The organism is Desulfosarcina alkanivorans (assembly GCF_009688945.1).
Taxonomy (GTDB): Bacteria; Desulfobacterota; Desulfobacteria; order Desulfobacterales; family Desulfosarcinaceae; genus Desulfosarcina; species Desulfosarcina alkanivorans.
On the sequence record NZ_AP021874.1, the window covers coordinates 5,810,766 to 5,926,108 of the forward strand.

93 protein-coding genes (2 of these 93 cut by a window edge) are annotated in these 115,343 nt (G+C 57.9%); 61 read left to right on the top strand and 32 right to left on the bottom strand.

The genetic code is table 11. From position 1 onward, the window contains the following. The 8 genes from hisG to DSCA_RS25350 all read left to right on the top strand — a co-directional run. Positions 1-91: the end of an ATP phosphoribosyltransferase gene (gene hisG, locus DSCA_RS25315; RefSeq protein ID WP_155319093.1), read on the top strand. The gene continues 758 nt to the left of window position 1, outside the view; the window shows 91 of its 849 coding nt (coding positions 759-849); its start codon lies off the left edge, out of view; it ends in the stop codon at positions 89-91. 275 nt (positions 92-366) lie between these two features. After that, positions 367-813, top strand: coding sequence for a rhodanese-like domain-containing protein (locus DSCA_RS25320; protein ID WP_155319094.1), 447 nt, complete (start codon positions 367-369; stop codon positions 811-813). Next, positions 810-2,978, top strand: a complete 2,169-nt coding sequence (locus tag DSCA_RS25325; RefSeq protein WP_167527951.1) for a thioredoxin domain-containing protein — start codon at positions 810-812, stop codon at positions 2,976-2,978. The genes DSCA_RS25320 and DSCA_RS25325 overlap by 4 nt, the downstream gene beginning before the upstream one ends. Then, a complete protein-coding gene (locus tag DSCA_RS25330) occupies positions 2,979-4,139 on the top strand; it encodes a cytochrome c biogenesis protein CcdA (RefSeq protein WP_155319096.1) in 1,161 nt (386 codons plus the stop codon). A 24-nt stretch (positions 4,140-4,163) separates the two neighbouring features. After that, positions 4,164-4,655: a SoxR reducing system RseC family protein gene (locus DSCA_RS25335; protein ID WP_155319097.1), complete on the top strand. Its 492-nt coding sequence runs from the start codon at positions 4,164-4,166 to the stop codon at positions 4,653-4,655. 45 nt (positions 4,656-4,700) lie between these two features. Then, entirely contained in the window at positions 4,701-5,396 is a 696-nt protein-coding gene (locus DSCA_RS25340; RefSeq protein ID WP_155319098.1) for a glycine/sarcosine/betaine reductase selenoprotein B family protein, read from the top strand. 12 nt (positions 5,397-5,408) lie between these two features. Next, on the top strand, positions 5,409-5,657 hold the full coding sequence (locus DSCA_RS25345; RefSeq protein ID WP_155319099.1) for a hypothetical protein: 249 nt from the start codon (positions 5,409-5,411) through the stop codon (positions 5,655-5,657). Positions 5,658-5,794: 137 nt separating this feature from the next. Continuing rightward, on the top strand, positions 5,795-8,530 hold the full coding sequence (locus DSCA_RS25350; protein WP_167527952.1) for an ATP-binding protein: 2,736 nt from the start codon (positions 5,795-5,797) through the stop codon (positions 8,528-8,530). Between the two features lie 55 nt (positions 8,531-8,585). Here the strand turns inward: DSCA_RS25350 and mutY are convergent, their stop codons facing one another. Next, positions 8,586-9,662 carry an A/G-specific adenine glycosylase gene (mutY, locus tag DSCA_RS25355; protein WP_155319101.1) on the bottom strand — a complete coding sequence of 359 codons (1,077 nt, stop codon included), beginning with the start codon at positions 9,660-9,662 and terminating at the stop codon, positions 8,586-8,588. Positions 9,663-9,953: 291 nt separating this feature from the next. On the opposite strand from mutY, the gene DSCA_RS25360 reads away from it, so the two are divergent. Continuing rightward, positions 9,954-11,612, top strand: coding sequence for a response regulator (locus tag DSCA_RS25360; protein ID WP_155319102.1), 1,659 nt, complete (start codon positions 9,954-9,956; stop codon positions 11,610-11,612). 30 nt (positions 11,613-11,642) lie between these two features. On the opposite strand, the gene DSCA_RS25365 is transcribed toward DSCA_RS25360, so the two are convergent. Then, positions 11,643-12,590, bottom strand: coding sequence for a universal stress protein (locus DSCA_RS25365; RefSeq protein ID WP_167527953.1), 948 nt, complete (start codon positions 12,588-12,590; stop codon positions 11,643-11,645). A gap of 345 nt (positions 12,591-12,935) precedes the next feature. On the opposite strand from DSCA_RS25365, the gene rsxC reads away from it, so the two are divergent. The 6 genes from rsxC to DSCA_RS25395 all read left to right on the top strand — a co-directional run bounded on the left by rsxC (position 12,936) and on the right by DSCA_RS25395 (position 18,440). Beyond that, a complete protein-coding gene (rsxC, locus tag DSCA_RS25370; RefSeq protein ID WP_155319104.1) occupies positions 12,936-14,300 on the top strand; it encodes an electron transport complex subunit RsxC in 1,365 nt (454 codons plus the stop codon). A 10-nt stretch (positions 14,301-14,310) separates the two neighbouring features. Beyond that, complete coding sequence (locus tag DSCA_RS25375) at positions 14,311-15,321, top strand: RnfABCDGE type electron transport complex subunit D (RefSeq protein WP_155319105.1); 1,011 nt, start codon at positions 14,311-14,313, stop codon at positions 15,319-15,321. 74 nt (positions 15,322-15,395) lie between these two features. Continuing rightward, the gene (locus DSCA_RS25380; RefSeq protein ID WP_167527954.1) at positions 15,396-16,067 is read left to right on the top strand and encodes an FMN-binding protein; all 672 of its coding nucleotides are present in this window, start codon (positions 15,396-15,398) and stop codon (positions 16,065-16,067) included. Beyond that, positions 16,060-16,680, top strand: coding sequence for an electron transport complex subunit RsxE (rsxE, locus tag DSCA_RS25385; RefSeq protein WP_155319107.1), 621 nt, complete (start codon positions 16,060-16,062; stop codon positions 16,678-16,680). Before DSCA_RS25380 ends, rsxE begins: the two co-directional genes overlap by 8 nt. A gap of 15 nt (positions 16,681-16,695) precedes the next feature. After that, complete coding sequence (locus DSCA_RS25390; RefSeq protein WP_155319108.1) at positions 16,696-17,541, top strand: electron transport complex protein RnfA; 846 nt, start codon at positions 16,696-16,698, stop codon at positions 17,539-17,541. Continuing rightward, a complete protein-coding gene (locus tag DSCA_RS25395) occupies positions 17,529-18,440 on the top strand; it encodes an RnfABCDGE type electron transport complex subunit B (protein WP_155319109.1) in 912 nt (303 codons plus the stop codon). Before DSCA_RS25390 ends, DSCA_RS25395 begins: the two co-directional genes overlap by 13 nt. Positions 18,441-18,537: 97 nt before the next feature. Here DSCA_RS25395 and gdhA read toward each other — a convergent pair whose 3' ends face one another. The 4 genes from gdhA to DSCA_RS25415 form a co-directional block, all read right to left on the bottom strand. After that, positions 18,538-19,887 (bottom strand): NADP-specific glutamate dehydrogenase, encoded by a 1,350-nt coding sequence (gene gdhA, locus DSCA_RS25400; RefSeq protein WP_155319110.1) that lies wholly within the window; start codon positions 19,885-19,887, stop codon positions 18,538-18,540. Between the two features lie 180 nt (positions 19,888-20,067). Beyond that, positions 20,068-23,037 (bottom strand): PEP/pyruvate-binding domain-containing protein, encoded by a 2,970-nt coding sequence (locus DSCA_RS25405; protein WP_155319111.1) that lies wholly within the window; start codon positions 23,035-23,037, stop codon positions 20,068-20,070. A gap of 190 nt (positions 23,038-23,227) precedes the next feature. Then, positions 23,228-24,811 (bottom strand): FMN-binding glutamate synthase family protein, encoded by a 1,584-nt coding sequence (locus DSCA_RS25410; protein WP_155319112.1) that lies wholly within the window; start codon positions 24,809-24,811, stop codon positions 23,228-23,230. Positions 24,812-25,084: 273 nt separating this feature from the next. Further along, on the bottom strand, positions 25,085-25,840 hold the full coding sequence (locus DSCA_RS25415; RefSeq protein WP_155319113.1) for a GAF and ANTAR domain-containing protein: 756 nt from the start codon (positions 25,838-25,840) through the stop codon (positions 25,085-25,087). A 160-nt stretch (positions 25,841-26,000) separates the two neighbouring features. Here DSCA_RS25415 and DSCA_RS25420 point away from each other — a divergent pair, with 160 nt between their 5' ends. Further along, positions 26,001-27,128: a class II glutamine amidotransferase domain-containing protein gene (locus tag DSCA_RS25420; RefSeq protein ID WP_155319114.1), complete on the top strand. Its 1,128-nt coding sequence runs from the start codon at positions 26,001-26,003 to the stop codon at positions 27,126-27,128. A 92-nt stretch (positions 27,129-27,220) separates the two neighbouring features. Here DSCA_RS25420 and DSCA_RS25425 read toward each other — a convergent pair whose 3' ends face one another. Further along, positions 27,221-28,357, bottom strand: coding sequence for an NAD(P)-dependent oxidoreductase (locus tag DSCA_RS25425; RefSeq protein ID WP_155319115.1), 1,137 nt, complete (start codon positions 28,355-28,357; stop codon positions 27,221-27,223). 48 nt (positions 28,358-28,405) lie between these two features. Next, complete coding sequence (locus DSCA_RS25430) at positions 28,406-29,158, bottom strand: 16S rRNA (uracil(1498)-N(3))-methyltransferase (RefSeq protein ID WP_155319116.1); 753 nt, start codon at positions 29,156-29,158, stop codon at positions 28,406-28,408. A gap of 170 nt (positions 29,159-29,328) precedes the next feature. Here DSCA_RS25430 and DSCA_RS25435 point away from each other — a divergent pair, with 170 nt between their 5' ends. Then, the gene (locus DSCA_RS25435) at positions 29,329-29,979 is read left to right on the top strand and encodes a metallophosphoesterase family protein (RefSeq protein ID WP_155319117.1); all 651 of its coding nucleotides are present in this window, start codon (positions 29,329-29,331) and stop codon (positions 29,977-29,979) included. Positions 29,980-30,076: 97 nt separating this feature from the next. Here DSCA_RS25435 and DSCA_RS25440 read toward each other — a convergent pair whose 3' ends face one another. After that, positions 30,077-31,225, bottom strand: a complete 1,149-nt coding sequence (locus DSCA_RS25440; RefSeq protein WP_167527955.1) for a ribonuclease D — start codon at positions 31,223-31,225, stop codon at positions 30,077-30,079. Positions 31,226-31,351: 126 nt separating this feature from the next. Between DSCA_RS25440 and thrS the strand changes: the two genes are divergently transcribed. The 3 genes from thrS (at position 31,352) to fdhF (ending at position 36,763) form a co-directional block, all read left to right on the top strand. Further along, positions 31,352-33,268, top strand: a complete 1,917-nt coding sequence (gene thrS, locus DSCA_RS25445; protein ID WP_155319119.1) for a threonine--tRNA ligase — start codon at positions 31,352-31,354, stop codon at positions 33,266-33,268. Between the two features lie 195 nt (positions 33,269-33,463). Next, entirely contained in the window at positions 33,464-33,760 is a 297-nt protein-coding gene (locus tag DSCA_RS25450) for a VanZ family protein (RefSeq protein ID WP_167527956.1), read from the top strand. 234 nt (positions 33,761-33,994) lie between these two features. After that, entirely contained in the window at positions 33,995-36,763 is a 2,769-nt protein-coding gene (gene fdhF / locus DSCA_RS25455; RefSeq protein WP_155319121.1) for a formate dehydrogenase subunit alpha, read from the top strand. 135 nt (positions 36,764-36,898) lie between these two features. On the opposite strand, the gene DSCA_RS25460 is transcribed toward fdhF, so the two are convergent. The 5 genes from DSCA_RS25460 to DSCA_RS25480 all read right to left on the bottom strand — a co-directional run bounded on the left by DSCA_RS25460 (position 36,899) and on the right by DSCA_RS25480 (position 43,015). Next, positions 36,899-38,221, bottom strand: a complete 1,323-nt coding sequence (locus DSCA_RS25460; protein ID WP_155319122.1) for a (Fe-S)-binding protein — start codon at positions 38,219-38,221, stop codon at positions 36,899-36,901. Between the two features lie 255 nt (positions 38,222-38,476). Continuing rightward, positions 38,477-40,120, bottom strand: coding sequence for a hydrogenase iron-sulfur subunit (locus DSCA_RS25465; protein ID WP_155319123.1), 1,644 nt, complete (start codon positions 40,118-40,120; stop codon positions 38,477-38,479). Beyond that, positions 40,117-41,301: an FAD-dependent oxidoreductase gene (locus tag DSCA_RS25470; protein ID WP_155319124.1), complete on the bottom strand. Its 1,185-nt coding sequence runs from the start codon at positions 41,299-41,301 to the stop codon at positions 40,117-40,119. Before DSCA_RS25470 ends, DSCA_RS25465 begins: the two co-directional genes overlap by 4 nt. Positions 41,302-41,351: 50 nt before the next feature. Next, positions 41,352-42,275: a methylenetetrahydrofolate reductase gene (locus DSCA_RS25475; protein ID WP_155319125.1), complete on the bottom strand. Its 924-nt coding sequence runs from the start codon at positions 42,273-42,275 to the stop codon at positions 41,352-41,354. 56 nt (positions 42,276-42,331) lie between these two features. Continuing rightward, positions 42,332-43,015, bottom strand: coding sequence for a methylenetetrahydrofolate reductase C-terminal domain-containing protein (locus tag DSCA_RS25480; protein WP_155319126.1), 684 nt, complete (start codon positions 43,013-43,015; stop codon positions 42,332-42,334). Positions 43,016-43,547: 532 nt separating this feature from the next. Between DSCA_RS25480 and DSCA_RS25485 the strand changes: the two genes are divergently transcribed. Next, the gene (locus DSCA_RS25485; RefSeq protein ID WP_231716559.1) at positions 43,548-44,051 is read left to right on the top strand and encodes a TetR/AcrR family transcriptional regulator; all 504 of its coding nucleotides are present in this window, start codon (positions 43,548-43,550) and stop codon (positions 44,049-44,051) included. 92 nt (positions 44,052-44,143) lie between these two features. Then, positions 44,144-45,961, top strand: a complete 1,818-nt coding sequence (locus DSCA_RS25490; RefSeq protein WP_155319128.1) for an acyl-CoA dehydrogenase — start codon at positions 44,144-44,146, stop codon at positions 45,959-45,961. A 104-nt stretch (positions 45,962-46,065) separates the two neighbouring features. Here the strand turns inward: DSCA_RS25490 and DSCA_RS25495 are convergent, their stop codons facing one another. Beyond that, entirely contained in the window at positions 46,066-47,754 is a 1,689-nt protein-coding gene (locus tag DSCA_RS25495) for a long-chain-fatty-acid--CoA ligase (RefSeq protein ID WP_231716278.1), read from the bottom strand. A gap of 356 nt (positions 47,755-48,110) precedes the next feature. Between DSCA_RS25495 and DSCA_RS25500 the strand changes: the two genes are divergently transcribed. The 6 genes from DSCA_RS25500 to fusA all read left to right on the top strand — a co-directional run bounded on the left by DSCA_RS25500 (position 48,111) and on the right by fusA (position 56,156). Next, positions 48,111-50,180 carry a (Fe-S)-binding protein gene (locus tag DSCA_RS25500; RefSeq protein WP_155319130.1) on the top strand — a complete coding sequence of 690 codons (2,070 nt, stop codon included), beginning with the start codon at positions 48,111-48,113 and terminating at the stop codon, positions 50,178-50,180. A 118-nt stretch (positions 50,181-50,298) separates the two neighbouring features. Next, positions 50,299-51,087, top strand: coding sequence for an electron transfer flavoprotein subunit beta/FixA family protein (locus tag DSCA_RS25505; RefSeq protein WP_155317838.1), 789 nt, complete (start codon positions 50,299-50,301; stop codon positions 51,085-51,087). Continuing rightward, positions 51,087-52,055 (top strand): electron transfer flavoprotein subunit alpha/FixB family protein, encoded by a 969-nt coding sequence (locus DSCA_RS25510; RefSeq protein WP_155319131.1) that lies wholly within the window; start codon positions 51,087-51,089, stop codon positions 52,053-52,055. Before DSCA_RS25505 ends, DSCA_RS25510 begins: the two co-directional genes overlap by 1 nt. A 393-nt stretch (positions 52,056-52,448) precedes the next feature. Beyond that, on the top strand, positions 52,449-53,336 hold the full coding sequence (locus DSCA_RS25515) for a DegV family protein (RefSeq protein WP_155319132.1): 888 nt from the start codon (positions 52,449-52,451) through the stop codon (positions 53,334-53,336). Positions 53,337-53,568: 232 nt separating this feature from the next. Continuing rightward, a complete protein-coding gene (locus DSCA_RS25520; protein ID WP_155319133.1) occupies positions 53,569-54,126 on the top strand; it encodes a GerMN domain-containing protein in 558 nt (185 codons plus the stop codon). Then, positions 54,123-56,156: an elongation factor G gene (gene fusA / locus DSCA_RS25525; protein WP_155319134.1), complete on the top strand. Its 2,034-nt coding sequence runs from the start codon at positions 54,123-54,125 to the stop codon at positions 56,154-56,156. The genes DSCA_RS25520 and fusA overlap by 4 nt, the downstream gene beginning before the upstream one ends. A gap of 107 nt (positions 56,157-56,263) precedes the next feature. Here the strand turns inward: fusA and DSCA_RS25530 are convergent, their stop codons facing one another. Both DSCA_RS25530 and DSCA_RS25535 read right to left on the bottom strand, forming a co-directional pair. Further along, entirely contained in the window at positions 56,264-57,652 is a 1,389-nt protein-coding gene (locus DSCA_RS25530; RefSeq protein WP_155319135.1) for a multiheme c-type cytochrome, read from the bottom strand. Between the two features lie 62 nt (positions 57,653-57,714). After that, on the bottom strand, positions 57,715-58,278 hold the full coding sequence (locus DSCA_RS25535) for a cytochrome c3 family protein (RefSeq protein ID WP_155319136.1): 564 nt from the start codon (positions 58,276-58,278) through the stop codon (positions 57,715-57,717). A 449-nt stretch (positions 58,279-58,727) separates the two neighbouring features. Here DSCA_RS25535 and DSCA_RS25540 point away from each other — a divergent pair, with 449 nt between their 5' ends. The 3 genes from DSCA_RS25540 to DSCA_RS25550 are packed head-to-tail and all read left to right on the top strand — an operon-like array spanning position 58,728 to position 62,286. After that, positions 58,728-59,225 (top strand): Rab family GTPase, encoded by a 498-nt coding sequence (locus DSCA_RS25540; protein ID WP_155319137.1) that lies wholly within the window; start codon positions 58,728-58,730, stop codon positions 59,223-59,225. Positions 59,226-59,228: 3 nt separating this feature from the next. Then, positions 59,229-60,236 carry an adenylate/guanylate cyclase domain-containing protein gene (locus tag DSCA_RS25545; RefSeq protein WP_155319138.1) on the top strand — a complete coding sequence of 336 codons (1,008 nt, stop codon included), beginning with the start codon at positions 59,229-59,231 and terminating at the stop codon, positions 60,234-60,236. Continuing rightward, a complete protein-coding gene (locus DSCA_RS25550; protein WP_155319139.1) occupies positions 60,226-62,286 on the top strand; it encodes a hybrid sensor histidine kinase/response regulator in 2,061 nt (686 codons plus the stop codon). The genes DSCA_RS25545 and DSCA_RS25550 overlap by 11 nt, the downstream gene beginning before the upstream one ends. A gap of 59 nt (positions 62,287-62,345) precedes the next feature. Here DSCA_RS25550 and DSCA_RS25555 read toward each other — a convergent pair whose 3' ends face one another. Continuing rightward, complete coding sequence (locus DSCA_RS25555; protein WP_155319140.1) at positions 62,346-63,824, bottom strand: M48 family metallopeptidase; 1,479 nt, start codon at positions 63,822-63,824, stop codon at positions 62,346-62,348. A gap of 54 nt (positions 63,825-63,878) precedes the next feature. Between DSCA_RS25555 and DSCA_RS25560 the strand changes: the two genes are divergently transcribed. The 7 genes from DSCA_RS25560 (at position 63,879) to DSCA_RS25590 (ending at position 71,482) form a co-directional block, all read left to right on the top strand. Continuing rightward, complete coding sequence (locus DSCA_RS25560) at positions 63,879-64,655, top strand: ParA family protein (RefSeq protein WP_155319141.1); 777 nt, start codon at positions 63,879-63,881, stop codon at positions 64,653-64,655. A 77-nt stretch (positions 64,656-64,732) separates the two neighbouring features. Then, positions 64,733-65,653, top strand: coding sequence for a ParB/RepB/Spo0J family partition protein (locus tag DSCA_RS25565; protein ID WP_155319142.1), 921 nt, complete (start codon positions 64,733-64,735; stop codon positions 65,651-65,653). 83 nt (positions 65,654-65,736) lie between these two features. After that, positions 65,737-66,261, top strand: coding sequence for an NYN domain-containing protein (locus tag DSCA_RS25570; RefSeq protein WP_155319143.1), 525 nt, complete (start codon positions 65,737-65,739; stop codon positions 66,259-66,261). A 106-nt stretch (positions 66,262-66,367) separates the two neighbouring features. Next, positions 66,368-66,811 carry a DUF3842 family protein gene (locus DSCA_RS25575; protein WP_155319144.1) on the top strand — a complete coding sequence of 148 codons (444 nt, stop codon included), beginning with the start codon at positions 66,368-66,370 and terminating at the stop codon, positions 66,809-66,811. Between the two features lie 188 nt (positions 66,812-66,999). Then, entirely contained in the window at positions 67,000-67,194 is a 195-nt protein-coding gene (locus DSCA_RS25580; RefSeq protein WP_155319145.1) for a CooT family nickel-binding protein, read from the top strand. 24 nt (positions 67,195-67,218) lie between these two features. Beyond that, entirely contained in the window at positions 67,219-68,958 is a 1,740-nt protein-coding gene (ispH, locus tag DSCA_RS25585; RefSeq protein WP_155319146.1) for a 4-hydroxy-3-methylbut-2-enyl diphosphate reductase, read from the top strand. A gap of 55 nt (positions 68,959-69,013) precedes the next feature. Then, on the top strand, positions 69,014-71,482 hold the full coding sequence (locus tag DSCA_RS25590) for a helix-turn-helix domain-containing protein (protein WP_155319147.1): 2,469 nt from the start codon (positions 69,014-69,016) through the stop codon (positions 71,480-71,482). Positions 71,483-71,511: 29 nt separating this feature from the next. On the opposite strand, the gene DSCA_RS25595 is transcribed toward DSCA_RS25590, so the two are convergent. From DSCA_RS25595 to DSCA_RS25630, 8 genes are all read right to left on the bottom strand, one after another. Next, positions 71,512-71,694: a hypothetical protein gene (locus DSCA_RS25595; RefSeq protein WP_155319148.1), complete on the bottom strand. Its 183-nt coding sequence runs from the start codon at positions 71,692-71,694 to the stop codon at positions 71,512-71,514. 283 nt (positions 71,695-71,977) lie between these two features. Then, positions 71,978-72,493 carry a hypothetical protein gene (locus tag DSCA_RS25600; protein ID WP_155319149.1) on the bottom strand — a complete coding sequence of 172 codons (516 nt, stop codon included), beginning with the start codon at positions 72,491-72,493 and terminating at the stop codon, positions 71,978-71,980. A gap of 284 nt (positions 72,494-72,777) precedes the next feature. Further along, on the bottom strand, positions 72,778-73,152 hold the full coding sequence (locus tag DSCA_RS25605) for a hypothetical protein (protein WP_155319150.1): 375 nt from the start codon (positions 73,150-73,152) through the stop codon (positions 72,778-72,780). Positions 73,153-73,787: 635 nt separating this feature from the next. Continuing rightward, entirely contained in the window at positions 73,788-75,890 is a 2,103-nt protein-coding gene (locus tag DSCA_RS25610) for a M3 family metallopeptidase (RefSeq protein WP_155319151.1), read from the bottom strand. A 107-nt stretch (positions 75,891-75,997) separates the two neighbouring features. Next, a complete protein-coding gene (locus DSCA_RS25615; RefSeq protein ID WP_174783998.1) occupies positions 75,998-76,945 on the bottom strand; it encodes an MBL fold metallo-hydrolase in 948 nt (315 codons plus the stop codon). Between the two features lie 110 nt (positions 76,946-77,055). Then, positions 77,056-77,826 (bottom strand): hypothetical protein, encoded by a 771-nt coding sequence (locus DSCA_RS25620; protein ID WP_155319152.1) that lies wholly within the window; start codon positions 77,824-77,826, stop codon positions 77,056-77,058. A gap of 92 nt (positions 77,827-77,918) precedes the next feature. Continuing rightward, positions 77,919-78,212: a response regulator gene (locus DSCA_RS25625; protein WP_167527957.1), complete on the bottom strand. Its 294-nt coding sequence runs from the start codon at positions 78,210-78,212 to the stop codon at positions 77,919-77,921. Then, a complete protein-coding gene (locus DSCA_RS25630; protein WP_155319154.1) occupies positions 78,184-79,491 on the bottom strand; it encodes an ATP-binding response regulator in 1,308 nt (435 codons plus the stop codon). Before DSCA_RS25630 ends, DSCA_RS25625 begins: the two co-directional genes overlap by 29 nt. A 284-nt stretch (positions 79,492-79,775) precedes the next feature. On the opposite strand from DSCA_RS25630, the gene DSCA_RS25635 reads away from it, so the two are divergent. Further along, entirely contained in the window at positions 79,776-81,440 is a 1,665-nt protein-coding gene (locus DSCA_RS25635) for an IS1634 family transposase (RefSeq protein WP_155315006.1), read from the top strand. A gap of 227 nt (positions 81,441-81,667) precedes the next feature. Here the strand turns inward: DSCA_RS25635 and DSCA_RS25640 are convergent, their stop codons facing one another. The 3 genes from DSCA_RS25640 to DSCA_RS25650 form a co-directional block, all read right to left on the bottom strand. Continuing rightward, entirely contained in the window at positions 81,668-82,150 is a 483-nt protein-coding gene (locus DSCA_RS25640) for a DUF3124 domain-containing protein (RefSeq protein WP_155319155.1), read from the bottom strand. A 425-nt stretch (positions 82,151-82,575) separates the two neighbouring features. Further along, positions 82,576-84,729, bottom strand: coding sequence for a DEAD/DEAH box helicase (locus DSCA_RS25645; protein WP_231716279.1), 2,154 nt, complete (start codon positions 84,727-84,729; stop codon positions 82,576-82,578). A 10-nt stretch (positions 84,730-84,739) separates the two neighbouring features. Then, positions 84,740-85,495 carry an ATP-binding protein gene (locus tag DSCA_RS25650; RefSeq protein ID WP_155319156.1) on the bottom strand — a complete coding sequence of 252 codons (756 nt, stop codon included), beginning with the start codon at positions 85,493-85,495 and terminating at the stop codon, positions 84,740-84,742. Positions 85,496-85,812: 317 nt separating this feature from the next. Here DSCA_RS25650 and DSCA_RS25655 point away from each other — a divergent pair, with 317 nt between their 5' ends. From DSCA_RS25655 to DSCA_RS25665, 3 genes are all read left to right on the top strand, one after another. After that, positions 85,813-86,937: an efflux RND transporter periplasmic adaptor subunit gene (locus tag DSCA_RS25655; RefSeq protein ID WP_155319157.1), complete on the top strand. Its 1,125-nt coding sequence runs from the start codon at positions 85,813-85,815 to the stop codon at positions 86,935-86,937. Positions 86,938-87,014: 77 nt separating this feature from the next. Then, the gene (locus DSCA_RS25660) at positions 87,015-90,173 is read left to right on the top strand and encodes an efflux RND transporter permease subunit (protein WP_155319158.1); all 3,159 of its coding nucleotides are present in this window, start codon (positions 87,015-87,017) and stop codon (positions 90,171-90,173) included. Positions 90,174-90,201: 28 nt separating this feature from the next. Continuing rightward, positions 90,202-92,175, top strand: coding sequence for a peptidase U32 family protein (locus DSCA_RS25665; protein ID WP_155319159.1), 1,974 nt, complete (start codon positions 90,202-90,204; stop codon positions 92,173-92,175). Between the two features lie 66 nt (positions 92,176-92,241). Here the strand turns inward: DSCA_RS25665 and DSCA_RS25670 are convergent, their stop codons facing one another. Further along, on the bottom strand, positions 92,242-93,483 hold the full coding sequence (locus tag DSCA_RS25670) for a tetratricopeptide repeat protein (RefSeq protein WP_155319160.1): 1,242 nt from the start codon (positions 93,481-93,483) through the stop codon (positions 92,242-92,244). 385 nt (positions 93,484-93,868) lie between these two features. On the opposite strand from DSCA_RS25670, the gene DSCA_RS25675 reads away from it, so the two are divergent. The 7 genes from DSCA_RS25675 to DSCA_RS25705 all read left to right on the top strand — a co-directional run bounded on the left by DSCA_RS25675 (position 93,869) and on the right by DSCA_RS25705 (position 101,067). Then, positions 93,869-94,297: a secondary thiamine-phosphate synthase enzyme YjbQ gene (locus DSCA_RS25675; protein ID WP_155319161.1), complete on the top strand. Its 429-nt coding sequence runs from the start codon at positions 93,869-93,871 to the stop codon at positions 94,295-94,297. Positions 94,298-94,304: 7 nt separating this feature from the next. Next, positions 94,305-96,794, top strand: coding sequence for a DNA internalization-related competence protein ComEC/Rec2 (locus tag DSCA_RS25680; RefSeq protein WP_155319162.1), 2,490 nt, complete (start codon positions 94,305-94,307; stop codon positions 96,792-96,794). Between the two features lie 255 nt (positions 96,795-97,049). Next, positions 97,050-97,502, top strand: coding sequence for a cyclic nucleotide-binding domain-containing protein (locus tag DSCA_RS25685; RefSeq protein WP_155319163.1), 453 nt, complete (start codon positions 97,050-97,052; stop codon positions 97,500-97,502). Beyond that, positions 97,489-97,956 (top strand): Crp/Fnr family transcriptional regulator, encoded by a 468-nt coding sequence (locus tag DSCA_RS25690; protein WP_155319164.1) that lies wholly within the window; start codon positions 97,489-97,491, stop codon positions 97,954-97,956. The genes DSCA_RS25685 and DSCA_RS25690 overlap by 14 nt, the downstream gene beginning before the upstream one ends. Positions 97,957-97,958: 2 nt before the next feature. Continuing rightward, on the top strand, positions 97,959-98,480 hold the full coding sequence (gene nuoE / locus DSCA_RS25695; RefSeq protein WP_155319165.1) for an NADH-quinone oxidoreductase subunit NuoE: 522 nt from the start codon (positions 97,959-97,961) through the stop codon (positions 98,478-98,480). Then, entirely contained in the window at positions 98,477-100,417 is a 1,941-nt protein-coding gene (locus DSCA_RS25700) for an NADH-ubiquinone oxidoreductase-F iron-sulfur binding region domain-containing protein (RefSeq protein WP_155319166.1), read from the top strand. Before nuoE ends, DSCA_RS25700 begins: the two co-directional genes overlap by 4 nt. Beyond that, entirely contained in the window at positions 100,414-101,067 is a 654-nt protein-coding gene (locus tag DSCA_RS25705) for a 2Fe-2S iron-sulfur cluster-binding protein (RefSeq protein ID WP_155319167.1), read from the top strand. Before DSCA_RS25700 ends, DSCA_RS25705 begins: the two co-directional genes overlap by 4 nt. Before the next feature lie 77 nt (positions 101,068-101,144). On the opposite strand, the gene DSCA_RS25710 is transcribed toward DSCA_RS25705, so the two are convergent. Continuing rightward, complete coding sequence (locus tag DSCA_RS25710) at positions 101,145-101,606, bottom strand: hypothetical protein (protein WP_155319168.1); 462 nt, start codon at positions 101,604-101,606, stop codon at positions 101,145-101,147. 303 nt (positions 101,607-101,909) lie between these two features. Here DSCA_RS25710 and DSCA_RS25715 point away from each other — a divergent pair, with 303 nt between their 5' ends. From DSCA_RS25715 to DSCA_RS25750, 8 genes are all read left to right on the top strand, one after another. Continuing rightward, positions 101,910-102,302 (top strand): hypothetical protein, encoded by a 393-nt coding sequence (locus tag DSCA_RS25715; RefSeq protein ID WP_155319169.1) that lies wholly within the window; start codon positions 101,910-101,912, stop codon positions 102,300-102,302. A 100-nt stretch (positions 102,303-102,402) separates the two neighbouring features. Next, positions 102,403-103,041 (top strand): cyclase family protein, encoded by a 639-nt coding sequence (locus tag DSCA_RS25720; protein ID WP_155319170.1) that lies wholly within the window; start codon positions 102,403-102,405, stop codon positions 103,039-103,041. A gap of 342 nt (positions 103,042-103,383) precedes the next feature. Continuing rightward, positions 103,384-105,441: a two-component system sensor histidine kinase NtrB gene (locus tag DSCA_RS25725; protein WP_155319171.1), complete on the top strand. Its 2,058-nt coding sequence runs from the start codon at positions 103,384-103,386 to the stop codon at positions 105,439-105,441. After that, a complete protein-coding gene (locus DSCA_RS25730; RefSeq protein ID WP_155319172.1) occupies positions 105,419-106,777 on the top strand; it encodes a sigma-54-dependent transcriptional regulator in 1,359 nt (452 codons plus the stop codon). The genes DSCA_RS25725 and DSCA_RS25730 overlap by 23 nt, the downstream gene beginning before the upstream one ends. Positions 106,778-107,219: 442 nt before the next feature. Then, positions 107,220-108,140, top strand: a complete 921-nt coding sequence (locus DSCA_RS25735; protein ID WP_155319173.1) for a cytochrome b/b6 domain-containing protein — start codon at positions 107,220-107,222, stop codon at positions 108,138-108,140. Between the two features lie 54 nt (positions 108,141-108,194). Beyond that, positions 108,195-108,560, top strand: coding sequence for a hypothetical protein (locus DSCA_RS25740; protein ID WP_155319174.1), 366 nt, complete (start codon positions 108,195-108,197; stop codon positions 108,558-108,560). 337 nt (positions 108,561-108,897) lie between these two features. Next, entirely contained in the window at positions 108,898-109,104 is a 207-nt protein-coding gene (locus tag DSCA_RS32150; RefSeq protein ID WP_174783999.1) for a hypothetical protein, read from the top strand. A 270-nt stretch (positions 109,105-109,374) separates the two neighbouring features. Continuing rightward, the gene (locus tag DSCA_RS25750) at positions 109,375-110,424 is read left to right on the top strand and encodes a cytochrome-c peroxidase (protein WP_155319175.1); all 1,050 of its coding nucleotides are present in this window, start codon (positions 109,375-109,377) and stop codon (positions 110,422-110,424) included. 327 nt (positions 110,425-110,751) lie between these two features. Here the strand turns inward: DSCA_RS25750 and DSCA_RS25755 are convergent, their stop codons facing one another. Further along, positions 110,752-111,057 carry a hypothetical protein gene (locus DSCA_RS25755; RefSeq protein WP_155319176.1) on the bottom strand — a complete coding sequence of 102 codons (306 nt, stop codon included), beginning with the start codon at positions 111,055-111,057 and terminating at the stop codon, positions 110,752-110,754. 116 nt (positions 111,058-111,173) lie between these two features. Between DSCA_RS25755 and DSCA_RS25760 the strand changes: the two genes are divergently transcribed. The 4 genes from DSCA_RS25760 to DSCA_RS25775 all read left to right on the top strand — a co-directional run. Beyond that, positions 111,174-111,902, top strand: coding sequence for a polyamine aminopropyltransferase (locus tag DSCA_RS25760; protein ID WP_155319177.1), 729 nt, complete (start codon positions 111,174-111,176; stop codon positions 111,900-111,902). A 248-nt stretch (positions 111,903-112,150) separates the two neighbouring features. Next, a complete protein-coding gene (locus tag DSCA_RS25765; RefSeq protein ID WP_155319178.1) occupies positions 112,151-113,179 on the top strand; it encodes a patatin-like phospholipase family protein in 1,029 nt (342 codons plus the stop codon). Positions 113,180-113,442: 263 nt separating this feature from the next. Next, a complete protein-coding gene (locus DSCA_RS25770) occupies positions 113,443-114,333 on the top strand; it encodes an acyltransferase (RefSeq protein ID WP_155319179.1) in 891 nt (296 codons plus the stop codon). 303 nt (positions 114,334-114,636) lie between these two features. After that, positions 114,637-115,343, top strand: partial view of a fumarate hydratase gene (locus tag DSCA_RS25775; protein WP_155319180.1) — the 5' portion only. Its footprint extends 901 nt past the window's final position; only the first 707 of its 1,608 coding nucleotides appear in the window; it begins with the start codon at positions 114,637-114,639; its stop codon lies off the right edge, out of view.

A 115,343-nucleotide genomic window follows, 5' to 3' on the forward strand; every position in this document is an offset into this window, starting at 1 on the left:
AAAACGGGACGTCAATCAGATCATGGACAGCCTCACCAAAATTGGCGCCAAGGGCATTATCATCACCGATATCCGCACCTGCCGGATATAGCGCCCGGAAAAGCATACCGTTCCATCCATCCTGCCTGGCTAACCGTCCGTATCCTGTGTTTCTGAGGCGCTGGAACCGCTGTTTTCGCTTTATAATCCGTGCATTGAACGCCGCCGGCCCTTCGCGTTCCGCCCGGGCCGTCCCGAACCGCTCGTTTTGGATTGATTGAAAAAACGGAATCGGATCTTATTTTAACCACATTGTGGTATCCGTACGGGCGGGGACCCTGCTCCGTCAGGCATCGAGGGACAATATCCGAAAGTGAAAGGTGGACCATGAACAGACGACGATCAATAGGGATGGTGACGCTGCTGATCTTGCTGATCGGGGCCCAGGCGTGCATGGCTTCGGCGGGGAAGGCAGGGGTGCAGGCCATAACCCCGCACCAGTTCAAATCCCTGCTCGACAGGCATCAGGGGAATCCCGATGTGGTGCTGCTCGACGTCCGCACCTCCCGGGAATACAATGGCGGGCACATTCAAGGCGCGCTGCTGCTGGATTATCATTCCCGCGACTTCGTGGATCGGCTCAAATCCCTGGATCGGGACAAAACCTATCTGATCTACTGCCGCAGCGGCAACCGCAGCGGAAAGAGCCTCGCCATATTCGAGACGCTGGGCTTTCGTCGCGCCTATCATCTGGCCAGTGGCATCAACGGCTGGTCGCGCGAACAATATCCGCTGGTTCAATGGTCCGGGCGGGAAAAAGAGGTGATACCTTGACCCTTGAGCGTCAAATCCGAAAAATGATCCGGCGGCGCGGGGATGCCTACCGCCCCCGAACCCGTCATCTCGACGATAAGGGGCAGGCCATCTATACCAATCGGCTGTTTCTCGAATCCAGCCCTTATCTGATCCAGCATGCGCACAACCCGGTGGATTGGTACCCCTGGGGAGATGAGGCCTTTGCCGCCGCCGGGCGCATGGACCGGCCGGTGCTGCTCTCCGTGGGGTACGCCACCTGTCACTGGTGCCACGTCATGGAGGAAGAGTCCTTCGAAGACGAGGAAATTGCCGGCTATATCAACGCCAACTACATTGCCGTCAAGGTGGATCGGGAAGAACGGCCGGACGTGGATGCGATTTACATGAGTGCCGTCCAGGCCATAACCGGCCGGGGCGGATGGCCCATGACGGTGTGGCTGACCCCGGACCGGGAGCCCTTTTACGGGGGTACCTATTTCCCGGCCCGGGACGGCGACCGCGGTTCGCCGGTGGGGTTTCTGACCCTGCTGGAGAAGATCCGCAGCAGCTACGACGACAAGCGGGAACTGGTGGACCGGTCAGCCGGTGAGCTTTCCAGGGCGGTGCGGCGGATGCTGGCGCCGGCCGCCGGCGGCCGACTGCCCATGGCAGAGGTGCTGGAACGTGCCGTCTCGTCCGGAAAGACCCGTTTCGACCCGGTGCACGGCGGGATCGCCGGTGCCCCCAAGTTTCCCAGTTCCCTGCCGATTCGCTTGCTGCTGCGGCACCATCGCCGCACCGGTGACACCCAGAGCCTGAACATGGCCGCCCTGACTCTGGAGAAGATGGCCGCCGGGGGCATGAACGACCAGGTGGGCGGCGGCTTTCACCGCTATTCAACCGATGAGCGATGGCAGGTTCCCCATTTCGAAAAGATGCTGTACGACAATGCCCTGCTGGTGCCGGCCTACATCGAGGGGTGGCAGGCCACCGGCAACGAACGGTTCCGCCAGGTGGCCATAAACACCCTGGATTATGTGGCCCGCGAGATGACTTCCCCGGAGGGGGGATTTTATTCGGCCACCGATGCGGACAGCCTGACACCATCCGGGCATCGGGAGGAGGGGTGGTTTTTCACCTGGACGGCTGAAGAACTCGACGGCGTCCTCGGGAGCGATGATGCGCGCATTGCCGCAGCGGTATACGGCGTGGCGGCCGGTGGCAATTTCGAGGGGCGCTCGGTTCTTTTCCTGCCGCGGGTGCTCGATCACCTGGCCGCGGATCTGGGCCTGTCGCCGGTTGGTCTGGCATCGGCCGTCGAACGGATCAATGCGGCATTATATGCCCATCGTCTGCAGCGTCCGGCACCGTTGCGGGATGAGAAAATCCTGGCCGCCTGGAACGGGCTGATGATTTCCGCCTTTGCCCGCTCGGGATTTGCCCTGGACGATTCGGACTACCTCGACCGCGCCGGTCGGGCGGCCGAATTTATTCTGGACCGGATGGTGGCCAACGGCAGGCTCAAACGAAGTTTCAAGGACGGCCTCGCGCGGGGAAACGGGTTCCTCGATGACCACGCCTTTGTGGCTGCCGGCCTGCTGGATCTGTTTGAAGCAACGGCCGAATTGTATTGGCTGACCCGCGCCGTCGAATTGGACCGGGTCCTTGCCGAGGATTTTGAAGACACTGAAAACGGCGGTTTTTTTATGACGGCTGACGACCATGAGGTGCTCATCGTACGCGAGAAGCCCGCCCTGGACGGCGCCCTGCCTTCGGGAAATGCCGTTGCCCTGATGAACCTGCTGCGCCTGAACGCCCTGACCCTGGACCCCTCCTATCTGAAGCGGGCAGAGCAGGGCTTTGTCGCCTTTTCGACCGTCATGGCGGCCAATCCGTCCGCTTTCGGCGAAATGCTCCTGGCTCTGGATGACTTTCTGCATCCGCCCCGGCAGGTGATTATCGTGACGCCCGCCGGTGCCGATGCCCGTCGGTTCGCCGATGGACTGAGACCCGTTTTTCTTCCCGGCAGCCCGGCCATGATCGTTACCGAATCGAAGGCGGCGCAATTGTCACGGCGATTTCCCCTGTTCAAAGAAAAACGCGCTGCCGGCGGCCAGACCACCGCCTATGTCTGCCAAAACGGGGCCTGCCAGCTGCCGGTGTCGACCGGGGACGCGCTCATGCAACAATTGAGGGCTTCATAAATGGAAACGATTGTCGCCCAGAGCGCCCTCGCCTTCGGCGCCGGTGTGATGCTCAACCTGATGCCCTGCGTGTTGCCGGTGATGCCTTTCAAAATTCAGGCGCTGCTGCGGGAAACGACCGGCACGAGGCGCTCGCGGGCCCTGGCCGCCGCTGCCCTGCTGGCCGGCAGCCTGGCCTTTTTCATTGTGCTGGGTGCCCTTACCGCCGGCTTCGGATTGATGTGGGGGCAACAGTTTCAGCATCCCTGGTTCCGGCTGCTCTTGTCCTTTTTCCTGTTTGCCGCGGCGGTCGCCACCTTCACCGGCTGGTCCTGGTGCCTGCCCCAGTTCGTATACCGGGCACCCATGAGCCGCCACCTGGGTGCATTTCTTACCGGCGCCCTGGCCGGCGTGCTTTCCACCCCCTGCTCGGGTCCGTTTCTGGGATCGGTACTGGCGTTCACCGCCACCCGATCACCGTTTGACGCCATCGTCACCTTCGGTGCCATCGGCAGCGGCCTGGCGTTTCCGTACGTGATGCTGATGCTCTGGCCCGGTCTGCTGACCCGACTGTCATTCAACAGCCGGCTGGCCGTTCATTTTAAAAACCTTCTCGGTTTCGTCCTGTTGGGCGGCGGCCTGTTTTTTGTTCAGGGATTCCTGCCCGCCGCTCTGCGACAGGCCGGTTGGATAGGGTTAATGCTGGGAGGTGGCGCATGGCTGGTGTTCCTGTTCACCGGTGGGGCGCGGGCCAGGCTGCGGCCGGTTGGGATGATGGCCCTGGCACTGGCGACCCTGACCGGTTACCAGAATATCTCCTTGCGGGATCACGGCGGGGGCATCCCCTGGCAGGTTTATTCCGACGCCCTTGTCGAACAGGCCGCCGGACAGCCGGTCCTGGTGGAGTTTACCGCCGACTGGTGCATCAATTGTAAGGCTCTGGCGCGCACCACCTTCAGGGACCGGAATCTGATCGAGGTCATCGACACCCTGGGGGTCATCCCGCTGCAGGTGGATCTGACCCGGGTGGACCAGAGACGTCGGGAAGTATTCGACCGTTTCGGCGGTCGCGCCATCCCGTACATCGTGGTATTGAACGGGCAGGGGCAGCCGGTGCATCGCCACACCGGGATGGTGGGGGCCGACACCCTGGTTGAAATGCTGAAATCGGCCGCCGGATAGGCTTTCCTCCAACGGAGATGGAACATGGCACAGACAATCGGTTATGTGGTGGCGACCGGCGAGAACGGCCGGGCAACGGTGGTCGCCGAAAAAGGCCAGGGCTGCGGCAGCTGCACGGCGGTGTCCCAATGTCACGGGGGGCGGGCCGCCCGGACCCAGAAGACGCCGGCACTCAACCGGGCCGGGGCGTCGGTGGGGGACCGGGTGACCCTCACGGTGGCATCCGGGGCCATCCTTTCCCGCATGGCCGTGCTTTACCTGGTCCCCGTGTTCGGGCTGCTGGCCGGTGCCTTTGCCGGTGCGTTCGTTTCAGGCGGCCTGGCGGAGTCGGGCAGCGGCCACAGCATTGCTTTCGGCCTCGGGGGATTTACCCTGGGTTTCGTGGTCTCCGTTTTCATATCCCGAATCTGGACGGCAAGCCGGCCCGTTCTGCCGGTGATCACCCGAATCGTCAACATCCGGTTTGGTTCTTCGCCTCACCGCCCGTCGTCGGGATGCGGCTGCGGTGGACAATAAAGCCCCCTTTGAATCTGACGACAAACAATCCCAAGGAGCGACATCATGAGCGAGCATCCCGAGCGCAAAGAGACCTTTGAATCTTTTAAAAAATCATTCTTCTACGGCAGCCGGTCGGACATGAGCTTCAAATTCCTGGCGGGGCTGTCCGACGATCAAGGAGCGGATTTTCTCCAGGGGCTGCTGGCCAGGATCGTGGACGCATACGACACCGGGGACCCGTCGCCGGTATACGCGCACATCCGCCGGGGCCAGGCGCTTGCCTACCAGCAGGAAGCCCGTGCGGTATACGATACGGGGCCCTTCACCCCCATGAGCACCCCCCTGTCCCGAGCCCGCCTGATGCTGTTGACCTCCAGCGGCCATTTTGTCAGCGGTGACGATCCCCACCCGCTCGGGGTGGAGCATATGACCCAGGCCCAGGCGGAGCAGCAGATCATGTCCTTTTTAAAAGAATCCCCCGTTTTGAGTGCCATCCCGGTAGACACCCCGGCGGTGCGGCTGGAGGTTCGCCACGGCGGATACGATGTGCGGGGCGCCAGGCGTGACCCCAACGTGAGTCTGCCGCTGCAACCGCTTCGCGAACTGTCGGAAGACGGGGTCTTCGCAGGCCTTTCCGATCCGGCATATTCCTTCGTGGGGGCATGCTCGCAGGTCCGCCTGCTGAAAAAAGACGGCCCCGCGTGGGTGCAGCGGTTCAAGCGGCAAAAGATGGATGCCGCGCTGCTGGTGCCGGTCTGACCGGTGTGCCACGTGTCCGTGGGACACGTCGCACGCCTGATGGAAGCTGCGGGAATCCCAACGGTGGTGGTGGCCGTCGCCGCCTTTGAACAGCCGTTGAAAAAGATGGCCCTTCCCCGGGTTCTGCTGACGCCCTTTCTTCTGGGACGACCGGTGGGGCCGGTGGGCGACGCCCGGATCCAGCGGGGGGTGATGCAAGCCGCGCTGAACCTGCTGGATACTGCGGATCGACCAATCATGGCGCACCATCGGCTGGCCTGACGGGAATTGGGGTCTCCCGCTGAACAAAAAAAAACTATTGTCCGGTCCCCGCATGCCGATATATTCCGTTGAATCCGGTATTCGTGTTCACCGTTACCGGTAAATTCCGTTGAAACGAAACCATCCCGGATATGGCATTGGCGACTCCCGAAAATAGCGACAATCAGCTCCGACCCGATTCCGATATTCCTTCCCGACGGACCTTGTACCGTGACTTGATCGTCAGCATCATACTTGTGGTGGTGGTTGTGTCCGTCCTGGTCGTCAGCCTGACATATGCTTACCTGTCCCACAAGGCGACGGTGCAGAGCAACGACACCCTGAAGGGATTCAGCGATTACCTGAAGGACTCGCTGGAACTTCCCATCTGGAACATCGATGAGGAGGGGGTCGACAAAATCTGTTTTTCTTTTTTCGAAAATGCCTTGGTCGAAACGCTGCGGGTAACCGATCACGAGGGACGGGTGCTTTTTGAAAAACGCCGTGACGGCCAGGTTCGAGCCGCCGAGAAAAGGGCGGTCATCATGCACGGCGAGGCCGTGGTGGGGCACCTTGAAATCGCCCTGAACTCCAAATTGTTCCATGAGCGGCAGCGCCAGCTCATGGGCCTGAGCATGGTTATTCTGGCGGCGGTCATTGTGGTGCTGGTGGTCACCCTCCGGATCGTTTTGAAGGTGTTTCTCATTTTTCCCCTGAACCAGCTGATCGAGCACACTGAGCAAATATCCCGGGGTGAATTCGATTTTGTGGATTTGCAGGCTCCTCAGCAGGAAATCCGCACCATTGTATCGCGTTTCAATACCATGGCGGAGCGGATTCAGCGCCGTCAGCAGTCCCTGAAAAAGGTGAATCGACGGCTCGAAAAGGAAATTGTGGAACACAGGGATGCGGAATCCGCCCTGCTGAGCTCCCAACAGGAGCTCGATTCGATTATCCGCTCGACGCCCGATGTGATCTACCGGCTGGACACCATGGGCCGGTTCACCTTTGTCAGCGATGCGATACGGCGCTATGGGGTGACGCCGGATGAACTGATCGGGCGATTTTTTCTGGATTACATTCATGAAGACGACAGGGCCAACGCCAGATATCGGATCAATGATCGTCGCACCGGCGGCCGAAGCACCAAGCGGCTGGCCATTCACGCCTTCGGCGATTATACCGACGACGGCAGGAGTGATCCGGAACGGGATCCCCTGTTCCTGGTGGATGCCGAGGGGCTATACGTTTCCGGCGAATCCGGTGTCAAGGTTTTTGTCGGCACCCAGGGCATCGCCAGGGACATCACCGAGCAGCGCAGGATGGAATCCGACCGCAAGGAAAGTGAAGACCGGCTCCTGCTTGCCCTGGATGTAAGCGGCGCCGGTGTCTGGCAGCTGAATTTGAAATCCGGTGCGTTCCACATTGACCAGCGCATCTATTCCCTGCTGGGATACGGCCAGTCGGATCTGGCAGAGGGCTTGACATTTATCCGGCAAAAGACCTCTGCGGAGACCTGGAAAGAAATCAAACACCGGTTCAACCAGCATGTGGCCGGCCGTTCACCGCTGTTTGACTATGAATTCAGTCTTCAGTGCATGCAGGGCCTGTGGAAATGGTTTCACACCAAAGCCAAAGTGGTCCGGTTCGACAAAGACGGCCATCCGGAAACCATGGCGGGGATCATCATCGACACCAGTGCCAAAAAAGAATCCGATGCTGAACGGGAACGCCTGGAATTAAAGCTGCAGCGGGCCCAGAAAATGGAGGCCATCGGTACCCTGGCAGGCGGTATTGCCCATGATTTCAATAATATCCTAGGCGCGATACTGGGGTATGCCCAACTCACCCAGATGCACACGGCCGGGGATTCCCGGGTGCAGGGGTATGTGGGAAACATTTTCAAGGCCAGCGAGCGGGCAAAAGGCCTGGTGGAGCAGATTCTCACCTTTACCCGGCAGGGCAAATCCCAGAAGGTGCCCTGCGATATTGCCATCGTGCTCAAGGAAGTGGTGAAACTGCTGCGCGCCTCCATTCCCTCCACGATCGACATCATACAGAAGATTCCCTCCAGCCTGGGAACCGTCATGGCTGACCAGACCCAGATTCACCAGGTGTTGATGAACCTTTGCACCAACGCGGCCCATGCCATGGAGGCACGGGGGGGGAAGTTGACCGTGACCCTGGAGGTCCATAACGTGGATGCGCTTGAAGTGACCGCCGAGGAAGATCTGGCGCCCGGTCTCTATCTTCAGCTTTCAGTGGGGGATACGGGCACCGGCATGGACAAGGAGGTATCGGACCGGATTTTCGAACCGTACTACACCACCAAGGCAGTGGGTGAGGGAACCGGTATGGGGCTGGCCACGGTGCACGGCATCGTCAACGATCATGGCGGTCGGATTTTTGTCGAGAGCGTGAAGGGCGAGGGGTCTGTTTTCAGGGTTCTTTTCCCGGTGCTGGACAATCCGGCCGAGGCGGAGACCCGGCAATCCGTCGCCTACGCGAAAGGGTCCGAGCGCATCCTTTTTGTCGACGACGAGGACCTTCTGGTGGAGGTCGGCGTGGAGATGCTTGGCGATCTCGGGTATGATGCCGTCGGCACGACACGCGCCGCCCAGGCGTTGGAAACGTTCAAGGCCCGGCCGGATGAATTCGACCTGGTGATCACGGACATGACCATGCCCGGTATGACCGGTGATCAACTGGCAGCACAGATTCTGGACCAGCGGCCCGACATTCCCGTGATCATCTGCACGGGGTTCAGCAAGCGCATGTCCTCGGAACTGGCCTCGACCTCGGGCATCCGCGCCCTGCTCATGAAGCCGGTTACCGTCCAGGAACTCTCCCGAACCATTCGTGAGGTGCTGGATGCCGACCCCGCTTCGGCATGACGGCGTCAAGGGCCTGCAATCCGGGCCACGGTCTGTCCCGATTGGGATGGTATTATTACGTCGACCCCAAGGCGGCCGCCAGGGCGTCCAGGAACTTGTGGTTGGCCTTGTGCAGGGGCAGGCGTGCCAGCGACCGAAGGGTCACCCACCGATGGCCCCGGGCGCTTCGCAAACGCACCCGGCCGGCCGCGTGCCGGCACAGGTAGACATCCCCGGTGAGCCTGAAATGGGTATAGGCATGCCGGACCCGGGTCAATTGGCGGTCCACCTTTATGGTCAGGCCGGTTTCCGCGGTGATCAGGGATTCAAAGCCAGCCGTATCGGTTTGCCTGCGATCGGCCGGAACCGCCGGGAATTCCCACAACCCGCCCAGAAATCCCTCCATCTGCCGCTGAACCACCAGCATCTTGCCCTTTTTTACGATGACACCAATGGCCAGGTATCGATGGGGGATTTTTCGGGAAGCCTCCCGTTTGGGGTAGTCCGCCGTCGTCCGGTGCCGGTTGGCCATGCACAGGTCTGAAAGCGGGCAGTTTCCGCAATCGGGGTTTTTCGGGCGGCAGACGATGGCACCCAGTTCCATGAGGGCCTGGTTGAAGTCAGCCGGTCGCTTCGGGCAGATGAGGCGACCCGCCGGCACCTTAAAAATCTTGTGGGCATTGCTGCGGTTCACCGGGGTGTCTATCTCCAACAGGCGCGCGAGCACCCGTTTGACATTGCCGTCGACCACCGGGAGCACCCGGCCGAAGGCGATGCTCTGTACGGCGGCGGCGATGTAGTCACCCACACCCGGAAGGGCTTGGAATGCCTCCGGATCATCGGGTACCCGCCCGTTGAAACGGGACACCACCTCCCCGGCTGCCCGGTGCAGGTTGCGGGCCCGTGAATAATACCCCAGCCCCTCCCACAGCTTGAGCACCTCCTGGATGTCGGCTTCGGCCAGATGACCCGGTGTGGGAAAGCGATCCAAAAAACGGAGGTAGTAGGGGATGGCGGTGGCCACCTGGGTTTGTTGAAGCATGACTTCCGAGACCCATATGGCATAGGGATCCGATGTCTCCCGCCAGGGCAGTCGCCGTCGATGGATGGCGTACCAGGCCAGCAGCTTTTTTCGAAGGGGTTTCGCTTCCATGGATTCAACGCTCCTTTTGATCAGGTATCCGGTCAGAAACCGCAGCCTGTGTTCCGCCGGTGCTGCCTTGAGAGGGTCACCGTCCTCCATTGGGAGGGGCACGCGCAGCCGCCAGCCTGGGCATGTAACATTATTTTATCGCTTCAGCCAGATGCAGGATAAAGTATGGGCGCAATGGGGCGATAATACCTCTATACGTGCCACCTTCAGCGAAACCGAAACACCAATACCGATGATCGCAACGATGACGGCTCAGAAAGACGGCCGTTTCACCAAAAGGACGGTTGGACCATGCCGGGAATAAATGCCAGGGATTTCATAGAAGAACTGCGATTCGATATCCGTGAAAAGGATATGATCAAAGCCAAGCTGGTGCTGGCCAAAATCGGTGCCGTCGACGACGGCGTCCGTAAAATGGCCCTGTTCGAGTTGAACCGGGCGGATGACATGTTTGCGATTCCGCTGATCGTCAACCTGGTGGCTGAGCACCGGGACCTGGCACAGACCTATCCCCAAATCAAGGAAATCCTGTACGCCAAATCCCTTTATCATCCGGAGATGCTGCTTTCGCTGCTCACCCGTGAGTCCAAGCGGGAGAACCGTGTGGTGCTCGTGGAGGTGGCCGGAGAAACCCGTCTGGAAGGGGCCGCCTCCCAACTCATGGGAATCCTCAACGAAGACGACGACGAGATGGTGATCAAGGCGGTGATCGCGGCCCTGGGGTTGATTGGTGAGACGGCGGCCACCACCCCCGTATCAGAATATTTATACTCGGGGAGCCTGGAACTGACCATTGCCGCCATTTATGCCCTGGGGCAGTTGGCCAGCCCCACGGCCTTCCAGCGGCTGGCGGAAAAACTGGGAGCCGATCCGGATCTGGACATCATGATAATGGATGTGTTTGCCGCCGCCCAGAGTCCCGAGGCGATCGAACGGCTCAACGAAGCCCTTTCCTCTCATTATGCCCACCTGCGCAACGCAGCCAAACAGCGTTTGCGGGACATGGGGGGCAAAGCCGTGCCCATCCTGATCAGCAACCTGGTTCACGATGACCCGGACCTGCTCATCCACACCCTCAATGCGCTCGGAGAGATCGGGGACGAAAGCGCCATCGTTCCCATCCGCAAACTGCTGCACAACGAACCCAAGGATGCCAACGTACGCTTTGCCGCCTACGAAGCCCTGGGGCTTCTCCCGGTGGAAAGGGGCGCCTTCGCCCTTGCCCAGGGGCTGAGCGATCCGGTGGGAAATGTACGGGCGGCCGCCGCCGGGGCAATCGACCGAAACTATAACACCATGCTGGCCGCCGGACTGAAAAACCTGATCCGGGCAGGTGACAGGGAGACCCGGCTGGTCGCCGAAACGGTACTGAATGCCGGCTGTGAAACCATTTTTCTGGACCTTTTGGGCGAAGCGGGATTTGAGTCCTGCGCCATGGATTTTTTGTGCCGGGAGGCCCATCCGGATATTCGCACCCATTTTGTCGGATTGATGGCCAAAAACGGGTACGACCACCTTGCGGCCGTCGTTACCGAGCAGGCAAGCAGCACAGCGGCAGCGGCCCTGAGCGTTTTTGCCGTGGACGATTCAAAGATGATCCTCAACATCTACCGCGGCATTCTTTACAGCCTGGGGTGCGAATCGAAACTTTTCGAATTCCCTGCCGAGGCATTGCAGGCAATAAAGTCAGACCCACCGGACTTAATTTTCACCGATCTGAACATGCCCCACATCAACGGCATTGAATTGATACGGGAAGTCCGTCGCCAGTTTGAGAAAACGACCCTGCCGATTGTCATGGTGACGACCCAGAACGAGACGCAAGACAACGCTGCCGCCGTCGAAGCCGGTGTCAACGCAATTGTGCACAAGCCGTTTAACGCTGAGGATTTGAGAAAGGTGCTGGCCGATTTCGGGAAATTGCCTGAATCACGGGAGGCTCGCTGTTAAATAGTGCTCATCCATGTTTCTGGACGATCACTAAATAACCCACACGGCCAGCTCGTCGGCCAGCTTGAGAACCTGGTCGCTGACCCGTCCGATGAAAAATTCATCGATAAAGGTGACCAGCCCCCTGCGGCCGACGACAACGCTCCCGAAGCTATTATTTTGGGCTTCCTGAACGATATAGGTGGCGCGGTCCCGGCCTACGGCATGAATTCTCACCGAGATCCGTTCCGGAGGGAAGCCCTCGGCCAGCAGTCGGGTGCGGGCTTCTTCCAGCTGCTCGCCAATTTCCAGATTTCCGGTGACGATTCGACTGACGCAATTGTCGATCGAGAAATAGGCATGGTCTCCGGGCCAGAACTTTTTTTTACTGTCGATAATACTGTACAGCTGCAGGTCGTGGCCCGATGCGCCGATCAGGGCACCGACGCAGACCACGCCCTTCATGGCACCGTGGGTGCCGTCAAAGGCCACCAGCAGATTTTTGGCGTCGGGCTTGCCGCCCACCACCACGATGGGAATGTGTTTGATTTTGGCCACCAGCTTCATGGCCGTGCTCTTGATCAGCCAGTCTTTGAAGCGGCTCCACCCGATGCGCCCCACGACGACGGCATGATACCCGTCGTAGGATTCCTTGACGATATCCTGGGAGATCCCCAATTTTTTGGCGGGTGTTTTGACGGTGATGGCCGATTCGGGGAAGCCCTTCTGTTTGAAATAGACCATGGCACTGTCCATGGTGCTAGAGATTTCCATTTTTTGTTCGGTGGCCCATCGTTTCAGGCCGGTCACCCTGCTTTTGTAGTGCGGGTAGGCGTCCAGATCGGAAAAAAGCTCGAACAATTGAGCCTGCACATGAAAGAGCACGATGTGGGTGCGATCCGGTGGAAAAACCCCGGCGGCATAACGAATGGCCCGCAGAGACTGTTCACTGCCGTCTACGGCGACGAGTACTTTTTGGGGGGGGACGCTTTCCGGCACGCAGAACCTCCTGAATCTCATGTTGGAGATGATCGGCATTAAAAATTATTTTCTCACTTTTCTCTGAATAATATCCCTTAAGCGGGCAACCGTCAATATCGGAAACGGCTTGGACCGGCAACTCATCTCTTACAGCCACGGTTTGAGCGAGAATGGAACCCGACGGAGGACACTTGAAAAAACAAGTGCCGTTTTGGGACTTGACATTTTCAGGGGAAAAGAACTAATTTCGAGAATTTTCTGGAAAGCTTAGTTGTCTGAAAGATTTCCGTAGCGGAAATCTTTTTTGTATTTGGGGGTGATAAAAATGACATATTTTAAAAAAATGAAATTCAGGGTGCAATCATGGCACTGAAGCTCGATGGTTTTGAAGGCAGCGGCACCTTTGCCCACGGGATCCATCCGCCGGACCGCAAGGCGTTTTCAAAGGATGCGGCCATCCGGGTGATGCCCACGCCGGACAAGGTGGTCCTGTCCCTTCACCAGAATATCGGCGGCCCGTGTGAACCGCTGGTCAAACCCCGCCAGACGGTATCCTGGGGCGAGACCATCGGCAAGGGTACCTCCTTTGTTTCCACCACCCTGCATGCGTCGGTACCTGGAGTCGTCCAGCGGCTGATGCGGGTGACCCTGGCCAACGGCCGGCACATGGACACCCTGCCCATCAAAGCGCAAGGAGAGATCCCGTCGGGTCAGGCGCTGTGGGATGAGATATTCGGCGGCGACTGGCCCACAACGGGGATGGATGACCATGATCCGGCCCAGATCAGCCGGGATATCAATGCCGCCGGCCTGGTGGGCCTGGGCGGGGCGGCCTTCCCCACCCACGTGAAGATCATGCCCAGCGACAAGAAGCCCATTCACACCCTGATCGTCAATGGCTGCGAGTGCGAGCCCTACCTCACTTCAGACTACCGGCTCATGATAGAGGCGCCCGCGCCCATCGTTTCAGGCGCCCTGCTGGCGGGCCGCAGCCTGGGGGCCAAACGCATCGTCATCGGCGTCGAGGACAACAAGATGCCGGCGGTTGAGGCATTGAAGACCGCCGCAGCCGGCACCGGTATCCAGATTGCCGTGTTAAGGACCAAATACCCCCAGGGCAGTGAGAAACATTTGATCCAGGCCGTGATCAATCGCCAGGTCCCCCTGGGCGGTCTGCCGTCGGATGTGGGGGTGGCCATCAGCAACGTGGGCACCATGGCTGCCGTCGCCCGGGCCGTGATTCACAATAAACCCCTGACCCACCGGGTGATCAGCGTCACCGGCGGCGGCATTGTCAATCCGTCCAATGTGCTGGCCCCCATCGGCGTCTCTTTCGGCGCACTGATCGATTTTTGCGGCGGCCTGCGTCCCGACGCCGCCCGCATGGTCGCCGGCGGTCCCATGATGGGGTTCGCCTTTACCAATCCAGACACCCCGGTCACCAAGGGCACCAGTGGCCTTACCGTGATGAACCGGGACGAAGTGGCGGCCGGTGAGGAGACGGTCTGTGTGCGCTGTGGCAAGTGTGTGGACGTGTGCCCCATGCGGCTGGTCCCCACCAAAATTGCCATGGCATCCAGGCACCAGGACATCGCTCTGTCCCGGCGATACAACATTATGGCCTGTTTCGAGTGCGGCTCCTGTGCTTACACCTGCCCGGCCCATATTCCCCTGGTTCAGTTGATACGCGCTGGCAAGGCCCGGGTGGCGGCGGCGGACCGGGGGTGACCACGGGACCATGGAGAAAAACGCAAACATGCAGGAAAAAGAAGTGACTCCTATTGATGAAACCGAACCGATCGTGCCGGTGATGCACGTATCGCCGTCTCCCCACCTGGTTCAGACGGCATCCAGCACCCGGCGGATGATGGTGGATGTACTCGTCGCCCTGGCACCGGTGGTGGCCATGTCCCTGTTTGTTTTCCGGGGTTATGCCCTGTTCCAGCTGGCCGTCTGTTTAGGCGGGAGCATGCTGGCGGAACTGCTTTTCGTGAAGATGCGCGGGCGGCCCTCGACACTGAAAGACTGCTCGGCCATCGTCACCGGCATCATTCTGGCCATGTCCCTTCCCGGCACGGCACCCTGGTACGTGGGCCTGATCGCCGCCTTCGTGGCCATTGGCATCGGAAAAATCATTTTCGGCGGTCTGGGCATGAACCTGTTCAATCCGGCCATGGTCGGGCGTGCATTCGTCATGATCTCCTTTGCCGGCGCACTGGCCGCATCGGGGTTCGAAGACGCGCGCAGCGCCGTGGACGCCATCTCCCAGGCCACCCCCATGAATGCCTTCAAGATGAACGGCGTGGTTACCCCCCTGGCCCACCTTTTCTGGGGGAACACCAACGGGAGCCTGGGGGAAACCAGCGCACTGGCCTGCCTGCTGGGTGGCCTCTATCTGATCGTCCGGCGTACGGCCGCCTGGGAGATTCCGGCCGGGCTGCTCCTTGCCGTTCTGGTGGTCGGGGGCATGGCCGATCTTGCCGGTCCCGCGGACGGATGGACGGTGGTGCACCATATCCTGGGTGGGTCCCTGCTTTTCGGGGCATTTTTCATTGCCACCGATCCGGTGTCCAGCCCGTTGACCCCCAAGGGGAAATTTATTTTCGGCCTGGGTACCGGCCTTCTGATCATGGTGCTGCGGCTTTTTTCCGGCTACCCGGAAGGGGTGATGTTTGCGGTGCTGTTCATGAATGCCCTGACCCCGCTGGTCAACCGGTGGACCATACCCACGCCTTTTGGAGGTAAATAGTGTCCTTCAGGAATCGGCCTTTTCTGGATGACCGCGAAACAAGGTAATAGAGTGCAATGACGATGGAAGCTGTGATGGAAAAAAAAACCGGCGGATGGCGATCGAGCAATCTCGTTCAGGCCTGGCTGGTGCTGGTATTGGCCGTGGGTTTCGGGATGTCCCTGGCTGGCGTTCAACTGGCCCTGGGACCCGTGATCGAGAGCAACAAAACCAGCGAAACCCTGGAGAAAGTTCCCGAACTGGTGCTGGGAAGCGCCCTGGCCGCCAAGATGGCCACCGAAAACCAGACCCTGGAGATCGCCCCCCGCCAGGTGAGGGTTCAAAAGCCGGCCCGGGATAAATTTTACAGCGTCTACGAGGCGCGCTACCAGGGGGACCTGAAAGGGTGGGTGGTGAAAACCAAAGGGCAGGGCTATGCGGACACCATTGAACTGCTGCTGGGGCTGTCGCCTGACCTGCGCACCATCACCGGTCTTTTTGTTCTGGACCAGAAGGAGACGCCCGGACTGGGCAACAAGATCATTACCGACAGCTGGCGGGGCCAGTTCATCGATGCCCCGGCGGACCGGGCGCTGGTGGTGGTAAAAACCGGCGCCGCCAACCCCGGAGAAATCGATGCGGTGACCGGTGCCACCATTTCATCCAAAAGTGTGACCGCCTTGATCAACACGGCCATCGGGGACCTGCGACACCCCCTGACCGCCGATCCGGACATCGTCGGGAAAGAGAGTAAAGACAATGGCTGACCAACCGACCGCCACCGAGCGTTTTATCCAGGGCATTCTGCCGGAAAACCCGGTGTATCGCCAGCTGCTGGGATTGTGTCCCACCCTGGCGGTGACCAACAGCCTCATGGCGGCCGTCACCATGGCCGGGGCCGTCGGCTTTGTGCTGCTGTGCGCCAATGTGATCATCAGCCTGATCCGCAACCTGCTCAAGCCGCATCTGCGTATCGTGGTGTTTACCCTGACCATTGCCACCTTCGTCACGATTGCCGACCGGCTGCTGGCGGCCTATCTCTACCAGATGAGCAAAACCCTGGGGCCCTATATCCCGCTGATTATCGTCAACTGTATCATCATCTGCCGCTGTGAGGTGGTGGCCTCCAAGCAGAACCCGCTGGTTGCCGCGGCGGATGCCATCGGCCAGAGTATGGGCTTCGGACTGGCGCTGGCCAGCATTGCCGCCATCCGCGAGATACTCGGGACCGGATGCCTGTTCGGGCTTCGGCTCCTGCCGGCGGTCTGGCCGGACTGGGTGATCATGGTGCTGCCTCCCGGTGCCTTTCTCACCTTCGGCCTGCTGCTGGGAACCGTCAACTGGATCACCGCCCGCAAGGACGGCAAAAAGCTCGCTTAGGAAGAAAATGACCCCATGAACTATCTCATCGACATACTGCTTATCGCCTTGGGGGCGGCCCTGATCAACAATTTCGTCCTCTATTACTTTGTCGGCATCTGTCCTTTTATCGGCGTCTCCCGGCACGTGGGCATGGCCGTCGGCATGGGCGCGGCGGTTACCTTTGTCATCACCATCGCCGCCTTCATCTCATGGACCATCACCACCTTCGTGCTGATGCCCGGCGCTCCGCTCACCCGGCTGGCGGCGAGCCTGTTCATGCCGGCCGAGGCAGCCGCCCGGGTGGACCTGACCATATTGAGCTACATCGTCTATATTTTTGCCATCAGTTCGTCGGTCCAGTTTGTGGAGATGTACGTTCGCCGGTTTTTCCCACTGCTTTACAAGGCATTCGGCGTGTTTTTGCCCCTGATCACCACCAACTGCGCGATCCTCTTTGCCTGCCTGACCATCATGAGCCACGTGGTGGGTGCGGAAAACCCGGCGGACCGATGGGACCTGGGCCGGGCCCTGACCCTGGCTTTTTTCGGCGGCGTGGGGTTTACCATCGCCATCGTCATCATGGCCGGCATCCGGGAGGAACTGGAGTTGTGCGATGTCCCCAAACCGTTTCGCGGTGCCGCCATCACGCTGATTGTGGGGGGCATCCTGGCCATGGCGTTCATGGGATTCACCGGGGTCGATTCGGGACTCCGGAAGGCCATGACCGCCCAGCCTGCGGTGGCGGAAACGACCACGACCGTGCCGGTAGAGACCTCCCCGCAATTAAAGTCACGCATGCAACCATTGGACGCTCAACCGTCCTCAACACCGGCTGAAGACGCTGCCTCTATACGAATGGAGGGATCATGGGTTGGGTAACTATCGGACTGGCCGCCGCCACCATGCTCGGCATGGCGCTGGTGCTGTCATTCGTATTGGGATGGGCCAACCGGGCCTTTCATGTGGAAGTGGACCCGCGGGTAGATGCCGCCATCGACGTTCTTCCCGGTGCCAACTGTGGTGGCTGCGGCTACGTGGGCTGCGGTGAATATGCCGAATCGATCGTACTGGAAGGCGCACCGGTGAACCTGTGCACCGTGGGCGGCAAAAGCTGCGCGGAGGCCCTGGCCGGGGTCATGGGAGTGGAGGTCGCCGCCAGTTATCCCTGGCGGCCGGTGGTGCACTGCGGTGCCCATACGAGCGACCGGCTGGGAAGAAGCCCATACAAAGGTGAACAACGCTGCGGACCGGCCAACCTGGTGACCGATATCCAGGGGTGCACTTACGGCTGCCTCGGCTTCGGCGACTGCACCCGGGCCTGTAATTTCGATGCCATCCATATTGAAGACGGACTGGCCCGTGTGGATTACGAGCGCTGTGTGGGCTGCGGGGCCTGTGCCAAGGCCTGCCCCCGCAACATCATCACCATGGCGCCTTTCAAGAGCGACCGCATGCTGGTGGTGGAGTGCTCCAACCATGATGCCGGCAAGGATGTCAAGTCGGTGTGCAAGGTGGGCTGTGTCGGGTGCGGGGCCTGTGGACGGGCATGTGAGATGTTTACCCTGCAGGACAACCTGTCGTGTCTCGATTACGACAACTATTCCCTGGAAAATCTGGAGGCCGGCCTGATCGCCGCCAAGAAGTGTCCCCGGAACCGGCTGGTTTTCGTCGGTACGCCGTCGGATAAGGATATCCTGGCCGCTGCCAAGGAAGACCTGCCCGACATCGTCAAACCGGATTTCAAGACCACGGTCGATGATACGGAGTGGCGAGGGTAGTTTTCTATCGATTCATGAAATTCAAAAAATGCAGCATGAAGAGAGGCCTTCCTGATTTAACCGGAAGGCCTCTTCCATTTGAACCCGCTTTCCCCTTTTACACGAGTCCCTGATCGAGCATGGCATTGACGACTTTAACGAATCCGGCAATGTTGGCGCCGATAAAATAGTTGCCCGGATCCCCATATTCCGCGGATGCATCCAGACAGGTCTGGTGGATGCTTCGCATAATGATTTGGAGACGTTCGTCCACCTCTTCCCGGGGCCAGTTGAGCCGCATGCTGTTCTGGGCCATTTCGAGGCCGGAAACGGCTACGCCGCCGGCGTTGGCGGCTTTTCCCGGGGCATAGAGTATTTTTTTGTCCAGGAACCGGTCGATGGCCCCCGGGGTGCAAGGCATATTGGCCCCCTCACAAACCAGTGACACGCCGTTTCGGATCAGGTTATCGGCATCTTTCCCGTTGATTTCGTTTTGGGTGGCGCTGGGGAAGGCGCAGTCGGCCGCATGGTCCCATAAGGGATTGTTTTCCAGGGTCGAATCCGCCTCGGTATAGACCGCTGCCGAGTATTTATCGATGTATTCGCTGATTCGACCCCGCCTCAGGTTCTTGAGGCGTTTGACGTAATCCAGTTTGCCCCTGTCGATGCCGCTCTCATCGAAAATATAACCGGAAGAGTCCGAAAGGGTGACCACCTTGCCGCCCAGATCGATTATTTTTTCAACGGTATATTGGGCCACGTTGCCGGAACCCGAAACCAGGCAGGTCTTGCCCTCGAGGCTGTCATCTCGTGTGGCCAGCATTTCCGACGCGAAATAAACGGCGCCGTAGCCGGTCGCTTCAGGCCGGATCAAGCTGCCACCCCATCCCAGACTTTTCCCGGTGAGGACGCCGGTAAACTCGTTGCGCAGTTTTTTATACATGCCGAAGAGAAAGCCGATCTCCCTGGCACCTACGCCGATATCTCCGGCCGGCACGTCGGTATTGGGACCGATGTGGCGGAACAGTTCCGCCATGAAGCCCTGGCAGAAGCGCATGACCTCATTGTCCGACTTGCCTTTGGGGTCGAAATCGGACCCCCCTTTTCCCCCGCCCATGGACAGGGTGGTCAGCGCATTCTTGAACACCTGTTCAAAGGCCAGGAACTTGAGGATACTCAAGTTGACCGAGGGATGGAAACGTAGTCCGCCCTTATAGGGGCCGATAGCACTGTTCATTTCGATTCTATAACCCCGGTTGACATGGGTTTTCCCCTGATCATCCATCCATGGCACCCGGAACATGATGACGCGCTCGGGTTCCGTGATTCTTTCGAGAACGGCACTGTGCCGGTACTCGGGGTTTCTGTCCAGAACCGGCTTAACCGACTCTATGACTTCGTGTACGGCCTGTTGGAATTCCTTCTCGGCAGGATCCCTGGCTTCAATTGATTTCAGGATGTCGGGCATAATGGCCTCCTTTTTAAAAAGATGATGAATGGTGATGCATACGAATTTCGTTCAGGCGCATTGCTTGTTGAAACATGAAACTGAAAATTTCCGCCGCAATGTCGATGGCGGGCATTGACCCGGGCAGAAGCGGATTCAGGGAGCCCGGGACCCGTTGCAGGAAAACACCGGCATCGCGTTTCAGTCGGGTTTGATCATGACGCACCGGGATGTCCGTCCGTCGATTTTTATGGTCATGGGATGGTCTAATCGAACATGTCGCACAAAGGCCATCTCCCGAACCACCGGGAGACGGTCGAGCCAGCGCCAGTCCAGGAAATCGTTCGAGCCTTCGGTGACCGTGACGTAAAAAATCCCTTGTGACGTGATATTCTGGAAAAAGTGAGATCCCTGGGACGGGTCGGCCTTCAACTTGTCATTTCTCAGCTCGATGATCGCGCCCACCCCTGAAATGTGCTGCCAGTGAACCGGAATGCCCAGCCAGCGGTCGGACGATCCCCATCGGCCGGGGCCCGCAAGCAGGTATCGGCGGTCCGATTTGACCAGGGGCGTGTTCATCTGTCCGATTTCTTCTGCGATCTGAACCGTCGCATCGGGTTTGAACCTATCCGGCTGGACATAGATAATATCGGTAATTTCCTCACTTTTTCCATTTCCGAGGGACTGGCGGGAAACGCAGAAGGCCTTGCGGGCCTCGTCGGCGTCGATCTGGACTTCGAAACGGTCGCCACCGGCCACCATGGGCCGGATCTGAAGGAAGTTGAAATCCCCCTTTTTCGAGTCATGGGTACCCAGGTTGACGGAAAACTCGATCTCCACGGGGCATCCCATTCCCTTTCTCCCCAGTTCCTGTATGTCCATAAGCAGCTCTGGCAAAGGGAACGAACCATATTTGAGTACCTGGGCAAATGTAAGGACCTTCAGGCCATTGACGGTGCTCGTATCCCGGATACGGTGTTCATCGGGGACATAGGTGCTGGCCAGCGACAAAACGGGGTACTCTTTCCGGGCATCGTCGATATCCCTTTTCTCCAGGTTGCAGTGGTGTTCGAAGTTCAGCGCTTGCGGATAGTTTCTGACGCGCAGGGCATAAAAATGACGCTGGGAATTTTTCAGCATGTCTTCGACCAGCGAAAACTGGGGTAAAATGGTTGGATATCGAGAGGAAAAACGCAGGGTCTTTTCACCTTCGACCACGGTTTTCCCGAGACCCAGGGCAACGTGGGTGATTCCTTCTTCCGGTTTCATGGGGCCGATGGGATAAAAATTGTGAGATTGAGCCACACCTGAGATGGCCGGGTAAAAAAAGTCCCCATGGGTGCCGCCGGCCAGCTCCTGGATGATTACGGCCATGGCTTCTTCCTGGGGGTTGTTGCAGGTGGCCCTGGAAAATGCCCTGGGACCCTCGTAATAGGTGGATGCATAGACCCGTTTCACTGCCGTCATCAGATGTTTGAGCCGTATATTGAATGAGGCATGATTGTTGGGGATCATATAGGTTTCATACAGTCCGGCATACGGCTGGAATTGGGCATCCTCCAGCAGGCTGGACGAACGGATCGAAAGGGGGTAGTGAACCTGGGCCAGATAGGCTTTCAGGTCGTCGACGAGCCAATCCGGCAAGTGGCCGTTGAGAAAGTGCTTCTTTATGGTTTCGTCGGAGATCGACTTGCCGGCCAGTTCTTTCAGGTTGTTCAATTGAATGAACGCTTCGAACGCGTCCGTACTGATGACCAGCGTCTGGGGGATCCTGATGGTGACGTCGGGATATTTTTCGAAAATACCCATGTTCTGCTGCAACAGCGCTGCCATGAAGGCCAGCCCCCGGGCTTTCCCGCCTAACGATCCGTGGCCGATTTTAACGAAGTCCATTATTTCTGCGTCGAAATATTTTTTATTGAATTTGGCGACGACCCCCTTCTGCTGCCATTTTCGCATCTCGTTAATGCCTGCGATGATATAGTTTCGCAAAGACTCCGTATCCGTGAAGTCACTGGCCCTGACTTCCTTGAATTTGGATGCCAGCGCAATTTCGGATCGCCCCATGATCCAATTGGAAAAATGGTTTTGCCTGGCATGAAACCACAGGGATTCATCGGGTATGTCGGGCAATCGGGCCTGGACGGATTGAAGATCTGCGGCTCTGGCGACTTCCGTTCCATCGGGCATACGGAAAATGAAATCCCCGAAACCAAGGGGGCCCATAAAAAAATCGTGCAGTTCGGACAGCAGGTGGGGCGCATTCTTGTCGAGGAAAAGGGCCGGGATGCGAGTGGCCCGTTCCCGGTTGCCCGGTTCGGAACTGAGCAACAGCATCGGCAGGTCGGGTATTTCCTTTCTGATTCGGGAGAGGAGCAGGAAACCGGCGTTTTCGGTTAATTCGCCATCTTTGGGGATTCGGGTATCCGAGATGATACCCAGAAGGTACGACTGGTAGCGGGTACAGAGCGTCAGGGCATCTTCGTAGGTGTTGGCCAAAAGGATCTTCGGCCTGGAGCGCATCCGCAACAGCCGGTGCTCTTCATTCAGGCCGACGCCGAGGACGGTCTGGGTCTGCCTTACAATTTCCTTGTAGATCAGGGGCAAAAACGAGGAGTAGTAAACCGGGGAGTCCTCCACCAGGATCAATACACGAACCCTGGCATTCGAGGTGTCGTTGGATACATTCAGATGATCTTCCGTGTTTTTGACCAGCGCCAGAAGCAGATCCGAGTTGCCCGACCATATGAAGATCTTGTCGATGCCGCTGCAATCCCTGTTTTCAGGCAGGGGAAAAACCCCCCGGGGGGTGTGGCTCAGCAGAATGACGGGGAGGTCGGGATTGGCAGTTTTAACCTGCAGCGACAGGGAAAAGGCATCCATTTCCTCTAAATGGGGTGTCGTAATGACCAGGTCAATGGTCTTTTGACCGAGAATCGAAAGGGCTTCCAGGGCCGATGCGGTCCGGGTGACCCGGGGGGGGTGACTTAAGTTCAAGCCGCTGTATTCATTGATTATGCGGGAAGCTAGGCTGCCATCCTCCTCCATAATGAAGGCATCGTAGGGACTCGACACCAAAAGGATTTCCTTGATCTTGATGGGCATCATTTCGTGGAACATCTTGAAATGAGAGTAAAATTCCCGGGGGATAGCACTTTCCGAAGCAATCATGTCGGCCTCGTCACCATGGGTTGTTTGGCTTTTGCAGGTTTCCTCGCCCGCAAACGGGTAAAACGACGCAGAATGATTGTATAACTGATACTAAAAAAATAAGCAAAATATGGGTGATGCTAACCATATGGAAAGGGGCGGTAATACCGCCCCCCGCGTTAATTCATCCGAACATCCGGCCAGAGGTCCATCAGGCGTCTATGATCTGTAAGGCCTCTTCCCTGTAAGCATTCATGACGTAGGGGATCCGGGTCACATTTTCGCATTCTTCGGTCAGCGAGAAGATATCTTTTCTGGAAATATATTCCACTTTCCAGTTTCTGGAACCGGCCATGATCTGCTGCAGGCCGACCTTAATTTTGTCCACCGCACTGAATATGCCGACCGCCCCAAGCGGAAGGTTGTCGGCTTCAGACCCGTATTTTTCCTTAAGCACCTCATAGTTCATAAAGATTTCTTCCTTGGTCGATCCGAATTTGGATACCGTCGACGGAAGGCCGCCCTGTTCGCCCCTCAACCATTTCTCGGTGTTTTTTCCCACCATCCCCGGGATCATCAACGCACGCCCCATACAGACGGCTTTGCAATAGGGGGCGCCGAGGGCCAGTGCCTTGAAAACGTGATCTTCTGATGAAAATCCGCCGGCAAAGGCGATGTCCGGTACCGGCCGTCCCTGCTTGGCCAGGCGGTCGCACATTTCGTAGGCCATGGAATGCAGGTAGATCGCCGGAACGCCCCATTCACACATCATTCTCCAGGGACTCATGCCCGTTCCTCCCGGGGCGCCGTCAATGGTGAGCAGGTCGATTTTGGCATCACTGGACCAACGGATGGCCATGGCCAGTTCCCGCATGGGATAGGCACCGGTTTTCAAGGTGATCCGTTTGGCGCCGAGTTTCCGCAACCGATCGACCTCGTCCATGAATCCTTGCTGGTCAATGAATCCCAGGCGGGAATGGCGTTCGAACTGTTTCAGGGGTCCGGCCTTGAAAGCCGCCTGGAAGGCAGGGACCTCGGGGTCCGGAGTGACGATATAACCCCGTTTTTTGAGTTCAATGGCCCTTTCCAGCGAGTTGACCTTGATTTCACCGCCGATGCACTTGGCCCCCTGGCCCCATTTCAACTCAATGGTTTCGACCCCCAGTTTCTCGATGACATACTCCGCCACGCCGTTGCGGGTGTCCTCCACGTTCATCTGGACAAGAATGTCGCCGTAGCCCTCATGATACCGGCGGTATTCTTTGACCCGGCGGTCCATTTCAGGTGATTTGGCCACTTTTCCATTGCCGTTGAATTCGAGTCCCGGATCAATGCCGCATACGTTTTCCCCGCATACCAGGGTAATGCCGCTGATGGCCGCCCCAATTGCAAAATGCTCCCAGTTCTTACGGGCGATATCCGTGCTGCCCAAGGCTCCCGTGAAGATCGGCACCTTCATCTTTACCTTGCTGTCGACGCCGAAGGCGGTCTCGGTATCCACGTTGGGGAAGGTGGCGGCGTCCGGGTTGGGGTCGATTCCATTGGCGCCCATCGCATATCCGTTGATATTCAGGTGAGAATAGTCAACGGGATAGTCCTTGTCCGCACCAGCGGTAATGCTGCCGAAAGGCTGGGGGTAGAGGAGTTCCCTGCCCCTGAAGGTTGCGCGAAACAGATCGCAATTGCCTTTGCACCCATCGATGCATCGGCTGCACAGCCCGGACTGGGGGGCGACGTTGCGGGAACGGTTTTTGGTTTCAAGGGCTTCGTTTGCATTGGGTCTTTGAAGATTCATGATTGTTTTCCTCACCTGTTGAATGTTGAGCCGTGATGCCATCCGTTCGATCCACCTTCATGCGTTCACCAAAAAAAAGGCGACCACTCCCTTTCGGGGGACGGTCGCCTCGCCACAAACACAAAAAGGCGCCTTCCCTCATTCGGGATATCAAACAGACGCCTTTGTCGCTTGTCAGGCCGTTTCACACCTCGTTGTGGGAAACGGCTTTCAATTTATGAGTAACCGATATCAGCACCAATGGTTAATGTCAAGCGAGAAGTTTAGTATGACTTATGTACTGTCTTTTTTCAAGGCGTGGGGAATGCTGGAGTAGTATCCCAGATCTTCGGACAGCAAAATGGCTTCGGCGACCGCTCGCATGGATTTTCGACTGTCCATACTTCGCTTCTGGATCCATCGAAACGCGCTGTCGACATTCAGGCCCCGTCGGCGAATCAGAATTTCCTTGGCCCGTTCGATCAGCTTGCGTGTCTCCAATTCCTCCTGGATGACTTTGGTTTTGAGCATCAGCTCCGTGTTCATGATGGCCAGCGCGGCCTGGTTGGACACCGCCGTCAAGAGGTTTATCTCGGTTCTGGTAAAGCTGTGCGGGACCGCCGTAAAGCAGTTGAGCACTCCGATTATTTTCTCGTCCTTCAATTTAAGCGGCACACCGACCATGGAGGCCAACGCCAGTTTCCGGGCCATTTCCTTTTCTTTAAAGCGTTTGCTTCGAAGTACATTTTTTATGGTGATGGGGCGTTTATTGGTAACCACATAGCCGACGACCCCCTCGTCTAAATTCAAGGAGCGGTCCTTAACGTATTCCGGGTCAATGGACTGGGTGGCCTTCAGCCTTATTTGGGGCGGCTTTGAATTTTCGTCGATGAGCCACAGGGAGCAGATCTCTACTCCGGTGACCTTGGCCGTGACCATGACGATAAGCTTGAGCAAGTCTTCCAGAAACAATTCCGACGTAATGGCCCGGCTGATATCCGTCAGTGCCTTGATGTAACCATCGTAAGTGTCCTGGTCATTTTTTTTCATGCATGAAGGGTATAATGCTGATATTGAATTTTCAATAATTTGTTTGGAGGGTTGGATTGCCGGTCATGCTTTCCGCTTGACATTCAGTAGCACTAAAATTAAATAGTAACAATTCATTCAAACCATATTTAACTTTTCCCAGTTTTCCCAGAGGGTTCCCATGTGCCGGTTGCTCGCCATAACGAGCAGGGACTATGTTTCGACGCAGACTGCCTTCGACGGCCTTGCCGCCATGCGCGACGGCTATGACGGTTCTGGGGTGGGCCTCCTACTGCGGGACATTGGCGGCCCCTTTGAAGACATGAAGGGCATCCCGGTGCTGTCGGGTATTTTTTCCGCAACGGGTCTCAAACGCCTGGACCGTTTCATGATGGACAAGGGATTCACGACCAAGTACAAGATCACATTCAAAACCAACGGAATGCTGCCTGCCGGCGTTCCCAGGCGGGATGTTTATCTGGTGAGGGCCTATGATTATCCAACGGAATGGGATGATCTCTCGAACGACGAGATGCTGCAGCGACTGATGCCTGTCCGGCTCCGCTTGCAGGAGATGGGCGAGGTGGAAAAGGACATGGTGGTCTTCTCCTTCTGGCCGGATACGATCATGATCAAGGAGGTCGGGGATCCGTTCGACGTGGCTGAATACCTCCGGTTGGACAGAAGGGATCTGGTGGCCCGTGTGATGCTGCTTCAGGGCCGGCAGAACACCAATCACGATATCGACCTCTATGCCTGCCATCCCTTTTTTCTTAATGGCTTTTCAACCATGACGAATGGAGAGAATACCGCTTTTACACAGAACCGTGAATTTCTCATGTCCAGGGCGTTTGAAGGTTACCGGGGATATGTGTCCGATTCGGAGGTGTTTACCCACAGCCTGCACTATCTTATCTCCTATCTGGGGCTGGGGCTGGAATGTTACAAGCACGGCATCACGCCCCTGACCGATGATGCCATCAAGTTGCATCCGGACGCCATTTTTCTCACCCAGCTCAAATACGCCTGCCGGAACCTGATCATCGACGGGCCCAATTGTGTGATCGGCTGCCTTCCGGATACGACGCTCTTCATGGTTCAGGACCGAAAAAAACTCCGGCCCGGGGTCATCGGCGGTGTTGACGGAACCTTCGTGTTTTCATCTGAAATATGCGGGCTTGACGCCGTCATTCCCCAACGGGACACCTCTCTGGACATCCAGCCCATGCACCTGGATACGGCTATCGTCCACCCGGACCGCCAGGGCGTGGATCTGGTCCGCCAGACCGATCCCTTGATGGCCAACTAACCCGGTGTTGCATCGATGTTGGCCAGGGCTCCCTCCGATACTTGAGGGCGGGCATTGCCCGCCATTTGAATGCTCAAACATCCGCGTTACCATCAGGGCAGCATTTCCAATTCCCGGGCGTTGACGATGCTGGGAACGGCCTGCGGCGGGTTTCCTTCGAGAAAGGGCAGGATGTCGGTCTGCCGCCAGAGGGGATACCCGCAGAGGATGCCGGCCACATTGCAGGCCGCGAGGGTGGCCATGCCTTCCCGGGCCCACCGGGTGGCCGAGCCGATATGGGGGACGATGACCACGTTGTCCAGTTCCGCCAGGCCGGCTGCCATGTCCGGTTCGTGCTCGAACACATCCAGTCCGGCGCGAAAACCCGGATGGCGACGGCAGTGGTCCACGAGGGCGGCCTCGTCCACCACCGGGCCGCGGCTGGTATTGACCAGGATGGCATCGGCTTTCATGAGCCCCAGTCGACGGGCATCCAGGAGGTGGCGGGTGCTTTCGTCCAGAATGGTATGGACGCTGACGCAATCCGCAGATTCCAGAAGCGTTTCGAGTGAGTCGGCACGATGGCAGCTTACCGGTGACAGGTTTTGGGAAACCCGGAAGCGATTGTAGTCGGCCACAAAGGATTCCAGCCCGGGGTTCGCGGAACGGCTGTGATAAATTACCTGCATGCCGTGGCCCTGGACCATCATGCGGGCATAGGCGGACCCGATTCTGCCCGCGCCGATGATGCCCAGGATTTTGCCATGCAGCCGGGTGCCCAGCAAGAGATCGGGGCGCATCCCGGCGAAGCGGCCGCCCCGTAGAAAGCGTTCGGCCTCGCCCACCCGACGGGCCGCGGCAAAGGTCAGGGCCACAGCCATTTCCGCGGTGGTTTCGGTCAGCACGCCCGGTGTATTGCCCACCGGGATGCCGGCCCGGGAGGCCGCACCCAGGTCCACGTTGTTGTACCCTACCGCATAATTGCTGTAAGCCGAAACGCCGGCGGCCTTCATTGCATCAAAAATAGCGGCATCCCACGATTCGGTGATCTGCCCGATGGCACCGTCACACCGGTCGCCGATGGCCGCCCTGATGCTCTGGCTGTCTAAAGCATGTTGCGTCCGGCAGACCTCGATGCGGCAGTCGGCCGTGGTGAGTATTTCAATCCATCGCTGACCGGGAAGTGTTTGGGTGACGACAACCCGGAATTTCCCTTCGGGGTGATGCGTTTCCCATGGGTACGGATCCATTTTTTTCTCCTATGAGATTCCGTGATGGGGCCGCCAGGGCCTGATGGCTTATGGGGTGGCCCCCATGTCGCCGAAACGGTACTGCACCAGTGCGCAGGCGCTCAGGGTGGCGGTTTCCGCTCTCAGAATGCGCGGGCCCAGGCCGGTGGTGAAAAATTCATGCGCCTGCGCCCGCTGCACTTCCTCGGGATTGAACCCCCCTTCCGGGCCGACCACAACCATTATCTTCTGGGGGCTCCTGGGGGCTTGCCGGGGAAGATTAAATGCCCGGGACGCGCCTTCCCAGAAAAGCAGTTTAAGGTCGCAGTCCGTCGATGACGCCAGTATATCGTCGAAGGTGTCAGCCGGCGCAATGGTCGGAACGCAGCCTCGCCGACATTGCTTGACGGCCTCTACGGCAATTTTCTCCCACCGCCTCAACCGTTTTTCCAAAGCTGCGCTTTTCGGTACCGGCACCGATCGGGAGGCATAAAAGGGCTTCCAGCAATCAATGCCCAGTTCGGTCAACCCCCGAATGAGGTCATCCATTTTACGGTCTTTGAGAATTCCCTGGGCCAGGGTGATGTGAACGGACGATTCGGCCAGCAGCGGAAATCGATTCTCGATGGTGACCCGAACGCGTTTGGGGGTCGCCGATGCGATCGTCGCCCGGTATCCGTTTCCCTTGCCGTCGAAAAGCTCCACGACGTCACCGGGCGTCAGGCGAAGCACCCGACAGATGTGGCCGGCATCCGATCCGGTAATCTCCGGTTGCGGTGTAAGGGCCATTTGCGGTGAAATATAGAACCGTCTCAAGTTCATGAGCTTGCTTTCCGGTTGATGCTTGAAGCCAACGGCAACGATTCACTCTGTTTTCACCAAACCGCTTTACCTGTCAAGGCAATTGTTATATTAGCAAAAGCCGGGGCGTCGATCAGCCACCGTCCTCTGCCCGTATGGGCTTGCCGACCTAATGAAAAGGTAAAAACAAGATGTTGATCTACGCTGTCGCCGATCTCCACGGCCGTTTCCAGCGGATGCAACGTGTCCGGAGGGAAGTTGCCATTCACCGGCCGGACGTTCTGGTGCTGGCCGGGGATATTTCAACGCCCTGGCAACCGGCCGCCATGCTCGATACACTCAATTGCCTGAATTTACCGGTGCTGCTGGTCCGGGGGAACAGCGACCGCCGGGACCTGGTTCCCAGGCTTCGGCCATTCGCCCGTCTGCGCTCCGTGCACCTTCGAAGGGCGCGTTTCAACGGCCTGGAGATTGTCGGTATCGACGGCACGCTGCCGCTTCCCTTTCATTCCCGGCTGGGCTTCAGGGAAACGGAGCTGGTGGCCCGGGTGTCCGGCATGCTGCGGCCCCATAGCGTCCTGGTGGTTCATCCACCGCCATACGGCATCAGGGATCGGGTGCTGGGGAGATTTCATGCCGGAAGCCGGGCCGTGAGGCGACTGGTGAACCGTTGTTCACCCGCGCTGGTCGTTTGCGGCCACATTCACGAACAGGCCGGCGTGGAGACGATTGGACCCACGACGGTGGTCAACTGTGCCATGGGGCGGAGCGGCGGCGGGGCGCTGATCCGCTATGACGGCCAATCGACGCCTGCCTGCACGATGCTTCCCCCGGATCGCTGAACAGCCGCCAATGCCCGCAGGCATTCCACCGATAGACAAACCAATGTCAGCGCACGGTCTGCGGTCGATAATCGTTTTCGGAGCCGGTGAGCCGATTTCACGGCTGGGTCGATAGCGCCTTCAGGATGTCCTTGCCAAACGCCTCGACCTGCCAGCGGCGAATGCCTTCGACCTGTTTGAGTCCATCGATGTCCGACGGCTTGTGGACGGCGATGGCGGTCATCAATGTCTTGTTGAACAACAGGGCGGGATCCAGTTCCAGGCATTCGGCCAGACGATCCCGCCATGCTTTGATGGCTTTGATCCGTTCCGGCACCTTGGGCGATACCGACTGGCGCCGCCGCCGCGGGTAGACGGGGAGATCTTTGGCGGGCAGGCTGTTGGCCCGTTGCACCACTCTGGCCAGCGGCTTGCCATAAATGCGGATCTGTTTGGCACTCAGGCACCGGGCGGATTCCATGGCCTTGGGGGTATCGGCCATTTCCGTGGCTATTTTCAGCAAGGCGGTGTTGGAAAAGACCTTGAACAGGGGGCGGTCCTTTTTGATGGCCAGGTCGCGGCGGTACTGCAACAGGCCCTCCAGCACCGCCAGGTTGCGTCGCGGCAGGCGGCCGGCGCCGCGGAACCTGAGAAACAGGGGGTCGCATCCGTTTTCCACCGGTCTGACAGTGGAAAGATAATCGCACTCCTCCCGGACCCATTCCAGTCGTTCTTTTGAGGCCAGTTCTTCCATGAGCTGGCGGGCCAGCGGGATCAGATGGAACACGTCCGATGCGGCGTATTCGATCATGCCTTCGGGCAGGGGGCGCTGGGACCAGTCCTTTTTCTGATACCGCTTGTCCAGCTTGATGCCGAATCGTTTGCTGACCATCGCTCCCAAACTGGTTTCCCGTTCGCCCACATACATGCTTGCCAGTTGGGTATCGAACAGGTTGTTGATCTCGATCGAAAAATCACGGTAGAGGGATCGCACGTCGTAATCCGAACCGTGAAACACCTTGCAGATTTCCTTGTCGCTGAAAAGGGGGGCAAGGGGAGAAAGATCGCTGACCGCAAGGGGGTCGATGACCACGTTTTCCCCGTTGCCGGCGATCTGCAACAGGCAGACTTTTTCCTGGAAGTGAAACATGGAATCCGCCTCCAGATCCACGGCGAGGATTTTCTCGCTGCTCATCCGGTCGACAAATTGTTCCAGTTCGGAAACGGTGCGGATGACCCGGTAAGCAGGAGCGGTGATGATCTTCATATTTTTTTCTTGACCCGGCGATGCTTTTTCCATATTTTCCATAAGTTATTTTTTTATCAATGAATCGCTGAATATCCTCTATCGGCTCAATGCACAACCTTCTCGCGGAAAGGCAAATAAAAGAAGATGATTAATATCACACTTCCCGATGGAAGTCGAAAGCCCTTTGACGATTACCCAACGGGGCTGGACGTGGCCAAAAGCATCTCCGAGGGACTGGCCCGGGATTGCGTGGCCATGGAAATCGACGGCAGCCTGCTGGACCTGAACCGTGCCATCAAAAATGATGCCGCCGTCCGGCTGATTACCACCCGGGACGACGAAGCACTGGACATTATGCGTCACAGCGCTGCCCACGTGATGGCCATGGCGGTGCTGAACCTTTACCCGGATGCCAGGCTCACCATCGGGCCGGTGGTGGAAGATGGGTTTTACTACGACATCGATATGGAACCGCTTTCCGAAGAGGCCTTTGCCGGTATCGAAGCGGAGATGAAGCGCATCGTCAAGGCGAAGATGCCCATCGAACGCAGGGAGGTGTCCAAGGCCGAGGCCCTGGCATTTTACAAGGATGAACCATACAAGACCGAGATGATCTCGGATCTGGCCGACGGCACCATCTCTTTTTACCAGCAGGGGAATTTTACCGACCTGTGCCGGGGGCCGCACGTGCCGCACACCGGTTTTGTGCGCTCTTTCAAACTGATGCGGGTTTCCGGCGCCTACTGGCGTGCGGACCAGTCCAAGGCCCAGCTCCAGCGGATATACGGGACGGCATTTTTCGATAAAAAGAAACTCAAGGCCTACCTGAAGTTTCTGGAAGAAGCCAAGAAGCGCAATCACCGCAAGATCGGTGCGGCCATGGATTTGTTCAGTTTCCATGACGATGCGCCGGGCATGCCCTTTTTCCATCCCAAGGGAATGGACGTCTGGAACGCGCTGCTGGACTTCTGGCGCGATGCCCATCGGGAAGCGGGCTACGTGGAGACCAAAACGCCCATTATCCTCCAGCGCGGCCTGTGGGAGAAAAGCGGCCACTGGGAAAACTACCGGGAAAACATGTACACCACCGAAGTGGATGACCAGGCCTATGCCATCAAACCCATGAACTGCCCCGGCGGCATGCTGCTGTACAGCACCCGGCCGCACTCCTACCGGGAGCTGCCCATCCGTGCCGCGGAGATCGGGCTGGTGCACCGCCACGAACTGTCCGGTGTGCTCAACGGCCTGTTTCGTGTCCGGGCCTTTCATCAGGATGATGCCCATCTGTTCATGATGCCGGACCAGATCCAGGCCGAGATAATCGACCTGCTGCGGCTGGAGGAGCGGGTGTATAGTAAATTTGGCCTCGGTTTCCATCTGGAGCTGTCCACGCGGCCGGAAAAATCCATCGGTACCGACGAACAATGGGAACTGGCCACCAGCGGCCTCCGTTCGGCGCTGGATGCATACGGCAAGGAATACCGAATCAACGAGGGCGACGGGGCCTTTTACGGCCCGAAAATCGACCTGCACATCAAGGACGCCCTGGGGCGCACCTGGCAGTGCGGTACCATCCAGCTGGACATGAGCCTGCCGGAACGTTTTGACCTGACCTATGTGGGCGCCGACAACGAAAAGCATCGGCCCATCATGCTGCATCGGACCGTGTTCGGTTCCATCGAGCGGTTTCTGGGGATTCTCATCGAGCATTTTGAAGGCAAGTTTCCCCTCTGGCTGGCGCCGGTTCAGGCCGTTTTGCTGCCCATCAACGATGACCTCGTCCCCTTTGCCCGGGAAGTCGCCACAACCATGACCGATGCGGGGCTGCGTGTCGAAGTGGATGACCGCACCGAAAGTCTCAACCGTAAAATCCGTGAAGCCCAGCTGGCCAAGACGCCGCTGATCCTGACCTGTGGTGCCAAGGAGCAGGCGGCCGGTACCGTTTCCGTTCGCACCTTGGACGGTACGGTCCGCTACGGGATTCCCCTGGCCCGGTTTATCGAGCAGACCACGGCGCATGTCGCCGAACGGCGCCTGAACCTTGACCTGTTTAACGAATAGCCCCTTCCATTTTTTACAGCCGCCTTGCCCGGCCGGCCGGGCAAGGCGGCTGGTGCGGTATCATGCCGCCCGTTCTGTTTTATGAGAATCATGCGCAAGCAATTTTTATTTTATTGGCTGCCGGTGGCAGGTTTCTGTGTCGTGATTTTCTTTCTTTCCAGTTTTCCCTCGCCCGATGTCGGACCATCCTTTGCTTTGAAAGACAAAGTGCTGCACATGACCGCCTATGGGATGCTGGCCGCCCTTTTCAGCCGGGCCTGCCGGGCCGCCTGGCCCGGACGGCTATCCATGCTGCAACTGCTGGCAGCCAGTGTATGCTTTGCCACCCTCTATGGCATGAGTGACGAATTTCACCAGTCGTTTGTGGCGGCACGCCAGGCCGATGGAGGCGATGTGCTGGCCGATTTTTTGGGCGGCATTTTAGGTGCCGCGGGATACATGACCGTGACGTTTCGAAGATCGCTGAACCCTTTTTGGAAAACGGGCCGGTGAATGCAATGATCGCCTAAACCGTCTACGGGCCACCCACCGGATGCACCCATGGGGAATGCAGGCTGCCTATCAGCGAAAATATTCCCTTCTGCGGCGGTCTGGTTTATTGCCGATCGGCATTCACAGATTGACAAAAGGATCGATCTTTTATAGTAAAAATAGGCTAATAATCGGCTATTTCGCCGCTATCCAACAGATGTAAACGGACTCTCCCCAAAGGAGGAGCACCTGCGTATGGAATCGACGAATCTCATGGTGATCAACGGCAATGAACTTCCCTTCGAGTCAGGGGAAACCATCCTGGATGTGGCCCGGCGGGGTCATATCGACATCCCGACCCTGTGCCATCTGAAGGGAACCACGCCAACCGGTGCCTGCCGGATCTGCGTGGTCGAGGTGAAGGGGGCCCGGACCCTGCTGCCGGCCTGTTCGACACCGGCGGCACCCAACATGGTGGTCCGTACTGAATCCCCGGAGGTGGTGGCGTCACGAAAAGAGATTCTGCGCCTGATGCTCTCTTCGGGCAATCATAATTGTGCCGTTCGCGGACGGGATGACAGTGATTGGACGCAATTTCAACTGGGCGTCGAAAAAGATGACGGCAGCGATGCGCTGTGTCCGGTCTGGGGCGACTGCCGGCTCCAGGACCTGGCTTACCGCTACCAGGTGACCGGCGAAGGATTCCAGGGAACGCCGGCCCGCTATCCCATGGAGACGGTCAATCCGTTTATCGTGCGGGATTTTTCACGCTGTATTCTTTGCGGCCGATGCGTCCAGGCCTGCAACGAGGTGCAGGTCAACAATGCCATCAGCTTCGGCTACCGCGGTGCGGACACCAAAATCATCGCTGCGGGTGACCGGCCCCTGAAAGACTCCGACTGCGTTTTTTGCGGTGAGTGCGTACAGGCCTGCCCGGTGGGGGCCCTGGTGGAAAAGGATGTGCGTTACCACGTGCGGCCCTGGGAGACCGAAAAAGTACGCACCACCTGCAGTTACTGCGGCGTGGGTTGCCAGATTTACCTGCACACGCGTGACAATCAGGTGGTCAAGGTGACCGGCGTAGAGGGTGAAGCTCCCAACCAGGGCAGTTTGTGCGTCAAGGGGCGCTTCGGCTTTACTTTCATCGGCAGTGAGGAACGGCTCACCGATCCGTTGATCAAGGAGAATGGGGAATTCCGGAAAGCTTCATGGGACGAGGCGCTCGACCTGGTCGCCCGGAAGCTCAAGGGCTTGCGCGACACCCATGGCGGGGACAGCATCGGTGTGTTCACTTCGGCGCGCGTTACTAACGAGGAGAACTACATCGCCCACAAGTTTACCCGGGCAGTACTCAAGACGAACAACATCGATCATTGCGCCCGGCTCTGACATAGCTCCACCGTGGCCGGTCTGGCCGCAGCATTCGGAAGTGGCGCCATGACAAACACGATTGCCGATATCGAGGAGGCTGACGTTATCCTCGTGACCGGTTCCAACACCACGGAGAACCACCCCGTGCTCTCCGCCTTTGTCAAAAGGGCGGTCACCCGTCGCGGGGCCAAACTCATCGTGGTGGATCCCAGACGGATCAAGATGACGGAGTTTGCCGAGACGTGGCTGAGGCCCAACCTGGGAACTGACGTGGCCTGGATCAATGGCATGATGCATGTCATCATCAACGAAGATCTGCACGACAAGACCTTTGTCGAAGAGCGTACGGAAAACTTCGAGGCCATGAAAGCCATCGTGGAAAAATACACCCCGGAGCATGTGGCATCGATTACCGGCATTCCGGCTGATCAGTTGATCGAAGCGGCCCGCCTTTACGCAAAAGCACCGGCTGGCAGTATCCTCTACTGCATGGGAATTACCCAGCACACCACGGGGACCGATAACGTGAAATCCCTGGCCAATCTGGCCATGCTCTGCGGCAACCTGGGGATTCGCGGCGGCGGGGTCAACCCCCTGCGCGGGCAGAACAACGTCCAGGGGGCCTGCGACCTGGGCGGTCTGCCCAACGTGCTCACCGGCTACCAGTCGGTGGACAACCTGGACGCCATAAAAAAAATGGAACGGGCCTGGAACGTCACCGGTCTGCCCACCAAACCGGGACTGAAGGTTACGGAAATGGTGCCCAAAGCCCACAGCGGAGAAATCAAGGCATTGTACATTATCGGTGAAAATCCGATGGTATCCGATCCGGATCTGAACCATGCCGAAAAGAGCTTCAAGAATCTTGAATTCCTGGTGGTTCAGGATATTTTTCTCACTGAAACGGCCCGGATGGCCGACGTGGTATTGCCGTCCAGGTGCTTTGCCGAAAAGGATGGCACGTTCTCAAACACGGAACGCCGGGTCCAGCGAGTGAGAAGGGCGGTAGATCCGCCGGGACTGGCCAAAGACGACTGGAAAATTACCTGCGAGATTGCCACCCGCATGGGCTACGCCATGTCCTATAAGGACAGCGAGACCATTTTTAACGAACTGGCCAGCGTGACCCCCTCTTACGCCGGTATCAGCTATCCGCGCATTGAACACGAAGGGATCCACTGGCCCTGCCCGACCCCTGAACATCCCGGTACCCCCATTCTGCACGGGGCCCAGTTTACCCGGGGAAAGGGACTGTTTCACGCCATTGACTGGATTGCGCCGGCGGAAGTGGCCGACGATGACTATCCCATGTACCTGACGACCGGTCGGGTGATCTACCACTACCACACCGGCACCATGACCATGAAGACCGACGGCCTCAACGAGCGGGCACCCGAATCGTTTGTGGAAATTACCCGCGGTGACGCCCAGGGCATGGGAATCGAGGATGGCGATCAGGTGACCATTTCTTCCCGGCGGGGAGAGATCCAGGCCCGGGTGACCGTATCGCGCAAGGCCGTGGATGGTACGGTTTTTATTCCTTTTCACTTTGCCCAGGCGGCGGCCAACAAGCTTACCAACGCGGCCCTGGATCCCGTTTGCGGTATCCCTGAGTTTAAGGTCTGTGCGGTAAAATTGTCCAAGGGGGCGTGACCGGGAAGGGCCGGATGCCTGTCTTTCGGTGGCAAATGATGGCATTGGCCGGCATGGACTGGCGCAGGAAACCATCATCAAATAAAAAAAGGCCGGCTTCCAATGGAAGCCGGCCTTTTTTAATCAATTGAACGTCTAAAAGTTCGACGACTCGGGGTGGAACACATCCACATCCTTGAGGTCGTCACCCAGGTATTCGCGCTCGTTGGGGCCGAGAATTCCCAGGGAGAGGCACAGCAGGGTCCACAGGTGGACGGTCTGCCAGGGATGCCCCAGCTGGTCGCTCAGATCATGGACCTGGGCGTGGCAGTTGTGGCAGGGGGTGATGGCGTAGGCTGCCTTGGTGGCCAGTATCTGGTCAGCCTTGAGCTTGCCGTAGGCCCGGCGTTCATCCGGGTATCCGGACTGCAGGAAACCGCCGCCGCCGCCGCAGCAGAAGTTATTGGAACGGTTGGGGTGCATGTCGATGAAGTTCTCTTCACCGACCACCTTCTTGACCACGAAGCGCAGGTCCTCTGCCACGGGATCGCCGAAGCTTTTGCGCACCAGCTGGCAGGGGTCCTGGACGGTGAACTTGATCTTGCGATCCTTGTTCCAGTCGGAACTGGGTTTCAGTTTGCCCTCACGAATCCACTGGGCGTAGTATTGAATGATGCTTTTAATTTCGAAGTTGTAGTCGAGCTTGAATTTTTCCAGTCCGAACCGGACTGCGAAGAGTTCGTGCCCTCACTCCGTGTTGAGCCAGACCTTGCAGCCCAGATCCTCCACGGCTTTTTTCTTCACCTCGACGATGTGTTTCCAGGCATCGTTATCCCCAAGGAACATGCAGTAGTTTTCGGCCGCCCATCCCTTGGTGCCGTAAGTCCAGTCCGCGCCCACCAGGTTCAGGATTTTCCACAGCGGAACCATTTCATCGGGTTCGGTCACCGGTTCCCTGGAGTTCTGGTTCAGGAAGAACTCGGCGCCCTGCTTGTTTACCGGGGCCTGCATCTCTGCAAATTCGGGCTGGGCTTCCTGGTACTCTTCCAGAACATCTTCCACGACGAACTTGAAATCTTCCTCGGAGGCACCCATGGCGCTGCAGGTGTCGTTGCGCAGGGCCACATCACAGGAGCCCAGGATGCCCTTGGGACGCTGGTCACGGGGCCATTGGGATCTGGCATTGTAGACCAGCTGGGGGATATTGATTTTCATGGGGCAGACATACATGCAGCGGGTACACATGCTGCACATCCAGACCCATTTGGTGCTCAGGACTTCCTCGTCCATGCCCAGGGCCGCCATTCTCAAAAATTTTCGGGGATCCATTCCCTCCAGACCCGTTGCCGGACACCCGGATGAGCAGGCACCGCAGGTCAAACAAAGGTTCAGGTTGCCTCCCTCGGGGAGGATCTCCTTCACCTTGTCGATGAAAACGGATCGCTTTTTTCCGCCGAGCTTGATCGCTTCATCAGCCATACTGTTAATTCCTCCGTTGTTTGTTGACCACCGACGACTCAAACATGATTAAAATAATCAAGTTAATACTTATTTACGAATCGGGCGCAAAATACAAGGAAAAAATTGATTCCGTGTGGACCACCCATGGCATTCAACGGGCGTCCACGACGGTTCTAAAGTCGGTGAAGGATGGTGCCGGCGGCGATGTTTTCAAAAAAAACGCGCGCCATCGCAAAAAACTGCAACGGCGCGCGTTAGACTGTGTTCGGTGGATTATTTGGAGGTCAGCGTGGCTTCCATATCCATGAGGATCTTGGAAAAATCAGCTCCCATGTTCGATGCCGTTGTGGCAAAGCAGATGCGGTCTTTTTCAAGCCCGATGGCCTCGATCATGTCCTGGGCGTTGGCGGTCCGCCAATTGGCGTACAGGCTGCCATTTTCAGATTTGCAATTGCCATTGTGGCATGCCATGACCACCACTCCATCAGCGCCTTCGGCCAGGGCGTGCATGACGTAGTCGATGTCCACCTTGCCCGCACAGGGCACGGCCACGGTTTTCAGCCCTTTGGGCAGGGGCATGCCGAAGGATTCGGCCATGCGGGCCGCTTCCAGACCGCTGTTCTGACAACAAAACGCCACGATGGTGGGATGATCGCCATCTTTGGCCGTTGCCGACCGGGTCACCTGGTCAATCATCTCGGCGTCGTTGAAACCGCCGATCTGAATGGCGTCCATGGGGCATTCCGACGCGCAGATGCCGCAGCCCTGACAGGCCACCGGGGAAATGACCGGCTTGTTGTCGGCGGACCAGAAGATCGCGCCATGGGGGCAGCAGCGGTAGCAGGTCAGGCAGAAGGTGCACTTGCCCGTGTCCAGCACCGCCTTGTCGGCCGGTACGGTGATGGTGCCGTCACCCAACAGGCTTCGGATCCGGATGGCTGCATTTTCCGCATCCATCAGGGCGCCGTATCGTTTTTTTGCCCGGCGGCTGCCGCCCACGACAAAGATGCCTTCGCGGTTGGTGGAAACCGGATAACGGTGTACATTGTCGGTCTGCAGAAATCCCATGCTCCCGACATTGATTTTCAGCATTTCCGCCAGCGCCGTGTTGACCTCGTTGGCGCCGATGGCCTCTTCGACCACGATCATGTCAGGGGTCAGCTGGACTTTGCGCTGGAGAACCGGATCGTCATAGGTGATGGAAAGGGTGCCCTCTGCTTGGGTCACGGCCGGCATTTCATTGAGTTTGACATACATGGTGCCCTTGTCCCGGCATTCCAGGTAGAGGCGCTCCAGCCCGTCTTCGGCCACCTTCAGGTCGCCGGCAAAAACATAGGCGCTGGTATCCTCTATGTTTTCAACAGCCAGAACGCTTTTCAGGACCCGTTCAAGGACCAACGGATTGCCGTCCTGGGCCAGGCCCATCATGAATGCCACCGATTTTCCGGCCAGTGCGGACGGGTTTGCACGGAGGGCCGCTTCCAACTGGCTTTGGGTGACCACCGTGTCGGACAGGTTCAGGCCATAGGCCTCATTCAAAGGGCAGGCAACGAGTTCCGAGGCCACCACGATGGCACCGACGGATTTTTCGACGATGTCGTCGCTGCCCGACAGCCATACGCGAAAGTCGCCGGGTACGCCGGCAGCGCCGTCCATGCGGGTGCCGGTCATGACCTCGATCATCTCCGAATCGTTGACCGACGCCACCAATGCTTCCTGCGCGGCCTGTTCTTCACCATCCAGGTCAACGACAGTGTCGGCCGGCGCCATGCCCAGGCCGGATCCCTCGTCGATCAGCACCACCTTGTACCCGCTGGCGGCAATCTCGGTCGCGGCCTTCACGCCGGTCATCCCGGCGCCAACCACCAGGACATCGGTGGCCAGGTTAATGGTTTCCATTCGTGTCTGTTGTGTCATGAGGCCCTCCCCAGATATTTCATCACTTCGCCGGCAGACTGACCTGCGTGGACGATGGATTCGGCAATGGTTTTCGGTCCCGAAGCGGTGCCGGCCACAAAAATGCCGGCCTGCCCGGTGGATGCCCGGTTCAACTTGTCGGCGCAGGCGAAGAATCCGTCACCGTTGAGCGGGGCGCCCACCGTTTCGGACAGCGTCGCGTTGTCGGCTGCCGGCATGATGCCGACAGAGAGCACCACCAGGTCGAACTCGTCTTCCACGACTTCACTGCTGCCTTCAGCGGTCATGAAGCGGGTCCTGATGCGGTCGTCCTCGGTCTCGTACATGTCCACGGGAATGTTGCGGACAAATTTCATTTCGTCTTTGCACTGCTGGTAAAAGACGGGGAAATCATTGCCCGTATTCTGGATATCCATGTAAAAGACGGTGATGTCCAGTTCCGGATCCTTGTACTTCATGGCCTGTGCCGTTCTCAGGGCATAGGGGCAGCAGACCTGACTGCACCACAGGTGGCCCAGGCGTTCGTCCCGGCTGCCCACGCACTGAATGAAGGCGACCTTTTTGGGCGGTTTGCCGTCCGATGGCCTCAGCACCGTGCCATTGGCCCGTTTTCCCGTTTCCAGGTCCATGCCGCTGACCACGTTTTTCAAATCGTCGTAGCGATAGGTGGATTTGAGCCGCGGGTCGAAGGGCACGAAACCGGTGGCCACGACCACGGCGTCCACCTCGAGGGTGTCTGCATTGCCGGTCGTTTCCGGGTTCAGACTTCCATCGGCCTGGTAGTATCGGCCATTGTTCAGCGAGTAGCCCCTGACGGCCGCACAGCCGGTCGGATTGTCGGTATAAGCATTTTCACAGGCCTTCAGGTCCTTTGCGGTCTGACTTTTTTTAAGGCTGACGGTAAAATTCCCGTTTTTATTGACGCCCGCCACCTCGGTGGCCAGATGGACGGTAATGGCCGGTTCGTTGACTACGTTCTTGAGCATGCTTTCGACGGCGCACGCGCCGCATTGGCGACATTCGTCCGTGGCTTTGCAGGCATACTGGATGGCATGTCCGCCAAGAAAGTCGGCCTTTTCAACGAGCGCTACCTGCGCGCCAAGGCCGGCAAGCTCCCAGGCTGCCGTCAGGCCGGCGATCCCGCCCCCAATGACCATGACTTTTTTCGTTTCATTACTCACTTGAAAACTCCTTTGGTGATCGTTGGTTGACAATGGATGTGGGGCGTTGATCAGACCGTGGGCCTGGGCAGGACCTTGGCCCGCTCGGCTATTTCCGGTACCTTGTGCTCCCATTCGATGGCCATGAGATGAACGCCGGCGACGCCTTTCATCTCCTTGAACTCTTCGATCTGTTCACAGGCGATCTTGATGCCCTCGTCGGCCACCTTCTTCTTGTCTACACCCTGAAGCCGCTTGATGATCTCATTGGGGACGTCCATGCCGGGGACCTTGAGTTGCATGTAGCGCGCCATACCGACGCTCTTCATGGGGGTGACGCCGGCCAGGATGTAGACTTTTTCGGCGATTCCCATGTCTACGGCTTCTTTTACCCATTGACGCATTCTGTCCATATTATAGATGCACTGGGTCTGTACGAAATCCACGCCGGCGTGGACTTTTTTGGCCAGGCGGTGCACTCGCCATTCGTGGGGTTCGGCAAAGGGGTTGGCCGCCCCGCCGATAAACATTTTGGGTGCTTCATCAATGTCGGCACCGCCGAGGAACTTGGCTTCATCACGCATCTTTTTGACGGTGCCGATAAGCTGGGTGGAATCGATGTCAAACACGCCCTTGGCCTGGGGGTGATCGCCGAATTGCTGGTGGTCGCCGGACAGGCAGAGCAGGTTGCGAATGCCAAGGGCCGATGCGCCCAGAATGTCGGCCTGCATGGCCAGGCGGTTCCGGTCCCGGCATACCATCTGATAGTTGGGCTCCAGTCCCTCTTCAATGGCGATCAGCGAGGCGGCCCAACTGGACATTCTTACCATGGCCGTCTGGTTGTCGGTTATATTGACGGCATCGACCATGCCGACCAGGTGTTTGGCCTTGTCCCTCACCGCCGCCACGTTGGACCCACGGGGCGGCCCCAATTCTCCGGTGAAGGCAAAATGACCGGCACGCAGTATTTGTTCAAGATTGCTTCCTGATTTCATATGGGAATCCCTCTATTGGCTTGTTCCGTTTTCGTATTTGATCGTCGGCAAGATGTCTATTTGATGCCGAATGCGGTCAGGCGCTCCTTATAGCCAGGCTGGACGATGGTTCTCGGCGTCTGGTTTCGCCAGTCGTTGGGCGGACAGATCTCGAGGATGTTTCCCAGACGGTTCTGCTTGGCCAGTCTTTCATGAATGAGATACCAGGCACAGGGTTGATCGGTGTTGATCTCACAGCTGCCTTTGTTCGTGCCGCCGCAGGGGCCGTTGAACAGTCCTTTGGCGCACATGGTAACGGGACAGATGCCGGCGGTCATGCCCAGCACGCAGGTGCCGCAGGCCCGGCATTTCTCTTCGTACCAGCCGACTTCCCGGTTGACGCCGATAAAGCTGGTATTGACGCCTGGAAATACGGGAATTTCAGGGAATCGTTCGGCAATAAATTGAATGCCGGCGCCACAGGCCATGGAGATGATGGCGTCGTATTCATCCACGACCCCGTCCAGTTCTTCCAAAAACTCCATGTCACACTGCCGCTCCACGGTAACACCACCGGTTTCGATGGGGCTGCCTTCCATGCGGCGGGCGATTTTCAGTTCGGAGTTGAGCACCCCGACCTCCTTTTCGCCGCCTGCCAGGCATACTGCCACGCAGGTGCCGCATCCCACGGTCAGGACCTTTTTAAAGTCTTTGACCATGAGGCTGATCTCTTCAAAGGGTTTTCGTTCCGCAACAATCATTTGACATTCCTCCTCTTTACCTTGGCATGGGGTTGATGCCATGAAGGGTGATACACTGCACGCATGGTTTTAGGGGTGGCGTGAAATGTATGATGTGAGCCAAGGAGCGAAATTAACCTGAGTGCACCAATTCTGTCAACATATAAAGGATAGGTTCGGATACCCGAGGCTCGAATCCCTTTATTGCCAGCCGGCGGCAAAGTCAATAAGAAATGAATGTTTGCTCATTCACCCAGAAGGCCCCGCAAAGACTTCTTGCGATTGACCGTGTTCTTCTGTCGAATGATGTTAACCCTCTGAAATTTTGAACGTTGATAATGATTGCCGGGGCGGTGATGCGTTTTTATGGTTTTTTGATGTTAAGGCTTGACACAGGGTTTTCCCCTTTGATAAATGAATGAACATTCATTCATAAACCGTCGTTGTCAGGAGGTGCGCCATCGGCACGAAAAAGAAAAACAGGGACAAGTACCGGCGTATCCTCGACGCGGCCATCACCGTATTCGCCCAGCAGGGGTTTTTTCAGTCGACAATTGCCCAGATTGCCAAAGAGGCCGGTGTGGCGGACGGGACCATCTATCTCTATTTCAAGAACAAGGACGACATTCTGGTCCAGTTTTACCAATATAAGGCCCGCCAGATTTTTGAACGATTCCGGGATGCGGTGGATCAGCCGGAAACAGCGGAAGAAAAGTTGCGGTGCCTGATCCGCGTCCATCTTCAAGAGTTCCAGAAAGACCGCAACATGGCCATCGTTTATCAGGCCGAGACCCATCAGAACCGCAGACTCGGTCATGAACAGATCAAAGAGATGTCCAAGATGTACCGGGATATCATATCCGAGGTTGTGGAACTGGGACAGGAAGAGGGGGCGATTCGGAAAGATCTGTACATGGGCATCGTCAAGCGGTTCATCAACGGCGCGGTCGATGACGTGATCAACTCTTGGATTCATTCCGGCGGTCAATACGATCTGGTTACCATGGCCGACCCGCTGGTGGATTTGTTTATCAGAGGGATCGGCAGTCGCGGATAAATTCGACGAAGCCATTAAAATCATAATCGGATGCCGTCATTGTCAGTCGGGCTTGGTGGCGCATCCAACCATCAACAAGGAGAATACGGGATATGGCACAGGTTATAGCGGACCGGAGAGATGTGGATTTCGTGCTGCACGAGCAATTGAACGTGGGCGCGCTGAGCAAACATGAGAAATTCGAAGAATTCAATAAGAAAACCGTGGATCTGATCATCAGTGAAGCGCGCAACCTGGCAGTCAAAGAGATTCTCCCCACGTTAAAAGACGGTGACGAGCAGGGGTGCCATCTGGAAAACGGGCAGGTCTCTGTACCGGAAAGTTTCAAGCGCGCTTATGATCTGTTTGTCGAGGGGGAATGGCTGGCCATGCCCGAGGACCCGGAGTACGGCGGACAGGGGATGCCCCGGACCGTGGCATTGGCCGCCGGTGACTATTTCAATGGTGCCAACTATGCCTTCATGATGTATCCGGGCCTCACCCACGGTGCTGCCCTTCTGGTGGAAGCCTTCGGCACGGAACGCCAGAAAAAGCTGTTTCTGAAAAATATGTTTACGGGGACATGGACCGGTACCATGCTTCTGACCGAGCCTGAAGCCGGCTCCGACGTGGGCAGCCTTTCCACTACCGCAGTAAAAAATGAAGACGGCACCTACAGTATCTCGGGCAACAAGATTTTTATCTCTGCCGGCGAACACGACATGGTGGAGAACATCGTACATCCGGTTCTGGCCAGAATCGAAGGTGCACCGGCAGGAACCAAGGGCATCTCCCTTTTTCTGGTCCCTAAATACCGGGTCAACGATGACGGCAGTCTGGGCGATTTCAATGATGTCGTCTGCACGGGGATCGAGCACAAGATGGGGATCAACGGCAACGCCACCTGTTCGCTGACCCTGGGCGGAAAGGGCCAGTGCATCGGTGAACTGCTGGGAGAAGAGAACAAGGGCATGCGGGCCATGTTCCTCATGATGAACGAGGCGCGCCTGCTGGTCGGTATGCAGGGGTTCTGCTGTGCCAGTGCCTCTTACATGAATGCCATCAATTATGCCAGGGAACGGGTTCAGGGGAAAAACCTTCTGCAGATGATGGACCCCAATGCCGCCTCCGTGCCCATCATTCAGCATCCGGATGTGCGTCGCATGCTGATTTCCATGAAATCCTATGTCGAGGGCATGCGCAGCCTGCTATACTACGCAGGATATCTCTCCGATCAGATTGCCGTTGCCGATGAGCAGGATGAAAAAGCAAGGCTGCAGGGCATGCTGGACCTGTTGATTCCGATTTGCAAAGGATACGTCACCGACAAGGCTTTTGACGTTTGTAGTGCCGGTGTACAGGTATACGGTGGCTATGGCTTCACCAGAGAATATCCCCAGGAACAGTTGTTGCGTGACTGTCGCATTACCATGATCTATGAGGGCACCAACGGCATCCAGGCCATGGACCTACTGGGACGTAAGCTGGGTATGAACAAAGGCAAGCCCATCATGGACCTGATGGTCGAGATCCAGAAGACCATTGCGCAGGCCAAAGAGATCGAGGGCCTGAAGGAGTATGCCGCCAAGTTGGAAAAGGCATTGAATCGGCTTGGAGAAGTGGCCATGCAACTGGGTGCCACCGCTATGTCTCCCAAGGTGATGAGCGCTTTTGCTTTCGCTCACCCCTTTATGGATGCATCCGGTGATGTGGTGATGGCATGGATGCTTCTCTGGCGGGGATGTATCGCGGCGGCTAAACTGGAAAAGGGCGCCAAGAAGAAAGATCAGGCCTTTTATGAAGGCCAGATGAAAAGCCTGCAGTATTTCACCCAGGCCGTGCTTCCCATCACCATGGGAAAGATGGACGCAATCATGACCAACTGCGATGCAGCGGTTGAGATCAGCGAAGATGCGTTCGGCGGAAAGTAATCTTACCCACCATCCTCAAAAAATAGATGGGGGTTGCACCATGGTGCAACCCCCGTTTTTACGGCTGAGGCCCATTTTCTGCGGATGCAGTCGCATCCTTTTTCCTACTTGGCTTTTTGCTGCTCCATGGCCCTGAGATCTTTTTTCAAAACTTTGCCCACATTGGTTTTGGGAAGTTCCTGACGAAATTCGATTTCTGTCGGCCACTTGTATTTGGCCAGCTTGTCCTCACAGTATTTCAGCAGTTCTTCGGCGGTGGCGGTCTGGCCTTCCTTCAAGACGACGAACACCTTGACCGCTTCCCCCCGTTTGGGATGAGGGATGCCGATGGCGGTGGCTTCCATCACCTGGGGGTGTTCAAAGAACACCTCTTCGATGTCCCGGGGATAGACGTTGTATCCGCCGGAGATAATCATGTCTTTCTTGCGGTCCACGATATAAAAATAACCGTCCTCATCCATTTTGGCGATATCACCGGTGTGCAGCCAGCCGTCGGTAAGGGTTTCGGCCGTTGCGTCGGGGCGGTTCAAATAGCCCTTCATAATCTGTGGGCCTTTCATCAGAAGCTCGCCTGTCTCTCCGACGGGAACATCCGTGACGCCGTCGTCGAGACTAACGATACGGCATTCGGTGTCGGATATGGGAAGGCCGATACTACCGATTTTACGCTGCCCGTTGAACGGGTTGATATGGGTGACCGGGGTGGATTCGGTCAGACCGAAGCCCTCAACGATAACGGCGCCGGTTTTTTTCTCGAACTCGTTGATCACCTCAACAGGAAGTGGTGCGCTGCCTGAAAAACAGCCCTTGATGGAGGTGAGATCGGTTTTTTCAATATCGGGATGTTCGAGCATGCCGATATACATGGTGGGCACCAGTGGGGCAAATGTAGGCTTGAATTTGCTGATGGCTTCCAGCAGCTGCGGCGGTTGGGGCTTGGGAACCAGGATGTTCCCCCAGCCCTTGTGAATGGCCAGATTCATCGCGGTGGAGAGGCCGAACACGTGGAAAAAGGGCAGGGCGCCGAGCATGACTTCGTCGCTGCCGAAGCTGGGGAACCACGCCGCTACATGCTGCACCTGCATGCTCAGGTTGCCGTGGGTCAGCATGACCCCCTTGGAAACACCGGTGGTGCCGCCGGTATACTGGTACATGGCCACATCATCAAAATCCAGCGGGACTTTCGGCGGATTGGGCGAATACTTCGCCAGCTGGGCCTTCCATTTGTAGAGATGGTCTGCCGGTTTGACGTCGGCGGCCAGTCCTTTTTTCTTGCCCACCAGCGGGAAAAGCAGGTTTTTGGGAAAAGGGAGGTAGTCGCCGATACTGGTGTATACAATCTGTTTGATTTGTGTCTTCGGCCGAAGGTCGATCATTCGGTTTGCAAGCAGATCCAGCGTGATCAGCACTTTCGATCCGGAGTCGTTGAACTGGTGCTCAAGTTCCCGGTCTGAATACAAGGGGTTGTTCATGACGGTGATGGCACCGATGCGCATGGTGGCATAGTAGGCCACGACACAGGGGATCACATTGGGCAGCAGGATGGCCACACTGTCGCCTTTTTTTATCCCGAAATCGGTGAGGCAGGCGGCAAATCGATTCACCATGTCGTCCAATTTGGCAAAACTGACCTGGTATCCTTGAAACGTCAGGGCCATTTTCTCCGGGAATGCCCCGGCCGACCGCTTCAGGTAGTCCGGAAGACAGGTCTTTTCATACTTTACGTGCTCGGGAACGTCCTGTTCGTAGTGGGATAGCCATGGTTTTGCCAGATAGGGATTGTCAGCTGTCACAAGCACCTCCTTTTTCCTTGTTTTTCCTTGGCGATCGTAATAAATGGAGCCTTCATGCCTGATGGGTGGGGATTCCAATGATGAATCCATTGCCATTTTCTATTTTGAAAAAGTTAATTTGTCAAGAAATTCTATTAGTTAATGGTCTTTTGGCCGTCGATGCATCAGCATTGCAAACCCGTATGGAACCTATCTCCCTGAAGATTCCCCCGTCCTGTTGGCGGTGGACCCGTTATGAGCAGCTTGTTCAAAATTTTTTCTTGACAGGATAGGAATCAGTGAGTAAAAACTGAATGAATCCTCATTCATTTTTAAATTTATCTTAATACGAAACCGAAGGGAGAACAAGGGTAAATATGGAAAATGTGTTGATCGCTCCGGCCAAGTATTTCTTTCTTTTCATCCCCACAGTGGTTTTTTCGATCCTGATTCCCCTTCTGGGGGTGGCGATGTTTGCCTATATCATGGCCATCCGCATGGCGCCGCTGGTCAAGGCGGCGCCGGACAACCGATTCGACCATATTCCCCAGCGGATTTACCATGTGTTGAAGATCTGGCTTGGCCAGTATCGTCAACCTCGCTACATGGTGGCCGGGGTGGTCCATATCATGATCTTCGCCGGATTTCTGATCCTCAGTGTCCGGTCCTGCAGCCTGGTGATCATCGGCATCTCCGAAAACTTTGTCATGCCGGGATTCGGCGGGGTGGTCGGCCATGTATACAATTTTCTGAAGGACTATGCGGCCACCGTGGTGTTGATAGCCTGTGCCATTGCCGCCTGGCGCAGGGCCGTGGTCAAACCGGAACGCTACGCCGTGCCCGCCAAATACGGCAAGGATCACACCGCTGAAGCCCTGTTCGTTCTGGGCCTGATCTCGACGCTGATGATTTCCGAAAGCCTGTTTGAAGCCAGCAGCGTGGCCGCCAACGTCCAAAAAGGCCTGCACGCCGAATTTCTTGCACCGGCCAGTCTGGCCTGGTTTTTCAAATCCGCCTTGCTTTCCACATCGGTAGAGACGTTGCAGGCCATTCACATCGTTTCATACTACATCCATGATCTGACGTTTTTCTTCTTCCTCTGTTTTCTGCCCATGGGAAAACACTTTCATGTGATCACATCGCTGTTCAATGTGTTCTTCATGCGCATTGCCCGGGGAAACGTCAAACCGGTTGTACACGGCATCAAGGATGAAGAACTGGATGACCTGGAGTCATTCGGCGTCAAACGCCTGGAGGATTTTACCTGGAAGCACATGCTTGATTTTTACTCTTGTGCCGATTGTGGCCGCTGTTCGGACAACTGTCCGGCCAACGCCGTGGGCCGCCCCCTCTCCCCACGGTTCATTTCCATCAAGGCCCGTGACCTGATGTTCAAGAACTACCCCCTCTACCCTTACGGCAGCCCCTTCAAGAAAAGCGATGATCTGATCGGAACCACATTCGAAGAGGACGAGATCTGGTCCTGCACCACCTGCGGCGCCTGTGAGCAGGAGTGCCCCATCGGCATCGAATACATCGACAAGATCGTGGACCTGCGCCGTGGCATGGTCGATGAGGGCATGGTGCCCCAGAGCCTGCAAAAGCCCTTGAAGGCCCTTGAAAAACGTGGCAACCCCTGGGGTAAGATGGAGAAGAAACGGGCCGACTGGACCAAGGACCTGCCTGCCGATGTGCCCGTCAAGGACCTGGCCAAGAAAGACTCCGCCGAGGCCCTCTATTTCGTGGACAGCATCACCTCCTATGACGACCGGATGCAGGAGATTGGCCGAGCCACAGCCACCGTCCTGTCAAGGGCCGGTGCGGATTTCGGTATTTTGGGCAAGAAGGAGAAAGACAGCGGAAACGAAATTCGTCGGTTTGGTGAAGAAATGTTGTTCCAGACCATCAAGGAGACCAATACTGATGCCATTTTGAACAGTGGTGTCAAGCACATCATCACCGCCGACCCACATGCCTACAACGCCCTGAAGAATGACTACCAGGGGTTGCCGCCGGTGGAACACATCAGCCAGTTTATCGCCCGAAATGTGAAATCCGGCGCCATCCGGCTGAAAGGCGCCAACGGTGACGGCAAGGTCTATACTTATCACGATCCGTGTTACCTGGGACGTCATAACGATGTCTACGACGACCCGCGATCGGCCCTGGATGCCATTGCCGGGCTCAAGCGGGTCGAAATGGAACGTTGCCGTGACCGTTCCTTCTGCTGCGGCGGTGGGGGACTGATGCTTTTTTATGAACCGGAGGAAGAACAGCGCATGGGGGTTCTTCGGGTGGAGATGGCCGCCAAGGCCGGCGCCAACGTGATCGTCACGGCATGCCCTTTCTGCCTGGTCAACATGGAGGATGCCATCAAGGTGGCCGGCATGGAAGGCAAGATGGAAGCTATCGATCTGTCGGAATTGATTGCCCAGCATATGGAATAGGAATTTTTAATGTTGAATGATGAATTTTAAATTAGGGATTCCCATGCAAATGAGTCGATGGAACGCCTATATTCGAAATTCAAAATTTAAAGTTCTGACTTAAAACAGGAGGGTAAACATGGAAATCTTGGTGTGTGTAAAACGGGTTCCCGATACCGCTGAAAACGAGATCGAGGTCAACGGCGACGGCAGCGATATCGAACGCGACGACCTGGTGTACTCGGTCAACGAGTGGGACAACTACGCCGTGGAAGAGGCCATCCAGATCCGCGACAACGTGGGCGGCAGCGTGACCGTGGTCACCGTGGGCGACGACGAGTCCGAAGAGGTGCTGCGCCGGGAGATGGCCATGGGCGCCGACAACGGCCTTTTGCTGAGTGATGACGCCTTCGACGGATCCGACGGCAAGGGCGTGGCCACCCTGCTCAAAGCAGCCGTTGAAAAAGGGAAATACGACCTGATCCTAACCGGTGCTCAGGCTGATGACGGGGCGGCCCAGGTGGGTGGCATGCTGGCGGCCATGCTGGACTATCCTTACGCGTCACTGGTCAATAAAATCGATGTGGATGGCGACAAGCTCAAGGTGGGCCGTGAAATCGAAGGCGGCAACCAGGAGATGAACGAGATTGCGCTGCCCTGCGTATTGTCCATCCAGACCGGTATCAACGAACCGCGCTACGTGGGTATCCGCGGCATCCGCAAGGTGGCCTCGGTGGAGATTCCACAGCACGGCGCCGCCGATCTGGGCGTGGACGCGGCCACTGTGGGCGCCGCCGGCGCCAAGGTCAAGCGCCTTGACTACTTCGTACCTGAAATGGGTGACGGCGCCGAGATGCTGGAAGGCAGCACCGAAGAGATCATTGCCAAGCTGATCGAACTCTTGAAGGCCAAAGGAGGGTTGAAATAATGGCTGATATCTATGCATACATCACACACAAAGGTGGCGTGGCCGACGATTCGGCCCTTGAAATGGTGGCTGCGGCCAGGAAAATCGATGCCGGCGCGGCCGTGACCGCCATCGTTACAGGGTCGGGCGCCGACGTTGACGCCGTTGCCGAAGACGTGGCCGGTTCTTATGCCAAGGTGCTCAAGTTTAACCTGGACGCCCTGGCCTACCCCAATGCAGAAGTCATCCGCAAACTGCTGGTCAACGTGCTTCCCGGCGACGCCATCGTGCTGGTTCCCCATGACACGTTCGGCATGGACCTGGCCCCCGGCCTGTCCATCAAGCTGGATTCGGCCTTCATTGCCGATGTGGTGGACATCGAGGGCGTGGACGGGACCGACCTGAAGGTGATTCGCCAGGAGTACAGCGGCATGGTCAGCACCCATGTGACCGCCGATATTTCGGCCGGGGCGGTCGTCAACGTGCGCCCCGGCGCCTTTGCCCCGGACGAGAGCAAGTCCGCCGGCGGCAGTGTGGAAGACAAGTCCGGTGATGCCGGGGACCTGACGGCCAAACGCACTTTCCTGGAAATAGTGGAAGCCGAGGTGGGCGACGTGGATATCACCAAGTCCGACGTACTGGTTTCCGTGGGCCGCGGCATCGAGGACGAAGACAACATCGAGGTGGCCGAAGAACTGGCCGAGGCCATGGGGGCCGTGGTCTCCTGTTCACGGCCCATCGTCGACGCCAAATGGCTTGAGAAGTCCCGTCAGGTGGGTACCTCCGGCCAGACGGTCAAGCCCAAGGTCTACATGGCCTGCGGCATCTCCGGCAGCTTCCAGCACATGGGCGGCATCAAGGGCTCGCCGTTCATCGTGGCCATCAACAAGAACGTCAAGGCACCCATCTTCCAAGTGGCCGACGTGGGTATCGAAGCCGACATCCTTGACTTCCTTCCCGAGTTGACTGAGGCCATCAACGATTTGTAATTGCTTTTTTAACCGGCGGGTTCCTGGCGCTATACCGGGACCCGCCGGTTTTTTTTGATTGCGGCGATGCCTTTTCCCCGGTGAGGTCAAGGGGGCGTCACTCGTTCCGTCCGGCTGTTCCTCCCCAGCTTTTTTTCCCGACGTCAAGTTCCCAGCGGCGACTGGCAATTCGGTTCCATGGCCTGTGGCGCCGCGCCGGTGAGATCCTCGATTGCAACAGTGTTAGATTTCATCTTCGGTTTCAGGCTCCCTGCAGTCCTGACCAAGCCCAATCATCCCAGCTTTATTTCGAACAAAAATAACTAATGTGTACATCGTTCACGTTTGCTTGACTTGTTTCAGGCTAAAGGATAAAAGACCTTCATTTGGGCAGGACAGGAGGGCTGTGGATCGATGACTGAAAAGAAAACCGCTTTTATGGTAGACTCGGGCTGTGAACCGACGATCTCCTTTATGAAAAAGTACAACCTTGAATTTGTCGGTATCAATATTCTTCTTGATGGCCAACCCTACGTGGACGGTGAGCAGCTTTTGCAGGAACAGTTTTATGCCCGGGTGCATGGCGTGAAGGAATTCGCCACCAGGCCACCTTCCCAGTCGGACATGATCAAGAAGTACCTGGCGCTGAAGGCCAAGGGCTACGAGCGCGTTATCGATATTCACATGTCATCGAAGCTTTCCCAGGTGTTTGACAACAGCAAGGCTGCCAAAGGCTTTGTGCCGGGGTTGGAAATCCATGTCATCGATACCCGGTCCGTTTCCGCCGGTGGCTATTTCGTTGCCGAAAAAATTATCGGCATGATCAACCAGGGCCGGTCCATTGATGACGTCAACGCGGCGCTTCCGGAAATCTGTCAATCCGTGCAGGTGCTGCTTTCCGCTTCAACACTCAAGTACTTTGTAAAAAATGGAAGGATCGGCCGGGCCAAGGGACTGGTGGGCAGCATGCTGCGGCTGAAGCCCGTACTCATCATCGATGATGGTCTGGTGACCCCCTTTTCAACGGAGAAAGGCATGGACAAGGCGATCCAACGCATGGCGGATGCCTCGCTGGAGTTTCTTTCCTCCCGACCCCACAATGTCAAGATATTCAAAGCCTATGGATCGGATAACAACAAACCCTATATGGATCAGGCTTTCGACCGGCTCATGTCCCAGTTGCCCATGATTTCGATTAGCGACTATCAGGTCATCAGCGGCAGGGGATGGCCCACAGTAACCTGTCACAGCGGGCCGGAGGTGTTTGCCCTTTCGGTCTACGGTGAGCGCCGCCCCATCTGAACAACTCCGGGCGCTGGTGATACGGCGGCCCCGTATCCTCATCGATCCCGCAGGTCGTTGACATTTCTTCATCCTTGCCGCCGCTATGGCCGGGCTTTCCCTGTGGGCAATGCTGGCCGGCGTTGCCGATCCCATTCCTGCACACCGCGTTGTTCTTGACATGCAGGACCCCTTGACATAAACCAGACTTTTCACCCGATGACGGCAGGATTCCGTTCCCACGGCGGCGGCGATGGGCAACCCAGAACGATACCAGCGTATTTTTGACAGCGGGCAGCCGCTTTTACGACATGTCCTGTGGCTGGTTCTTGCCGGGGCATGGTTTCTGGGAGCGGGCCCGGTGCCGGATTGCCTTGCCGGGAAGGGGGATAAGCAGGTGGTGCATCTCTATTTTTCCGATGCCACCCGTCCCTTCCTGATTGCAGAGGAACGTGTGGTGGTCAACCCCGGCGATCCCCGGGCCTTTGGCCGGCAGCTGATCCTGGAACTGATCAACGGTTCTGCCCGCGGCCATTTGGCAGCCATACCCGGCGGGACGAAATTGAGGTCCTTTTTTTTACTTGAGGATGGTACGGCGGTGGTGGATTTTACTGCTCACCTGCGGGAAAATCACCCGGGGAGTTGCCGGCGGGAGCAATTGACCTTATTTTCGATAGCCAATTCCCTGATCCTTAACGTTACGGAGATTGAGCGGGTGAAAATCCTGATTGACGGAGCGGAAGCACAAACACTCGCAGGCCATTTGCCACTTGAATTCCCTTTAACCGCAGACATGCTGCTGACACGATGAAAAAAAACGACAAACTGAACAATATTCGCAATATTGGCATCATCGCCCACATCGATGCCGGCAAGACCACGGTTACCGAGCGGGTGCTCTACTATACGGGCCGGTCCCACAAAATCGGTGAGGTCCACGACGGCGAAGCGGTGATGGATTGGATGGTCGATGAACAGGAACGGGGCATTACCATCACTTCGGCGGTGACGACCTGCCAGTGGAACGGCAGGGATATCCAGGTCATCGATACGCCGGGCCATGTGGACTTTACCATTGAGGTGGAGCGCTCCCTGCGCGTGCTGGATGGCGCCGTGGGCGTTTTTTGTGCCGTGGGCGGCGTCGAGCCCCAGTCGGAGACGGTCTGGCGTCAGGCCGACCGCTATCGGGTGCCCAAGATCGCCTTTATCAACAAGCTGGACCGCATCGGCGCCGATTTTTTTGGTACCGTTCAAATGATGCGGGACCGGCTCAAGGCCAATCCCATGATCCTTCAGATCCCCATGGGCGCCGAAGACAGCTTCTCCGGAGTGGTCGACCTGATCCGGATGCAGCAGATCCGGTGGGATGACGACACCCTCGGGGCCAGCTACAATGCCGGTGATATCGATGCGGAGTTCCTGGAAGATGCGGAGGTATACCGCGAACAATTGCTGGAGACCCTGGCCGAGGTGGACGACGGCATTATGGAGGCTTACCTGAGCGAAGCACCCATCGACACGGAGGCGATCCTGGCTGCCGTCAGGAAGGCGACGGTCACCCTGGAACTGGTGCCGGTGCTGTGCGGCAGTGCCCTGAAAAACAAAGGGATACAGCCCCTTTTGGATGCCATTGTCCAGTTCCTGCCCAGCCCCGCCGAGGTGCCGGCCATCAAGGGCGTTCATCCTGAAACCGGAGAAAGCATCCTGTGCCTTCCAGATGAAAAAACACCCCTGGCGGCGCTGATCTTCAAGGTCTCCATGATGGAAGGGCGCAAGTTGTCTTATGTGCGGGTCTACAGCGGCAAACTCACAGCCGGCACCGACGTCTTCAATCCCAGCAGAAATAAAAAAGAGAAGCTGTCACGCATCCTCAAAATGCATGCCAACAAACGGGAGCGGGTGGACACCGTGGGACCGGGCGCCATCGTGGGGATCGTGGGACTCAAAGACTCCTCAACCGGTGAGACCTTGTGCAACCAGGACCATCCGGTGCTGCTGGAGAAAATGGATTTCTATGAACCGGTGATTTCCGTGGCCGTGGAGCCCAAAACCCACAGCGACCAGGAAAAACTCCAGCAGGTGCTGGACAAGTTCATGGCCGAAGATCCCACGTTGCGGGTCCGGGAAGACGAAGACACCGGCCAGACGATTCTTTCCGGAATGGGAGAACTGCACCTGGAAATTATCACCAGCCGGATGCAGCGGGAGTTCAACACCCAGGTCAACGTCGGCAAACCCCAGGTCGTATACCGGGAAACCATCGAATCCGCAGCTGTCGGAACCGCTGTATTTGACAAGGAGGTAGCCGGGAACCGGCATTACGGTGAAGTCACCCTTCGCCTGGAGCCGCTCTCCCGCGGTGAAGGCAACCGCTTCGCGTCCAGCCTGAAGGACGAGGACCTGCCCCCGACGCTGGTGAAGGCGGTGGAAAAAGGGGTCATGGAATCTCTGGAAAGCGGCATTCTCATGGGCTATCCGGTGGTGGATGTAAAGGCCGTGCTGACCGGAGCCGACGCCCGGGAATCCAACGGGACGGAACTGGCCTTTACCGTCGCCGCGTCCATGGCCGTCAGGGAGGCGTTGTCCACCGGCGCGTCCTTTCTGCTGGACCCCATCATGGATGTCGAGGTCATTGTACCCGAAGATTTCATGGGAGATGTGATCGGGGACCTGAATGCCCGGGGCGGCAAGATCGAATCCATCGAGCCCAAGTTGGGCGTCCAGACCATCAAGGCCACGGTTCCCCTGGCCAGGATGTTCGGTTATTCCACCAGCCTGCGGTCCGCGACCCAGGGCCGCGGGACCTTTTCCATGCAGTTCTCCCGGTTCGACCGCAGCTAATCGTCTCCGATAAAATACAGGACCCGTCAACTTACCGAACAGGATGATTAAAAAGCCGTCCCGTAAGGCGGGACGGCTTTTTCGACAGGGCCATGGGGAACGGACGACTACTTGTCGCCGAAGATTTTCACCGGCCGGGTCGTGTCTCCTGTGGCGTTCGGGAAATCCTCAGCCACATAGGCTTTCCGGCCGGTTTCAATCAGGTGGTTGGCCTCTTCCATGTAGTTGGCAAAGCGTAATTTGCATTCGTAGAAGCCGTGCCACCAGGCGTAGTCCGGCGCCATCATCATGGCGCCCATGCGGGCCCGGCGCCCCTCGTGGTGCCACAGCTCGTAGTACTCAACTTCGAGGCGTTCGTCGAAGAATCTGGTTTTGTCCAGCAGGCCTTTTTCGTAAAGCTCGTCCAGTTTGGCCTTGGCCGGTTTGAAATAAATGTCGTTGTATTCGTTCACGGCTTTGTCGAAGCCGTTGTAAAAGTCGTTGGTCCAGGCGTTGCTGTGGCAGGCGCTGCAGATATTTTTCATTTTCTGCCGCTCGTCCTGCCAGTCCGTTCCGGAGGGAAAGGGTTTGAAATCCTGAGGCCGTACCGTCAGGGGGGCCTGGGTTTCCCAGGACAGGCGCTGGGTCACGTCGTGGCTGGTGGGTTCCTTGCCGGACCCGGACATATGGCAGGCCGCGCATGTAGGGGCGCGATAGTCCACACCGGGCGTCCAGGTGCCCCCTGCGGCGTCGAAATTATACTCGTCCTGATAGGCATGGTAGATGGTGCCGTGTTTGGACTCTTCGTATATCTCGATCTGGGGGTGATCCGGTCCCAGATGGCACTGGTCGCAGGCCTCGGGTTTGCGGGCCTCACCGACGGAAAAGCGGTGGCGCGTGTGACAGGAGGTGCAGGCCCCCTTGCTGCCGTCCAGGTTGAGCCGGCCCACGCCGGCGTTGGGCCAGGTGTCCGGATCGATCCTGCCCTTATCGTCCATTGCGATTACCGTGCCGTGGCAGTTGTAGCAGCCGGTTTTGCGTTCGTTGTCCGAATTCATGCCTTTGTTCAGCCAGGGGTCCAGTTTCCACATGATCTCGATGGTATTGGCATGCTTGGATTTACTGTACTGGGTCGCCTCGTCCGGATGGCAGCGGGAACAATCCTTGGGGGTGACGATGGACGCGATGGGCATTTTGTACTTGGCCTCGCCCCAGGGCAGGTCGGACCGGCCGTAGTACTTCTCATGATCCTGGGCGATATCCTGGTCGCCGGGCTGGATAAGATGGCAGTCCAGGCAGGTGATGTTGGCGTTGGCATGGCGGCTTCTGGCCCAGTCGGTAAACACACCAGGGGTCGTTACGCGGTGGCATTCGATGCACGCCTGTGCCGCAGGGGGGACGCTGCGTTCGATGCGGTACTCCTTGACCTTGGCATAGTTGGGCTGGGCCAGGGCCGGTGCACCGATCAGGCCCACGGCCAGCAATCCGATGATAAAAGAAAGAAATCTTTGCCTCATGGCTCGCGCTCCTTTCGGTTGTCGAAATCCAGCGTAATGTAAAAACGATCTTGAAGGTGGGGTTACAGCTGCCTCAGCCCCTTGGCCTGATAGGGCGCCTCGCGGGTCTGCCGAAACATGACCAGGCCCCTTTCAGAATGAACCAGGTCATAATGGCAGTCGACGCATTTTTTCTCGTACCCCGGGCGGGCATACACGACCGACCGGTGAGCCAGCATGGCGCCACGCCGGGTTGGCATGTGCAGCAGATTGCGATGGCATTTCTGACATTGATCGTTGTCGAAGGCGGCATAGGCGGATTCGCGGGCTTTTTCCTGATCATACGCACCAGCCAGGAAATGGATCACCACGTCTTTGATGCCATGGTAGCTTTTGGCAAAGAAAAAGTCGAAGGTGTCCTGAGGTGCGGGCAGGTGGCAATCCATGCAGTCAACGACAACACCCGCGGCGTTGTTGGTGTGGGTGGACGACCGCCAGGCCACCACCGCCGGCTTGATTTCGTGGCATGACGCGCAGAATTCCGGCGTGGATGTCCTTACCATTGTGTAGTAGGTCATGCTGAACAGGGGAAAGGCGATCACTATTCCCACGCCAATCAGAACGGCTGCGATCGTCCATTTTTTCATAGCATCATCCTTGGTGTGCGTCGCCCGCCTGTCCAGTATTCGACAGACCGGAATCCGGATACAAGTCCGTCTTGACCGCTTCAGGCCGCCGCCGGATTGCTCAAAAGATGCAGGTTAAGTAGAAGAAGTGTAATATAGAGGAAAACTTATACAAAGATAATATGAAACATTCGCGGGTGTCAACGTCTGAATTGAGAAGGGTCGCCGCCCTCAGAAATACCATCAGGCCCGCGAGCCGGACCCGAAAGGCATTCTTTTTGGGCAGTCGGGACCGCGCAGAGGCGGAAAGCTGCTTTTGGGTTGACAACGCTATCGTCAATGTCCCTATGATGGCCTTGGCATGAAATAGCCGTCGTGGTAGCAAAGCGGGTTAGAGGAACCCATAGATTCTGGATTTCTTTCACCGGATCGGAACCGGCCGCTGCCGGTTATCTGCAGGGAAAAAATCGATGATAAAAAAGAAAGTATGCATGCTGGGGGCATTCGCTGCCGGAAAAACCAGTCTGGTGCAGCGCTACGTACACAGTCTTTTTTCGGAAAAATACCTTACGACGGTGGGGGTCAAGATCGACCAGAAACCCGTTTCCGTCAAAGGAACCGCCATCGACCTGATCCTTTGGGATATTTATGGCGAAGACGAGTTCCAGGCGGTGCGCCCCTCCTATCTGCGGGGGGCCTCGGGGTGCCTGCTGGTGGTGGACGGTACCCGGAAATATACCCTCGACACGGCCCATTCCCTCCTGAAGCGGGTTCGGGAGACGGTAGGAGAGATACCGGTCATCTTCACCATTAATAAATCCGACCTGAAAGACTCATGGGAGATAGAACCGTCCCAACTGGAATCGCTGGAGCGTCAGAGCGCCGTGGTCATCCAGACCAGCGCCAAGGACGGTTCCGGCGTCGAATCGGCTTTCACCACCCTGGCGGAGATGATGCTGGAGGACTAGACCGTGGACTATCCTCCCTCCGTAACGACCTATCTGATCGATCGTGTCGCACGAAAGCACCGGCTGGCATTTTTTCTTCTCGATGACCGCGGTCGCATCATCCAATGGGGCGGTGCCCTGGACCACTTCCGGATTCAGGTTCCCCGACAAGGAACACGCATCGGTGACCTTTTGGCCCTGGCCGAGGGAATGTTTCCCCTGGACGGTGGTGAGATGATTCTGGAATGCGTCGAATTGCCTGCCGGCCTGATGGTGGACGCCCATTTTTTCGAAGTGGACGGTCACCCATGGCTCCTGCTTCTGGATGCCGGTGAGAAAGCCAGGCAACGGCGCCTGCTGCAGCAGAAAGCCAACGAGCTGACGTTGCTGCGGGATACCCACGCCCGTATCCTGGACCAGCATCTGGGAAAGGGCATGGCCGAACGGCTTTTGAATATCGACCTCCAAAAAGGCGGCGAACGCCGTGTTCTTTGCGTTCTTTTTGCCGATATCCGGGGGTTTACCACCTATTGTGAACACCGGCCGCCGGCACAGGTGTTCGATATGCTCAATGCCTACCTGACGGCCATGATCCGGCCGGTGCTCGACGGCGGCGGGATTGTCGACAAGATCATCGGCGACGCCGTGATGGCGGTGTTCGGGATTCTGCCGTCCCGGCTGCCCGCCGTCAGCCTGGCGGTCGACGTGGCCCGGGACATCCTGAACGCTTCAGAGGCCGTGTCGGATGACCGGCATGAGGCGCTGGGGGTGGGGGTCGGGATTGCCGCAGGTCCTGTCGTACTCGGTGTGCTGGGCAGCAAGGACCGAAGAACGCTGAGTGTCACCGGGCATACCGTCAACCTGGCGGCACGTCTGGAAAGTTGTGCCTTGCCCGGAGAAATCCTGATGGACGAACGGACATTTAACCTCTGGGAAGGGGACCGGGACGGCTTTGCCGCCAGGGTGCTGGACCTGAAAGGCATCGACAGTCCCATTACCGCATACGGATGGATGACACATCATGGCTGTTGACTGTAGCCCGGATCTTTTCGAGGCCCTGGAGATGGTGGCCCTGGTTCACCGGCAAGATGGCCGCTTCGTTCTGTCGGGGGGCATCCCCCGGTGGTTCCGCAAGCTTTGCCCCGACATTCTGACCGGCAGCCTGCCGTCCCCGCCGGAAAAGCAGTTTCCCTTTCTGGCGAACTTTCTGGTGGACGCCCGCGAATTCTGGGAGAGTGGGAGAAGTGGCCGAATCCGCTCGGGGGTCTGGATCCAGGCGGCGCCCGATGGCGATGAAATGGCTCTCGAAGCCAGTGCCATGCGGCTCAAAGCGTCAAACATTCTGCTCATCGAATCCTGTGAATACCAATATTCGGAAAAGCAGTCCCTGATCCAGACCGGCCGCCTGCTGGCGCTGGATCTTCACCAGCACCAGCGAAAGGAACGCTTTGCCAGGAACATTCGGGAGGCGCTCGAGGTTCAGGTCCGGCAACGTGCCCAGTTGCTGCTTCAAACCAATACCCGGCTCAAGGCGGAAATCGCAGAGCGGGAAAGCGCCGAACATTCCATGCGAGAGAGTGAACGCCGGTTTCGAACGCTTTTCGACAATCTGTTTGATGCGCAGCTGCTCATGGAAGCCGATGGTTCTATCCGGGATGTCAACCGCGCGGCCTGCCGCCTGTTGTCCTGTTCGCGGGAGCAGCTTTGCGGGCGCGCCGTCGCCGATTTGTTCGCCGAGCATGAGAGCGGCAAAATCCTGGGCGTTTTTTCCGATGCCGCCAGAGACGGCATCGCCTATTTTAATGAATCCGTCCTGCGCGGCGACAATCAGTCCTTTATTCCGGTCGAGGGGGGCGGCGTCGGCCTGGAAATGGACGGACGCCGCCATGTGATCTTCAGCCTTCGGGACATCTCCTATCGAAAACAACTTCAATCCCAGCTTCAGCAGGCCCAGAAAATGGAGGCCATGGGCAGCCTGGCGAGCGGTATCTCCCATGACTTCAACAATATCCTTTCGGCCATCATCGGGTACACCGAAATTGTACGCATGGATTTAAGCGAGGGCTCCCTGGCGGTGAGAAATTTAGACCAGGTGCTTGCCGCGGGCAACCGTGCAAAAAAACTCGTTCAGCAGATCCTGGCCTTCAGCCGTCAGGCCGACAACGTCAGCAAGCCCGTTAAAATCAGTGCCGTTGTCTCCGAGGCCCTCAAACTCATCCGGGCCACCCTGCCCGCCAGCATCCATATTCAACAGCGGCTGGAGAGCCAGTCTTATGTTCGCTGTGACCCCACACAGATTCATCAGATCTGCATCAACCTGTGCACCAATGCCGGCCACGCCATGGAGGAGGACGGCGGCGTGCTGGAGGTGCGCCTGACGGAGGCCACGCTCGACGAAAAGTTTGTTTCGGGCCATCCGGGGATGTCACCCGGCCCCCATCTCCAGCTGTCGGTGGCCGACACCGGAAAAGGCATCGCCAAACCGTTGCTGTGCAAGATCTTCGATCCCTTTTTCACCACCAAGGGGTTCGGCAAGGGGACCGGAATGGGATTGTCGGTGGTTCACGGCATCGCGGCCGCCATCGGAGGCGGTGTGACCGTGGAGAGCCAGCCAGGGCAAGGCTGCTGTTTTCACGTCTTCCTGCCGGCACTGACCGAAACGGTTGCCGAATCGCCGCTGGCCGAGCCGGTGATGAAAACCGGGATTGAACGTATCCTGTTCGTGGATGATGAACAGTTTCAGGTGGATCTGGCCACCCAGGCGTTGGGCCGGCTGGGATACCGGGTTGCCGCCAGGACCAGCAGCCTTGAGGCACTGACCCTTTTCAATCAGGATCCGGACGCTTTTGACCTGGTGATTACCGACCTGACCATGCCGCAGCTGGCCGGTAAAGTGCTGGCGGAAAAGATTCATGCGATACGGCCTGACATCCCCATCATTCTGAGTTCGGGGTTCAGTACGGCCATCAGCGATGACGACGCCCGGAGCATGGGGTTTTCCGCCTACCTGAAAAAACCGCTGGTGATGGGAGAGTTGGCGATCGCCGTGCGGAACGTACTGGATGGCGAAAAGGCAGGGTAGACGCCGCGAATAAGGGGGGGCGATCCGACCTCGCCGTCCCATCGGGAAAAACGGTTTTCTCACCCGGCGTCCGGCCGCTTTTTCTTTTCGGGGTCCAATGCCTCGAGTTGACGCTCCACCATTCGTTTCTGGGTGTCGTCGACGGCGAGTTTACGTGCCCGGTTGAGGTGAAACCCGGCATTTTTCGGGTCTCCTTTCTGCCGGTAAAAGCGGCCCAGGTAATAGTGGGCACCGAACAGGTCCCCCAGCCGGCCGCTGCAGTCTCCCAGAAAATAGTAGGCCTGGGTATAGTCTTCGTCGTCGCGCACCAGATTCTCGAAGGTCTCCCGGGCTTCCGCAATGCGTCCCAGTTCCATCTGGGTCCGTCCCAAATAGAGCCGGCCTTCGGGGCTTTGTTCGGATCCGCCCGCGGAGAGGGCCTCCATGGCTTTTTCATACTGGCCGTTCTGGAAATAGATTCTTCCCAGGTCCTCGAGCATGTGGGTGGCCATGGCGTTGCCTTCGATGGCGCGTTTCATGTGCTTGGCCGCTTCTTGCCAATGCCCTGCCCGGGTCAGCGCCAGTGCATATCCATAATGGGCGAGCGGTTTGTCCGGTGACCGCTCAAGATCCTTTTCGAAGTGGTTCAAGGCGGTCTTTTCGTCGGTGTAAAGGGCCACCAGACGGGTGTGTGCCAGGTCGAATCCGCCGACCTCCCCACGCTTGGGGGCGGTTTTGGGCCGATTCTGGTGCAGCCAGTTATCGATATAGCTCATGCGCGCTTCGGACGCCGGATGGGTGGTCATGTAAGTGGGTATCTGCTCGGATCCATACCACTGCTTGCTGCGAATTTTTTTCAGCGATGTCAGCAGCCCATCCCCGGTGTAACCGGCCTGGGTCAGGTATCCCAGCCCCAGCTGGTCCGCCTGCATTTCATTTTCACGGCTGTAAGCCAGGGCGGCTGTCTTTCCGGCGGCCACCGATCCCACGGTCAGGGCACTGGCCGCTTCAGCCGCGCCACCTGCACCGAGCAGCACACCGGCCACCATGCCGGCCAGCGTGGCCATGCCGATTTTCTTTGAACTTTCGATGCGATCGGAAATGTGACGACAGACCACGTGGGCAATTTCATGGCCGATGATACCGGCCAGTTCCTCTTCGGATTCCAGGGCGGCGAACAGTCCGCTGTTGAAAAAGATGTGGCCCGCCGGGGTGGCGAAGGCATTGTAGACATCCTCCCTGAGCACATGAAACTGATATTCGAAGGGCTGCGGCGGGACGACAGACAGAATCCGCTGGCCGACCCGGTTGACATAGTCGACGATAATCGGATCCTTGATCAGCGGGAACTGGGACCGGACCACCGTCATAAATTCTTTGGACATTTCCCGTTCTTCCTGAATGGTGATGCAGTTGCCTTCGGGAACCATGACCACGAGAGTGGAAGCGAGAACTGCGACCACGGTGAAGATGGAAAAAATTTTAATTTTTATCAGCATGTTAATGGCTTTTTTAAATTGATGGAACAGGCGTTTCCCGTTCCGTTTAAAACCTAGCATGGCACATTCTAATCCACTTTTCAAACAGCATGTTTTGTGTTAAAGCTGAGCGCCATGGCACAGATCATATGCATAGCCAACCAAAAGGGGGGCGTGGGAAAGACCACAACGGCAGTCAACCTGTCCGCGGCGCTGGCGGTTTCCGAAAAACGGACCTTGCTGGTGGATTGCGACCCCCAGGCCAATGCCACCACGGGTGTCGGGCTGGACAAGTCCGTCCTGGCCCAAACCCTGTACCACGGGTTGATCGGTGAAGCCGGCGCCGGCGCCGTTATCGTGGACAGTCAGATCGAATGCCTCAAGGTGATGCCCTCCCGCGTGGAGCTGATCGGGTTCGATGTGGAAATGATGGACCGGCCCCACCGGGAGCATGCGCTGCGGCGCCTCCTGACCACGGTGTCGGACGATTTCGATTACATCGTCATCGACTGCCCGCCATCCCTGAGCCTGCTTACCGTCAACGCCATGACGGCCGCCGATGCCCTGCTGATTCCACTTCAGTGCGAGTTTTACGCCCTGGAGGGGCTCAGCCAACTGGTGCAGACATTTCAACGGATCAAGGGCGGGCTGAACCCGGCGCTTAAAATCGCCGGTATCCTGCTGACCATGTTTGATCGCCGCACCAATCTCAGCCACCAGGTGGCCGAGGACGCGGAAAGCCATTTCAAGGACCTGGTGTTCAAGACGACGATTCCCCGCAACGTTCGTCTTGGCGAGGCACCCAGTTTCGGACAGCCCATATTGCTATACGATGCCATGTCTCCCGGTGCTGTAAGCTACTTTTCCCTGGCCAAGGAGATCATGGCCACCAATCATGCCGGCCACGCCTGACAGGCTTACCGGTAGCGCCGATTTACCGGGACCGTTTTCATTGGTCTGGTGCGGCCAACCACCATCCAGGACACCGCATGCCAGTTAAGAAAAAACCAAGCAGCGCCGACTCCGGCGCCAAAAAGAAACGGAAAATGGCCCTGGGCAGGGGGCTCGATGCCCTTATTCCGGATCTGGGTGCTGTTGAAGGAATGACCGGCGCACCGTCACCGCCCCGAAAAGATTATTTTTTGTGTGAAATCGACATGATCCGGCCGAACCACTACCAGCCGCGACGTCATTTTTCACCGGATGAACTGGATGCACTGGCCGATTCCATTCGCAGTCAGGGCATCATCCAGCCCCTGCTGGTGCGCGTTGACGATGTGGGCTACGAGCTGGTCGCCGGTGAACGGCGCCTGCGGGCGGCGTCCCTGGCCGGCCTGGACCGGGTGCCGGTGGTGGTCAAGGATATCTCCGACGCCAAGATGCTGGAAATCTCCATTGTGGAGAACATCCAGCGGGAAAATCTCAACCCCATGGAGGAGGCTGAGGCCTACCATCGGCTGATCACCGAATTCGACCTGACTCAGGACCAGGCCGCCGAGCGGGTGGGAAAGAGCCGCAGTGCGGTGGCTAACTTTCTGCGGTTGCGCCAGCTTCCCGAACCGATCAAGGAGAGTATCATGGCGGGCGCCTTGAGCATGGGCCACGCCCGGGCCATGCTGGGGGCCGACACGCCGGCCAAGCAGGAGGCCGCCTGGCGCGAGGTGATGGCCAGAAAACTGTCCGTGCGTGAAACCGAAGCGTTGATCAAACGGATCAATGCGGAAAAAAAACCGGTCCCCATCCCGGAACTGACTCCCGAGCAGCGCTATTTCAACGATATTTCCGAAGACCTGTCCCGTCATTACGGCACCCGGGTGCGGATCCAGCGCAAGGGCAAAAAAGGGCGGGTGGAAATCGATTTTTTCAGCGACGAGGATCTTGACCGGTTGCTGGGGATGCTGAGAACCTAAAACCGGGTCCCGTCTTCAATTCTTCAGTCTCTGCAGCTCCCAGGAAAACGACTGTAGCATGTGCCGCAGCCGCCAGGCGTATCATGGCCATACACATCATCATCGACGGCTACAACCTGATTCGGCGGTCCCCCGAACTGGCCGGTCTGGACCGGCAGGATCTGCAGCTGGGCCGGGAGGCCCTGGTTGATCTGCTGGCGGCCTACAAAAAACTCAAACCGCACAAAATCACCGTGGTCTTCGATGGCAGCGCCGAACCCACCCTGTACGGGTCCCGTGATCGGGCCAAGGGCATTGCCATCCGCTATTCACACGGAGGCGAAAGTGCCGATGACGTGATTCGGCGAATGGCCAATCGGGAAAAGGCAAAGGCCCTGGTGGTCAGCAGCGACCGGGAAGTCATGAGCGCTGCCGAAGCGGCCGGTGCCACGGTGATGGATTCGGCGGCCTTCGAGGACAAGATTGCCATGGCCCGATACCTGGCGGTAAAAGGTGACGGGGAAGCGATCGAATCTTCCGGGTGGGTGCCGACCACGCGAAAAAAAGGACCCAGCCGGCGGCTGCCCAAGCGAAAACGGAGGGCGCGGGCGCGGGTGGAAAAACTATAGGTGGCCGTTCACGGTCACAGCTGTCGGTTTACGGTTGGGTGACTTGTTTTATTTGGAAAAACTGTGAACTGTGAACCGGTAACCGCGAACAGATACAGGAAGGGTTATGGCTCAACCGGTTGCACGAAAAACGATATGCGTGATCGATGGCCAGGGCGGCGGCATCGGCAGCACCATCATCAAGAAAATCAAGGAGTTGTTCGGCGAGTCCGTGGAAATCGTCGCCCTGGGGACCAATGCCATCGCCACCGCCCAGATGCTCAAGTCCAGGGCCAACCGGGGGGCCTCGGGAGAAAATGCCATCGTGCAGACCGTCCCCCGGGCGGATGTGGTGGTCGGCACCCTGGGTATCATGCTGGCCCATGCCATGATGGGGGAGGTCACGCCCAGAATGGCTGAAGCCGTCTGCGGTTGCGGGGCCGTAAAGCTGATCCTGCCCATTTCCCAGGAAAATGTCGATGTGATCGGTGTGTCCCGGGATCCGCTGCCCCACCTGGTGGACACCCTGGTGATCGATCATTTGACACCGCTCATCCGAGCCCATCCCTGAAGAACATCCCGGGGCCCATATCCGCATTCCCGAAACGGTGAACCCCGTGAGGTCGCCGCGCAATGTCGTCGGCGGTATCAAGCGCCCGCGGCCTTGAGCTGAATCCCGATCCACTTTTTTAGGATGGACACGCCAAACGTTAAGCGGCGCTCTTTTCCCAAGGGGCGCCGATGGAAAGGAGGACAACCATGTGTGAAGCCAATGCCTACCTGCTGTCCGATGGCGGGGAAACGTTGATTATGGAGTCGGTGGATGACGTTATCCCGGAGGGGGACGGCTTGAAGCTGGTCAATATTTTCGGCGAACAGAAATTTGTGCGGGCCGCCATCCATTCCCTCTCCCTGGTGGACCACAAGGTCTTCCTCAAGGATTTAGAACGCTGACCATGACATCGGACCGCCCATAGGATGAAGATCGAAATCGCCAAAACCGCCGGATTCTGCATGGGGGTCAGACGGGCCGTGGAGATGGCCCTGGATGCCCCGGCTAAACACGCCGACCCCATCTACACATACGGCCCCTTGATCCATAACCCCCAGGTGCTGGCCCTGTTTGCGGAAAAGGGAATCACTGTCCTCGAGGAGATTCCCGAGCAGGGCAGCGGCACCGTGCTTGTCCGCGCCCACGGGGTCCCGCCCCGGGACAAGCAGCAGCTCAAGGACGCGGGCTTCCGGGTGGTGGATGCCACCTGTCCGCGCGTTATCCGGGTGCAGACCATTATCCGGGTCCATGCCCGCAAGGGGTTTGCCACCATCATCGTCGGCGACCGGGATCACCCCGAGGTGGTGGGGCTGGTGGGGTATGCCGGGGCCGAAGGATTCGTGGTCAGTTCCATGGCTGAACTTGAAGATCTGCCGGTATTCGATCAGGCCATCATCGTGGCCCAGACCACGCAGAATATGCAATTCTACGAACAGGTCAAGGCCTGGGCCGCCCGACGCTTTCCCCACTACAAGACGTTTGACACCATCTGCGATTCAACCGAGAAGCGCCAGGACGAAGTCAAGCAGCTGTCCGACCGCGTGGATGCCATCGTTGTCGTGGGGGGGCGGCAGAGCGGCAACACCCAGCGACTGGCCGAAATTGCCGCCGAGAGCGGCAAGCCGGCATACCACGTGGAAACCGAATCCGAGCTGGAGGCCTGCTGCCTGGATCCGGATCGCATCGGCCGGGTGGGCATCACCGCCGGCGCATCCACGCCCAACTGGATCATCAAACGGGTCTACCGGGAACTGGAGCGGCTGCCGGCCAGAAAACAGGCCGGCGTCGTCAGGTTGTTTTACCGGCTGATCCAAACCTTGCTGCTGACCAATGTCTATGTGGCCATCGGGGCCGGATGCCTTTGCTTTGCCTGCACCCGGCTGCTGGGGATCGCCCCGGCCGGTGCGCCGGTGGCCGTGGCCATGCTTTACGTGTTGTCCATGCATCTGCTCAATCATCTGACCGGTATGGCCGAAGACCAGTACAACGATCCGGAACGGGCCCGGTTTTACGAGCGCTACCGTTTCCTGCTGTCGCTCCTGGCCATTGCCGCCGGTGGCCTGGGCATCATTTCCGCGTCGGCCATGGGGCGCGCGGCGTTTGCGATCCTGCTGGTGATGAGCCTGCTGGGCCTTTCTTACAACCTCTACCTGATACCCGTCCGCCCGGGGATGAAATTTCGGCGGATCAAGGATATCCCCGGCTCCAAGACCATCCTGATCGCCGCCGCCTGGGGGGTGGCGGCGGCCCTTCTGCCCGGTATCACCAGCAAAGGGTCCCTGACCCTCTCCGTATTGATGGTGTTCGCCTGGGCCACCATCCTGGTGTTTGCCCGCACGGCGTTTTTCGACCTGCTGGACGTGCAGGGGGACCGCATCATGGGCAAGGAGACCCTGCCCATCCTGCTGGGCGACCGCAAAACATTCGTTCTGTTGAAGGGGATCCTGGCCGGGTGCATGGTCCTGTCCGCCGCCCTCGCGGCGGTCGGCCTGGTTTCCGGACTCGGCTTCCTGCTGACCCTATGCCCCGCAGCCATGCTGGCACTGATCGGGGCTTACGAAAAGGGACACATGCTGCCCGGCATGCGCCTGGAGTTTCTGGTGGAGAGCCTCTTTCTGCTCTCCGGAGTCCTGACGCTGTTGTGGATGCTCGTGGCGGCGTCCTGACTGGTTCACGGATCGAGGTCCGTTTTTGACTGTCACGTGAAGGCATGGGATCGGAATGACTACGGCCAACCCCGAAATGCAGCTTGCCGGTGAATTTGTCCGCGACACCGGCTGTCACATTTTCCTCACCGGCAAAGCCGGAACCGGCAAAACGACCTTTTTGCGCAGTCTCAAGAAAAACGGCCCCAAGCGCCTGGTGGTCACCGCGCCCACCGGAGTGGCCGCCATCAACGCCGGCGGGGTCACCCTGCATTCGTTTTTCCAGCTTCCCTTCGGCCCGTTTGTGCCGGGCAGTGATGCCGGCCGTTCCCAGTATCGATTCAGCAATGACAAGATCGGTATCATCAGGAGCCTCGATCTGCTGGTCATCGACGAAATCAGTATGGTGCGGGCCGACCTGCTGGACGGGGTGGACAGTGTCCTGCGCCGTCTGCGACGTAGCGAGCAGCCCTTCGGGGGGGTGCAGCTGCTGATGATCGGCGACCTGTTCCAGCTGCCGCCGGTGGTCAGGGAAGAGGACTGGCGGCTGCTCGACCGATACTACGCATCACCTTATTTTTTCAGCAGCAGCGCCCTGGCGCGGACCGACATGGTGACCATCGAACTGCAGCATGTTTATCGCCAGGCGGACCGCCGTTTCATCGATCTGCTCAACCGGGTGCGCAGCAACCGGCTGGACCCCGCGGTGCTCCGGGACCTCAATGCCCGCTATCAGGCGGATGCTGTACCTGACGATCGGGACGGGACCATCACGCTCAGCACCCACAACCGCAGCGCCGACAGGATCAACGACGCAAGGCTGAAAGCGCTGCCGAAAAGGGTTCACCGGTTCGACGCCGCGGTCGAAGGAGACTTTCCCGACGCCATGTTTCCAACTGCCGCCACCCTACAGCTGAAGCAGGGCGCCCAGGTGATGTTCGTGCGCAACGACCTGTCGGCCGAACGACGCTATTTCAACGGCAAGATCGGCACGATCGTTCACATCAGCGCAAGCGACATCCGCATCCAGTGTCCCGGGGACCCTCAGGAGATAACGGTTGAACCGGCAACCTGGGAGAATATCGAATACACCCTGGACAAGAAAACACTCGAAATCGAAGAGAACACCATCGGCACCTTCAGGCAGTATCCCCTCCGGCTGGCCTGGGCCATCACCATCCACAAGAGCCAGGGGCTCACCTTCGACAAGGCCATCATCGACGCCCGGGCCGCTTTTGCCTATGGCCAGGTCTATGTGGCCCTCAGCCGCTGCCGGACCCTCGAGGGGATGGTCCTTTCCAGGCCGCTTTCGCCAACGGCGATCAGGACCGACCCGGCGGTGCTTCGCTTCAGCCAACAGGCGACCCGCAACCGTCCTTCCGCGGAACAGCTCCGGGCGGCCAGGATCGGCTATCAGCAGCAGTTGATCCTGGAATGTTTCGATTTCCAGCGTCTGCGAACCCTGCTGCATCGCATGGCCGGACTGGTGCTGGGCAATCCCGGGGTGGTCCAGGTATACGGCCTGGACGATATCCGCGGGCTGCAGGAGAAAACCGATGAGGAGATCTGCACCGTCGGAGACAAATTCCGGCGGCAGCTGCAGGGGCTTTTTCCGGCGTCCGCACTGCCGGCGGCCGATGCTGCCGTGGCCGGGCGGATCGCCAAGGCGTCGGCCTATTTTGAAGAAAGGCTGACTTCCGGCCCCGCCCGATGCATCCCCGGTCTGCAGGTGGATGCGGACAACCAGGCACTCAAGAAGAAGCTTACCTTTGCCCTCAACCGGCTGCGGGAAGAGATCGATGTCAAGCTGGCTGCCGTGCAGTCCTGCGCACAGGGATTTTCGCCATCACGCTACTTCAGGGCCCTCTCGGCGGCCGCCATGGTTTCCGGCAAGAAGCCAAAGCCGGTCGCCGCGCCAACCTACACGGAAGCCGACGTCGACCATCCGGAACTGTTCCAGACCCTGAAAGACTGGCGCAGCCGACAGGCGGAAGCGGAAGGCATCGCCCCTTACCGGGTCATGCACCGCAAGACCCTGATCCAGATTGCCGTCCACCTGCCCGACACCCTGCCGGACCTGGAAGCAGTCAAGGGGATCGGCCGACGGCTGGCGGAAAGATACGGGGAAGAACTGGTCGCCATGGTCGGAAGCTACCGCAGGGCGCACCACATCGAGGCCGAGGCCCTCCCGCCGCCCGTGCCGCTACCCAAAAAGAAAAAGGCACCGCGGATCGACACCCGGCAGGCCAGCCTCGAGTTGTTCAAGAAGGGGTTGAGCCTGGACCAGATTGCCGAGCAGCGGGGGCTGGTGCGCGCCACCATCGAAGGCCACATGGCCCATTGGGTGGAGACGGGCACGGTCCGGATCGACCTGTTGATTCCTGCCGAAAAGCGAAAGGCCATCGACGAGCAGCTGACGCGCATGCCGGGCAAACCCTTCGGCGCAATCAGGCAGGTCCTGGGTGGGGACGTTTCCTACGCTGACATTAAACTGGTCCAGGCCTGGCGCAAACATCTCAGTGCATCCGCCGAGGATCCGCCGTAACCTTTTTCAGCCGGATGTGGATCCGGTGCCTATTTGTTGTGGCCTGTACAACTTCCTTTTGCCGCATCGCGGATGTCATTCTGGTGTTTGGCAATAGAGATGATGGTGGCCAGTCCGGCACTGACCTCATCGGAAACACCCTGGTTTTTCAATTTTTCCGCTTCTTCGCAAATTGCACGAAATGCATGGGATATTTTATCGGTACTCAGCATGGGGCCTGCTCCTTATGTTTATATTAGCGGTGCGCTGTCGGTTTTTGGATTCGACATTCCTGCAATCAGAAAAATAATGCAAGGTGCCGGCATGTCAAAAGCGGCTTGCATCACCTGCTGCGAATTCGGACGGGGCCCGAAAGCGGTCCTCCTTCGGATCGCGCCGCCGCCCGGCCGGGCGCACCGGGTAAGGCCTTCGCGTGGCCCAATTGCCGGCGGCGAAGAAATCATGGTCCCAGATTCTGTCTGCATGCCTGTGCTGCGGGGTGGCGGCCGGGTTGCTTTACAGAAACTGCGTAACCTTGTCGCAGCTGACAACGACAATCATTTTCCGCTGGCCGGGAGAATCGCTCATCTGCCCCCCCACCGCAATGCTGAAACATTCCCCGGCGGCGGTAATGAGCCCATAGCAGTTGAATGCCTGCCCGGCCTGTTGTATGGCGTCGATATTCGCGAACTCATGGGGCTTGAAGGCGATGACATGGGTTGACGCCTGCCTGATCGCTTCCCACTCCGTTTTGCAGTCCTGGCCTTTGCCGGTGGACACGTGGCAGACGCGTCGACTGCCGTTTTGGGTGTAGGCGGCCATGATGCAGCCGGTAAAATTGTAGCTGATGACGTCCTTGCCCTGTGACGCCACGCAGTTGATTCCGTTCGCCGCGAACGGCAAGTAGATACCCGCCCCCCCCGGCAGTTCGACCGAGCCTCTGGACATCTCTTTACCGGTTCCCTGCGTCCCGGCCTCATGGGTGGGCAGCCAGTTGGCGGTCATGCCTTTTTGCAGCTTCTTTTCCAGCATTGCATTTCTCCTTGGCGCTATGGGTAGGTGAATCGAGGATTCATTTTAGCATACATCTCATTCAGGACTTGCAGCCTTTGCCGGGGACGTCTTACGCGCAAGTGCGCAAGACCTGCCATGGCCGTCACGTTTGATAAACCCGGCATAAAACGACGTTGGGTCGCCACCCCATGAAGGGGCCAGAAGCAGTCATCGCCCTGATCCCCAGGCTTCCTGCACCTGACGGCGCCGATCAGGGCGCTTTCCCTTTGTCCGGCGGTCGCTTGAAGACCAGTGGCCGCCGCTTATTTGGCCGCGATCTTCACGACTTCAATGGTGGTTCCGTACATATGAATGCCCATGGCATCCTTTTTTAACCGTGCCGTAACGCTTACTTTCAGGCCATCCTTCCTGAATGATTCGGAAAGATTGGCGGGGTAATAGTTTCTGCCATCGTCGCCATCGATTGCATAGAAGCCGCCCTCCATATCCTTGCGCACAATGGTTCCCTGTATCTCAAACGGATCGGAACCGGGACAGCCAGGACTCTCGGATAGGGATGGCCCATTGGGCCCGGCTTCACCCCTGGCGACGGCTTTTCCCAAACCTGACGTGCCGTTGCAGCCGGCAAGCGCCGCACCACAAAGGAGAATCAATACGGCAGCCATGGCTGGTTTCATACTCAGCTCCTTTATCGTGTTAAGTTCACTGTCTTAATAGTGCCCGTCCATAAATGGTTATTTTGCCCGGTCTCTGCATTGTGCGAAAAATTTTATCCTCGGAATATCAACGATATGCCTCCGGTAAAGATTTTCGCACGCCTTGATCTCGACCCAAATCCCTCATTTCTGGACAGGCACTAAATAGAAGCAACCTTCTCTCAAATCCGAATTTCCTGCAGTATTGGGGACGCCCGACCAGACAGCAGCCTTTGGCGTCCATCTTTTTCAATCGTGACAGGACTTCGCGTATCAGGGCGTTGCCAATTCCCCTTTTGCTGGTATTCCGGCAGCACTGAGACGGGGCCGGGCCCATACCGGTCCGGGCCGCCGTCCGAGATGGTCACCGGGGAGAAAACAATATGCCCGACCACCCGGTCATCGATTTTTGCGACCAGCGACAGGGTCAGCGCGTTCGCGGCACGCAGTGCCTCGATGATGTATTGCTCGTGTGGTTGCTGATCTCCAGCGGGCTGAACGCCGCGACGGTCACATCGGTTATGGTGCCGAGGTCGGCATCCGTCTCGTTTCTGGCTGTGATTGCAGGGCCCATGGCGGTTCCGTTCCTTTTCCTGGTCCGTCGTCCAGTACGGCGACTACCCGGGAGAAGGACTGTTAAGCCCGCTATGGCGCAGCAAGGCATCCGTGCGCGGCGCGCGCCCGCGGAAATCATGAAAGACTTTCATGGGGTCACGACCGCCGCCACAGGCGAGGACCGTATCACGGTATCGGCGCCCCAGCGCGGCAATGGCGGCCTCATCGTCCAGCCCGGTTTCTTCGAAGGCGGCAAAGGCGTCGGCGCTGAGCACTTCCGCCCATTTGTAGCTGTAGTATCCCGCGGCATAGCCACCGGCGAAAATATGGCTGAACGAACAGAGAAACCGCGATTCGGGCAGCGGCGGCAACGGGTTCAGGTCCCGGGCGATCTGTTGGTGCACATCGAAAACGGTGGCCTTCCCCTCGGGATCGAACGCGGTATGGAGCCTCATATCGGTCATGCCGAATTCCAGTTGCCGCATGAACATCGAACCGGCACGGAAGGTGCGGGCGGCGCTGATTTTATCGAACAACGCATCCGGCAGTGTTTCGCCCGTCTCGACGTGCTTGGTCATGCCCACCAGGGTGGGTTTGTGGTAGCACCAGTTCTCCATGAACTGGCTGGCGACCTCCACCGCGTCCCACTCGATACCACTGGTGCCGGCCGCGTCGCTGTAGTCGACGGTTGTGAGCATCCCCTGCAGCCCGTGACCGAATTCGTGGAAGAGGGTCGTCACCTCACTGAAACGCATCAGCGAAGGACGACCCTCCGCCGGCGGCGTGCCGTTGCAGCACAGATGCACCACCGGATGCCGCAATTCCCCATCGATGGTGCAGCGGCTCAGACAACCGTCCATCCACGCACCGCCGCGCTTTTCCTCCGGGCGGGAGTACGGGTCGAGGTAAAACCAGGCAAGGGTTTCATCGCTGCCGTTTTTGACACGATAAAAGCGTACGTCTTCGTGCCAGACGGGCGCCAGTCCGTCGGCCTGTTCGAAGGTGACCCCGAACAGCCGGGTACACAATGAAAACAGGCCGTCAATTACGCGGGGCAAGGGGAAGTAAGGGCGCAGTTGATCGTCGGTAAACCGGAAGCGCTGCTCCCGCAACCGTTCGGCCCAAAACGGCACATCCCAGTGGGCCAGGGGCTCGGTCTGCCCCGATGCCCGGGCCAGTTGACGCAAGTCCTCCAGCTCTGTCCGGGACGGCTGCCGGGCGGCCTGCACCAGTTCTGAGAACATTTTTTCGACGGCGGCGACATCCGGTGCCATTTTCGAATCCAGGCTGAGATCGGCGTAGTTTGCATAACCGAGCAGTCGGGCTTTTTCTTTGCGCAGCGCGAGGATGCGGTCGATCAAACCGGAATTGTCCAGGTCGCCGGTGGACGCACGCAGGATATGGGCGCGGTAAACCAGCTCGCGGTGGTTTCGGTTGCGATGGTGCTCCATAAAGGGGAGGTAGCTGGGATAATCGAGGGTGATGCGCCAGGGACCGTCGTCGGGTGTGGCCTTTGGGTCCTCCCGGTTCACCCCATTCCACGATTGCGCGGCAATCTGTTTCAGGGGTTCCGGCCAGCCTGCGGTCTCCCCGGCATCCGTTATGATGAATGCAAAGGCCTTGGTGGCATCGAGCACATGGTTGGAAAAGTCCGTGTGCAATTGTGAGAGTTCCCGGGCTATGGCATTGAACCGCTCCCTGGCCGCACCGCGCAGACCGACGCCGGCGTGTTTGGCGGCCCGGATCTTTTGCTCGACAATCCGCTGCTGGGCTTCATCCAGCTCCCCCCAGGCATCGCCGTCACGAATGGCCAGCAGTCCCTTGTAAATGGCAGGGCTCTGGTTGAGCCGCAGGCCGAATTGCACGACGTCGGCCAGCACTTGCTCGTGCGCCTGACGCAGTTCGTCGGAATTTTTAACGCCCATCAGGTGCGAAACCACACCCCAGCTGTATTCAAAAGGAATATTCAGCTGTTCCAGTGGACCGAGCAATCCGGCCCAGGTGGGCACCAGGCTTTTTTCCAGCCCGTCGACCCGCTCGTTGGCACGATCCAGAACCTGTCGAACGGCCGGCACCACGTGTTCCGGCTCGACACGGTCAAAAGGCGGAAACCCGGTTTCAACCAGCAGGGGGTTGTCGGTCTGACTCCTTTTTTCCTGATCCACGACGATTTCCTTCCTGATGTAACGGGCCGAGGTGAATATTCCAGGCGCACACTGTTCGGCACCCGGTGACTTTCATGGTTCGGTTGCGCTGCTGCTTCATGTCAGATTCAGTCATGAACGGCAGCCGGTATGTCACGCCCTGGTTCGAGTGCCTGAAATCCTCTCGTGGTTGCCTTCCCCTTTGCATAATCCTGGTGCCATCCCGAAGAGACCGGCATTTTTTCATAAAGCGTTTTTCTTTCAGCCTCAAGAACGCGGCGCGGCACTCCCATGAAATCAGCCGCACAGAGAACCCTTCGGCCGGATTCTGATGAAATCCCGTCCAGCCATCGCAGTCCCTCACGGCTTCGCATCAGGTGATGGTCCAGTATCAATATGTCCACGGAATCAGCCAGGCGCAACGCATTTTTCCAGGCCCGGTTGCGCAACTCCGAATTCAGGTGCTCGAGATAAAGCGGCGGACCGCCAGCCAGAAGTATATCCGGCTGCCACCCGAGAACAAGGTCGACGGTGTCGTCATCCAGAAGCTGAATGTCCGAGGTATGCACAAACACAGTCTCATCCGCGATCCGGGTCATCATTACCGTTTCGTTGCGCTCTGTTTGGTTTCCATGGGGTACGGGTACGGAGAAAACCAGTGGTCCGGCGCCCCGGTTTCCCTCCTGCCATCGGGCGGCCAGGCGTTCCTTGAGGGTTATAAATCGGACCCGTTCCCTGGCGGATAGAAATTCGGCTGATTTGGTCCAGATCCGAACCCCGGGGTTCAACCCGGCCACCCTGGCCGCGTCCAGTTGATAGGGGTTTGCATCCGCCAGAGGGACATGGTCGCCATGAAAATGGCTGAAGACAATGTCCGTGGCAAGTCCCCAGGCCGCTATGATCTTTTCTCTGATCGCCTCGCCCGTTGCCACCTGAATCGGGTGCGGCGCCAGGCCCTTACGAAAAAAGCCCAGAGCGATCCCGGGATCGATGAGAATTTTTTGTTCGGCGGCAGCAACGAAACAACAAAGTCCCCGGACACCAAGTGATTCAGCGCCGATAATCTCTATCTTCATGTAAAATAAGCCTTTTTGGCCTTATTGTCGTAATGGTCAAAGACGGGTTCATTCGTTCTGCATTGCCCGTGTAAGGGGCCGGCCTGATATCCTGCCTGCTGGTTCCATACTCATTCTTCTTTTAATGCAATTTTTCTATATTGCTCAATCAGGCCCTCCTGTTTCATCGCTTTCAGCACTGAAGCGAGTTTCGGCACAAGGGCGGAATGTTTTTTATGCAGATAGGCATACATCGCGGTTTCCTGCATGAGACCGGCCTGATAGACGGCAGATGTGTCGAAGTCGGCCCGATCCAATCGCTTCACCGTGTTGGTGATATTATGTTCCAGATCGACAAATACGTCAGTGCGCCCAAGGATGAGTTTTTTCAGCCCTTGTTCCGTTTTTGCTATCTGAGACAGATTTCCCGGGTTGACCACTGACTTCAATTCAGCTTCGGATCTTGATGCCCCTAAACGGTATTCGACTCTATAGCTCGTATTTTTCAGGCTGTTCCACCCTTGCAGCACGATCCCCGGCTTGACCGTGTAGGCTCCATATCTTACCGAAGCGGGCGATTCGTCCACCCGGATCAGATTCTGATGGGCCGCCTGATACTCCCCCGGCCTTTGAATCTCACCGTCTACTTCTCCGGCATCGACCATCATTGTCAGGCGTGCCAATGGATAGATATCGTATTGCAATTCATAGCCGAGTCTGCGGAAGGCTTCGGTGTAGATCAGGACTAACCATTTCATCTGAGGCACTTCTTGGGTGTCCTGCGAACCGGCCAAAACGATTTTCTGGGCAGCATGGCATGGACTTTCAAACCCGATCCCCACCTGAAGACAGAGACCCATCAGTATGCATTTAACTATTGTTTCCATTGCAATTACATGCATTTGCAAACACCCCATTGTGCGCAAAGGGTTAATTTTTCGTCGAACCCGAATCATTTCACAACCGGAGGGCATATGGATGTTTTACTGAATTTTTACAGATCGACGTTGCCGGCGCCACTGGGTTGATGACCGTCATGCCCAAAAGCCTCGCGCACCTTTTTGGACAGCTGTAACGTGCTGAACGGCTTGGAAAGGAATTGGACGCCTTTTTTCAAAACCCCATGGCTGACGATAACGTTTGCCGTGTAACCGGACATGTAAAGCACCTTCAGATCCGGCTTTACCGATTTCAGCCTTTTATAGAGATCCTTGCCGTTTATCCCGGGCGTGACCACGTCCGTGATGAGCAAACCGACGTCACTGTGCTTGTCGGCAAAAAACGGCAAGTGCCGCTTCGGGTCCGGCAACGGACAAAACCGTATATCCCAGCTCCCGCAGGCTCGCTTCTGTCACTTTGCGCACCATTTCGTCGTCTTCCACCAGAAACACCGTTTCCGATCCAAGCACCGGCCCCTGATGCTCGTCTATTTTCAACGGCTCGGTGTCACCCCTTGAAACCGGTATGTATATTTTGAAGGTGCTTCCGCGGCCCGGTTCACTGTAACCATTTATGAAACCGCCGCCCTGTTTCACGATGCCATATACGGTGGACAACCCCAGCCCGGTGCCCTTTCCGATTTCCTTGGTTGTGTAAAAGGGCTCGAAAATATGGTCGAGGTTTTCCGCGTCCATGCCGATGCCGTTGTCGCTGACCGAAATCTGCACGAAATCGCCCGGTATGAATCCCATGTGTTCCCGGCAGTAGGCCTCGTCCAGACTCACGTTGGCCGTCTCAAAGGTCAGACTGCCGCCTGCCGGCATGGCATCGCGGGCGTTGACCGCAAGGTTCATGAGAATTTGCTCGATCTGAACCGGATCAAATTCGATATTCTCGATATCTTCGGAGGGGAAAAACGTTAAGGCGACATGGTGGACTTGGTCTTCGAAGGTGATAATTTTGGAAGAAATCTCCACAGGGAACACCGTGCCGTCTTTTCGCCGGTCCTGCCTTTCGAGCCCTGCGCCGCCGCTTTTTCTCACTTTCTCCCAATGCGGTCCCCACATCTCCTGCGAAAATCCCACATCGATATCCCACAAGTGAAGCCGCATCATCTCGTTCCGGCTGTATCCCAGCGATCGGCAGGCGTGCGCGTTGACATAGGGGAACCGACCTTCCGCGTTTATCCAAAACACCGCGTCGGGCGACGACTCCACCGAAAGCTGGAATCGCCTGAGGGCGTCCTCCCTTGCCAGGCGAACGGATAGGTCGCGCACGATGGCCCACATGCCCACCGGGTGGCCATCGGGGTCCCTGGCCAGGACGACCCTCAACTCCACAGGCACGATGCTGCCGTCTTTGCGACGGTACTCTTTTTCAAATACGTCAGAGTAGCCCCTTACCATTACCTGCTCGTCGATGATCTGTTGCTCTAACTCATGCCATTTCGAAGGCGTAAGGTCGAAAATGCTCAAACCGAGCAGTTCGCCCTTTCTATAGCCGACCAGGTCCAGAAAAGGGTGGTTGGCCTCAGTCACCCGGCCTTCCATGTCAGCAGCGCCAAAGGCGTCCATCATGTTTGCACACAGTTGCCGGTACATGGTTTCCGGTTTCCTGCCATTTACCATATGATCCCTCCTAACAACGACCGCCCGGTTTACAACTGTCTCATAATAAATGAACCGCTTTTATACCCTCCCCAATCGAAATGACGCATGTCCCGAAAAGAGGGCTTCCACCTTACATTCCGCACCCGTGAGAATCGATTTTAGGAAATTTTTTATCGTTCAAAAATAACCACATAGGCGATTTAACATATTGTATTTACTGTAAAATAAAAATACCTAGACATTTCAACTAGTTGCTGGTACGTTACCCCCAATCTTGACAACAACAGTTCAAAGGAGGGGACATGCCACCGCTTGACACTGAAAGTTTGACCATCACCGAGGTCAGGCATCTGCCGATCGTCAAGGCTTATGCACAAAAAATCGGTCTGGTGGAGACCATCGACCGGATGGTCGGTTCTCAAATGGAATTGAGCCCCGGCATGGCTGTATTCGGCATGGTGCTCGACACCCTTTCGGGACGGACACCGCTTTACCGTCTGACCGAATTTTTTGAAGAAAAGGATACGGAGCTTCTCCTGGGCACCGCTATCGAACCGGAACGCTTTTGCGATACCAACTTGGGCCGGTCCATGGATCAGATTTTCGAGACCGGTACCCAGAAGGTGTTTTCTCAGATCGCGCAGAATGCATTGACAGTTTTTGCCGTCGATCCGCGACGACTGCATTTCGATACGACCTCCGTGAGTGTATTCGGCGATTACCATCTGGTTGATCCACCGTTTGAGATCACCTATGGTTACAGCAAGGACAAACGACCGGACCTCAAACAGTTTCTGGTATCGATGCTGTGTGTCGACCGCAACATCCCCATTTTGGGGACCACGACGGACGGCAACGCTTCGGACAAGACCTTGAACAACGAACTGCTGACCAATATCTCCGCATACATGGCCAGACACGGGCTTGAACCGGGCGCGTACGTCTATGTGGCCGACTCTGCATTTGTCACCGAGGACAATCTGAAGAAAGCCGACAGGCGTCAGACCTGGTTTCTGACCCGCCTGCCGGCGACCTACAAAGAGTGCGGCCGGATCATTCGTGAAGCCGTGGCCGCCGATGACTGGATCGACATCGGCCGCCTGGCCGAAGAACGCGACCGCCCCAATCGCTCAGTTGCCCGCTATCGGGCCTATGACGGCACCGTCGAGCTTTACGGAAAAACCTACCGGGCGATCGTCGTGCATTCCAGCGCGCATGACAAGCGGCGTCATAAACGCATCGATCGCATGTTGAAACAGGACCGCAAGCAGCTTGAAAAAGACTGCAAAAAGCTCGCGGACACCGTGTACTATTGTCAGGCCGATGCGCAGGTCGCGTTAGACAAACTGATTCGTCAATCCGCGTCCAGCTACCACCGGCTTCAAGCTGGTGTTGAAAAAATCCCCAAATACGGTCGCGGCCGGCCTGCGGCCGGTAAGCCCCGAAAGGTTTTGCGCTACGAATATCGCGTAACGGCGACGGTTGTGGAAGCCCCGCAAAAAGTGCAACCGCTCAGGGAAGAAGCCGGTTGCTTTGTCCTGTTGACGAATCTTTTGGACCAACAAGGCGACTGGTCCGCCCCGGAACTGCTCTCCCTTTACAAGAGCCAGATCGGCATCGAGAAGAACTTCAGCTTCCTGAAGGACCCGGCCATCGTAAACAGCATTTTTCTGAAAAAGGCCCAGCGGATCGAAGTGTTGGGCCTGGTATTGCTGATCTCCCTTTTGATCTGGCGTTTGATGGAGCGTTCCATGCGCCAGTATGTCGAGACCAATGACTGTGAGTTGCCCGGTTGGGTGCGACGCAAAACCAGAAAGCCGACCAGCTTTATGATGACGACCAAGTTCTCTTCAATCATGGTCGTTTCCATCGGGAACCACAGACAGTTGGCAAAACCATTGAAAGCTGTTCAGCTTGAGTATTTGAAAGCGCTTGGCGTCACAACTGACACATTCACAGCCCCATAAAGCGATGAAAAATAGTCGAATCGTTGCTGCTTGGGGTGCGGAATGTACGTTCCACCATTGAATCTGCTTCCAATGACCGAGTCTGAGGGATTGTCCGGGGACAACTAAAAAAGCAACCAGATGGCACCATAGTAACTATCGATGATTTCTGCCGTTCATTCTTTTATCGCCCGGCATGAGGCGCGGCGGCGGTTGGCCGCCGTCCTCAATGCTGTTCGGCAGCCATATTACTTCGAAATTATGATTACGCGACCCCGAGAGGTAAAAGAAACGCCTTGCTGATTTTGCGTACCTATCATTATTGATTCAACAATGGGTGGATTAACCAGTTTGTCGGAATTCCATTCAACGATGAAATTGGCCCCAGATCCCCCGCTTTTGTCTCTTTCGGGTATAACATAGCGTAATGATTCCAATGGAGATAGAAATACCGGCGTACTTAAAAATTTTTTTAAAAGCGTCCCCTTCGTCTCGTAATAATTGACTAGGGTGATCGTAATTGAATGACTGGGATCAATATTTCTGATGCTCAGGGTTGCCGCCAACAAGAACGGCCGCTCGCGGTTGCCACTGTAAATATGTGAATAAGCAGGCACATAAACAGTCTGCCCGTCAGATAACCCGATGTCCTGGCCGGCGTATACAGGCAGAGGTGAAAAATGAATGGTGAGAAGAAGAAGCATGCAGGCAAAAAAATAGCTCTTATTCATGGTTATTCTCCAATTCAATACATGCGTCGAACGACTTGTGTCAGCGGGCAAATGGGCCTCGCGGTCTCGCTTATGGGTGGTGATGCATGGAATTTTTTCCGCGTATCACACTTATAGAATAAACAATTTCCCGGGTATTGGCGAATAACGTGCAGAATGCGGAAAATAAGCAGAAAATTGGTCACTTTTTGTTTCCAAGGATATACCAATAATGGAAACCAAACACAACTCCACCTTACCCCGCACTCCGGTCTGATTACCCCAATGGAATTTTCGCGCAGGCTGCCGGCGAAGGGGGCAGTCCTTCCATGAGAAGGCCATGTGCATTTAGGAAAGAAGTGATCGAGAGCAGGGCTAAGGTGTCGACGATACTATCATGTCAACCCTCATGCAGCGACCAGGTACAGGCTTTTGCAACAGATAGGTTAGAGTCCCGCGTCCCCCTCATCCGTTTCCTCCACCACCGGCGTTTTCATGATCAGGCCGATGGCTTCGCGGGCCGTGGCCGCGGCATCGGGGAACACGTCGATCAGGTTGGCGGTGTGGCGCAGGTTGTCGGCGGTGCGCATCATCAGCATGGCCAGATTGCCCTCGGCCATGCCGTATTCCCTGGCGATGGTTTCCCAGGGGTACCCCGACGCCCACGCGTGGGTCATGGCGGCGGGCCGCAGGTAGAACTGGCGCACGTCGAATCCCCGGGATTTCATGTGGCGGGCGAATCCGCTCAGCTTTTTCTGGATACGGACCACCGTTTTCTTCAGCCGGTTGGGCACCAGGCGGCCCTCCATGCGGTCATCGGTCTCCCTTTCGTTGACCAGGCAGGCGAACACGCCTGCCATCCGGGCCGCATCCCCGTCGGGAAGCAGGCCCTGGCGCAGGCATTCGGCCACCAGCAGGGGCTGGTCCACCCGCAATTGGGAGGCCCAGAGGCCGTCGGCGGTAAGGCGGTCGTCATCCCCCACAAAGCCCGTTTCCTTGAGAAAATCCAGGTGGCGCACGAAATCCTCCCACAGGACCTCGTGGATGCCGGCCATGCGGCTTTTCCGGCGGCTGTCCGCTGCTTTGGAGACCAGCAGCCAGGTGGCGAAGGATCGCTTGAGCAGTTCCTCCACCTGGGCCGGGGTGTGGGAGAGCAGCAGGTTGAGGACCAGGGAGAAGTTGATGCGGATGCGGCTGATGACCTTTCCCGGCCGGGATGAGAGCAGGCGGGCCACCAGCTGAAGGTCCATGTAACGGCCGGGCACGGCCAGGGCAAAGCCGATCTTGTCCATGCCCCGGCGGCCGGCGCGGCCGGTCATCTGGTGAAGCTGGGTGGCGTCCAGGGGGATGAACTCGGTGCCGTTGAAGCGGTCCGAATTGAAAAATACCATGGTCCGGGCCGGAAAATTGACGCCGGCGGCCACGGTGGATGTGGCGAAAACGGCGGTCAGCAGGCCTTCGCTCATCAGGCTTTCGACCACCAGCTTCCAGCCGGGAAGATGGCCGCTGTGGTGGGCGCCCACGCCGGCCTGCTCAAGATGGATGCGCTGGCGGTGCCGGACCAGGTGGGGCGAACTGCCGGTGAGGGTTTTGACCCGTTCGAAAATGCGGGCCTTCTTCGCGTCGCTCAGGTTGACGGCCCCATGGCACAGGCTCAGGGCGGCATCGCAGTCGCTGCGGGATTTCAAAAAGAAGATTGCTGGCAGCAGGTCGAAGGCCTTGAGCACCCGCAGGATGTCGCCGAACGGGGGCAGGCCCCGGCGGCGGTGCGGCTCCGGTTTGCGTTTGCCGGCAACCAGGCCGGCCACGCGCTTGTGAAGCGTTCTGGCCCCGCGCCCCCCTTTGGCCTTCAGGGGCAGCAGGGTGCCCGACGGATGCAGCACCATGGGGTAGAGCGGCACGGGTCGCTGGGTCTCGGCCACCACCCGGCAGGGCCGTCCGCGAATGGTCGTCAGCCAGTCGGCGATGGCGCCCGCATTGCCCACCGTCGCCGAGAGCATGAGCAGCGGGATGCGCGGGGGCAGGTAGATCATGGTTTCCTCCCAGACCACGCCGCGTTCTTCGTCTCCCAGGAAGTGGGCCTCGTCCAGCACCACCAGGTCGGTGTTCAGCGAGATGCCCTGGTGCATGGCGTCGTAGAGCTGATTTCTGAGGATCTCGGTGGTGCCCACGATGATGGGGGCGTCGGGGCTTTCCTTGCGGTCGCCGGTGAGAATGCCCACGTTGTCGGGGCCGAAGATCTCCGAGAACTCGATCAGTTTCGAGTTGGTGAGGGCCTTGAGCGGCGAGGCGTACCATGACCGCCCGCCCCGTTCGAAGGTGCGCCGGATGGTCTCGACGGCGATCCAGGTTTTGCCGGCACCGGTGGGGGCAGTCACCAGGCAGTCCGATTCGGCCATGACCGCCACCGCCTCGGTCTGGAACCGGTCCGGGGTGAAGGGCCGGTTCCTGGGAACGCCGATGCCGGTGAAGACGGCTTTGAGCTGCGGGTCGGCGCCGGGAGACATGTGCATCCGGCCATGCTGCCGTTTTCCCTGGGGCTTTCGTCTTGACGGATATCTGCGGCGCCCGGGCGGCGAGCCGTTGGTGGGTTTTTTCATCGTGGCGGCGCTACAGCTTGTCTATGATGCCGGCCACGACCTGCTTGGCCGTGGATGGGGTATCATAGGGGGCGGCGCCGGAAAGATCGGCTTCGATGAGCGTGTCGTCGTAGGGCATGAATCCCAGGAATTCAAAGTCGGAGAGGTGTTTTCTCAAAAAATCCTCGTCCTTGGGACTGCGGATCTTGTTGCCCACGATGGCGATCTGTTTCAGGTGGATTTCAGAGGCCAGGCGTCTGATGTGTTCGGCCGTGTCGATGCTGCGGCGGCCCGGCTCCACCACCACGATCAGCTTGTCCACCGCCTGGGCCGTGGCCCGCCCCAGATGCTCGATGCCCGCCTCCATGTCCATGATGACCACTTCGTTGCGTCCCAGTACCACATGGGTCACCAGGGCCTTGAGCAGGGTGGATTCCGGACACAGGCAGCCGGAACCGCCTTTTTTGACGCTTCCCAGGCGCATGAGCTTGATGTTGTCCAGGCGGACGGAAAGGGTCTCGGGGATGTCGTCCACCTTGGGGTTGAGCTTGAAAAAACCGCCGATGGTGCCGGGCTGGGCGCCGGTGCGCTCGAAAATCAGCTCTTTCATATCGGCAATGGGGGTCACCTTGTCGGCGTCGGCAATGCCCAGGGCCGCCGCCAGGTTGGCGTCCGGGTCCGCATCGATGGCCAGGACCTTGTTGCCCCGGTCACTGAGCGTCCGTGCCAAAAGAGAAGAGAATGTGGTTTTGCCCACGCCGCCTTTACCGCTGACTGCCAGTTTCATATCGCTGTCCTTTCGTTGCCATCAGCAAATAGGCCCTCGTTTATTCCGCAATCCGTTAATATAAGACAGGTTGCCGTTTCAGCAAGGGGCAGTGTTATCAAGAAATTATGTTCCATGGGCCTCCGTTGACGTTTCGGAAGAAAACGCGTCACCCCCCGGGGTTTCAATTTTCGCCCCTGAATCCGTTTTCAGTTCTATCGCCTTGACCGGATTCGGCATAAAAGATATATCTTACCGAATATTTTGACGGATTCCCGCTCCAGCCGCCGCAGGCCACCGATTGAAGCGACATTCCCTATTTCCCGGAGAAAACGGATATGGCCCCGATACCTTTCAGGCGTTTGCTAATCCTTCTCCTGGCCGTCACCATGATGCTCCCGGTGGCCGGACCGTGCCAGGAAAAATCAGGAGGGGCGCCCCAACGGCCCCCCGCACCGGTGACCGTGGTGCCGGTGGTGAACCGGCAGGTGGCCCGGCAGGTGACCCTGGTGGGCAGCGTGGAGGCCCTTGCAACCAGCGTGGTCGCCGCCGAGGTGGGCGGGGTGGTTGCATCGTTTCCGGCCAAGGAGGGGCGGCAGGTCAGCAGAGGCGACCTGCTGGTGCGCCTCAAGGCGCATCAACTCGAACTGGAACTCAAGGGGCGGGCGGCCGAACGGGAGCGGATCAAGGCCAACCTTGAAAACGCGCGGAAAGAGCTGGACCGGGTGGGGCGCCTGCGGGAGAACAAAAGCCTTCCCCAGCGAACCTACGATGACGCCCTGTACGCCCACCGCGCCCTGGCCCAGGCCCTGCTGGTGGCCGAATCCCAGATCGATACACTGGCCTATCGCATCGAACAGAAGACGGTCGTCGCCCCCTTCGACGGGTTCGTGGCCGCCGAGCACACTCAGGTGGGCCAGTGGATCCAGCCGGGCGGGCCGGTGGTGACCCTGGTGGACATCTCCCGCGTCCGCGTATCCGTGGACGTGCCCGAGCGCTATGCGGTCCAAATGGCTCCCGATGCACGGGTGCGGGTGGCCATCACCAGCCTGGCCGGCGATGTCCGGGAGGGCACCATCGATGTCATCCTGCCCAAGGGGGACGCCATGACCCGGACGTTCCCGGTGCGGGTGCTTTTCGACAACCCCGGGTTTTCCATAAAGGCCGGCATGGAGGCCGTGGCCACCTTCGATCTTTCCGAGCGGTTCAGTGCCCTGATGGTTCCCAAGGACGCGGTGGTGACGGCCGGGGACCGCTCCCTGGTCTACCGGGTGGCCGATGCCAAGGCCTTTGCCGTGGCCGTGGCCGTGGAGGGGTACCATGACGGGCTGGCCGCCGTGAGCGGCGACCTCGAGGCTGGGGACATGGTGGTGGTCCGGGGCAATGAGCGACTGCGCCCGGGACAGGATGTGGCTGCTGCAGAGGACGGAGGGCGGAGGTCAGAAGACGGAGGACGGGATTGAGGAATTGAGGGCGCGGCTTCCGCCGCGATCGGTTTTCGGACCTCCGACCTCAGTTCTCCGACATCGGATACCTGAACATGAAGCTTGTCGATTTATCCATAAAAAAGCCGGTAACGGTGACCGTCGGGGCGATTCTGCTGCTGCTCTTCGGCTTCCTGGCATTGCTGCGCATTCCCATCCAGCTGACGCCCAACGTGGACCTGCCGGAAGTCTCCATCCAGACCACCTGGACGGGCGCCAGCCCGGAGGAGGTGGAACGGGAGATCACCGACGTCCAGGAAAAAGAGCTCAAAAGTCTGAACGGGCTGACCGAGATCAAGAGCGAAAGCCAGGACGGACTGAGCTACATCAGCCTGGAGTTTGAAATCGGCACGAACATCGACGAGGCCCTGCTGCGCGTCTCCAACAAGATGGAGCAGGTCAAAAGCTATCCGGACAATGTGGACCGGCCTATCATAAAGGCCGGGGGGCGTTTCGAAAAGGCCATCGCCTGGCTGGTGCTCATGGCTGAAGACGGATACCGGGGCAACCTGGAAGAGGAATACGACTTCCTCGACGAGGAGGTCCAGCCCTGGCTGGAGCGGCTTCCCGGCATCTCTTCCATCGATATCCACGGCGGCAAACAGCGCGAGCTGCAGGTGGTGGTGGACGTGGAGGCCATGGCTGCCCGGGGCATCACCGTGCCGGACCTGATTCACGCGCTGGGCGTGGAGAACAAAACCATCAGCGCCGGCGATTTCGACGAGGGCAAGCGCCGCTATATCGTCCGCACCGTGGGCGAGTACCAGAGCCCCGAAGACGTGGCCAACGTGATCATCCGGCGGGTGGCGGGCATTCCCGTGGCCGTCAAGGATGTGGCCGCGACGCGCCTGGGCCACGAGACGCCCGCCGTGGTGGTACGCCATGACGGCGTGCCCACCATCGTCATGAGCGCCGTCCGGGAGCCGGGCACCAATGTGCTGCTGGTCATGGACCGCCTCAAAACCGCCCTGGCCGAACTCAACGCCGGCGTCCTCAAGGACCGGCATCTTTTCATCGAGCAGGTCTACGACGAGACCACCTACATCTACGACGCCATCAACCTGGTGAAGAAAAACCTGATGGTGGGGGCCCTGCTTGCCGTCACCGTGCTGATGCTTTTTCTGCGCAACATCGCCGGTACGATCGTGGTTTCCGCCGCCATTCCCGTCAGCGTGGTGGGCACCTTCCTCTTCATGACCCTGGCCGGCCGCAACATCAACGTGGTCAGCCTGGCGGGCCTCAGTTTTGCCGTGGGCATGGTGGTGGACAACTCCATCGTGGTCTTCGAGAATATCTTCCGCCACCGGGAGATGGGCAAGGACCGCATCCGGGCGGCCTACGACGGCACCACCGAGGTGTGGGGGGCGGTGCTGGCCAGCACCCTGACCACGGTGGCGGTGTTTCTGCCCATCGTCTTCGTGGAGGAGGAGGCCGGCCAGCTCTTCCGCGACATCGCCATCGCCATTTCCAGTGCCGTGGCCCTGAGCCTGCTGATCTCCATCACCGGCATTCCCACCCTGTGCGCCCTGATCCTGGGCCGGGTGGAGAAGAAAACCCAAAAAAGGCGCAGCCGTCTGTTCTCGGCCACCCGGGCGGCCGGCGGGATTGTGTCGGCCCTGGCCGGCTTCGTGGACTGGATGTGCGCCCGGGTGTGGACGCGCGTGGTCGTCGCCGTTTTCCTGGTCGCCCTGGCCGTGGTGATGATCGTCAACCTGATCCCCAAAACCGAATACCTGCCCACGGGCAACCGGGAACTGCTCTTCGGCATCCTCATCCCCCCGCCGGGATACAATACCGGTGAATTCGACGCCATCGCCCGGAGTGTGGAAGCGGACATTCTGCCCCTGGTCGACCTGGACGGTGTCAGCGAAGCGGCCGAGCGGCTGGGGCTGCCCACGGTGAAGAACTTCTTCTACGTGGCCTTTCGCCAGCAGATTTTCATGGGGGTGGTGTCCCGGGACGCTGCGCGCACGGCCGAACTGATCCCCCACGTGTACCGCTCCCTGGGCAAAGTCCCCGGCATGATTCCCATCGTCTACCAGGCCGGCCTGTTCACCCGGGGGCTGGGCAGCGGGCGGTCCATCGACGTGGACATCAAGGGGCCGGACCTGACGCGCCTGATCGATATGGGCCGGCAGGCCTTCGGCATGACGGCGGGCGCCATTCCCGGTGCCCAGATCCGCCCCATCCCGGGCCTGGACCTGGGAAACCCGGAGCTGCGGATCACCCCCAACCGGGACCGGCTCACCCGGCTGGGCATCAGCTCCACCGACCTGGGCGTCACCCTTGACGCCCTGGTGGGCGGCGCCAAGGCCGGCACCTATCGCCTCTACGGCGACGAGATCGATCTGGTGGTCAAGAGCCGCGAGGAGCGGTTGAAGCGCATCCAGGACGTGGAAGCCTTTCCCGTGGCCTCGCCGCTGGGCGGCAAGGTGCTGCTGGGGTCGGTGGCCGATGTCCGGCTGACCGAGGGACCCACCCAGATCAACCACATCGATACCCAGCGGGCCATCACCATCCAGGTGAACCCCCCGGCCGACATCTCCCTCGAGGCGGCCATGGAAACCGTTGACCGGCAGGTCCTCACCCCCATCAAGGCCCGGGAGAACCTGGGCAGTTTTTACCGCATCGACCTGGGCGGCACGGCGGATCAGCTCACCCGCACCCGCGACGCCCTGATCTGGAACCTGATCCTGGCCGTGGCCATCTGCTACCTGCTCATGAGCGCCCTGTTCGAGAACTTCCTGTATCCCCTGATCATCCTCTTCAGCGTTCCCCTGGCGGCGGCGGGCGGATTTTTAGGGATCTCCCTGGTCAACCGTTTCATCGCGCCCCAGCCCCTGGATATTCTCACCATGCTGGGATTTGTCATCCTGGTGGGCATCGTGGTCAACAACGCCATCCTGATCGTCCACCAGAGCCTCAACAACATCCGGGAGCACGCCATGGTGCCGCGGCAGGCCATCGTGGAATCGGTGCGTTCGCGCATCCGGCCCATATACATGAGCAGCATCACCACGGTGTTCGGCATGCTGCCCCTGGTGCTCTTCCCCGGCGCCGGCTCCGAGTTCTACCGGGGACTGGGCGGCGTGGTGGTGGGCGGCCTGCTGATTTCCACCGTGTTCACCATCTTTCTCATACCGGCCATTCTGAGCCTGACCATGGACACGCTGGCGGCGATGAAACGACTCCTGAAAAAAACCGAAACCGTATAAACCGAGATTTTTTGCGAGCATATCATTAATGAATACACCTGACCCTCATCAGCCGGCCATTCTGGCCCCGGCGGGAAACCGCGCCTCGTTCCTGGCGGCACTGGCGGCCGGCGCCGACGCCATCTACTGCGGCCTTAAATCCATGTCCGCGCGCATGGAGGCCAAGAATTTCTCACTTGAGGAGCTGGCCCAGCTGGTGGGCCTGGCCCATGATCGGGGGGTGAAGGTCTACGTCACCCTCAACGTCCTGCTCAAACCCGACGAACTGGATCGGACCGGCCGGTTGATCGACGACCTGCAGCGCCACGTTCACCCGGACGCCCTGATCGTCCAGGACCTGGGTGTCGTCGCCCTGGCCCGCCAGGCGGGATTCGGCGGAGAAATCCACCTCTCCACCCTGGCCAATGTCAGTTTCCCCCGGGCCCTGGGGTATATCGCCCGGAAACTGGCCGCCGATCGGGTCGTGGTTCCCCGGGAACTGTCCATCGATGAGATCAGGGCCATGGCCGATGCCTGCCCCAAGGCCATGGGACTGGAGGCATTCATCCACGGGGCGCTGTGCTACGGGGTCTCCGGGCGCTGCTACTGGAGCAGCTACATGGGGGGACGGAGCGGTCTGCGCGGGCGCTGCGTACAGCCCTGCCGCCGCCACTACCGCCAGGGGGGCAGGGCCGCGCGGGCCTTTTCCTGCCAGGATTTCTCCGTGGACGTGCTGGTCAAGATCCTGGGCCAGGTCAAAAAAGTACTGGCCTGGAAGATCGAGGGCCGCAAAAAGGGGCCCCACTATGTCTACTACACCGTGACCGCCTACCAGATGCTCAGGGACCGGGGCAGCGATGCCCGGATGAAACGCGACGCCCTGGGCCTGCTGGGCCAGAGCCTGGGGCGGGAGGCCACCCACTACCGGTTTTTGCCCCAGCGGCCCCAACAGCCCATCGACACCCGGCGGCAGACCGCCTCGGGCCTGTTCATGGGAAAGGTACAGGGACCGGCCAAAAATCCCTGGGTGGTGGTCCGCCAGCCCCTGCTGCCCGGAGATGTCCTGCGGGTCGGCTACGAGGACGAGGCCGGGCACGCCATCTGCCGGGTGACCCGCCATGTGCCCAAAAAGGGGCGCTACCCGCTGAATCTGGGCGGCAGAAAAACACCCGCGCCCGGTGCGCCGGTATTCCTTACCGACCGCCGGGAAAAGGCCCTGGAAAAGATGATGGCCGACGTGGAGGCTCATGCCGCGCCCCAGGAGCCGATCGTCCCCTCGCGTTTCACGGCCGAACTGCCCCGGCGGTCAGACGTCAAATCCCGGCGCCCCGTGGAGGTCCGCGTGAGCCGGATGCCGTCCCGGGGTTCGGGTCGACACCCGGCGGGCATGTGGCTCTCTGAAACGGCGGCGGCGAATGTCGGCCGGTCGGCGGCCACCAGCCTGTGGATCTGGCTGCCGCCGGTGGTCTGGCCGGACGATGAAGCCCGGGTGGCCGGCCTGCTGCGGCAGTGCCTTGAAAGCGGCGCCCGCCAGTTTGTGCTCAACATGCCCTGGCAGATGGCCCTGTTCCATCGCCCCGAGGGACTGAACCTGTGGGCCGGGCCGTTCTGCAATGCCGCCAATGCCCTTTGCCTGGAGACGTTCAAGACCCTGGGTTTTGCCGGTGCCTTCGTCAGCCCCGAACTGGGAGAACCGGACCTTCTCAGCCTGTGCCGCCAGAGCCCGCTGCCCCTGGGGATCGTGCTCTCCGGCCACTGGCCCCTGTGCATCTCCCGGACCCTGGCCGAAGACGTGCGGCTGCGCGCGCCCTTCGAAAGCCCCCGGGGCGAGCAGGCCTGGGCGGACCGGTTTGGCCCGGACTACTGGATTTTCCCCAACTGGCGGCTGGACATCACCGAAAAACGGACCCTTCTCCAGCAGGCCGGGGTGCAGATGTTCGCCCACCTGGACGAGACGGTACCAAAGGCGGTGACCCTCAAGAAGCGGCCGGGGCTGTGGAACTGGAAGATCGGATTGAAGTGAGCAGGGGGCTGAAGTTCCGGGCTCCGGGTTCTGCGTCTGGGTTTCCGGGTTTTCGGACCTCCGTTTTCAGGCCGACCCGGAAAAGCCGGTGTACGTGTCGCCATCCTCGTCCATGGCTACACCGCAGGCGTCCTCTCCGTCAAACTGGAAGCTGATATGAGAGGGGTCGATGGTGCCGTCGGCCGTTTCGTTCTGGCGAATGGTGAATCCCACCGTCGCGGTCTGTGCGTCGGCGTCATACAGCACATAGTCCGGGTAGGTATCGAGCGTTATTTCGGTGGACGGGATCCGGTCGCCGAAATTGTATGTCTCGGCAAGGTTGCTGCTGGAGGCCCTTGAAATCTTCCAGTTGAACCGGTTTTCAACCGATGACGCGTCCATTTCCTTGGAAAACTGGAACGCCATGGTCATGCCCAGTTCGGCGCCGGCGTTTTCCAGGTACGTATCGATGGCCGCCACGGGATACCCGGAAGACGCTTTGTAGGGGAAGGCGTCGGTTGCGTAGGCAAAGGCAATCCGCGGCGCCTCGACTTCGTCGATGTAGGATTCCAGCGTCGAGGCCAGGCTTTCATCGACCTCCTCCAGTTCCTCCTGCACCACCCTGGCCAATTCGATTTCGTCCATATCTGCATAGGCGTATCCGATCTCCGCATAGGCATCTAAAAAGGTCGGGTCGGTCTCCACGGCCATCGTAAAGTGCTCGATGGCTTTCTCGAATTGGCCGTCCCGGGCATACATCTTGCCAAGGCCGTAATCACCGGCATAACTGTCCGGCGCCAAACGCTTTACCTCATTGAACTGGTTCCCGGCTTCACTGAAGTTGTCGATTTTCACCAACGCCTCACCATAGGCGTACCGGTTTTCAACACTGGGATTGATGTTTACCGCCGCGCCATAGGCTGCGGCCGATTCTTCATACCGTTCCTCCGAATAATAGAGCTGTCCCAGCGCGGTTCGGAGTTCGTCGTCATCGGGATTTCTCAGGATGGCATTCTGGTAGGTTTCAATGGCCTTGTCCGTCTTTTCCAGCTGCAGGTAGGTCTGCACCAGGTACTGCGCGGTCTGGGTCCCGAGTTCCGAATTCGGGGCGATACCGATCGCCGCTTCAAAGGCGACCGCCGCCTCGGCATAATTCTCGTTCTGATACTGGTCGATGCCGTTTTCCAGGAACTGGTTGGAAAGGCTGTCGAGGCCGTTTTGCCCGTTGGCAAGGACCGAAAAAATATCCTGTGCACTTTTTTCGTCCAGCACACTCGACGCGGGTTGATAAGACAGTGAATTTACCAATACGGTTTCAATGCCGCTCATTTTTCCGCCTCCTCGACTTTCGATAATCACATCTGGCCCGGGTCGGGCCTGGGCCGTTAAAAATGGTCTCCAACCCGGTTATCGCCAGGTATATCAAGGGCTTTATTGGAAACGTGTTACAGTCGGGTAACAGTTTGTAACGCCGTTTTTTCGATGGGTTCTAAATTCAGGCCGATTGTGGTAGAAGAACAGCTGACCTGCGGCGGGTGATTGAAAAATAACTGCGTCCGGTCAGTCCGGGCAAGCCGCCGCCGCAACCAGCTGGGCTCCCGTACCGATATGCGTGATCCGTCTGATTCCGACCTGACCTGCCTGCAGACCGCTGATTGTCGTCATCCGCAAGACGGTTTCGACAGGGGATGAAAAAATCCAATCGAGGTGTCTTATGCAATCCGCCGTATTTCATTTCGCGACCTTGGACATCGACCTGCAGGTCGGTCCGGACATCCGGGACATCACCGATGACATCAACCGCATCATCGGCCGGTCGGGCATTGAAAATGGCCAGGCCTGCGCCAGTATGGTCGGCTCCACCGGATCGCTGACCACCATCGAGTTCGAACCCGGCGTGGTCCAGGACCTCAAAGATGCCATCAGCCGGCTGGCGCCGCCGGACCTGGCCTACGCCCACGAACTGGCCTGGCACGACGGCAACGGCCACAGCCACGTTCAGGCCGCCCTGATGGGGCCGTCCGTTGCCCTGCCCATCCGCCGCGGCCGGCTGCGGCTGGGGACCTGGCAGCAGGTGGTGGCCGTCAACCACGACAACCGGTCCCGCCGGCGAACCGTCGAGGTCACCCTGTCGGGAGTCTGATGCGCTGGTGATTCCACTCGCAGCCATTCCCGCTTCAGTTTATTACCGACCGGCCGTCCCCCTGACCCTGTCGCTGATGGCCGGCATCGTCCTGGGCCGGTACCTGCCCGGCATCGCCCTGCCGGTCCTGGCGACCGTTCTGGCGGCCGCCGCCTGGCTGACCGTCCGCCTGAGGCGGGCACAGCCGGCGCGGTGGTCCCCGCTGCTGGCCGCCCTGGCTGCCGGATACCTGGCCATGGTGCCATGGGCGTCCCCCCGGTCCGGCCCCGATCACCTTGCCGGCTACCTCGATACCGGATACTGGCGCGTCCACGGCGTCGTGGCCGATTCGCCCGTCGTCCGTTTCGGCCGGACCCGGGCCGTCCTGGACGTTACCACTCTCGCCCGTGACGATCGTTCCCATGCGGTCCGGGGGCGGATCCGGCTGACGGTCACGGGGGAGGCGGCCCTGGCGCCGGGTGACCGGCTGATCTTCCCGGCCAGGATCCGATCCTTCCGCAATTTCCGGAACCCGGGCGGCTTCGATTATCGGCGGCACATGGCCTACCGGGGCATTCACGGCAGCGCCTGGGTGCCGCTGGAAAAACTCCGGCGCAACGGAAGCGACGCGCGGGCACCGGCTGACCGGCTGGTCCATGCCGCCCGCGGGCGCCTCGGGCAAATGATCGATTCGGCCGCCGGCGACTCCCATGCAGACGAGAAGGCCGTGCTCAAGGCCCTTGTCTTCGGTGACCGGTCCGGAATCGACGAAGGGCTGCGGGAACGCTTCAACCGGGCCGGTGTGGGTCACCTGCTGGCCATCTCCGGGCTGCACGTGGGCATCGTAGCCACCCTGGCCTTCGGTGGCTGGCGCTGGCTTTTTTCTTTTTTCCCACCCCTGCTGTGGCGGGGCTGGGGCCGGCCGTGGGCGGCCGCCGCCACGCTGGTGCCCGTGCTGGCATACGGGATGCTGGCCGGCATGTCGCCGTCCACCCAGCGGGCCGAAATCATGGTGGCCGTTTTTCTCCTTGCAATGATCATGGGGCGGTCGCACGATACCATCAACACCCTTGCCGTGGCAGCCCTGGCCATCCTGGTTTTCTTCCCGCCGGCCCTGTTCTCCATCTCCTTTCAGCTTTCCTTCGCCGCCGTTCTGGCCATTGTCTACGGACTGGAGAAAATCGACCTCGGGGGGGACAAAGCGGATCGCTTCATCCATCGGATGAGAAATCGACTGACGGGCTTTTTGCTGGTATCCGCCCTGGCCATCGCCGGCACCACGCCGCTGGTGCTGTTCCATTTCAACCGGACCTCGCTGGTGGGCATTGCGGCCAACCTGATGCTCGTCCCCCTGGTGGGCTTTGTGGCCGTGCCGATAGGGCTGGTATCCGCATTCGCCGCCATTTTTTGCGAGCCCGCCGCCGCCCTGGGGTTCCGGCTGAGCGTCCAGATTCTCCGCCTGGCGTCCATGGGGCTGGATTTTTTTTCGGGCCTCTCCCTTGCCGCCGTCAAGGTGGTGACCCCCTCCCTGGTGGAGATCCTCCTGTATTACCTGGCCGGGTGGTGTCTGCTGAACCTGCGCAAAACGACCGTGGCCCGGTGGGTGCTGGCGGCAGCGCTGGTCATGGCTCTGGGCGACGGGCTCTACTGGTCGTATCAACGCTTCTGGCACCGGGATCTCAGGGTCACGGCCGTCGATGTGGGACAGGGGGGCTGCACCCTCCTGGAACTTCCGGGGGGCGGTGTGGTGCTCTATGACGGCGGCGGTTTTTCAGACAACCGCCTCTTCGATATGGGCCGGCGGGTGGTGGCGCCGTTGCTGTGGCGCCGGAAAATCGCCACTGTCGACATTCTGGTCCTTTCCCATCCCAATGCCGATCACCTCAACGGTCTGATCTATATCGCCGACCATTTCAACGTCCGGGAACTGTGGACCAACGGCGATGCCAATACGACCCAGGGCTACGGGATGCTGATGGCGGCCTGCCGGGACAAGGGCATCGTCGTGCGGCGGGTGCATGCCGATACCGGGGATACCGTGGTCGGTCCGGTGACCTTTGCAGTACTCCATCCGGGGACGGAATTTCTCCACCCGGCGGATGGCATGACTCAGGAGGACCGCAACAACGGCTCGCTGGTCCTCAAGGCGACCCTGGGCGAGACCGCCTTCCTGCTCACCGGGGACATCGAGGCCCCCGCGGAGCGCCAGCTCGTCGAGCGGGCGGCGGGCGACCTTGCCAGTACGGTCCTTTTCGCCCCCCACCATGGCTCGCGCACATCCAGTTCTGCGGAACTGGTTGCCGCCGTGGGGCCTGACGTGGTGGTGATCAGCGCCGGCGCCGGCAACCGCTTCGGATTTCCCCATGCCGAGGTGATGGACCGCTATCGGGACGCGGGCTGCCGTGTCCTGTGCACCGGCACCCACGGTGCCGTTTACATGCGTTCGGATGGAAAAACGGTTCATGTCCGGCCGGAAACCGCATCCTGCGGGCCAGTCCTGTATTCCACTATTTTTTAAATCCTCGATGCAGCGCTGCCACGCCTCCGCTCTAAAAAATCCTGCGGCCTTGATCCGGACCACACGCGACCCTTTCCGGCTGGAGATGACACCGCCAGCCAATCCCTTGTTCCGGATCCCCAATTCCCTGATTCCAGAATTCGCTTTTCAGGTTTGATTTGACAGCCGGTTTTTTCGCATATTATAAATTACCAGAAAGCTTATCTTCTGCCGACCTTGGCCGTTCCATCCATACACCGCCGAAATGAGGCCGCCATGTACATCCGACAGACGGATCTGTTCTGGGGATTGAACCAGAACGTGGTCAACCGGGTTATGGGAATCGCTTGCCGCGAGGCCTATGAACCGGGAGATGTGCTGTTTCGCAGCGATGATGCGGCCCGGCACCTGTTCATTCTTGCCCAGGGTGAAGTCCAGATCGCCATGGAGGAAACGGGCGGCCGGGTTTACACGGGAAACCGGGTGGGAGAAGCATTCGGCTGGGGATGCCTCATCGACAGCAATACCTATGGCGGCAACGCCATCTGCGCGACACCCGTCGTGGTCCTGAAACTGGACCGGGACCGGCTGCTCAAGCTGCTGGACCATGATATGGAAAGCGGCTACCTGTTTTTCAAGCACCTGTCCCGGGCCCTGGGCGGACGACTGGTCCAGGCCTACCACCGCATGTCCGAAACAGACCCGAGAGGAAATCATGGAAAAACCTGAAATGCAGGCGACCCTGCAATCGTGCCGTTTCCTCAAAAATATTTCCCCGGTGCATCTGGAAACCATTTCCGGCTTCTGCAGCATCGATCATTATGAGGCGGGGACCTATATTTTCCGGCAGGGCGATTTTGGCGAGGACCTGTTCATCATCGTCGACGGATACGTTTTCCTGGAGCGGGCCATGGACATCGGCAGCCACAAGGGGTCGGTGGTCATCGACGCCCTGGGAAAAGGCCGGACCCTGGGATGCTGGTCCACCCTGCTGGGCGAACCCCATGTTCTCCTGTCGTCGGCCAATTGCCAGAAGGATTCCACCGTGATTCGACTCAAGGGAGGCGAACTGCGAAAATGCATGGAGGAGGACACCGCCTTCGGCTTTTTCATGCTCGAACGCCTCTCTTTCCTGCTGCGGGACCGCATCCAGGCGGCTTATGGCGCCATGGACAAAATCTGAATATGACCCATTCACTTACCGCTGAAGATCAGGCGCACCTGAAGGCCCTCCACGCGAAGATCGACGATGCGCCAACAGGTCGGGGCCAGCTTATTCCCCTGCTCCAGATGGCCCAGAACGCATTGGGCTATCTGCCTGACGAGGCCCTGTCGCTGGTGGCCGACCACCTGTCCATCAACCGCTCCGAAGTATACGGGGTGGCCTCCTTTTACAATCAGTTCAGGTTTAATCCGCCGGGAAAAAATCCGGTCAAGGTCTGCATGGGAACCGCCTGCCATGTGCGCGGCGGCGAGATTATTCTGGAGAATTTCGAGCGCAAGCTGGAGATCCGGGAAGGGGAGACCACCGACGACCGTGAATTCAGCATCGAACGCGTGGCCTGTGTGGGCTGCTGCGCCCTGGCGCCGGTGGCCCTGGTGGGAGATACCCTGCATGGGCACATGGCCCCCAGCAAGGTGGAGGGCCTGGTGCTGCGGGTGCGTCTCGAACGGGAGAAAGCCGAGAGGGAGGCGGCCAAAACATGACCGCAGATGCCGGAATCCGGATTGACGCGGCCTACCGGGCCATTGCCGACGCGGCCCGGGCGCGAAAGGCGCAGTTCGATGACAGTCCGCTGCCCAAGATTCATATCGGCATGGCCACCTGCGGAATTGCCTCCGGTGCCCTGGAGACCCAGGCGGCCTTCGAGACGGCCCTGGCCGACCGGGGCATCGAGGCCCTCGTGCACACGGTGGGATGCGTCGGCCACTGCTATGCCGAGCCGGTGGTGGTGATCGACCACCCGGATTCGGGGTTTCCGCCCATTCTTTACCCGGAGGTCACCCCGGGCAAGGCCAAGATGCTGGTCAAACTGTTCCTGGAAGAGGGCGACCCCCGCTTCGAGCATGTCATGGGGGCCACCGTGGAAAACGAGATGATTCCCTCGGTGATGGAGTTCGCCCGTTTCAACCGGGAGCGGCGGCTGATCATGGAGCGCTGCGGACGAATCGACCCGGAACGGATCCACGAGTATCTGGCCGACGGGGGGTATGGCGCCCTGGCCGCCGCCTTGAGCCGGACACCGGACGCATTGATCGCGGAAATCGAGGCGGCTGGCCTGCGGGGACGGGGCGGGGCCGGCTTCCCCACGGCGGTGAAATGGCGGGCGGCGCGGTCCGCACCGGGCAGCGACAAACTGATCGTCTGCAACGCCGATGAGGGCGATCCCGGCGCCTACATGGACCGTACCCTGCTGGAGAGCAACCCCCACCAGGTCATCGAAGGCATGATCATCGCCGCCAGGGCCGTGGGCGCCTCCCGGGGCCTGTTTTACGTGCGGGCCGAATACCCCCTGGCGGTGCGGATTCTCACCGCTGCCGTCGAACAGGCCCGTGAGCATGGCTTGCTGGGCACGAACATCCTGGGCAGCGGCCTGGATTTCGACATCGACCTGTTCCAGGGGTCCGGGGCATTCGTCTGCGGGGAAGAGACGGCCCTGATCCGGTCCGTGGAGGGCTACCGCGGCATGCCCCGGCACCGGCCGCCCTACCCGGTGGAGCGGGGGCTGAACAGCCGCCCCACGGTGATCAACAACGTCAAGACCCTGGCCACGGTCCCCCCCATTGTGGAAAAGGGCGCCGACTGGTTCCGGGGCATCGGCACGCCGGAGAGCCCGGGCACGGCGGTTTTTTCCGTGGTGGGCAACGTGACCCATCCGGGATTGGTGGAGATCCCCATGGGGGTCACCCTGCGGGAACTGATTTTCGACATCTGCGGCGGCATTCCCGATAAAAAGCAGTTCAAGGCCGTGCAGATCGGCGGTCCCTCGGGCGGCTGCCTGTCCGCCGATTTCCTCGACACGCCGGTGGATTTCGACGCCCTGAACCGGGCCGGTGCCATGATGGGCTCCGGCGGCATGGTGGTGATGGACGAAGACGCCTGCATGGTGGATGTGTCGCGCTATTTCCTTGATTTCACTCAAAAAGAGTCCTGCGGCAAATGCACCTTCTGCCGCATCGGCACCCGCCACCTGCTGGACATCCTGCGCCGGCTCACCCGCGGGGAGGGCCGCGAGGGGGACATCGAGCATCTGGAGACGTTGAGCCGGGCCGTCAAACAGGGCTCCCTGTGCGGATTGGGCAAGACCGCCCCCAACCCGGTGCTCACCTCCCTGGCCTATTTCCGGGACGAGTACGAGGCGCATATCAGGGAGGGCCGCTGTCCGGGCCGCACTTGCCGAATGTTGACGGCCTTTTACATCGATCTGGAAAAATGCGCCCGGGGCTGCGACGCCTGTGTGGGCTGCTGCCCGGTGGATGCGGTGTTCACCACCAGCACCCGCAAGAAAGGCATCGACCAGGAGCTGTGCGTCAAGTGCGGCGAGTGCATGGTGGCGTGCCCGCCGGACTACGATGCGGTGGTGAAGATCTCGCCGGCCCACCTGGCGCCGATCATCGAGCGGCCGCCGGAGAAGAAAACATGATCACCCTGACCGTGGACGACCGGACCATCGAGGCCCCGGAGGGCAGCAGCGTGCTGTCGGCCTGCCTGGCGGCCGGCATTACCATTCCCCACCTGTGCTGGCTGGAGGCGGATACCCCCGCCGACGCCCCGGCCGCGTGCCGCCTGTGTTTCGTCGAGATCGACGGTTTTCGGGAGCCCGTGACCGCCTGCACGGTGACCGTGGAAAACGGCATGACCGTTCACACCGGCACCGATGCGGTCCGCAACCTTCAGAAGACGGCCCTGAAGCTCCTGCTTTCGGTCCATCGGGTGGATTGCAAGCACTGCCCGGCCAACAAGGCCTGTGCGCTGCAGGATATCGCCAGATTTCTCGGTGTCGGCCTGACCTGCAAGCCCTTCGAACGGGTGCTCAAGGAACCGGACGTGGACCCCCGCCACCCGGTGCTGGACTACCACCCCAACCGCTGCGTGCTGTGCGGTCTCTGCGTCCGTGTGTGCCGCCATCGGCACGGGAAGTCCCAGCTGAGTTTTGCCGGCCGGGGCTTCGAAACGGTGGTGGGGTATTTCGATGCGGATCCAGGTGCTGCTGCGGACTGCCTGTCGTGCAGGGCCTGCCTCGACGTCTGCCCCACGGGTGCACTGGTGGTAAGAACGGGTGACGACGGATAGCCCCGGTGCCGGACCTCCCCGGGCACAATGGTGACGGACCCGGTGGACGGGCTGTCGGCGCGCCGTTTCGCCGGAAGTCAGATCGGGCGTTTTTCAACTGCTGGACGGGGCTTTTTTTTTCCGGCACCCTCCAGATGGCTGAAAAACTGATCCACATCCAGAAACCCTTCCGGGGAGATGGGAAACGACGCCATGGTTTCGATCATGGCGTTGCGGATTTTGGTGAACTCGCCTTCCAGTTCGACGTAGGGCTTTGCCCGGTCATCTTCGAGAAGCCGCATCAGGGCCCCGATGCGGGTCATCAACGAGAAAAACTTGGAGCCCATGTTGTCGAATTCCCGGGCGATGGCCACGCCGAAGCGGTTGACCGCATTGTCGGCGAAATGCACGGTCTGGACCTGGCCGGTTTCTTCGTCCACGATCTCCAGGCCCTGCCCCGGCGTATGCTTGAGCGGCATCTGGTTCAGCGCCGCCGCATTGCCCACTTTGAGGGCATAAAGCAGTTCATCGGGTTCAACGGGCATGTTCCACTGGGCCATGGCTGCAAACTCCGGTTTTCGGGACCTCCGAGCGCCGGCACAATCGAATCGGCCGGTTTGTTTTTATCATAGCCGTTTGGACCCGGCCTGGCAACAACCAATCGACCGGTCCGCCCGCAGGGTCGAAAGCCGGGTGGCCGCGCCGGCGCCCGGGCGGGTCGCATTCCCCGAAGAGGATGCCCGCCCGGATGCCGTGGCCCTTTTGGTGATTGACTTTAAAGGGACAATCCCGCAATTTAGCCCTGACCCGGGAACCGGACCGGTTGCCGTATTCCCCCTTGGTGCGAAAGGACCCTGTCGACCATGAAAAAAATGCTGCTCTGTTTCTCGGCCGGCTGCCTGGGTGCCCTGGCCAACAGCCTCCTGGTCTGGCAGTTCGGCGAACTGGGCATCGCCCGCTGGGCCGGCGTGTCCATCGCTCCTTCCCTCAGCCCCGGCTGGCTTTATCCGCGCATCGTCTGGGGAGGTCTCTGGGGGCTGCTGTTCGTATTACCGTTTTTAAAATCGCGGTTTCTGCTCAAGGGCACCCTGCTGAGCCTATTGCCCACCATGGCCATGCTGTTTTTCATCTTTCCCTACAAGGCGCACAAGGGGCTTGGCGGGTTGAGCCTGGGCATGTGGACTCCTGCCTACGTGCTGGTGGTGAACTGGGTGTGGGGGCTGGTGGCGGCGGTGACCATCAAGTATTCAAAATAATACCGACGGATAGGCTGGAGGCGTTTAAAAAACGCACCAAAGGCCTGCCATCGCTACCGAATTATTCCCCTGCCATTAAACTCGGAAAGTTGACTGCTTTATGAAAATCATTGATCTGAGCCACTTTCTGGAATCCCGAATGCCCGTTTTCCCGGGCGCGGAACCACCCGCACTTGAAGAGACGGCCACCATCGAAACAGACGGCTATCTGGAAAAGAAAATCACCTTCAACTCTCACAACGGCACCCACATAGACGCCCCGGCGCATATAGTAACCGGGGCGAAGACCCTGGATCAACTGACGATGGATACCTTCTGCGGAGAGGCCTTTCTTCTGAGTTGCATCGGGGCCGGCAAGGCTGTCATTGATCTCCGGGACTTGCTTCCTTATACGGAAGCCATCCATACGAGTGATTTTATCATTTTTAATACCGGATGGAGCCGATACTGGGGAGATGATCGCTATTTTTCCGGTTATCCTGTGCTCAGCGAGAATGCCGCCCGATGGCTGGCAGGTGTGGGATTGAAAGGCGTAGGTATGGACACCATTTCGGCGGATACGATTGATTCTGAGGATTTGACGGTCCATCACGTCCTATTGGGTGCCGGGATGGTCATCGTGGAGAATCTTACCAGCCTGGCGGCCCTACCAGACCGATCTTTCCTGTTCTCCTGCTTCCCCCTTAAAATCAAAGATGCGGACGGTTCGCCGGTGCGCGCCGTGGCGATCATGTCATGACATGAATTAGGCTCGCAAATTACAACCCGTGATCCGATCCAGAAAATGCCTAAACGTCAATTTATCCATACATTTTCAGGGCCTGCGAAAGAGTGAGTGACCCCAGCCTTCATTATGGGGCCGCTGATAGCCGATCTTGGCTTTCGTTCCTCAACCCGACCTACGAAACCTACGGTTCAGATAACGCGTCTGGAATTTGAAAGAGGAATAGAACGTGAATGTGAAATATTTATTTAATGCAGAAGGACCGTCGAAAAAATAAATTGCACCATTTGGCTCGCCTATTGGCCCGGCGTCCGTGATTTACCAAAGTGGCATCAACAGCAAGGCAAAGGATAGCCAATGAGCCGTTATAATAATCGATTTATTCACCCCCGTTATACTCTTTTCATTGGGCTTATCTTATTCATCTTAATGGCCGTCTCGGCTTATTTTGAATTTCGGCAGCGCCGCCTCGAATTGATGCAAATGCACAAATACGAGGGGTTGGCACTGCTGGAAACGATCAAACAAAGCATCGCCAACTCCATTGCAAGCCAATCAGAATCAAAAGAACAGATCGCCGAACGGCTGTTTAACAATGCCCGTTTGCTGCGTGAAATTGAAATTCATCAGCCGCTAACCCACTCCCGGCTGAAAGACATAGCCGCACGAAACAATCTATACCGGATCAACGTTTTTAATTCCAAGGGCGATAAAGTAGCGTCCAATGTCAAGCATGATACACACAACGCCAGGGAAAGACACCGTCCGAGTGCCTTTTTCCAGCCCATCCTCGATGGCAAGGTGCAAGAAATCGACATCGGCCTGAAACAAGCGCGCCATTATAAGGGAAAACGATATGCCGTGGCGGTAAAACGACACCATGGCGGTGTTATTGTCGTCAATATCAACGCGGCGGAGATGCTGTCGTTTAATAAACGCATCGGTATCGCCAAACTGTTTGCAGACATCGGTGGCAGAGGAGAGTTGAAGTATATCGTTTTACAGGATGAGGACGGCATCATTGCCGCCACACCCGGTGTTGGAGAAATGGCCTCAATGGAAGCGGACGATTTCTTCAGTGCCGATTCCGTCCAAAGCCGCATCGCGCGTTTCAATGACCAAGAGGCACTCGAAGTTATCAGCCCCTTTGGAATACAAGGCAGTCCCACGGGGATACTTCGAATCGGCTTGCATTTGGATGAGATTCGCGCCTTGGAAAAACGAATGCTTCAGCGGGCGGTAATCATTTCAATCGGGATTATTCTCATAGGGTTTATATCAATCAGCGCAGTTGTCATCAGTCAAAATTATGCTTTTTTGAAGCAGGAACACGCGCTGATCCAAACATATACCGGCAACATTTTGCATGCCATGAGCGACGCCGTGTTCGGGGTCGATGCACAGCAGTCGATAAAATTTGCCAACCGGGCGGCTTTGCACATGCTTCACCTCGATCAAAACCAAGTCACCGGTCACCGGTACGCTGATTTCTTTGGGGATTGTCAGTCTATCGTGACCGCCTTGGAACAGAAGCAAAAAATAGAAAATGCAGAACAGAAGATGCAGATCAAAGCCTTGAACCGTCTAATTTTTGTTTCGGCCAGTGTCTCTTTTGTCATGGGTGAAACCGGTGAAATAGATACTGGCGTTATATTGTTGCGTGACCAAACCAAACAAAAGCAGTTGGAAGAACAGATTCACCGTCAGGAGAAATTAACGGCCATGGGCGAGTTCGCATCGGGCGTTGCCCATGAAATTCGAAACCCGCTCAACGCCATCAGCATGATTGTGCAGCGCTTCCAAAAAGAATTTGAACCCAAAACAGACGCGGATGAATACTTTGACCTGACCCGAACCGTTCGTTCTGAAATCGACCGCATTGGGAATATTATCCGGCAGTTTTTGGAATTTGCCCGTCCGGCGAAGCTAAACAAGAGGCCCATTGCGGTTGATGAGATGATCATGCAAAGTATCAACGTCGTCAGGGCTCAGGCCGAAGCCCAGCATATCCGGATAGCAGCGGGTGTCGATGCGCAAGCCGTTATTAACGTTGACAAGAACCAATTTCACCAAGCCCTGCTGAACCTTCTGCAAAACGCCATCGAGGCGGTGGGTATGGGCGGGACGATTTCGATCAGCGCCATGCACATCGACCAACACATTCGTATCCGTGTCCAGGATGACGGCGCAGGGATTCCACAGGAGCAACAGAAACGAATTTTTGATCTAAATTTCACGAGCAAACCAACCGGAATGGGCTTGGGCTTGGCGCTGGTCCATCGCATGGTAACCGAGCATGGCGGCGACATAGCGGTGCAAAGCAAGCCGGGGGAAGGGACAACCTTCACGCTCATCCTCCCAATCGAAGACCCACAATCAAGCAGGAGAAGAGATGAACCTTCTGATCATCGATAATGAAAAATCCCAGCGCGATTCGTTGGCCGGTTTTCTGAAAAAGAGAGGCCACGCATTGGCTACCGTGTCGGCGGGGGAGGCCGGCATTGCCTATGTCGAAAAGCACCAGGTCGATGTGGTACTGACCGATTTTCGGATGCCGGACAAAAGCGGAATGGAAGTCCTGGAAGCGATCAAAGCGCTTAACCCCGTCGTTGATGTGGTGCTGATAACCGCTTACGGCACTATCGAAACCGCCGTAGAGGCAATGAAAAAAGGTGCCTTCGACTATTTGACCAAGCCCATTGATCTGGATGAACTGGAACTCCTGCTGGCAAAAATAGAGAATCATCGCAATTTAGTATCCGAAAATGAACGGCTGCGCGAACAACTCGCCGAACGCTACCAGCTGCATAACTTGATCTTCCAGAGCCGGGAGATGGCTAAGGTGGCCAGCACGGTGGCACGTATTGCGCCTACGCGGACGACCGTATTGATCAGTGGGGAGAGTGGAACCGGCAAGGAAGTTCTGGCCAAAGCAATTCATTTTGCAAGCCCCCGCAAAGATCGATCCATGGTGACGGTCAATTGTGCCGCGCTTTCCGATACCCTGCTTGAAAGCGAACTCTTCGGACATGAGAAAGGCAGTTTCACGGGTGCGGACCGACAGCGTATCGGCCGTTTTGAGCAGGCGCACAACAGCACTCTGTTTTTAGATGAGGTGGGCGATATTCCTCCAGCCACCCAAGTCAAATTATTGCGCGTGCTGCAGGAGCGAACGATCGAACGGGTTGGCAGCAACCAGCCCCTTGAGGTCGATGTGCGAGTAATTGCGGCGACCCACCGATCTCTGGATCAGATGATGAAGGAGGGGACCTTTCGGGAAGATTTGTACTTTCGTTTGAATGTCGTCGCGATCGATATCCCCCCCCTAAGCGGCCGGCGCGATGATATTCCGCTCCTCATGGATCGTTTTTTGATCCGGTTTGGCGAGGAGAACGCACGCGGCAACATGCAGTTTTCCAAAGAAGCTTTTGACCTATTGATGAAATACGATTATCCCGGCAATATCCGTGAGCTTGAAAATATAGTCGAACAAGCGGTTGTTTTAGCGCGCGGTAATGTTGTCACCTCGGCCGAATTACCCTCCACCGTCCGTCAACTGCCGCTGGAAAATAAACCGGTGTTTTCCTCGTTGAGCGGTTCATTTGCCGAACAGGTGGCCGCCTTCGAGCAGGGATTGATCCGACAAGCGCTGGCCGGAACCAAGGGGGTTCAACGCCGCGCCGCCGATGTGCTGGGTATGACCGAGCGGCATCTGCGATATAAATTACAGAAGTATGGGATGAAAGACTGAAATATGGATGCTATCACAGTTTCCTCCTTTCTTCTCAAAATAGGTTCAATTCCGGAATGAGGAAGTGCCTGCGACCATATCGTCGCACCGGCTGCGCCCATTTCGTCGATTTCAAATCCCGAATTTTCTTCTATCTTGTCCCTCCCCCAACGGTAACCGGCACATATTTATAAAGATAGTTCGCTTCAAGCCAGTGCGCTATTTTGTTGGAACACTTCATGCTCCTCCATAACTTGACCGATGATGGCGTTTTCCCTCGGCCGATTTTGCTCCGTCCTATCCAGAGTCGGATTTTTTCTGTAACCTTTGCGCTTTTATATCGTTTACTCGGATAGCGCCTTCTCCAATTTATAGTCGATTATTTTGCGTCTAATGGCGGCAACTGTTCACCGGTATTTTTACTAATTTAATTGAAAGTCAGTTAATAAGAAGATCTGAGGGCATGACAATCTCAAATTCCAAAAATAAAATTAAAGTATGGGATATTCCCGTGCGGATGTTTCACTGGGCATTGGTCGTCCTGATCGTTTTTCAGGTGGTAACCGCTGAAGTTGAAGGCAGGGGATTCGCGCTGCATATTTTTTTCGGATACGGCGTGCTGTTTTTGATCCTCTTTCGGTTCATATGGGGGTTCTGGGGCACCGGCTATGCCCAATTTTCAGAGTTCCTGAGATCATGGCCCGTTGTAAAACAGTATACGATCCAGCTTTTGAAATTTAGCCCGCCGCGATTTATCGGTCACAACCCTTTGGGGGGCTGGATGATTGTCCTATTATTGTTGGGGCTAATGGTTCAAGTGATCACTGGGTTACCGGCGGGGTCGGATGAAGCGGTCGGGCCATGGGCCTCCCTTCTTTCTGCGCATGCCGGCGAATCCATGGCTGAGTTCCATGAGGCCTTTTCTATTGTGCTTCTATGTCTCATCGCCATTCATATCGGTGGCGTCATCGCCGACTGGATGCTGACTGGCGAAAATCTGGTCAAAGCCATGTTTACCGGGCAAAAGGAATCCGCCGGGGATGAAAACCCGCCCTATCAAAAGAAAGTCAAGGCCCCCATGAAAAACTTAATTTTCAGTTTCTGTCTTGCTTTAATCCTGACGGCGGCTTTATCCCCGGCAGGCTTCGCGCCGGGTAACGGCAATGCCCGTCAACAGGGAGGGACGCAAGGCTGGAAATCAGAGGCAAGGGGAATGTTGAGTGCCGATGAAATAAAACGCCATCTTGAAGGGTTGGGTTATACAAAGATCAAAGAAATTGACTTTGAGGACGGAAAGGTTGAAGTCAAGGCGACCGACGCTCAAGGTCGCATGGCTGAACTATATTTGGACCCGGCCACCGGGCAAATTATGAGAGACCATTAGGGTTGAATCCATTTTTCCATGATTGAAAACTAATTCTTAAGAAAGGTAGCTTTGATGATGAAGACAAGTGTCGGAATCATCTTGGGACTGGTTTGCGGCCTTTTCATTGCCACGGTGACGCTATGGGCAGCGGACTTCAGCACTTTTTCGACCGACGAACTTGCCGCCCTTCGCGGAACCCTGCGCAGCGATTCTGCGGAAGCGCGAGCAGCATTCCGCGCCGAATGGCAGGAACGTCTCCAAAATTTGACTCCCCAAGACCGCCAAAAATATCTGGGCCCACCCGAAAATCGCCCTGCCTACGGACGAGGTAACCAATTTAATGCACCTTCAAGCGGATACGGCCAAAGCCAGCGAACGAAGGGCGGCGCCTGCAGGGGAGGCGATGGTGGAAAAAGCAAGGGGAAAAGAGGTTGGTAGCTGATAAACCATTGGCTCGCCCGAGTATTAAATTGCAGTTCAATAAACGCTTCCTCCGGATTGCAGTTGCACCCGGCACTTGCCAAACCATCAATAATGCATGCAACAGGTAAACGCATTCAACCATTTTTGTAACCTTTTTACGAGAAGAACGCTGTTAAAGTAAATAGGCACAAACCCGCGGTTGTGACGACGGCCGCGTTTGGTAACCCTTTAAAGGGTCTCTTTGTTGTAATTCGAATTACGAAACCCGGGCCTCATATTAAACACTATTGATATGGGGCGCGTGGAAAATTCACACATTTAATCAACTTTTGAGTCGCAGAAAGGAAATAGAATGCTGAAGAATATGTTTAAGATCGGTTGTTTGGTATTGGCGGCAGGGCTGGTAAGCGCACCGGCGTGGAGTTCGGATAATGCCGATTTGAGTCCGGACCATCTTCTCATTTTGGCGAATAACGGCAACGGTCCCGGGGATGGCACAGGCAACGGCGGAGACGGTCCCGGCGACGGCACCGGCAATGGCCCGGGTGACTGCGGATGATGTTGTAGATCCAATGGAGGGGCCTGCACGGTCCCTCCATCCGCAAAAGTCTATTCACTACTTTGAGAAAGGAGAGGTTGAGAAAATCTTCAGCTGAGGACTTTGAAATAGCAGGGCCGGCCGGGAAAGACGCAGCCGGTTTCGATTTTTAGCGAAAGGAGCTGGCGGCGATAGAACCACAGAACATATCTATCCGCGGCCTTCGTCGGGGATAAGGTGTCGTCCGCAATAATAAGTCAGGCTGAAATACTGATTAAAGGAGAAATTACAATGGTAAAAAAAGCAATAACCGGTGCATTGATCCTGCTGTTTACCGTTGCCGTCGGCGCGGTTTCCGCAGCCGGGTTAACCCATATGGAGCAACTCGGTAAAATTATGTACCAGGAAAAAGATTTTTCATTGAATGCCACCCAATCCTGTCAGACCTGTCATCATCATGTGGCCGGGTTCGCAGATCCTACCAACAGCCGTGATCCTTATTTTACCGTGGTCTCTTTGGGTGACGATGGTGTCAGTAAGGGGGGGCGCAACGCACCCACTGCGGCCTATGCCGGATTCAGTCCCGTCCTCCAGCAGGATGAGAGGGGGGAGTATGTGGGAGGCATGTTCTGGGACGGCCGGGCCACCGGTTGGACCCTGGGTGACCCGCTGGCCGAGCAAGCCCAGGGGCCGCCCTTAAACCCGGTGGAAATGAACATGCCCAGTAAAGACTCCGTCGTTCAAGTGGTTCGGGATTCCAATTACACCCACGTCTTTTACGAAGTGTTTGGCGAAGGCTCTCTTGTTGATGCAGATCTCGCCTATGACTTTATTGCCCTGGCGATTGCGGCCTATGAGCGGTCAAATGAGGTCCAGACGTTCAGTTCACGCTTTGATCAAGGCAATCTCAGTGAAAAAGAACAAAGTGGTATGGATCTTTTTGCCACCAACTGTTCCCAATGCCATTCCATGACGGACGTCACCGGTAAGGGACCTCTTTTTACGAACTACACCTATGCCAACATCGGCGTTCCGGTCAATCCGTTGCTTGCCGACAACCCGGTAGATCTTGGATTGGGTGGGTTTTTGGGCGATAGTATGCAGAACGGTAAATTCAAAGTTCCTACGCTTCGCAACGTCGGTCTTTCGGCACCTTATTCTCATAATGGCTACTTTGCGACCCTCAAAGACATCGTCAATTTCAAAAATACAAGAGATGTTGGGGGATGGGAGAAACCGGAGGTGGTCGCCAACTTAAATACAGCCGACATGGGCAATCTCGGTCTGACAGATCAGGAAGTCGACGACGTTGTTGCCTTTTTGATGACGTTGACCGACTGACGGACAGCGGTCAAATGCAATAGGAAAAAGCGCACGGACTATTCGACCGTCGCCAATCCAAACTTAATTCCTGGCCCGGCCTCGTTCGCCGGGCTTTGTAATACAAGGCATACACCTCTTATGAAAAACTGAAAAACGGGCCGGTGCCCGGTTACCATGAGCTTTCGACGCCCATTCCTGACCGTCTGATTCTTGTTTTCAACACCCTTATAAATATAGCCTGCAATTTATTCTTGCCTCCGCAGCCCGGATTGGCGATGATGTGTATTCGTGCGATAGTATACCTGCCAGGCTGTGTCTCCAAAAAGTGGCAACACTTCTGAATGATTAAGCATGGTCCAAAGAGGGTAACGAATGATTTCCGGCACTGCGGTATTCTTGGGTCTGTTCAACAACCTGGCAATTTTCATTGTTTTGATTGCCGTCTACAGCGTCTTGAATAGTTTTTTGAGAACTTGGGGCGGCAGATACGACAAATTGCAGTGGGAATCGCTTACGGGATATTTCCCAGCTTAAAAAAGCCGAAGAAGAAAAGCTTATTCTTGAAGAAAGCTGCGGCATCAGGCATCCGGGCGTTTTTGATGAAACCGCTGGATTGGATATCAGCAAACCGGGTGGATCGGTCAGAACCATACTGGATCAATCCTTGCGGCTTCCAACTTAAAGATCAAATCAGACGTATTGACTCCAACCGATACCAAACCGTGCATTTCCCGTTGTCTGCCGGGGGAAGGGTAAACGAATTGCCCATGAAACCAAAATTCGAAGAACTCGATTACCAGAAAACCCGCCTGGGCGACCTGGTCCTTCAGCGTCGGCGTATGCTTACTCTCGACGGCCGCGAGGTATACGAGGTCAGACTTGGCGAGGAATATCTCATGTCGAGCCTGTTCCATGACGCCGAAGCGGCCCTTGCGAACATCGGCCTGGGTGCCTTGGACGGGGCAGGCTGGGACGTAGTGGTCGGCGGCCTGGGGTTGGGCTACACGGCCGCCGCCGCATTAACATTCAAACAGGTGGCGCGTGTCGTCGTCGTCGAAGCCCTGGCGCCGGTTATCGAGTGGCACCGTCGGGGTCTGGTGCCCAACGGAAACGTGCTCACCGGTGATGCCCGCTGTGTCTATCACCATGCCGATTTTTTTGCCCTGGCCCGCGGTGACGGCTTTGACCCGGCGGTGAAAGGCATCCGGTTTGACGCCATATTACTGGATATCGATCACACACCGGAATCCTGGCTGCATGGCAGTCACGCGGACCTGTATTCAATCAAGGGCATGCATCGGCTGAAATCGTTTTTAAAGCCCCATGGCATCTTTGCCCTCTGGTCAAACGATCCGCCGGAAGATGATTTTCTCAAGCTGATGTCCACCGTTTTTGCCAGTGCTGAGGGCCACCGTGTCGACTTTGACAATCCCCTGCAGCAAACAGTGGCCACCAATGGTGTCTACGTGGCGCGCTGCAGCAATCGGTCAAAATGAAGAGTGCCATCTCCTTGCAGTTATGGTAAACTGCTGTTTGCCGAGGACAGACATGCCGACTCAACGTCCACGCGTGTGTCCGTTTCAACTATAGCGGCTTCAGACTGTAAAATATCCCAACGCGCAATCCGACTCCTTCGCCTCCAGCGATCCTGAGTGTGTTTATTCGACACCTGTCCTGCTCCTCATTTGATGTGTCCGCACGTTGGGAAAATTTCCGGCAACCACCAACGCGAAAGGAGTAAATCATGGCGTATCATTTCAAAAATCTGGTTTTCGAAGGCGGTGGGGTCAAGGGCATCGCCTACATCGGTGCCATGCAGGCCATGAAGGAAAAGGGTATTTTGAAGAACATTACGCGGGTGGGGGGGACTTCCGCAGGTGCCATCAATGCCACCCTGTTCGCCCTTGGCTATGAGATCATCGAGCAGCGCAGGATCCTGAAGAAGCTGGATTTCAACAATTTTATGGATGACAATTGGGGACTGGTGCGTGACACGGAACGGTTGATCAAAAAATTCGGATGGTACAAGGGCGACTTTTTCCACCACTGGATATCAGGCCTGATCAACAAAAAGCTGAAAAACCCCCATGCCACCTTCCGGGATCTCAAGGCCGCCGGTCAGCCGGATCTATATGTCTATGGCGCCAACCTGAGCACCCGGTTCGGAGAAGTTTTTTCCGTGGAACACACCCCGACCACCCGCATCGCCGATGCGGTGCGCATCTCCATGTCCATTCCGCTCTTTTTCGCCGCCTTTCGAAACGCCCGAAACGATGTATATGTGGACGGCGGCCTGCTGAATAATTTTCCGGTCAAGCTTTTCGATCGCGACAAGTACATCGACCCCGCCCAACGCGCCAAAATGGGGGTAGAGACCGAGTATTACCAAGAGGAAAACAAGCGTTTCCTGAAGTCCCACCCCTCCTCGAGCCGGTATGTCTACAACAAGCAGACCCTGGGCTTCCGCCTGGATTCGAAGCAGGAGATCGGCGTTTTCCGGGACGGCGCCGAACCCCAGCACGCCAGCATTGCCGACTTTTTCGATTACATCAAGGCGCTGATCGGCACCGTCCTGGAAAGCCAGCTGAACAGCCACCTGCACAGCGACGACTGGCAGCGGACGATATACATCGATACTCTCGGCGTGGGGACCACCGACTTCGACCTTTCCGAAACCATGAAGACCAAACTGGAACAGTCCGGGCGGAAAGGCGCCAATCATTATTTCGACTGGTATGACAAGAAGAGCAGCAAGCCAGCCAACCGGCCCTGACCGCTTGCCTGGCCTGCCGTCAAAATTTCGCATGCCCGGATCGGTCCCGGGATTTGAGAACTCACCAAGAGCGCCCGGCGGTTCCCCGCCGCCGGCGATGGCCGGCCATTGCTCATCCCTGCCCGCAAAATGACCCTGGTCATTTATTGTAAAACTTTTGTCAACCGGCCACACCCACCTTGTCACCACTTCTCCTATACCATAGAAATACGCTTCAGGAAGGTCTTTACCCGTCAAAGATGAAGGATTGCGGAGTGATTCATATGTCTAAATCATTGATCCATGGGGTTCGCGGCGTATTATCGATCCTGTTTTATACCGTCAACACAGTGGTCTGCTGCACCGCGCTTTTTATCGTCGCCCTGTTCAAGCTGCTGCTGCCGGTCAAACCGATCCAGACCGGCTGCCGGCGGCTCCTGACCGCCATTGCCAACTGCTGGATCGGCGTGAACAACCTGAACCAGCGCCTGTTCAACGGCATTCACTGGGATGTGCAGGGCCTGGACGATCTCGATCCCAAAGGGTGGTACATGGTGGTGGCCAACCACCAGTCATGGGTGGACATCCTGGTTCTGCAGAATGTGTTTTACCGCAAAATTCCCTTCTTGAAGTTTTTCCTCAAAAAGGAACTGTTCTGGTTCCCCTTGCTGGGTCAGGCGTGGTGGGCGCTGGATTTCCCTTTCATGAAACGCTACTCGAGGCAGTTTTTGAAAAAGCACCCTCACCTGATCGGCAAAGACCTGGAAATCACCCGACGGGCCTGCGACAAATTCAGGCATATCCCCGTGTCGGTGATGAACTTCGTCGAAGGCACCCGCTTTACCCGTGAAAAACACGCCCGCCAGCGGTCGCCGTACACCCATCTGCTGCGTACCAAGGCCGGCGGCATGGCCTTCGTGCTGGCGGCCATGGGCGACAAACTGCAGCAGATCGTGGATGTGACCATTGCCTATCCCCAGGGTGCGGCCAGTTTCTGGGATTTTGTCTGCGGGCGGGTCAAAGAGGTCAAAGTGCGCGTGAACACCCTGCCCATCAACAGCGAACTGATGGGAGACTACCTTCAGGACCCGGAGTTCAAAAGGGATTTCCAGAACTGGCTCAACTCCCTGTGGCACGAAAAGGACCGGCACATGGCAACGATGCTGGCCTCCTGAACCGCATTTTCAAATATGGTGCCGGCCAGAAAATGCCGTTGCCGGCAGACACCCCGCTTCACATCGCCCTGCCGGGTTCCGATTGGCCACCCACTGCCGCGCTGCGCCCGGGTGCACCCGCCGTCAGGGGGCGGAACCCGTTCGCTGACCCCCGGATCCGCCGGTTTTCATGAAACGCCTTGACATTGTCCAAGCCCACCCATTAAGTTAACCCCCTTCATCCTTTTTTTGTGCGGCAAGGATGCCGTTGCCCGTTGTTGAACGGCACTCCCTTTTCCCCCCAATCAGTCAAGGAGATGAACCATGGTCGAATTCAAGTATGACGAATTACTCCCCCTGGGCGAAGATGATACCGCCTACCGGCTGCTCACCACCGAGCATGTTTCCACCGCCCGGTTCGAGGGGCAGACCGTTCTCAAGGTTGCGCCCGAAGCCCTGGAACTGCTTGCTGAGGCTGCCTTCAAGGATGTCTCCCACCTGTTGCGGCCGGCCCACCTGGCCCAGTTGGAGAAGATTTTCGACGATCCGGAAAGTTCGGACAACGACCGTTATGTGGCTCTGGAGATGCTCAAAAACGCCGTGATTTCCGCCGAAAGGGAATTTCCCATGTGCCAGGACACCGGCACCGCCATCGTCATGGGAAAGAAGGGGCAACAGGTCTGGACCGGTTTCAGCGATGAAGAAGCGCTTTCCAAAGGGGTCTTCAACGCCTATACCACGGCCAACCTGCGCTATTCCCAGAATGCGCCCCTGACCATGTATGAAGAGAAGAACACCGGCTGCAACCTGCCGGCCCAGGTGGAGGTTTATGCCACCGGCGGGGATGCCTACAAATTTCTCTTTATCGCCAAGGGCGGCGGATCGGCCAACAAAACCTATCTTTATCAGGAAACCAAGGCCGTGCTCAATCCCGGGACCCTGGTTGATTTTCTTACCGCCAAGATGAAGACCCTGGGCACGGCGGCCTGTCCGCCCTACCACCTGGCCTTCGTGGTGGGAGGGACGTCGGC

Bases quoted from the DNA above. Each gene is read 5' to 3' on its own strand.
- DSCA_RS25320 (WP_155319094.1), top strand. From the start codon at position 367: ATGAACAGACGACGATCAATAGGGATGGTGACGCTGCTGATCTTGCTG.
- DSCA_RS25330 (WP_155319096.1), top strand. From the start codon at position 2,979: ATGGAAACGATTGTCGCCCAGAGCGCCCTCGCCTTCGGCGCCGGTGTG.
- DSCA_RS25335 (WP_155319097.1), top strand. From the start codon at position 4,164: ATGGCACAGACAATCGGTTATGTGGTGGCGACCGGCGAGAACGGCCGG.
- DSCA_RS25340 (WP_155319098.1), top strand. From the start codon at position 4,701: ATGAGCGAGCATCCCGAGCGCAAAGAGACCTTTGAATCTTTTAAAAAA.
- mutY (WP_155319101.1), bottom strand. From the start codon at position 9,662: ATGGAAGCGAAACCCCTTCGAAAAAAGCTGCTGGCCTGGTACGCCATC.
- DSCA_RS25360 (WP_155319102.1), top strand. From the start codon at position 9,954: ATGCCGGGAATAAATGCCAGGGATTTCATAGAAGAACTGCGATTCGAT.
- rsxC (WP_155319104.1), top strand. From the start codon at position 12,936: ATGGCACTGAAGCTCGATGGTTTTGAAGGCAGCGGCACCTTTGCCCAC.
- DSCA_RS25375 (WP_155319105.1), top strand. From the start codon at position 14,311: ATGGAGAAAAACGCAAACATGCAGGAAAAAGAAGTGACTCCTATTGAT.
- DSCA_RS25380 (WP_167527954.1), top strand. From the start codon at position 15,396: ATGGAAAAAAAAACCGGCGGATGGCGATCGAGCAATCTCGTTCAGGCC.
- rsxE (WP_155319107.1), top strand. From the start codon at position 16,060: ATGGCTGACCAACCGACCGCCACCGAGCGTTTTATCCAGGGCATTCTG.
- DSCA_RS25390 (WP_155319108.1), top strand. From the start codon at position 16,696: ATGAACTATCTCATCGACATACTGCTTATCGCCTTGGGGGCGGCCCTG.
- DSCA_RS25395 (WP_155319109.1), top strand. From the start codon at position 17,529: ATGGGTTGGGTAACTATCGGACTGGCCGCCGCCACCATGCTCGGCATG.
- gdhA (WP_155319110.1), bottom strand. From the start codon at position 19,887: ATGCCCGACATCCTGAAATCAATTGAAGCCAGGGATCCTGCCGAGAAG.
- DSCA_RS25405 (WP_155319111.1), bottom strand. From the start codon at position 23,037: ATGATTGCTTCGGAAAGTGCTATCCCCCGGGAATTTTACTCTCATTTC.
- DSCA_RS25410 (WP_155319112.1), bottom strand. From the start codon at position 24,811: ATGAATCTTCAAAGACCCAATGCAAACGAAGCCCTTGAAACCAAAAAC.
- DSCA_RS25415 (WP_155319113.1), bottom strand. From the start codon at position 25,840: ATGAAAAAAAATGACCAGGACACTTACGATGGTTACATCAAGGCACTG.
- DSCA_RS25420 (WP_155319114.1), top strand. From the start codon at position 26,001: ATGTGCCGGTTGCTCGCCATAACGAGCAGGGACTATGTTTCGACGCAG.
- DSCA_RS25425 (WP_155319115.1), bottom strand. From the start codon at position 28,357: ATGGATCCGTACCCATGGGAAACGCATCACCCCGAAGGGAAATTCCGG.
- DSCA_RS25430 (WP_155319116.1), bottom strand. From the start codon at position 29,158: ATGAACTTGAGACGGTTCTATATTTCACCGCAAATGGCCCTTACACCG.
- DSCA_RS25435 (WP_155319117.1), top strand. From the start codon at position 29,329: ATGTTGATCTACGCTGTCGCCGATCTCCACGGCCGTTTCCAGCGGATG.
- DSCA_RS25440 (WP_167527955.1), bottom strand. From the start codon at position 31,225: ATGAAGATCATCACCGCTCCTGCTTACCGGGTCATCCGCACCGTTTCC.
- thrS (WP_155319119.1), top strand. From the start codon at position 31,352: ATGATTAATATCACACTTCCCGATGGAAGTCGAAAGCCCTTTGACGAT.
- DSCA_RS25465 (WP_155319123.1), bottom strand. From the start codon at position 40,120: ATGACACAACAGACACGAATGGAAACCATTAACCTGGCCACCGATGTC.
- DSCA_RS25475 (WP_155319125.1), bottom strand. From the start codon at position 42,275: ATGAAATCAGGAAGCAATCTTGAACAAATACTGCGTGCCGGTCATTTT.
- DSCA_RS25480 (WP_155319126.1), bottom strand. From the start codon at position 43,015: ATGATTGTTGCGGAACGAAAACCCTTTGAAGAGATCAGCCTCATGGTC.
- DSCA_RS25490 (WP_155319128.1), top strand. From the start codon at position 44,144: ATGGCACAGGTTATAGCGGACCGGAGAGATGTGGATTTCGTGCTGCAC.
- DSCA_RS25500 (WP_155319130.1), top strand. From the start codon at position 48,111: ATGGAAAATGTGTTGATCGCTCCGGCCAAGTATTTCTTTCTTTTCATC.
- DSCA_RS25505 (WP_155317838.1), top strand. From the start codon at position 50,299: ATGGAAATCTTGGTGTGTGTAAAACGGGTTCCCGATACCGCTGAAAAC.
- DSCA_RS25510 (WP_155319131.1), top strand. From the start codon at position 51,087: ATGGCTGATATCTATGCATACATCACACACAAAGGTGGCGTGGCCGAC.
- DSCA_RS25515 (WP_155319132.1), top strand. From the start codon at position 52,449: ATGACTGAAAAGAAAACCGCTTTTATGGTAGACTCGGGCTGTGAACCG.
- DSCA_RS25520 (WP_155319133.1), top strand. From the start codon at position 53,569: ATGGGCAACCCAGAACGATACCAGCGTATTTTTGACAGCGGGCAGCCG.
- fusA (WP_155319134.1), top strand. From the start codon at position 54,123: ATGAAAAAAAACGACAAACTGAACAATATTCGCAATATTGGCATCATC.
- DSCA_RS25530 (WP_155319135.1), bottom strand. From the start codon at position 57,652: ATGAGGCAAAGATTTCTTTCTTTTATCATCGGATTGCTGGCCGTGGGC.
- DSCA_RS25535 (WP_155319136.1), bottom strand. From the start codon at position 58,278: ATGAAAAAATGGACGATCGCAGCCGTTCTGATTGGCGTGGGAATAGTG.
- DSCA_RS25540 (WP_155319137.1), top strand. From the start codon at position 58,728: ATGATAAAAAAGAAAGTATGCATGCTGGGGGCATTCGCTGCCGGAAAA.
- DSCA_RS25550 (WP_155319139.1), top strand. From the start codon at position 60,226: ATGGCTGTTGACTGTAGCCCGGATCTTTTCGAGGCCCTGGAGATGGTG.
- DSCA_RS25555 (WP_155319140.1), bottom strand. From the start codon at position 63,824: ATGCTAGGTTTTAAACGGAACGGGAAACGCCTGTTCCATCAATTTAAA.
- DSCA_RS25560 (WP_155319141.1), top strand. From the start codon at position 63,879: ATGGCACAGATCATATGCATAGCCAACCAAAAGGGGGGCGTGGGAAAG.
- DSCA_RS25565 (WP_155319142.1), top strand. From the start codon at position 64,733: ATGCCAGTTAAGAAAAAACCAAGCAGCGCCGACTCCGGCGCCAAAAAG.
- DSCA_RS25570 (WP_155319143.1), top strand. From the start codon at position 65,737: ATGGCCATACACATCATCATCGACGGCTACAACCTGATTCGGCGGTCC.
- DSCA_RS25575 (WP_155319144.1), top strand. From the start codon at position 66,368: ATGGCTCAACCGGTTGCACGAAAAACGATATGCGTGATCGATGGCCAG.
- DSCA_RS25580 (WP_155319145.1), top strand. From the start codon at position 67,000: ATGTGTGAAGCCAATGCCTACCTGCTGTCCGATGGCGGGGAAACGTTG.
- ispH (WP_155319146.1), top strand. From the start codon at position 67,219: ATGAAGATCGAAATCGCCAAAACCGCCGGATTCTGCATGGGGGTCAGA.
- DSCA_RS25590 (WP_155319147.1), top strand. From the start codon at position 69,014: ATGACTACGGCCAACCCCGAAATGCAGCTTGCCGGTGAATTTGTCCGC.
- DSCA_RS25595 (WP_155319148.1), bottom strand. From the start codon at position 71,694: ATGCTGAGTACCGATAAAATATCCCATGCATTTCGTGCAATTTGCGAA.
- DSCA_RS25600 (WP_155319149.1), bottom strand. From the start codon at position 72,493: ATGCTGGAAAAGAAGCTGCAAAAAGGCATGACCGCCAACTGGCTGCCC.
- DSCA_RS25605 (WP_155319150.1), bottom strand. From the start codon at position 73,152: ATGAAACCAGCCATGGCTGCCGTATTGATTCTCCTTTGTGGTGCGGCG.
- DSCA_RS25615 (WP_174783998.1), bottom strand. From the start codon at position 76,945: ATGAAGATAGAGATTATCGGCGCTGAATCACTTGGTGTCCGGGGACTT.
- DSCA_RS25620 (WP_155319152.1), bottom strand. From the start codon at position 77,826: ATGCATGTAATTGCAATGGAAACAATAGTTAAATGCATACTGATGGGT.
- DSCA_RS25630 (WP_155319154.1), bottom strand. From the start codon at position 79,491: ATGGTAAATGGCAGGAAACCGGAAACCATGTACCGGCAACTGTGTGCA.
- DSCA_RS25635 (WP_155315006.1), top strand. From the start codon at position 79,776: ATGCCACCGCTTGACACTGAAAGTTTGACCATCACCGAGGTCAGGCAT.
- DSCA_RS25640 (WP_155319155.1), bottom strand. From the start codon at position 82,150: ATGAATAAGAGCTATTTTTTTGCCTGCATGCTTCTTCTTCTCACCATT.
- DSCA_RS25645 (WP_231716279.1), bottom strand. From the start codon at position 84,729: ATGAAAAAACCCACCAACGGCTCGCCGCCCGGGCGCCGCAGATATCCG.
- DSCA_RS25650 (WP_155319156.1), bottom strand. From the start codon at position 85,495: ATGAAACTGGCAGTCAGCGGTAAAGGCGGCGTGGGCAAAACCACATTC.
- DSCA_RS25655 (WP_155319157.1), top strand. From the start codon at position 85,813: ATGGCCCCGATACCTTTCAGGCGTTTGCTAATCCTTCTCCTGGCCGTC.
- DSCA_RS25660 (WP_155319158.1), top strand. From the start codon at position 87,015: ATGAAGCTTGTCGATTTATCCATAAAAAAGCCGGTAACGGTGACCGTC.
- DSCA_RS25665 (WP_155319159.1), top strand. From the start codon at position 90,202: ATGAATACACCTGACCCTCATCAGCCGGCCATTCTGGCCCCGGCGGGA.
- DSCA_RS25670 (WP_155319160.1), bottom strand. From the start codon at position 93,483: ATGAGCGGCATTGAAACCGTATTGGTAAATTCACTGTCTTATCAACCC.
- DSCA_RS25675 (WP_155319161.1), top strand. From the start codon at position 93,869: ATGCAATCCGCCGTATTTCATTTCGCGACCTTGGACATCGACCTGCAG.
- DSCA_RS25685 (WP_155319163.1), top strand. From the start codon at position 97,050: ATGTACATCCGACAGACGGATCTGTTCTGGGGATTGAACCAGAACGTG.
- DSCA_RS25690 (WP_155319164.1), top strand. From the start codon at position 97,489: ATGGAAAAACCTGAAATGCAGGCGACCCTGCAATCGTGCCGTTTCCTC.
- nuoE (WP_155319165.1), top strand. From the start codon at position 97,959: ATGACCCATTCACTTACCGCTGAAGATCAGGCGCACCTGAAGGCCCTC.
- DSCA_RS25700 (WP_155319166.1), top strand. From the start codon at position 98,477: ATGACCGCAGATGCCGGAATCCGGATTGACGCGGCCTACCGGGCCATT.
- DSCA_RS25705 (WP_155319167.1), top strand. From the start codon at position 100,414: ATGATCACCCTGACCGTGGACGACCGGACCATCGAGGCCCCGGAGGGC.
- DSCA_RS25710 (WP_155319168.1), bottom strand. From the start codon at position 101,606: ATGGCCCAGTGGAACATGCCCGTTGAACCCGATGAACTGCTTTATGCC.
- DSCA_RS25715 (WP_155319169.1), top strand. From the start codon at position 101,910: ATGAAAAAAATGCTGCTCTGTTTCTCGGCCGGCTGCCTGGGTGCCCTG.
- DSCA_RS25720 (WP_155319170.1), top strand. From the start codon at position 102,403: ATGAAAATCATTGATCTGAGCCACTTTCTGGAATCCCGAATGCCCGTT.
- DSCA_RS25725 (WP_155319171.1), top strand. From the start codon at position 103,384: ATGAGCCGTTATAATAATCGATTTATTCACCCCCGTTATACTCTTTTC.
- DSCA_RS25730 (WP_155319172.1), top strand. From the start codon at position 105,419: ATGAACCTTCTGATCATCGATAATGAAAAATCCCAGCGCGATTCGTTG.
- DSCA_RS25735 (WP_155319173.1), top strand. From the start codon at position 107,220: ATGACAATCTCAAATTCCAAAAATAAAATTAAAGTATGGGATATTCCC.
- DSCA_RS25740 (WP_155319174.1), top strand. From the start codon at position 108,195: ATGATGAAGACAAGTGTCGGAATCATCTTGGGACTGGTTTGCGGCCTT.
- DSCA_RS32150 (WP_174783999.1), top strand. From the start codon at position 108,898: ATGCTGAAGAATATGTTTAAGATCGGTTGTTTGGTATTGGCGGCAGGG.
- DSCA_RS25750 (WP_155319175.1), top strand. From the start codon at position 109,375: ATGGTAAAAAAAGCAATAACCGGTGCATTGATCCTGCTGTTTACCGTT.
- DSCA_RS25755 (WP_155319176.1), bottom strand. From the start codon at position 111,057: ATGGTTCTGACCGATCCACCCGGTTTGCTGATATCCAATCCAGCGGTT.
- DSCA_RS25760 (WP_155319177.1), top strand. From the start codon at position 111,174: ATGAAACCAAAATTCGAAGAACTCGATTACCAGAAAACCCGCCTGGGC.
- DSCA_RS25765 (WP_155319178.1), top strand. From the start codon at position 112,151: ATGGCGTATCATTTCAAAAATCTGGTTTTCGAAGGCGGTGGGGTCAAG.
- DSCA_RS25770 (WP_155319179.1), top strand. From the start codon at position 113,443: ATGTCTAAATCATTGATCCATGGGGTTCGCGGCGTATTATCGATCCTG.